Here is a 92,962-nt window from a genome sequence, read left to right as displayed (position 1 = left end):
TCAAATTAGCGCAGTGCCCGGCGCAGGACTTTGCCGACGGTGGTCTTGGGCAGCTCAGTAGTACGGAACTCCACGTACTTCGGCACCTTGTACCCCGTCAGGTACTCCCGGCAATGCGCAAGAATCTGCTCCTGGGTCAGGTTCGGGTCCTTGCGCACCACGATGATCTTGACCTTCTCCCCGGTCACGCCATCTTCCACGCCAATCGCCGCCACTTCGGCCACGCCAGGGTGCAGCGCCACCACGTCCTCGATTTCATTGGGGTACACGTTGAAGCCGGAGACCAGGATCATGTCCTTTTTCCGGTCTACCAGGCGGATAAAGCCACGCGCGTCCATCACGCCGATATCCCCGGTCGACAACCACCCTTCGGCATCCAGCACCTCGGCAGTGGCCTCCGGACGTTTCCAATAACCTTGCATCACTTGCGGCCCGCGCACTTGCAGTTCGCCCTGCTCGCCAACCTCAGCCAACTCACCGTCTTCGCGGATAAACCGCACCCAGGTCGAGGGCAATGGCACGCCGATGCTGCCGGTGAATTCCATCTCGCGCATGCGCGCAATGTTGATCGGGCTGATGCTCACCACCGGCGAACATTCGGTGAGGCCGTAGCCTTCGATGATCGGCAGCCCGGTGACTTCCTTCCAGCGCTTGGCCACCGCCGTGTGCGTGGCCATGCCACCCGCGATCACCATGCGCAGGTCGGAAAAGTCCCGTGCGCAGAACTCCTTGTTCTCGAGCAGGCCGTTAAACAAGGTGTTGACCCCGGCAATCCCGTTGAAGCGCTCCTTGCGCAGGATCATCTGCACGCGCTTCACGTCCCGTGGGTTGGCGATCAGGATGTTGCGCCCGCCCAGGCACATGAACATCAGGCAATTCACCGTCAGGGAAAAGATGTGGTACAGCGGCAACAAGGTGACGTTGGTTTCCTGCTTGTCCTGGTCCAGTTGGTCGCCAACCCAGGCCTTGGCTTGCAGCAGGTTGGCGATGATATTGCGGTGACTGAGCATCACGCCCTTCGCGTCGCCGGTGGTGCCGCCGGTGTATTGCAGGAAGGCCAAGTCGTCGAGGTGCATCTCCACCGGGAAATGAGTGAGCGCCCGCCCCTGTTTCAGCACCTGGTTGAAGCGCAGCGAGCCGCGCAGGTTGAACGCCGGCACCTGCTTTTGCACACGGCGCAGGATGAAATTCATCGCTGCCCCTTTGAACGTGCCGAGCAAGTCGCCGATGGCCGCGATCACCACGCGCTTGACGCTGCTGCCGGTGATGACTTTTTCCAGGGTGTGGGCGAAGTTCTCGAAGATCACCACGGTTTCCGCGCCGCTGTCCTTGAGCAGGTGCTTGAGTTCATGGGAGGTGTACAGCGGGTTGACGTTGACCACCACCGCGCCGGTCAGGATCGTGCCCAACAGGCAAATCGGATACTGCAAGCAGTTGGGCATCATCAGCGCCACACGATCGCCTTTCTTGACGCCCTGCCCCTGCAGCCAGGCGGCGAAGGCATAGCCTTGCACCTGCCAGTCGGCGTAGGTCATTTCAGTGCCGATGCTGACGTACGCCACTCGCTCGCGAAATTTTTCCAGGTGCTCCAGGAACACCTCGCGCAGTGACGGGTATTCCTCGATAGCGGCGTCGATATCCGCCGGGACGCCGGGCAGGTAAGCGTTCAACCAGATCCGTTCGGTGTGTTCCAGGCTTACAGCGTTCATGGCAGTCTCCTTGTTGTTGTTTTTGATAGAGCTACTTTTCGACGATGGCGGTAATGCCCAGCCCGCCCGCCGCGCAGATGGAAATCAGGCCGCGCCCGCCGCCGTTCTCATGGATGATCTTGGCCAGCGCCGCCAACTGCCGGCCTCCCGTGGCAGCGAAGGGATGGCCGCAGCCCAGCGAGCCACCGTTGACGTTCATCTTCGCGCGATCGATGGTGCCCAGAGGCGCTTCCAAGCCTAGACGCTCGCGGCAATAATCGGGGTCTTCCCAGGCCTTGAGCGTGCACAACACCTGGGCCGCAAAAGCTTCATGGATCTCGAAGAAATCGAAGTCATCGAAGCTCAACCCTTCGCGCTTGAGCATGCGCGGCACCGCATAGGCCGGAGCCATCAGCAGGCCCTCGGTGCCGTCGACGAAATTCACCGCCGCCGTTTCGCCGGTACGCAGGTAGGCCAGCACCGGCCAGCCGTGCGCGGCCGCCCATTCCTCACTGGCCAGCAGCACCACCGAGGCGCCGTCGGTCAGCGGCGTGGAGTTGCCGGCTGTGAGGGTGCCGTTCTGGCGGTCGTAGGCTGGAGATAGGCCCGCGAGCTTTTCCAGGCTGGCATCGGCGCGCAGGTTGTTATCCCTGGCCAGGCCGCGATGGGGGCTGATCAAGTCGTCGAAGAAGCCGCGCTTGTAGGCCGCATCCAGGCGCTGATGGCTGGTGAGGGTCAACTCATCCTGGGCCAGGCGCTTGATCTGCCAGCGCTTGGCCATTTCTTCGCAGTGTTCGCCCATGGACAGGCCAGTGCGCGGCTCGCCGTTGCGCGGCAACAATGGTTTGAAGAACATCGACGGCCGGACCTTGAGCAACGTCTTCAACTTGTCGCCCATGCCCTTGGCACGATTGGCTGCGAGTAACGTGTGGCGCAATGACTCATTGATACCGATGGGCGCGTCAGAGGTGGTGTCGGATCCGCCCGCAATGCCCACCTCGATCTGTCCGAGGGCAATCTTGTTCGCCACCAGCAATGCGGCTTCCAGCCCGGTGCCGCAGGCTTGTTGCACATCGTAGGCCGGCGTATCCGGCGACAAGGTGGTGGACAGCAACGACTCACGGGCCAGGTTGAAATCCCGCGAGTGCTTGATCACCGCCCCGGCGGCAAACTCACCGAGGCGTTGGCCGTGCAGATTGTAGCGGTCGACCAGACCTTGCAGCGCGGCGACCAGCAGGTCCTGGTTGCTGTCGTGGGCGTACACCGTGTTGGAGCGAGCAAACGGGATGCGGTTGCCGCCGATGATCGCGACGCGGCGGACCGGGGCCGGGTTGAAGCTGTAGTCACTCATTCCAGGTTCTCTTTCCAGATGAAAAGGCCACGCATATGGGGTTTGTCGCCCGCGAAATTGCGCACTTCGAACTCGCGGCGCGGGCGGGTCACCGGATGACTCCACAGCGCGACCTGGCCGGGCAGGAAGATCGGCAGCTTGAAGTCACAATGGGCCTCGGCCTGGTCCAGGCCACCGGGCGGTTGCTGGGCGGCGAGCGCACGGCCCAGGGTCCACATGCCATGGGCGATAGCACGGCGAAAGCCGAACAGCTTGGCGCCGATCACCGAGGTGTGAATCGGGTTGAAATCCCCTGAAACCTTGGCAAAACGCCGGCCCAGGTCGGCGGGCAACACCCAGCGCTGGGTCCGCAGCAAGCCCGCCTCCTGCAAGGGCAACACGTCACCCCACGGTTCGCCAACCGGGTCCTTGACGTCCCGGCGCAGGTACAGGCTGTCGCTTTCCCACACCAGCGTGTCGGCACCGTAGGCACGGGTGGCGATGCTCAGCGCCTGGCCCTTGGGATGGGCGACCCAGCGCTCGCAATACACCTCAATGCGCAACGCCTGGTCTTCGTGCAAGCGCTGGTGCTGACGGATGCGATTGGCCAGGTGCACCATGCCGCTGGCCGGGTACGGAAAGCTGGGGCGAGTCAGCAGCATCAAGTGCAAAGGGAACGCCAGCACATGGGGATAGGACAGCGGCACCCCCTGCTCGCGGCGAAAACCACAGGCACGACCATAGGCGGCGATGTCGGCGGCAGACAACGCCACTGCCGAACGCACCAGGCGTTCCGTGGGCAGCACAGGCGCACCGTCAAGCTTGGGCTTGCGCAAGGCGCGCACGCCGTCCAGCAGCAAGCGGGTGCGTGAAGGCGGCGGATCAATGATCTGCGTCACGTAGTCCATGGCTCAGGCTCCCAGCAGGCTTTGGCCGCACACCCGTACGACTTGGCCGTTGACCCCGCCGGACGCCGGATGCGCCAGCCAGGCGATAGTTTCGGCCACGTCGATCGGCTGCCCGCCCTGGGACAGCGAATTCATGCGCCGCCCAGCCTCACGGATCATCAGCGGGATCTTGGCGGTCATCTGGGTTTCGATAAACCCCGGCGCTACCGCATTCACCGTCACTTGCTGTGCCGATGCACGCGGTGCCAGGCCCTGCACCAGGCCGATAACACCGGCCTTTGAGGTGGCGTAATTGCTTTGTCCGAGGTTGCCGGCGATGCCGGAAATCGACGAGACACAGACAATTCGTCCTCCAGGATTCAGGCCTTGGCTATCCAATAACGCATTGCTGAGCTGCAAAGGCGCTTCGAGGTTCACCGCCAGTACGCTGCGCCACGCGGCCTCGGTCATTTTTGCGATGGTTTTGTCACGGGTGATCCCGGCGTTGTGCACCACCACGTCAAAGGCGCCGTATTGGCTGACATGGGCCTGCAGCAGTGCGGCTGCGTCCGTCGCGGTGATGTCCAGGGGCAGCGCCGAACCGTCGACGCTGTCCGCCGCCTGTTGCAACGCCGTCTGGGCCTGGGGCACATCCACGCACACTACGTGCGCGCCGTCCCGCGCTAGTACCTGGGCAATCGCCAGGCCGATGCCACGGGAAGCGCCGGTGACCAGGGCGCGACGACCGGCGAAGGGTTTGTCCCAATTGACCGTGACTGGGCCGTCCACGGTTTTTTCCAGGCGCACCACCTGCCCCGACACATAGGCCGAACGGCGCGACAGGAAGAAACGCAAGCTGCTGTCCAGCGCGTCTTCAGCTCCCGGCGCCACGTAGATCAACTGCACAGTGATCGCCCGGCGCAGCTCCTTGGCCAGCGAGCGCACCAAGCCTTCAAGGGCGCGTTGGGCGATGGCCTGGGGCAAATCCTGGCAATGTTCCGGCGCGGTGCCGAGCACCACCACGCGGCCGTGTTGGCCAAGGCGCTTGGCGTTGGCGTGGAAGAACACATACAGCTCGTCCAACTGTTGCAGGTCGGCCACGGCGCTGGCGTCAAACACGGCGCCCTGCACTTTCACCGTAGACGGCGCCTTGAGCGTGGCCGGGGTGGCACTGACGGTGTCCGTTGCCGCGAAGATCCGCTGCACCTCGGCGGCCAGGCGCCCTGCCCCGGCGACGATCACCGGGTTGACCAAGCCCTGCTGGCCGCTGCGGTGGCGTTGCAGTGGCAAGGGTTGCGGCAAGCCGATGGCCTGGGCCAGGCGACGGCCCCAGGCGGAATTGACGAAAGAAAGGTAGCTGTCACTCATAGAGACATTCACTCACAACACATTCTGACCGTGAAAATCCGATCCCCTGTGGGAGCTGGCTTGCCTGCGATACAGGCAACTCGGTGTATCAGTCGTACCGAGGTGATGCCTTCGCAGGCAAGCCAGCTCCCACCTTGACCGTGATTTTCCTAATTGACCGAGGCGTTTTCGCTTTGGCTGGTGCGACGTTTCGCCGTCGGTTCCAGCGCTTGCTTGCGCTGCTGCAACGCCTCCAGCAAGCCGAAGTCCTGCGGAAAGTCATCTACCTGGATGGCGTGGTCGGCGTATTCCACATACCGGCCGAGCAAGGTGTCCTCGTCATCGCTGATCAAGTCCTGCGCGCGCGCCTTGACACGCCAGGCGGTGAAGGCCGTGGCCGAGATGGGCATCGGTTCGATCAGGCCCTGCTTCACGGCGGACTTGAGCCGCGCCTCAATCAACTCGACCTGCGGCAGCAGGCGGAAACCCAGTTCGCCGTAAGCCAATTTGTCGATTTCCGGACGTGGGATGTAGGAATTGGCCAGCAAGCGGTCGCGGGTTTCGCCCGGTGTCTGCACCACCTCGGCCACTTGGGCCAGCAGACGATCCGAGGGTTTGCGCAGTGGGATACCGAACGGGAACGTCAGGCCACGCAGCACCGCTGCGGCGGGTTTCGACGGGTAGTTATCGAGCACTTCCGCCAGCGCTTCGTGGGCCCGCAGCAACGCGTCCTGGGCCGCCCAGTGCACCAGCGGCAGATCCGCCTGGGGCCGGCCATCATCGTCAAAACGCTTGAGCACGCAGGACAGGATGTACAGCTGCGACAGAATATCGCCCAAACGCCCGGTGATACTTTCCTTGCGCTTGAGGGCACCGCCCAGCACGCCCATGGAAATGTCCGAAATCAGCGCGAGCACCACTGACAGACGATTAGCCTGGCGGTAGTAGGACGCCAGCGCCGGGTCGGTCTTGGCCGGGGCAGAAATCAACCGCCCTCCTGTCAGGGAATGCACTGCAGCACGGACGGTATTGGCCAACACAAAACTCACGTGGCCGAACATGGCGCTGTCGAAGGCTTCCAGCGCTTGACGTTTGTCCGGATTGCGCGCCGCTTCCATCTCACGGAATACATAGGGATGGCAGCGGATCAGGCCCTGACCAAAGATGATCAGGCAGCGCGTCATGATGTTCGCGCCTTCCACCGTAATGGCAATGGGGCTTTGCTGGTAGGCACGGGCCAGGAAGTTGTTGGGGCCCATGCAGATGCCCTTGCCGGCCACGATGTCCATACCATCATTGACGATGATCCGCGCACGCTCGGTGACGTGGTACTTGGCGATCGCCGAGATCACCGACGGTTTCTCACCCGCGTCCAGAGACGCCACCGACACCTTGCGCACCGCATCGCAGGCATACAGATGTCCAGCCATGCGCGCCAGGGGCGCCTGCACACCTTCGAATTTGCCGATGGGCAGGCCGAACTGTTTGCGCATCGCGGCATAGGCGGTGGTGCCACGCACCGCCACCTTGCCCAGGCCGACGTTGGCCGACGGCAGCGAAATAGCCCGGCCGGCTGCCAGGCATTCCATCAACATGCGCCAGCCGTTGCCGACTTGTTCGCGGCCGCCAATCACCCATTCCAGCGGAATGAAGACATCCTTGCCGGTGGTGGGACCGTTCTGGAATACCGCATTCAATGGCCAATGACGGCGGCCACTGTTGACGCCGGGATGGGACGTCGGGATCAGTGCACAAGTAATGCCGAGTGAACCGGCAGCGCCCAGCAACCCGTCCGGATCTTCTGCGCGAAACGCCAGGCCAAGCACCGTGGCAATCGGGCCCAGGGTGATGTAGCGCTTGTCCCAGGTCACACGAAAGCCCAGGACTTCCTCGCCTTCATGGGTACCTTTGCAGACGATGCCCAAGTCGGGAATCGCCCCGGCATCGGACCCCGCATACGGGCTGGTCAGGGCAAAGCACGGGATGTCTTCACCCCGTGCCAAGCGCGGCAGGTAGTAATTGCGCTGGGCATCGGTGCCGTAATGCAACAGCAGCTCGGCCGGGCCGAGGGAGTTGGGCACCATCACCGAAATGGCGGCCGCCGAGCAACGCGTCGACAGTTTCATCACCACCTGCGAGTGCGCGTAGTGGGAGAAGCCTTTGCCGCCGTATTGCTTGGGAATGATCATGCCGAGGAACCCGGCATCCTTGGTGTACTGCCAGCCTTCGGGCGACATGTCTTGCCAGACCTGGGTGGTTTCCCAGTCGTTGGCGATATCGCACAGGGTTTCGACTTCGTTGTCGAGGAAGGCTTGCTCTTCAGCGCTCAGGCTGGCCGGTGCGGCTTGCAGCAGGCGCTGCCAGTTGGGCTTGCCGCTGAACAGCTCGGCGTCCCACCACACGGTGCCGGACTCGATGGCGGCGCGCTCAGTGTCTGACATTGCCGGCATGATCGTACGAAACAAGCCCAAGGCCTTGCTGGTCAGCAAGGTGCGGCGCAGGGGTTTGATCGTCATCAGCAACGCGGGAGCGACCACCAGTACCGCCGCGACAGTGGCGCCTAAACCGGCCACCACGTTGAACAGGTAACCCGCCGCCAGCCAGATCAGGCCTGCACCCAACCAATGAAGGGCAGCGGCTTGTCGATACGCCAGGGCAATCGCAGCTGCGAAACCCACCAATAACCAGATAACCATGGAGATACCTCTACTCGATTCAGGGTACGGCCTACGTGCGCCAGGTCGGATGACATGCGGCGTAACGCCACACTACAAAATTCGAAAACTATATTCAAATTTTGTTTTGAAATTATTATTTAATACGTGCGCAAAAAAAGGGCGGCTGAGCGGGCCGCCTGGTCAACCAGTCGAGAAAACAGCGCCTGGCCTGAGCAGCCAGGGCTATTGATCGGAAGATACTCAGTAGAACAAAGGACGAACTGCAGGGTCGAGGCAGCAAGATGCGCTTGGTGCCTTGACCCCATATCCTGGATAAATCATCAGAACGCGTAGGTGGCCGACAGACTCAACACTTCCCCCTTGGCTTCAGACTTGCCGTCAAGACTCGCAGCACCGAGTCGGTCTACGTTCTTGGTCTTGAGTTTCACGGTTTCCACAAACTGCCGGGAGTATGCCCCGTCGATGCTCAACCCTGGAATTGCGCGAACGTTATAGCCGAAGCCCAGCGACGCAAAGGTACGATCACCATCCGGAATACGCGGGTCACGCGTGGAGTTTCGGGTGGGGGTCTGATCGAAGGAAACCCCTGTACGCAACGTCAAGTCATCGGTCAGTTTGTAATCACCCCCGAATGAGTACTGCCAGCTGTTCTTGTAGTTGTAGGGGATAGACACGATGGTATTGCCATCAGACTTCAAGGTCAGCGCCTTGAATGAGGACCACTGGGTCCAGGTGACACTGGCGCCCAATGTCAGGCGGTCCGAGAACTGATGTACCCAGTCAACCGAAGCATTCGCTGGAACGTCCAACTGCGTGGATGCGTTGGCGCCCCCCGGATAGAGTTTAAGGCCCGGATAAGCCAGTTCGACCAGGGTCTTACCATCAACCACAGGGATGGTCATCAACCCTTCGGACGTTGGATCGGCGTAAATATTGTATTTGCCTTCCAGTTTGTTTTTGATTTTTGCGTGGTAATTCAAGCCAAGCGTGTCTTGAGGTGTAGGTTTCCACGCGATACCGCCGAACCAGCCCAGGGAGGTATTATCCACTTTTACCCGCATCAGGGCTGAGCCTTGACCCGCCGGAAAGGGAATCATGCCGAAATCCGGCGACTGCGCTGCGGCAGCATAAAGATCGACGTTCTGACTGACAAAACCTTTGGTGTGTTGAAGGATGGCGCCCAGGCCAACGGAAAATTCTTCGTTGACCTTAAACGATAAGGACCCCGTCAAACCGACTGTTTCTATTCGCGTATCAACGGCGAAGTCACGGCCCTTCCAATCTTCATCCCATGTGGTACGAGCGCCCATGGGCACGACCTGACTCAAACCAAAAGCGATTCGATCGTTAATTGGCATAACCATGAAACCGGTAGGCACCCACGCCTCGAACCCACCCTGTCCGCCATCGCCTGTACGCGGCGTAGAGGTGGTTAACCCCGTATTTGGGTCGTAAACCGTAGAAGAGGTCGGATTACCCGCGTAGTCGTATGCCGCGCCCTTGTATTTGATATCAATATTTGCGTAGTTGAGCGTGAACTGCGATATGGTCTTATCGATGAAAGCCATAGCTGCCGGGTTATTGTAGGCTGCCGAGGGGTCATTCTTGAACAAAGACCCGCCGCCGAATCCACGCCCCCAGCCAGCGGCGTTAGTCGTCGGCGTCATGAACCCACCCGCATGGACCTGGACGGTAGAAGCCATCAACCCACTCAACAACGCCAGGCCGAGCAACCCTTTCGCCTGTTGTTTCTTATTATTCATCGTCCACTCCTTCCTTATTATTTTTATACGCCACGGCCGCGTGAGCCGACGTGGATGACCTCAACAGATACCTCATGCGAGGTATCTGTTTTTTACGGGTGATCAGCCCAGCGTTCTTCTAGTGCCTCTGGGCCTCAGGGCGCCAAGGACAGGGACGGTGCTACAACCGAGAGTGATTGAACTGCGCAATTACCCGAAAGCGACTGGCTGGAAGGTGTGGTGAGTGTGTGAGTGGCCTGGTTCCAGACCACGTTGATCGAGCCTGCACCGCAGTTCGATGCAGGGAATGCGACCGTCCACCCTACGTTGGTAACAGTGCCAAGACCCGCACCAGTGGCGGCATTAAAACTGGTTGCCGTCAGCACCCAGCCTGGCGACGGAATATTCTTCAGCGTAGGCAGGGAGCACAGACCGCCACCTGTCAATGCAGCCGAAGTAATAGTCGCCACGCCACCTGCAACTGTGCCACCGAAGGTGATACCGCAGGTCACAGGCGCACCCAACGAGGATGGGGATGTAACGACAATGGTCCCGGCGTTAGTGGTGAACGGACCGTTCGGTGTAATCGAAGCGGCATTCGCCATCGAAGCAGCACCCATGCAAACAGTCAAAGCAGTCAACGACACGAGGGTTTTCAAGCTTTTCATTGTTTTTCCTCACATGTTATGGCGAATTCATTTCGCCAGGGGTAATGGCCATGATCGAGAGGTCACGGTGAAACTGCAGAACTTCCCTTTCCAGCCAAATCTCAATTCAATAACGAAACAACATCTAACGCTTATTCAACAACTTTGAAGTTCGGCGGCATCTTGATCGACACCGTCTTGATCTTGCAGTCTTCGCCGATCGGGACGTTGGCGGCTTCCAACTTACCCGTGGCGTTATCCCAGGTGCCGTCGGCAGTTGAGGGCCCACACTTGCCGCCCAGACCAAACGCGTGGACATCCACACTGATCTTCGACATAGAGCCACTTTTGGTGTCCTTGGCGACCAGAATCCACGGCAAGTTGATGGCTTCCACTCGGCTGCACTTGAGGCCGCCATCGAATTCGACTTCATCGACATTGACCGATGAACCATCAGCCGCCACTTTGCCGGCCACCCTGATGGTGCAGTCGGCACTGATCAGCGCGCCTTTGGAAAAGCTGATCGGGCCCTGGGCGGTAAACGCACTGCCGGCGGGTTCGATGCGTGCTGCCTGGGCCTGGTGATAGGCGATCAGGCCCAACGCAGCCAATACGATATGTGTGGTGAATTTGGCAGGTGCTTGCATGGTGTACGTCCTTCCCTTTAATTATTTTTGTTCGGGTCAAACAACTTTCTGGCAACCGATATGGAAAATCCCGGGCGATAGAGGCCTGCGCGGCACGCAGGCCCCGAGTACGCAAACAACGTGTTACTTGAACTTAAAAAGGTTTTGCGCTGTTGCTGTACTTTTCCAGATACTTCAACCGTTGTGAAGGCTGAAGATTGGTCAGGGTGATATCCCCGGCATAATGGTTCAATACTCGATGATCCATTCGCCGCCGCCATAAATAAGGCACATACGCCCAGACAATCATGCTCGCGTAACCATAAGGAAGTTGCGGTGATTCATCAAAATGACGCAACGACTGATAACTACGGGTGGGGTTGGCATGGTGATCGGAGTGCCGTTGCAACTGGAACAGAAAGATATTGGTAACAATACGGTTGCTGTTCCATGAATGCCGTGGCGAGCAGCGTTCATAACGACCATTGGGCAACTTCTGGCGTTTAAGCCCGTAGTGTTCGACATAGTTCACCACTTCCAACAGCGAGAAGCCGTAGATGCCCTGGATGATCAGGAACGGCACCACCGCCCATCCAAGCCAGACGATCATCGCCCCCCACAGCACTACGCTGTACATCCAGGCGCTGAGCACACCGTTTTGCCAGTGCCAGGCCGGCAGGTCGAGCTTGCGCAGACGTTCGCGCTCCAGGTTCCAGGCCGAGCGGGCACTGAACCAGACTGAGCGTGGCAGGAACGCCCAGAAACTCTCCCCCAGTCGCGAACTGGCAGGATCTTCTGGCGTGGCAACACGCACGTGATGGCCACGGTTATGTTCGGTGTAGAAGTGCCCGTAGAAGGTCGGGGCCAGGGTGACCTTGGCCAGGAACACTTCCAGCGCATTGGGTTTGTGCCCCAGTTCATGGGCAGTGTTGATCGCGATGCCAGTTGCGGCGCCGGTCGACATGGCCATGCCCAGGTAAGTGAACCAGCTCACTTCGCCATGTAGTTGAGTGCGTGCGGTGACGTAGCTGGCGGTATGGGACAACCAACTCGACGGTTCCAGGTTCGCGGTAGCCTGCAACAGCCCACCCTGGATGATCCAGTCGATACCGCCAGCGGCGAGCCAACCCGTAATCAGTACCGACGAGATGACAAACAGCACGCCGGTGTAGACGATCCAGCGGTAGTAACTTTGGGATTCAAGGTGGCTGACGGCTGATTCGGGCGGGTTGCTCACGTCTTCACCGAGCAGGCCATCAATCAGCGGGATCAGGCCGAAGATCACCAATACACCGACCCACCAGAGTTGCTGGATACCGGTGGTAATGGCCAGTGCGCCGGACAACAAAGGGGTGGCCAGGGGCATGATGCCCAACCACCACAGGTGACGCTTGCCGTCGGCCCACACGCTTGGAGCTGCCAATGTCTGATTCATGGCAGCCACCGATGCTGGGACGCGGAAAACAGGTTCAGGGAGCGTTGACTGCTCCAGAAAATCAACCATGCGATAAAAGACGTTTTTTTCATTTTTATTCGCTCTTAGGCATTTCAAAAATCATTTCAAAATAAACATTGAAATATTTTTTTAAAGAAATAGCGCGGAATCATTAGGTCGTCAACTACTTTTTCGAGGCCTTTTCTACGTGACTGGGCAGTCTCTTTTTCAGCCGCCTGGTCAGGTCTCTAGGGCAAGCATTTCGGACGGTACAACCCGCAGTGGACGACACGATTATTTGCTTGCCAATGCAAACGGCGGATGCAGGATCGCAGCGGTTTGCGCTGGCCGCGCACGCTTGGCCAACTGTTGCACCGCCTCCACCACCCGCGCGGTGGCGGTGATCGGCAACATGTGCCCGCGCCCCTCCACCACCTGCAGCTTCAGGCCTGGGACCTTGTCGGCCAGGGCCTGGCCGTGTTTGCGAAAGTCCAGGACCTTGTCCTGCGCGCCATAGATCAGGCTGATGGGCAACGTCAATTGCGGGTAGCGCTTGACCATGTCCGGCAGGGCGTCATTGACCAGGCCGATCTCGCTGGACGCGGCATAGAAGTTGTCGGGGCGCATGCCCAGCAGGCCACCTCCACGGGTGGCGAAATCGTCAGGGGCATTGTCTGGTGCGAACACCCCCTTGACCACCGCACGGCGCGTCAACAGGCCAATGGGCACCGTGAGGGTGTGAGACACCCAGCGCCGCAGCCAGGCCGGTCGCACCGCCAGTGACCAGAACACCACGGGCAACGTGGGTTGTGGATGGGTCAGTGGCGCCACCAATACCAACCCTGACACCGCATGGGGATGATCGAGGGCCAGCGCCAGGGAAATCGCACCGCCCAGGGAATGCCCCAGCACCATGGGTTTATCCAGGCCGAGCGTATTGATAAAGGCCGCCACCTGACGCGCCTGGGCCGGCAGGTCCGCAGCGGTGCCTTTGTGGCGCGTGGAATAACCCGACCCAGGACGGTCAAGCGTGATGACACGGAAGTGTTCACGCAACTGCCCGGACAGTGCATACGTCAGGTTGCGACTGCTGCCCATCAGCCCGTGAATCATCACCAGTGGTGGGCCCTTACCCTCTTCGTAGTAATGAAAGCGCTCGCCATCCACCTCCAGAAAGCGCCCGTTGCTCGGAACGGCGGCTTCAATGCGCCGTTTCATCCACGCGCTGAATCCCCATAAAACGGCGCTCGCGCCTATCAACACAGCCGCAGCGATAACCCATTCAACAGCCATAGCTCGGTCCTCTGCATCCCTGCTGCTGTCGACCCGACCGGAATTGATCAAAGCCTCAGCTATCGCCCATACCCTGGACCTGAACATCGTGCTTGTCCGTCGGACAAATCACACATGAGGAGCCTGGGACTAGCGTAGGCGATATTTTCAGGTAGATTATTTAAAATCTTTTTTAAAATAAGTAATTCAATTTTTCTTTGCAATGGTGTTCTATCTAAAAGACACAACAAGAAAAGGAGCACACCCGATGCCCATGAAGGAATGCTTATGAATACCCAGAGCGACTCAATCGACATCGCGATCATTGGCTCCGGCTTTGCCGGCCTGTGCATGGCGATCAAGCTCAAGGAGGCCGGGTTCACCGACTTCTTTATCGCCGAACAGGCCGACACCCTCGGCGGCACCTGGCGTGACAACCACTACCCAGGCTGCGCCTGCGATGTGCAGTCCCATGTGTATTCGTTTTCCTTCGCGCCGAACCCGAACTGGACGCGGCAGTTCGCGCCACAAGCGGAGATCCGCGCTTATCTGGAGCAATGCGCCACACGTTTCGAGCTGGCGCCCTACTTGCGTTTCGGCATGGGACTTGAACGGGCAGTTTTCGATGAGCAACAACAGCGCTGGCAACTGCGCTTCAGCGATGGTCGCCAGGTCACTGCACGGGTGCTGGTGTCGGGCATGGGTGGCCTGTCGCGGCCGGCGCTGCCGGATATTCCAGGGCTCGACAGCTTCAAGGGCAAGCGCTTTCACTCACAGCAGTGGGACCACGCGTACTCCTTGAAGGGTAAACGCGTGGCGGTGATCGGCACGGGCGCCAGCGCCATTCAATTCGTGCCGCAAATAGCGCCGCACGTGGCTCACCTGGACCTGTTCCAGCGCACGCCACCGTGGATCATGCCCAAGCCCGACCGGGCCATTTCGCCTTTCGAACGCTGGTTGTTCAAACACCTGCCTTTCACCCAACGCCTGGTGCGCAGCGCCTTTTATTGGGCGCTGGAGGGCCGCGTGGTCGGCTTTGCCCTGCACCCACGGCTGATGAAGATGGTGCAGAAAATCGCCCTGCGCCACCTGCACAAACAAGTGGCGCGCCCTTCCCTGCGCAAGACCCTGACCCCGGACTACACCATCGGCTGCAAGCGCGTGCTGATCTCCAATGACTACTACCCTGCGCTGTCACGCAGCAATGTCGAGGTGGTCACCGACAATGTATTGCGCATCGAAGCCGACGGTGTGATCACCGCCGACGGTATCAAGCACCCGGCCGACTGCCTGATCTTCGGCACCGGCTTCCAGGCCACCGATCCCCTGCCCCGCGACTGCATCATCGGGCACGGCGGCGTGGACCTGATGGACACCTGGCAAGACGGTGCCCATGCCTACAAAGGCACTACGGTGCCCGGTTATCCCAACCTGTTCCTGATCGTCGGGCCCAACACTGGCCTGGGGCACAACTCGATGATCCTGATGATCGAAGCACAGGTGACCTACATCCTCGACGCGCTTGAGCAAATGCAGCGGCATCGCATCGCCAGCGTGGACGTCAAACCCAGCGTGGAAAGCGCCTACAACCAACAGCTGCAGGCCAAGCTCAAGCGCACCATCTGGAACACCGGAGGATGCCAAAGCTGGTACCTGGACCCACGCACGGGCAAGAACACCACGTTATGGCCGGGCTCGACCTGGCGCTTCAAACGCGTCACTCGCCAGTTTGCGCTCAAGGACTATGTGACCCGTCTGATGCCGGTCAATGCGCCCACCCGTCCTGTACCTACGCCCCATTCCACTGCCGAAGGAAGCTTGTCATGAAGTCATTCAACGGCCGTGTCGCGGCCATTACCGGCGCTGCATCCGGCATGGGTCGCGCCTTGGCAATGGCCCTGGCGCGGGAGGGTTGCCACCTGGCGTTGGCGGACAAAAACAGCCAGGGGCTGGAACAGACGTTGGCATTGATCAAGGCCTCAACCCAGGCACCTGTGTTGATCACTACGCAGGTGCTGGATGTGTCCGATCGCACGGCCATGGAAGACTGGGCTGCACGCTGCGCAGCCGATCACGGCCAGGTCAACCTGGTCTTCAACAATGCAGGGGTGGCCCTGTCGAGCACGGTGGAGGGCGTGGACTACGCCGACCTGGAATGGATCGTCGGCATCAACTTCTGGGGGGTGGTCCACGGCACCAAGGCGTTTCTGCCGTACCTGAAAGCCTCAGGCGACGGCCACATCGTCAACACCTCCAGCGTGTTCGGCCTGTTTGCCCAACCGGGCATGAGCGGCTACAACGCCACCAAGTTTGCCGTGCGCGGCTTTACCGAATCCCTGCGCCAGGAACTGGATATGCAGCGTTGCGGCGTGTCAGCCACCTGCGTGCACCCCGGCGGCATTCGCACCGATATCTGTCGCAGCAGCCGTATCGACGCCAACATGACAGGGTTCCTGATCCACAGCGAACAACAGGCCCGCGCCGACTTCGAAAAGCTGTTCATCACCGACGCCGACCAGGCTGCCAAAGTGATCCTGCACGGCGTACGCAAGAACAAGCGCCGCGTGCTAATCGGCCGCGACGCGTATTTCCTCGACCTGCTCGCCCGCTGCCTGCCGGCGGCCTATCAAGCGCTGGTGGTGTTCGCCAGCAAACGCATGGCGCCCAAGCCACGCACGCCGGTGTTTGAAACCAACGACGAGCCCCGTCTCTGAACAGGAGCACGCATTATGTTGCCGATCCGCCGTGACATCCGTTTCGCCCTGCCCGCCGAGCACATCAAGGACTGGCATGAACAGGGTCCGTTCATCACGCACTTCTTCAATGCGCTGTCGCTGCTATTTCCCCAGGGCGAGCTGTTTTTCATGGACAGCGTGCGCCACTACCGCCAGCGTATTGATGACCCTGAGCTAAAAAAAGAGGTCCAGGGGTTTATCGGCCAGGAAGCCATGCACAGCCGCGAACACGTGGCCTACAACGACTTGCTGCAAGCGGCCGGGTTGCCGGCGCATACCTTGGACCGCCGATTGAAGTTCATCCTCGACTGGCAGAAAAAACACCTGCCGGCGTCTTTCAACCTGGCCGTGACCATTGCCCTGGAACACTACACCGCGATGCTGGCCGAAATCCTGCTGAGCGATCCGTCTCGCTTCGGTGACTCACTCAAGGGCTACCAACAGATGTGGTACTGGCATGCCCTGGAGGAAACCGAACACAAAGCAGTGGCCTTCGATGTCTGGAACACCGTAATCAAGCCCGGACCCAAGCGCTATTTGCTGCGTACCGGGACCATGCTCACCACCACGGTGTTTTTCTGGCTGGTGGTGTTCGACTTTCACCTACGCCTGCTGATCGCTGACCGCAAGTCTGGCGGGCATCTGAAAGGCTTCTGGCGCATGCTGAAATTTCTGTATGGCCCAAGGGGCGTGTTCCCACGGATGCTGGTGCCGTGGCTGCATTACTTCAAACCCGGCTTTCACCCCTGGGATCACGACAACCGTGCGCGCCTGGCCGGGATTGACGACCTGGTCGAGGAGATCGAGCAGACCCAACGCGTGTATTAGGCTTGTGCCAAGGCAGCGCGCTCACGCACAAAGCCTTCCAACTGATCCCCCGGCAGTGCCTTGCTGAAATACCAGCCCTGGATGATCAACTCGGCGCCGGTATTCAGGAAGGCCAACTGCTCGGCGGTCTCCACGCCTTCCACCACCACGCCCAGGTTCAGCGCCTCACAGAAGCGCAACATGCCGGTCATGACCTGAGCGCCCTTGGGATCGTGCTGGGCCACCACGAAACTACGATCGATCTTGATGAAATCCACCGGAAACTGATGCAGGTAACTCAAGGCCGAAAACCCGGTACCGAAGTCATCGATATAGACCTTGGCGCCGATGGCTTGCAGCTTCTGGATAATCTGGCGCGTGGCTTGGATATCGCTGACCAGCGCGTCTTCGGTGATTTCCACCGAGACTTGCCCGTGGGCCTGGGCCAGGATTTCTACGAGGCGCTCACCGTAGGCGGCGTCGGTCAAGGTCGCGCTGGAAATATTGATGGTCATCGGCAAGGCAAAGCCGAGCTTCTGCCACTTCTGGTATTGGCGCACCGCCTGGGACGCGACCCACACATCCACGTCCGGCATCAACCGCGCCTGGGCCAGCCATTGCAGGAACTCCCAGGGCGAATGCACCTTGCCTTGGGCATCGCGGGCACGCATCAGCGCCTCACAACCGGTGCACAGGCCGGTACGGGTCGAGACCTGTGGCTGGAATTCGAGGTAGAACTCGTAGTCGCTGATTTGCTGGATGCGGCTCAGTTCATTGGCTTGGCGCGCCAGGGCCTTGTGAGACGCGAGCACCGGGTCCAGCTCACGCAGCCGGCCCTTTTCTTCAAGACCTCGAAAGGTCATGTCCAGGGACTTGAGGTACACCGTGCCACCTTCAGTGGTCTGGCGATGGATCGCATGCACATACGGCGCATACACCAACGTGCCGAGGCCCAGCAGCGTCAGTTGCAACGCCACTGCCGCGAGGTCGCCGTGCGTGCTCAGGTAGGCATTGAGCAGCACAGGCGCCGTAAACGGAACGCTGACCACCGCCGGCGAGACCCAGCCCATCTGCACCACCGTCAACGCCACCATGGCGTTCAACGCAGGCACAATCAGAAAGGGAATGAACAAGCGCGGATTGAGGATGATCGGCAAACCGAACAACAGCACCTCACTGACGTTGAACAGCGACAGCGGCAGACTTGCCACCGCCAACAAGCGCATGGACTGACTCTTGGAGAACAGCAAGATCGCCAGCAACAGGCATAGTGCTCCGCCCGAACCGCCGATAAACGCGAAACTGCCCAGCAGGCCGCTGTTCAACAGGTATTTGATCGGCTCGCCCGCCGCCGCCGCCGCATTGTTCAGCACCACCGCCTGGTCCAGCACATCGAACAGCGGCTGCATGGCATAGACACCGTGGATGCCGAAGAACCACAGCAGCGAATTCATCAGGGTCACAAACAGGCCGCTACCGTAAGGCGATTGCAAGGCATCAATTACTTGTGGTCCCTGCAACTGCGCCACATAAGGCACCTGCAACAACACGGACAGCACCATCACCAACGCCAGCGCGGTGATCGCGCCCGGCACCACCATATTGATCGTGCCCCGCAGGTTTTGCCCTACCAAGTCTTCATTGACCAACCGAGTCCAGCGATAACGGTGCAGCCAGGCAATTGCCGGCACATTCAACAGCGGCGAGGCAATCGCGATAAACAGGACGAAGGTGGCTGAAGCCCGGGGGTATTCACGCAGGATAAACGTCGCCACCACCACATGGGCCAGGCACAGGAACGCTACCGGCAGTTGTGGCAGACGATGCTGGATTGCCAGCATGTAACCGATGGACGCAGCGACGAGCAGCGGGATCACGGAGCTGATCTGGTTATGCAAGCCAGCGAGGAACGCCACCACTTGCGCATCGAAACCCAGCACCCGCGCGCATTCAGACAGGATCAGGAAGCTTGCCGACACCAACAGGCATGGCAGGATCCACAGCAAACCTTCGCGAATCGCTCGAAGAGACTCAGTGCTGGCCAAGGCAGCCAGACGTTGGGTGAAGAAAAGCTTGAACAGCGTTTGCGCCATGACCCATCCCTCTGCCCATCGCCCTCTGTCCCTGGAAGGCAGGGCCGGAAATACGGGGTTAACGCTACACGTCCTGGCACGATGAGCGAAAGTCTTTTGCCATTCATCCAGGTGTTTTTTCCGTAATGGACGACAGGCAATTCCTTAGATTCTCTAAATAATTGAATTTTCTTACGTGGACCACTGACCAAATCTGCTGCGGTGCGGATAGCCTACCTGTTATTGTTTTTACTCAACCTCATACTTGCAATGACCCACCGCCGGCTACGCAAACGCGCCCGCCATATCCAAAGCCCGGCCATCGAATGGAGTAAGTCCTTGTCACCACCCGGCGATAACCACCAGTTGGCATTGAACAGGTTCCTCAACGAACACCCCGATGTCGCCGCAGAACTCGACACCCTGAACCCGCTGGCCGCACAAGCCAAGGGCGAAACCCTGGCGCACTACCGCGCCGAACGGCTGCACGAGGCCTTCGAAGCCGAGGCCGAACGCCAGGGCCTGTTTGCCTGGGAGTTGACCCTGAAACTGACCGCCGAGTCGCCCGAAGCCTTTGAAACCCAACGCCTTGAAGTACACAAGGAAGTGGCACAGATGGCGGGGTTGAGCTGGGACGAGTACTGTCGGATGCATGATTTGGCCGGTTGACGCACTAGCCCATGAACCATAGGCACCGACGGGCTGCCAACCCCTCGCACAGCTCGGCAACATCGACGGTTCGCTGCTCGGGGTCCATGGCCAGTGCTGAACATAACAAAGGCCAGTACTGCCTGGGCAGTTGCCTGGGCCGCGGCAATCGTTGATTACGTTGACGCTCTACGGGCCGCCGTCCCTCTGCCATTTCGTAGAGCACTCGGGCCACCCCATACAAGTCGGCGCTCGCCGACGGCAACCCGCCTGCCATCAGCTCCGGCGCTGCATAGGCGGGAGTCCAGGCATTCAGCCGGTTGCGGCTCAAACCTGGTAATCCAGCCTCCGCCTGGGCTTGCGCGTGACCCAAGCCAAAATCGAACAGGCGTACCCCCTGCTCCCCGACCATGATATTCGCCGGTTTCACATCGCCATGCAGGACACCTTGCCGATGGGTGTAGGCCAGTGCATCCAGCAGTTGCAGGGCCATGGGCTGCAACTCTTGCCATGGCAATCCCTGAGGACATTCCGGAAGCACTCGGTCGAGCGTCAGGCCGGGCATCAGTTCCATGGTGAAGAACGCCACTTGGTGCGCCGTGTCTACCTCGAAAGAAAATGCACGTACCACATGGTCATGTCGCAGGCTTCGGGTCAGGGCGAATTCGCTGTAGAGCAGCACATGCGCGTCGGTGGATGCGGATAGGGTCTCGCCTAACAATTTCAGCGCCACGCGACAGTCTGGCTCGCCGAACGCTTCATGCAGCAAGTCCCGCGCGCGATAAACCACACCCATGCCCCCGGCACCGAGGATTCGCTCAAGCTGATAGCGCCCGGCCAGCACTTTCGGCGGGCCTGCCGCCGCGCTCATGGCCGGACCACCACGGCGGTCAGGTCATCCCGCGCCGGCCCCAGCAGCACACTACTGAACAACCGATCTACCACCTGCCGTGGCGTGCTCGCGCTCATGGCATTCCCCAATTCCCGGTGACTGAGCCCCTGGTACAGGCCGTCGCTGCACAACAAAAACACGTCACCGGGCTGGGAACGCAGTTCCAGTATCTCAAGGCTCAATGGCTGCCTGGCACCCACCGCGCGAGTCAAGGCTCTTGCGCCAGGATGAGCCTGGGCGAGTTCCGGGCTCAACTGTTGCGTGTCTATCAGTTGCTGCTGCAAGGAGTGGTCCCGCGACAGTTGATACAGCCGCTGCCCTCGCCACAGGTAGCATCGGCTATCCCCGGCCCAGATACAGGCGGCACGATCATGCGCCAATAACAGCACCACCACCGTACTGCCCATGATGCCCGCCACGCCATCGGCGGGTTGTAACTGGCTGTCGAGACCCCGCAGGCACCGTCGAACGGCCTCGATCCGTTGGTCGAAATCGCCTTGGTCAGGCAGTGCAGCAAGGCTGCGAACCACCCATTGGCTGGCTACATTTCCGGCATGATGCCCGCCCATACCATCCGCCACCGCCCAACAACCACGTTGCGGGCAATCGAGGAAGGCATCCTCGTTGCGTGCACGGCTCTTGCCTTGCGCCGTGCGCCCGGCACTAAGCCATGACTGTGCACCGCTCACAATTGCTCCGGCAGGCGGAAGGTGCGCCACGTCGCCATTTGGAATGGGCTCGGGTCGCGTTGACTGGTGAGCAGGTAATTGGCCCGCAGGCCAGCCAGGTCAGCCTTGAGAACCTGCGCATCCCTGCCGCTCGCGGGCTCGCTTTGCATCAGGTCGAAAAACCGGAACATCGACCAGGCGCCACGGTCCTTCTCAATGCCCAATGGCCGCTCGGCACCGCGCTCCAGCACCAGGCTGCTGCGACCATTCTCCGCTTCACTCGGCCAATGGAACGCCATCGACACGATCGGGCCGTGGCGATATTCCAACTGCTGATCACCCACCCGCAGCGTCGCCCGGCTGACGGCCTGGTCCAGGCTGTAGGGCGCCAGCGTGAACCGTACGGCCCAATCTCCCTGATCCTCGTTGAAAAAACCTTGGCGAATGATCTGGGCCTTGGTCAGCTGTTCCAGTAACAAGCGCGACATCGGCAGGCTGCGCCCTTCTATCCCCCGCAGGCGATAGCGGTTGCCCTCGACGGTGACGAACGGCCGCAGGTAACTCTCATAAAAGCGCGCCATAGCACCCCGAGGCTTGAAAAACGCCTGGAAGTCGCCTAGGGCAACATCACTGCCCGCATGCGCATCGAATGGGTAACGACGCTGAATGGCTTTCGCGTAGAAGCCATAGACTTCGTTTTGATAGTGCTGATTCACAAACCCGTAGGCGCCATCGAGCAGCTGGCGCCAGCTTTGGTCGGCAATGCCTTCGAACCACCCTTTGAGCGGTTGCGGAAAGCGAGCCGCCGTGTCACGCAAGTTGCCCAGCAGCGGCTGCTGTCCATCCATCCGTTGCCTGGCCATTTTGAACGCGGCCTGCTCCGGTGAACTGTCCCGGCTCACTGTCGACAACTGCAATTGCAGCTCATCCAGCAAGCGCAATGCCTGCGTCAACTCGCCCCTTGGGTTCTGCTGTTCGTCGAGCAATTGGTGCAAGGGCTCGAAACGGCGTTGCAAGGCACGCCGGGCATTATCAGGTAACACTGCTCGGGTCAGGTCCCTGGAAGTCACCGCGCCCAGCTCGCCGACTTGCTGGACTTCCGTTTCAAGTCGATCGGAAACCGACACTAACCGAGTGTTTTCGCGCACCTGCTGCAACAGCTGCACCAAAGCCGATTGAGCCGATGTAAGGCTTGCAAGATGTTCAGCGCCTTGTTGCAGGCTGCCACTTTCCCGCAGCTTGATCCGACCGAGGGCGTCGCTCCAGGCGTCGGCGTACTCACTGAAATAGCGCTGTTCCAGCGCCAGCATCAGCCTGCGTAGATCCACGACGCTCAGGTCAGTACCCTCTCCAAGTACCCAATTGTCCTGAGCAATGGCATTGACCATCTGAGTACCCTGCTGTTCGAACAGCAGCAGGTATTTCTTGGTGTAAAACCCCGGTATAGGCGGCTCGCCCCTGGTAAACGCCGGACCTTCGGCCAAGCGATAAGGCTCCAGGTTTCGCGCTTGCTCCCGCAGCGCTCTGTAGACCACCTCCATCAATGACTCACCGCGTAATACCAAGCGAGCCTGGGCGACCAACTCTTCATTCAATGGCGCCTGAAACGGTTGCTCGAGGAGTCGTAAAAAGTGTTCATTCAAGCGCTTATTCGCCGAAGAGTCTCCCGACCACTGGCCAGACACATACTCTGCCAGCCAGCCCTTATCAAGCCGCCCACGCAGATTGAGCATCAGGTAGGCACGTAGGCTATCCAGCAGGTGTTCGCGGTCACCCAGGCTTCCTCGCACTCGCCCTTCGAGCAGGGTGGTCACGTATGGCAAAAACTGCTGCTGCAGGGCGTGTTCATAAGCTGCAGCCAGTGGCGGACTACTCAGCGCCCCCTGATACAAGCCGGCCCGATCGATCCACCGTGCTTCGGCCTGTGGCGAAAACACTTGGGTTGCCGCCAGTCGACTGTCCAGCAGCGCCAGCAAAGCATGGCTCTCGTCCGCCCCTCGCAGCGGGGCGGGCTGGGTGTTGATCAGTCCCCGTAATTGCACTAGGCGCTGATGGTTGAACGCGTAACTGTGCGCCCACACTACCCCCACAGCCCCGATAACCACAGTCGCTGCCAGCGCCATCAATCCGTGGCGTCGGCGTATGCGCTGCCGCTCCGGATCAAGCAGCCCGGCCAGGTCGGCCTCGGCAAAAATCACGCGCTTAAACAGCCCCTGTACAAAATGGGGACGTACATCGACGGTCTTCGCACACGTCAGATAGAAACCTCGCAGGGCATTGATAGGCTGATTGCGATTGACAGAAAACGCCGCCTCGATAAACAGGCATAGACAGTCACCGATGCGTGCGAGCTGCCGGGGAAAATCAAGCATGCGCCCTCGACGCTCGACATTTCGCTCGTGATGCAAGCGCGGAATCAACTCCCCACCCAGGCGTTGCAGCAAGCTCTCGAACACTGCTCTCACTTGGACGAGGTCGGTACCCAGATACCCTCCCAGGACCTGTTCTGCATCATCGCCCTGCTGAGCATCAAAAAACTCGGCAAACCCGGCCAACCGGTCAGACTGGGTCAACACCAAATACACCGGTACATCCACGTGCAGTGTTTGCTGGATATCCTGCAAGCGGGTACGCACATGGCGGGCATGACGTTCCAGGTCGTGCTCATTGCTGCTTGAAAGTGTGTCGACTGACAACGTGACGACCACGCCATTGAGTGGCCGCGACCTACGCCGCCGCTTGAGCATGTCGAGTAGGGTCGACCATCCCGCGTCATCCACTGAAGGGTCCGGCTGGCCCAAATAACGGCCCGCTGCCTCGACCAGTACGGCTTCTTCGGCAAAATACCACTCACACCAAGACGTAGCCCCCTGTGGCGCCGTTTCAGGGGAGTCCAGTGCAGACGGCAAGCCGCTGGCCGCCAGCAGGCTGGTCTTGCCGCTGTCTTGCTCGCCAATCAATAGATACCAGGGCAACTCGTCTCGCCAACGCTCGCTGCGCTCACCGTAGCGTCGTGAGGTTTTCAACGCCTGCAGCGCCTCCTTGAAGCGCTCCCGCACCTGTCGAATTTCATCGTCGATCAATGCCTGCCGCTGATGACGCTCATGCTCTGCAGGCTGATTCAACCACACGGTACGACGCGCGCCCACCACGACCATCGCCAGCCCCCACAGCAATAGAAACCCGCTGATGGTCAGCAAACGGGACGTCGGGCTTTGCCAGAAACGGTAGTCATCCACCGCCAGCAAGGGCCCGAAAAACCACACCAGCAGTGCACTGGACAGCACTAGGAGCAAGCTGTATACCCAACTTTTGCGCAGCACCGTACCCACTCCTTTGAAGAATGCGTTCATCCATTGCTCCCAGCGTTACGAGGGTGTCCGAGAAACGCCTGACACCAGAGATTGAAGAGATTGAAGAGGTTGCAGCGCCGCCTCGCGCTCCTGGTTCAGCACCCAGGCAAACCCCGAATACATCACCAGTAAACAAGCCAGCACACAAATAACGACCCACATGACGGAGAGAATCCGTATTCGTACCCGAGGAACTTTCCCTCTCTCGGGAGTGATGGATAGCGGCACCCGGTCACCTCGCACATGCCTGACCTGGCGGTAAACAGCATCTTGGATCGTTTCCAGTTGCCCCCTTCCCCGCTCCATGACGCGGTATTTGCCTTCGAATCCCAACGACAGGCACAGGTACATAAGCTCCAGCATGGCAATATGCTTGACGGGATCGCGGGACAATCGCTCCAGCAACTGGAAAAACTTTTCACCACCGAAGGTTTCGTTGTGAAAGCGGCTCAACAGGCTCTTCTTCGACCAATCGCTGCAACTGCCCCAAGGCGTGGTGACTACCGCCTCGTCGATGACACTGCACAGCACATAACGCGCCGACATCACCTGGCTGCTCTCTGCCCCCAGGTGCAAGGCATGGGCCTCAAATGCGCTGATGGACGATGAGAGCTGGTCATTGAGCGCTTGCAAGCTTTCCCGAGCGGGGCTGGCCTTGAGCTGGGCAACCTGCGACAAGAGCTCCCAGCCCGCTGCCAACAGCATGTTGGTGCCCATTTTGAAACGCTGCCCCGGGAGGTTGGCGGCGTAGATCATCCGATCTTCCAACTGTGCGAAGCGTGGCGGCGATGGGAAGTCTGTAACGGGTCCCAGCGCCGGCCCGAGCCCATCACGGTCAAGCAGTACGGTTTTTTCATCCTGCGGGTATTCACTGCCCTTCGTCATGGTATTCAGTTCCTGATAGCCCAGAAGTTGAGTTCCAGCTCGGCGAATTCGCCGCTCGCGTGGAAGGCAAAACCACCCGACTGCTCCAACTGCGCGATGTCACGAGGACTGAGTTCGAGCATGAAATAGGTCTTGGCGGCGTGATACGGAATCTGCCGCGGCGCGACCGGCAGCGGCTGGACCTTGATACCGGCCAGGTGCAGGTTCACCAACTCGCGGATGCGCTCTACGGGGCCGATCTTGAGATGCGCCGGCAAACGATGGCGAAGCTCTTCCGAATCACATTGGGCGGTGGCGGCCAAAATGAAGGTGGCGGTGCCGAGCAACTTGAGATCACTGACAGGGCAAACTAGCACCCCGTATTGCCGCTTTTGCAACGCCAACTCGATGGCATGTTGTTCCAGCACCGACGACAATACAGCGCGAAGCCCCTCCATCAGCCCACGAAAGCTCGCCCCCTGATCGCCATGCCGGTAGTGCACGGCAAGTTGTGCGCGCTTGTTATCGTTGGCGAACGTCGACAGTTCGCCGAGAATCGAGAGCAACTCCCGATACAGCAGCTCCGGACGCACTTGAGCCTGCACCAGGTAGTGACGCAGGACCAACTCGGCACGATTGATCAGTTGCAGCATCAGAAAGTCGCCGACCTGTGCTCCTGTCGAGGCACCACTCCCCTGGATTCGCGTTGCAATCGCATCGCCACGCGTCGCCAGCAGACTGATCACCTCCTTGATGCATGACGGCACATATCCGGCGCTCTGGAGATAGATGAACGTCGGCACAAAGTCCGCATCCAGGCTTACGCCATCCTCGCGAGTCGAATCCTGCACTTGGGCGACCTGGAGCTTCACGTAGAACGCATCACTGGGCCCATCGCCCAGCATCAGCCGAAAGTCCGGGTGTGCACAGTTGATCTGGCAACGAGAATCAACGCCGGCGTTGGAGTCGCCGATTTCCGATTCACAGGCGACGTAGCGTGCCAGCACATCGCTTTGCTCCTTCCTGCGCACCTCAACCTGATTCTCGGTCGCCAGCGGCAACGCCAGATAAACAGCTTGCCTGCCCGCATTGGCAGGCACCTGCAACACCAAAGGCTCCATCGCGCCGCTCAACTCAAACAAGCTGCCGTCCGGCAATACTCCGCTGGCCTGGTTGACAACGACCTTGCCCAGATTGAGGTACTGCATATCGATGTCCAGGGTCAGGAACCCCCACGCATCACTGCTCAGCAACCGAGTTCGGTTGAGCTGTCGATGGTAGTAGCGGTCATTGTGTTGCAAGTGCTGGGGCCGCAACAGCATGCCTTCTTGCCAGATAACGTTATGGACCTGCATCTCAATTCTCCGTCCTGTCAGTCTGAGGGGTTGCCATCCGTAGCCCCGTCTGGTCCAACACAATGTCGGCACGGGTCAATTGCCCCGGGACTACCGGCAGCACGAGCCGCCATTGCACATGAGGCAAGTCGCGATACGCCGCCAGCACGCCGACATAGCGGCTATGCGGCTGGACACTGAGCTTGAGTGCCTGCCGTTCACCAGGACGCAATTCCAACTCCTCGCTGCTGACCCAATCCTTGGAGAGTGTCTGTTCGGCGCGGTCGTAGAGGCTGAAAAAACCGGCATTTTCAAAGGCCACGGGGTGCCGCAGTTCAAGCAGTTGCACCACCACGGGAGAGGGGCGACCGTGCAGGTCGGGGTTGACTTCGTCACCTGCGATCAACGTCAAGTCCAGTTTGGTCAGGGTCGAAAAAGGTGAAAGACTGCTACATCCGGCCAACAGGCACAGTGCTGACAGCATTGATAGGGCCGCAACTCGGCACGCGAACATCATCCTGGGCACCCCACATTCAGGGCGGAAACCAGGCGTACCTGCTCCTCATAGGCACTGGAAAAATCATTGCGCGACCACTGATGGCCCAAGGGATCTTCGTCAACCAGTCGTCGATAGTGGCGTTGGTATGCCCGCCAATAAGCGGCCTGGGTGAAAAACCTGGGTGACTTGCCCTCGCGCTCGAAGCACAGCAACAAATGTCCAGGCGCAAAGGCTGCCAATGCACCCCGCACCGCGGTCCGACAAGCCACGATCATGGCCACTTGATGAACTTGCAGGTCTCGACAGGCCTGGGCGACGGCTTGCTCGGCACCGAGCTCTCCCGGGGCTCCAGCACCCAACAGTGACGCCATGGCAGCCTGGCTGTCGGCGCAAGCTTTCAGCGGGTTGAGGATGTTTGACACTGGGGGGGTCAATGCAATGTTGATCTCGCTGTTCAGCTCATCACGGGTTCGTAGGTTTTGCTGCAGCCCTTCGATGACTTGTTTGAACAGCCCTGCCACCTTGATCGCGAGGGCTTCGCGACCTGGCGTATCAAGCGTATCCACTTGCACACCCAATGCTTGCGCGAACTGCGGCCAGAACACTTCCGAGGCAGCAGGCAAGGCCATGGCGGGTTCGGGAGGTATCTCTTTCCTGTCGGGTTCAGCCCATGTCGGTACGATCAGATGATCGCGATCCACGGGCCCTTGAATGTGCGATTGGAAAGTCACCTGCGTTGACGTATCCAGGCCGTCCAATTCTGCCGATGAGCTGACACGCATTTGCTCGCGATCCAGCGCGTCAACAGGGTCAAGCCCGAGGAACGCGTCGTCTGGAATCACATCATCCCCAGCAAACGACCGCCGTTCATTTGCCACTAACCGGGCACGAATTTCCAACCGTCCCAGTTGGTATACTTCACCCTCGATGATCAACCGCGCCTGCCCTTTGTCCAGGCGTTCCATGCTGCCTGAAACACTGATGCCGTTGCTGCTGATATCCGTCAGGTAATAGTGGCCTTCTCGATAACTGACCAAGGCGTGATGACTGGAGATCAGACGATGGGGATCGGGGATGATCCAGTCACAACCCGTCCCACGGCCGATCACACCGCCAACACCATCAAACGCCTTGCGCGCCAGCGGTTCATTATTCACGCCACTGCAGACTTCAAACACTAATTGCATGGCAGAGCTCTCCTGCTCACTGCCCACGACGTGTCGCCTGGGGGTCACCCAACGGACGGTAGTCGGCATCATCAAAGACATAATTGGCGTTACAGCCGCTCAACAAACACAGCACAAGCACCAGGGCTTGCCACGGATGAAAAAACATCAGGTATCTCCCATGAAAATCAGGTGCCCACACTTCTTCCATTCAGCCTTCCTCACGGACATCGCCAACGGGAATCTTCAGGCGCGCCAGGCGATAGAGCAGCGTGCGGCGGGCGACGCCCAGCTCACGCGCCGTTCGGGTGCGATTACCACGGTTCTTGTGCAGACAATCGATCAGGAACACCCGCTCTACCCGCTCCAGACGTTGGCGCAACGTCGCATCGACGGAGTCATTGGCTGGTGGCGCAGGCAAGGAAAGATGCACCGGCAGGATCACCCCGTCATCGCAGAGCAGTACCGCACGCTCCACCAGGCATTTGAGCTCACGGACATTGCCGGGGAAGGCGTAGCCCGACAGTTGGTCAAGGGCCGCGCTGGACCACGACACCGGCACACGTCCAAGTGCAATGGAAGCTTGTTGCGAAAAATCCCGCGCCAACAGCAACACATCGCCGTCACGCTCGCGCAAGGGCGGCAGTTCGATGGGGAATTGCGCCAGCCTGTAATAGAGGTCTTCGCGAAAACTGCCTTGGGCTACCATCGCGCAGAGGTCACGATGTGTCGCAGCAATGATGCGCACGTCAACCTTGTGTGCCGCAGTAGCGCCCAGCGGGCGAACTTCGCCTTCCTGCAGGACCCGCAGTAACTTGGCCTGCAGCGACAGCGGCATATCGCCGATTTCGTCCAAGAGCAGCGTGCCTCCATGCGCCGCGTCAAACAGCCCGACATGGTTGCGTTCAGCTCCCGTGAAAGCCCCTTTGCGATAGCCAAACAACTCGCTTTCCAGCAATCCTTCGGGAAACGCCGCACAGTTTTGCACCACGAACGCTTTGCTTTTGCGCGGACCTGCAGAATGGATAGCCCGTGCCACCACCTCTTTGCCTGTCCCCGTCTCGCCGCGCAGCAATACGGTGTAAGGCGTCTGCATGACCTTACCGATCAGGCGGTACGTCTGATCCATCGCCGTACTGCTGCCGATCAGCCCAAACTCCGCTCGAGGGGCCGGTTTACAGTCACTCAAAAGGGCGATACTTCCTGTGGAACACTGACTCTTCAGTAGAGCCCGCTGCGTCAAGGCAAAACTTCCCAGTTGGCTCAAAGAGAGGGAGTAGTCCTGCAAATTTCTCCGGCATTGGCTGGCAAGCAGCAACACGCCGTTGATGGCCTTGTCGCGGTTGAACAACGGCACGCATGACAGCGCTTCCCAGGGAGTCTCCAGCGCTGGCAGAAACCCGCACTCGTACATGCTGCCGGTGAGGTCCTCCAGGCTAAGAGCCGTTTTATGGTTGAGTACATAGTGCAACACCTGCTCATGCTGAAAGTCCTTGGTTCCGACTGGATCGCCGGAACAAAGCACTCCGAACAAATGCTGGGCAATCAGTTCAAGTCGGCCAGTGGACTCATCGCGCCAGTACCACTGACTGAGTTCGCATTGGCTCAACTGCGCCGCAGCCGCAACACAGAGCCCGGGCAAGGTGATTTCGTCGCCATCGGCACCCAGGCGAACGAACCAGCCTAGCAACGCGTCGAGGTATGCCTGTGATTGGGGCTCCTGGGTGGGTCGGCTCTCCCTCATTGGCTGAACTCACAGAGGGGAGAACCATTCTCCGTCAGGTACGCATGCACATGCGCAAAGGGTTCGTCTTGAGCCATCGCCGCCAGCAAGCGATCCACCACCTGCGGCAACAAATGCAGTTCGATCCATTGGTCAAGGTAGCGAGCGCCGCTATCGCTGTGGGCGCAACGCTTGGCCATGTGTGCAACCAACTCGGGCGTATAGCTGAACGCCAGCTTGCGCAGATGCAACCGTTGACCCAAGCGTTCCAGCTTGAGTCTTGTCAAATCATGCAGAGCCTCACCCGTGACCGGGTAATACGGCACGACGCGCATGCGAGCCAGCAATGCGGGTTTGAAGTGGTCGCGCAGCAACGGCCGGATCGCCTCTTGCAGCACTTGCACTTCAGGTCGCGCGCCGTCTGCGCACAGTTCACCGATGCACTCGCTGCCCAAGTTGGACGTCATCAGGATCAGCGTGTTGCGAAAGTCAATTTCCCGGCCTTCCCCATCATTGGCCAGGCCTTTGTCGAAAATCTGATAGAACAGGTTCAAGACTTCCGGGTCGGCCTTCTCGACCTCGTCGAGCAACACCACAGAATACGGGCGTTGACGTACGGCTTCGGTCAGCACACCGCCCTCGCCGAAACCGACATAACCGGGCGGTGCGCCAATCAAGCGAGACAGTGAGTGTTTTTCCTGGAACTCCGACATGTTGAGGGTGGTGACAAAACGCTCACCGCCATACAACAGATCGCCCAGGGCCAGCGCAGTCTCGGTCTTGCCCACGCCACTTGGGCCCACCAGCAGGAACACACCAACCGGGGCCTCGGCCTTGTTGAGCCCGGCTGCAACGGCGCGCAGGTTGCGGTCCAGAGCCTGCACCGCTTGTTCCTGGCCAAGAATGCGCGCGCGTAGAGCATCGGCAAAACCCAGCACCCGTGTACTGTGCTCACATGCCAACTGTTCAACCGGGATACCGGTCCAGCCACTGATGACCTCCGCCACCAGGTGCGGGCATACCTGCTGCGCCGATGTTTGTTGCTCCTGCCAACACTGCTCCAGAAGCTGGCGCTCGCTTTCCATCTCCTCCATGCGTAGGTTCAACCCGTGCAATATTTGCTCATCCACGGGAAACCCTGCATCCCTGTCACGACCTATTGCCTGAAGCTGCCGCACGCCTTTCGCCTGTTCCGCGTAGAGGCGTTGCAACACTTCGGGCGCCGCCTCCCTACGGGTACGCAAGCGAGCGCAAGCGGTGTCCAACACATCCACCGCCTTGTCGGGCAACTGGCGCCCGCTCAGATAACGGGCACTCATCTGCGCCGCCGCCACAACCGCATCGTCCCGCACGTAAACGCCATGGCTGCGCTCATATACCGAGACCAGTCCGCGCAGGATCGAAACCGCCTGCTCGACACTGGGCTCGCCAACCAGTACAGGCTGAAAGCGCCGTGCCAACGCCGGATCTCTCTCGAAGTACTTCTTGTATTCCGACCAAGTGGTCGCAGCGATGGTGCGCAATTCACCACGGGCCAAGGCCGGTTTCAGCAGATTTGCCGCATCAGACCCACCCGCCGGAGCGCCCGCACCGACCAACGTATGCGCCTCATCGATAAACAGGATCACCGGTTTGACCGAGGCATTGACCTCGTCGATCACGCCCTTGAGGCGCCGCTCAAATTCTCCCTTGATGCTGGCTCCAGCCTGGAGTAGCCCCATATCCAGGGTCAGCACCCGCACATCCTTTAGAGCGGCTGGCACCTGCTCGGTGGCAATGCGCAGCGCGAGGCCTTCGACAACGGCCGTCTTGCCTACCCCGGCTTCGCCGACAAGTATTGGGTTGTTTTTGCGCCGGCGCATGAGAATGTCGATCAGTTGGCCGATCTCAGCTTCGCGGCACATCACCGGATCGATACGGCCTTCAAGCGCCTGGCGCGTCAGGTCGTGAGTGAAGTGTTCCAGCAATGACTCGCTCGTCGGCGAAGGATCCGTGCCAGGCGACTGACTCGACACAAAGCCCAGTAAACGCTGCGTATCCAAGCGGTTCAACAAAACCTGATAGGCACTCCCCGCATGGTGCAGCGGGTGACGCAGCAGTGCCAGCAACAGCGCGCCGTGATCGACTTCGGTCTGGCGCAGTTCCAGATGGGCAACCACCAAGGCCTGCTGCAGCCATTGCACAAGCGATTGGGCAAACACCGGGTTGCGTGATGCACTCGCCTCCCCCTTGGGCTGCAGTGCCGCTTGCAACTCACCCACCTCAATGCCTGCATCTGCCATAGCCCGTACGAGAAGGCCGTCTTGATGCTCCAGCAAGGCCAGCAACAAGTCTTCCACCAGTACTTCTCTGCCGCCGCGCGTTACGCAACGTTCAGCAGCGCGCACCAAATCCCGACGGGCCTGGGTGGTCAATGTCTGAATAAGTTGTTGCAGATCCACATTTATCATAATGATTCATCCCTCATGAGCGTTGCCCGGCACCATGACCACCCCGTCGGAGCAGTCATGCGCCAGCCACGTGGTCCAGCCGAGGCGACAGACGTTGTGTTCACCAATGTGCAACGGTCGGATCTCTTCCTTGGCCAGCACCAGCCGCACGTCATAGTCCAATGGATCCCGAGATGTGAGGCGCACCAATGAACACAGCAGCGGGTAGTCGGGCCCAGTGGGCAGAAACCCATGGAATTGCTGCCAACCCAGGCCCTGCAGATGCACCCTGAACTTGCCACTACAGTCGGCAACCCGACTGCCCAATACCTGGTCACGGCCAAGTACGCTATTCGCGGTGCCGAGCCGATTTCGCTGTGCGTCAGCGATTGCAACCGTGCGCAGTACCCACTGCTCAATGAACAAGCGGGGGTGTTTGAAGTAGTAACGCAACACCGTCTCGATCAAGGCTGCCGAATGCGCCCGCAGGCTAAGTAACCCCAAGTAAGGCAACAGCCGCTTGCAGTTCAATTGCGCGACACTGCGAATCTGCTGGCCGCTCAGGCCGATCAACGCAAACATCTGCTCGGATAACGTGTCACGCGCGCCTGCCTGGAACCGCGCCCGGTAACGGTACTTGCGCCAGATGGGTAGCATCAGTCGTTGCAAACGGTGATGAAACACGTCCAGAAATTCTCGCGTAGTACTGCCACCCACTCCGTCGGCACACGCTTGCTCGCCATAAAACGCCGGCAAGGGCGACCCCGCGCCACACAAGCCCAAAAGGTTGAGGCGAAGACGCGCACGCAACTGCCCGTGCTCACTGAAAAACTCCACCCGGTCAATATCGTGACCGGGAAAGCCAAGACCTGGATTGGCTTGAAACTCCAACAAGTCATACAACGCGTCGTCATCCGACAGGGGATGGGCTTCGCGCAAGCGGTTGATCACCTGCAAAACCGCCTGGAACAGCGAATACTCGCGGATGCCCCGGGACAGTCGCGTCAAAGCAGGGGCTGCTGCCCCATCCGTGGTGGCCATAGGTACACGTCTCCTTGTGTACTGATGACTCGTAGTTCGTGGTAAGCGTTGAGACTGGCGTAAAGCGCGAAGAATTCGTTGAGTACCGACGCGAAGACGAACACTTCGCCATGCCCCAGAAAGCCTTGGGGGTCGATGCTCAGATCAATTCGTATCCCCCGAAACGGCAAGCCCCGTTGCAATCGGTCGACCGCCGTATGACTGACGGATCGCATTGCGCCCAGCTTCCTCTCACTGACCTTCTGCGCTTGCCGATCGTGGTAGCGCGGTAAGTCATAGGTTTGAAGGATCACCTTCAAGGCGTTGATGTCGCTCAACGACAGATAGTTGAGCGACAGGTTGCTAATCAATCGCCAGAGAAAATCCTGATCCAGGGGTGGCGGGAAACTTGCCGTTGGCGCGCAGATGTTCCGAAACGACAACCCCTCTGGCGTCTGTTCGCAGGGCAGGTTTATGTCCCCAAGCTGCAACAGCCGAGGCAGGTTGTGATTGGTACACGTCAACTCGATCGACAGTGTTTGCTGCTCTGACTCAGGACCGTTACCAAACGCAAGCCAGGTTTCAAGCCCTGCATGCTGTGCCGATGGCCGTTGACGAATGCTATAACTCGCCGGGCTATCCGCCTGGTCGGTGTCGCCACCATGTTCGAAGGATTCGAAGGGCACGTAAGCCTTGTATCCACGCCCACCCGGTTGCCACCCTGTGACACTGTCGACGGAAAATACACTCGCGTTTTCCCGTGAGTATTCGCCAGGGACGAGCAGATACTCATCCTGCTTGCCGTCCAGCCGGATGGGCACCGCATCATGCTTGAACAGGTTCACGATAGGGGTGCAGTACAGTTTGACGTTCTCCAGGGTGGGCTGCTGGGACTCACGCCATGGCGTGCGCAACTCGAAGCGCAACATCACCCCACGCACCTGCTTGAGCAATTCGCCAGGTAATTCCTGCAGCACGCCCAAGCCCCCTACATCGACAAACAGGTACTTGTCAGGAAAGGCAAAATACTCCTGCAGGTGGCGATACCCTGGAAAGGTATTTTGCGGATACGGGATCAACGCCTGTTCCTCGCTGAAACCCACCGGCTGGACCTGGTCGGCGCCCAGCCGCAGTGATAACGCCTGGCCATTAGCCCCGTTGACCGGCAGGCCATCGTGGCCCAAAGGTAGCAACTCGATACCGTCAAGATGACGCAGCAGGCTCAGGTACAGCTCCTGGCTGATGTAGCGATCTCCGGCGAGATGCAGGCGCAACTGAGTGAAGGTCCATTCACTGAAATTACCTTCGGCGCTCATGTCCAGACGCAGGCTCAACTTCCCCCGCCCTGCCTGGGTGCCGTACTCCAACGCGCTCAGTTGCAGCGGTAGAACCTGCGTGGCATAGCAGGTCCGAAAACGGCACCGCTCGCCATTGACTGCGGCGCTTTCGACCGGCGTGTCCCTCGCCACCCACACGTCCGGACCGGAGTGTTTCAACGGATCAAATTGCAGCATGCTGAACGCGGGCATCGGGCGCATGTAGTTGGGCCAGAGCAAATGCATCAGCGAATGTGTCAGTTCTGGAAGCTCGTCATCGAGCTTCTGGCGCAAGCGCCCCGTGAGAAACGCAAAGCCTTCCAGCAGTCGCTCTACATCCGGATCTTGACCCGACTCTGCGAGAAAGGGAGCAAGCGCAGGATTGCGCTCGGAGAACTGACGACCGAGCTGGCGCAACGCACTGAGCTCGCTTTGGTAATAACGATTAAACGACATCCGGCAAGACCTCTACCCGACCGGAATCGCATAGCCGAGCGGTGAACACCACGGGGCGCTGGGTGCCCTTGATCATCAAAGTAGCTTCAATGGCGAAGGCCAGGGCCAGTGGGTCGTGGTCCCTCGGCAACGTCTTGACCCGCACATCCTTCAAGCGCGGCTCGTAGGCGCGGATGAATCGCTCGATCAACAAGCGTGACTGAGACAATGACTCATGCAGGCTCTGGTTCATGTCATTGAGGTCGGGCAAGCCGTAATCGGGCAGCGTCTGCACACTGCCCGCACGGATGCTGAGCATTTTTCCCAGGTGGATCGCGACGGACGTCACGGCACTTGCGGGAGTAGCCGGGCGCTCAAGGCGCTGGAAAAGACTCTGGTGGTTGGGCATGACCTGGCCTCTGCTCATTCTTTGTCGAGCTTGCCGACCAGGGACAATGTGAAATCCGCCCCCATATACTTGAAGTGCGGGCGCACACTCAGGTTGACTCGATACCAGCCGGGCTCGCCGTCGACATCACTGACAACGATGCGGGCCGCACGCAAGGGGCGCCGCCCACGCACTTCGGCGCTGGGGTTTTCCTGATCGGCGACGTACTGTCGAATCCACTTGTTGAGTTCCAGCTCCAGGTCGGTGCGCTCCTTCCACGACCCCAATTGCTCACGCTGCAGGACCTTGAGATAGTGGGCGAGGCGATTCACTACCATCATGTAGGGCAGTTGGGTTCCCAGACGGTAATTCAGCTCAGCCTGCTTGCCTTCGGGACTGAGACCAAAGTGTTTCGGCTTCTGGACCGAACTGGCGGAAAAAAACGCTGCGTTGTCGCTGCCCTTTCGCATCGTCAGGGCAATGAATCCCTCTTGCGCCAGTTCGTATTCCCGGCGATCGGAAACCAAGACTTCAGTCGGAATCTTGGTTTCGATTTCACCCATGCTATGGAAGTGATGCAACGGCAAGTCTTCCACCGCACCACCGCTTTGCGGGCCGATGATGTTCGGGCACCAGCGAAACCGCGCGAAACTATCGGTCAGGCGTGTGGCAAAAGCGTAGGCCGTATTGCCCCACAGGTAGTGTTCGTGGCTGTTGACCACATTTTCCTGGTAGGCAAAGGTCTTGACCGGGCATTCAAGGGGATCGTAGGGCGTACGAAGCAGGAAACGCGGCACGGTCAAGCCGATATAGCGTGAATCTTCGCTTTGGCGAAAACTTTGCCATTTGGCGAATTGAGGGCCTTCGAAATGGTCCTTCAGGTCTTTGAGATCCGGCAGACCGGTGAAACTTTCCAACCCGAAGAACGCAGGGCCGGCAGCGGCGATAAAAGGCGCATGGGCCATGCAGGCCACACTGGAAGCGTACTGCATCAACTTCACGTCGGGGGCGCTGGGAGACAGAAAGTAATTGGCGATAATTGCGCCCACCGGCTGACCACCAAACTGACCGTATTCCGCACTGTAGATATGTTTGTACAGCCCGGACTGGATCACTTCAGGTGAGTCCTCGAAATCTTCCAGCAGATCTTGCCGAGAGACGTTCAGCAGTTCGATCTTGATGTTCTCGCGGAAGTTGGTGCGATCAACCAACAACTGCAGGCCTTTCCAGGAAGCTTCCAAGGCCTGGAAATCCGAGTGGTGCAGGATCTCATCCATCTGAAGACTAAGCTTCGTGTCGATCTCGGCAATCATCCGGTCGACCAGCCTTTTCTTGACGGGCTCGCCTCGGTTCTGCGGTTTGACCAGCTCTTCGATGAACGCCGAAACACCACGCTTGGCAATACCATAGGCCTCGTCGTCCGCACTCAGCAGAGTCTGGGCAACGATGTTATCGAGAATGCTGTATTGATCAGCGGTTTGTGCAGGCAGTGAGTGCTGTTGTGTCGTCATGAGCTCAGTGTCCTTTTACTGAAAAATGTCAGGCGTCAGGTGTATCCAGTCCCAGCTCAGCCAATACCCGAGCACGGGAATCGTCATCGGCAAGGGCCTGTTCGATAGCTTTGCGAAAGCTCGGCGTGTTGCCCAATGGTCCTTTGAGCGCCATGAGCGCCTCGCGCAACGCCATCAGCTTTTGCAGTTCGGGAACCTGCTCTACCAGGTTCGCCGGATTGAAATCCTTCATGGAATTAATGCGTACCTGAATGGCCAATTCCTCAACACCTGCATCCTCCTGCAGACGGTTAGGCACGCTCAGCGTCAGGCTCAACGCCTGTTTGGCCAACACGTCATCCAGGGTGTTCTTGTCGATCGCAATAGGCTTTCGATCTTCGAGCTTGCGCACATCTTCACGCTGGGTGAAATCGCCCAGCACCAACAGTTTCAACGGCAGTTCGACTTCTTCCTGCGCACCGCCCAAGGCGGGCTTGAAAGTGATGTTGATACGTTCCTTGGGGGCGACCGAACCTTCTTTGGCCATGGTGTTTCTCCTTACTCAGTGGCTCGAAAGCCTATTCAAGTACCGCTTCCAGATCGAAGAGGCACAGCCTGCGGTGGGTGTCTTCCTTGCGCTCGAGCACGGCGTGGTTTTGTGGCAACAGGTCACAGCAGCGATACAGAAGCTGGGTTACCTGAAGGGCCAGTTCCGGCTCCCAACGTTCAAGACCTGTGTGTTGCAGTTCGTGGTCCAGATGTTCGAGCTGGATCTTCGCCAGTTCGTGCTTGCCGGCTTGTACACACAGCCTCGCCTGGGCAAGCCGCCAATGAAATCGCGCGCGCTCGCTGCGAGCGGCGTACATGCCTTTTTTGAGTTCATGGATTGCGGCTTTGAGCCCGTCCTTTCGCAACCGGGGTGCCACTGCCTGCAAGGCGATCTCCCAAGGCTCGGCTTCGGCATCAATCATCACTGCGGCTGGTTCGGGTATTTGCAGACGACGGCGGACCTGCAGCGTGATCCAGTCACGGCTGGCGGCATCGGCAAAAGGAACGCCGTCGTGAAAACAGAACGACGGCAGGTCCGGCAGACGTTGCAGCAGCAAGGCGAAGGTCACTTCCAACTCAGTCATGGCCTGTTCCGCCTGCAAGGCTTCCAGGCATTGCCAGAGCATATGCAGTCCGTCGAACCAGAACATCGCGCCGGCGAGACTGGTTTCGAGTTCCAGTATCAGGTCGGCGTAATACCCCTGAGCAAAACGCTCCTGACAACGTTTGAGCTTGTCAGGCGCAGGCCCGCGCAAGGCGGTAATCCGTTCGCTGTCGGCATCCGGATACCCGCTCAGTACCAGCCAGTTCAACGTTCGGTTGAGGCGCAAGGCACGCAGATCGGTGGCGTTCTGGCGCAACCACCAGGCACACAAGGAACGGGCCTGCTCCTGCAGAGTGCGTAGCAACTTGTTGGCGTCTTTTTCGTTGTCCACGACCGCTTCAGGTTTGAGTAATTGGCTGGTCGCGTGCCTGACCTGCGCTATGACACCGCTCATGCCCGCCGCCGGAGCATGGTCCTGAACAGCCAGCTCCAGCCGCTGAGCCAATTGCCTGCGGATCGGCAGCAGCAAAGGCGCCTCGTCTCCCAAGTGCCTGGTCCATACCTCATCGAGGCAAACCAGTTGTTCAAGTACTGCACGAAACAAGGGCTGCTGGCTCTGCAGGGGCAGGCCTTGCGTAAAAAGAGGCTCGAGACGCAGTACCAACCAAGCGAATGCCGCACCGCGAGTACGCATTTTTTCGGGGTAGACCACCGACCAATGGTGCTCGCAGAGATAACGCAGCAATCCGAGCCCGGCTAGCAGGCCTGTATAGGACTCGCACTGGTGCAACGCCCAGGTCAGCCAGACGGCCGAGCGCAGATCCTTGGACCGATGTCGCAACATTAGCTCGCTGGTTTCCAGGACCTTGCGCCAATCGGGCTGGCTGCTGCCATGAATCGATTGCGCCTTTGCCAACTCGGATTCCAGGCATTCATATTCACTCGAAAAGCGCATATCGCTGCCCGCAAAACTCGATTGCGCACAGGGCGACCTTGCAACTTCAAGATAATGATCACACAGCGTGTCCGAATAAGACATTTCACACCAGGCGCAACTAACCAAGACAGGATCAGCCAACTAACCACGCGTAAAGTGCGCAGCAGAAAGCCATCTGAACCTTGCAGGAATCCCTGCAAAGCTCCAGAACCTTAGCTACGGCTAAAACATTCAGCAAGCGACGAAATAATAGTTAATCCTTTTCCTACAAACCCCTTAAATCAGCCACTGCGCAGCATTTTGCGCACTCATTCATGCCCGCTCGCTCGGATTGACGTTACACGCCAGCCATTCAAATAAAGTCTCGACTGAGCAACTAAGTGCGCAGTGATGCGCAAGAAAAACCAATTTAAACCAGCCAAACACACCCTGACTGTTCAACAACCCTAACTTATATACAGCCTAACCCTAACAATCATTACCCCACACACTTTCAGGCACGCTTCTTGTACTAGGCAAAGTCCCAGCCGCTGCATTTATCGGTGGGACTACCCCTTCAATCAGACAAGGAAACCCGTCATGCCAACACCCGCGTATCTCTCCGTCACCGGCGTCAAACAAGGTTTGATCACGGCAGGCACGTTTACCCAGGACTCGGTAGGTAACATTTATCAGGAAGGCCATGAGGACCAGATCCTGGTCCAGGCCTTTTCTCATCAGGTGATCATTCCGCGCGACCCTCAATCCGGCCAACCAACGGGCCAGAGGGTGCATAAGCCCTTGATGATCAGCAAAGTCTTCGATAAGTCCTCACCATTGCTGTTCAGTGCATTGACCAGCGGCGAAGAGGTCAAGTGCCGGCTGGAATGGCTGCGCACCTCGTCGGCCGGCACACAGGAGCACTACTTCACGATTGAACTGGAAGGCGCCACCATCGTGGACATCCAATCACGCACGCCCAACTGCCAGGACCCGGACAACGCCCACTTCACCCATCTGGAGGATGTGTACTTCACCTACCGCAAGATCGTGTGGACCCACGAAGTGTCTGGCACTTCCGGGTCCGATGACTGGCGCAGCCCGGTTGCCGGTTAACCCGGATTAGCCCGGGAACGGTGCCAAGGAAGGCGCCGCTCCTGACGGTTGGCTAAACCATCGCCAAAGGGTGCTTGCGCTTAGGTGCGCCAAACACGCGATCAATCGCGTCGAGGTCGTGCTCATCCAGCACCAATTTGGCGGCGGCTGCGTTGAGTCGCACATGCTCCGGCGTGACGGCTTTGGGAATTGCGATCACGCCGTCATGGCGCAACACCCAGGCCAGGGCGACCTGCGCAGGTGTGACCTCATGGCGACGGGCGATCTGCTTGAGGGTCGGGCTGGACAACAGCTCACCGCCCTGGGCGATCGGGCAGTACGCCATCAAGGGCAAGTGGTGCTGTTGCCACCAGGGCAGCAGGTCGAATTCGATGCCGCGCTCATCGATGTTGTAGAGCACCTGATTGGTAGCGCAGGCCGGGGATGCGAGTTCCTGCAGGTCGGCCACATCGAAATTGGAGACGCCCCAGCGGCCGATTTTTCCGGCTTCGCGCAGGCGTTCAAACGCTTCGACAGTTTCCTCAAGGGGGTGCTGACCACGCCAGTGCAACAGATAAAGATCTATATAGTCCGTGCCCAGGCGCTGGAGACTGGCTTCACAGGCGCGGGGCACGCCCTTGTGGCTGGCATTGTGCGGGTAGACCTTGCTCACCAGAAACACCTGGTCGCGCCTGCCTCGAATCGCTTCTCCAACGACGCTTTCAGCGCCGCCCTCGCCATACATTTCGGCGGTGTCAATCAAGGTCATACCCTCGTCAATACCCAATTGCAGCGCGGCGACTTCGGCGCGGTGCTGGTCGGGGTTTTCGCCCATGCGCCAGGTTCCCTGGCCGATAACAGGGACGGGAACGCCCGCCAGATCAATGGTACGCATGACAACCTCCTGATGAGTTCGCGGATTAACAGTCTGGCATTGACCGGACAAAAGGGTTCAATCGAAGTAAGGTTAGCCTCTGTCAAATCGCCAGGAAGAATCTGCAATGCTGTTTGTCGTCATGCTCGGGGGCAAACACCCACGGGCAAAAATTGAAGTTCACGATGTGGTGTTCGCTGTGGCGGACACGCTGGAAGCGGCCTACCCGCAACTACGCGCCGACTGGTTCGGCAGCCCCAAGGGCGTACATATCGATTCTTGGATGGCAGTAGAGGGCGTGGACGGTTGGAGAGTCGAACTCAGCCATCTGGCCCCGGCGGCTGGCGCGCCTCACCTCTACTTCATCAACCTGGGCGGTTACGAAGCCAACAGCTTTGGTGAAGCCCATCACTACCTGCTGGTGGTAGCCCGTAGCAAACAGGAGGCCATGAGCAAAGGCAAACAACACACGCGGCGCCAATGGTCCCAAGCCCACACCGATGGAGTGCTGGACATCGACGACTGCCTGCCCATCGACCTGGTGGACGGTCGCTATATCCACTTGGTGCAGGGCACGCACCGGCCAATACTCCAGCAGAACGATTACATCGTCCTGAGCTGAACCCTACCCGAACGGGGTATGGCGCCCACCGGCCATCTGCCTGACAGTGCAATCAGTCCCTCAGCCTGATAACAAGCACAACTCAAGGTGGGCCCCCATGCGTAAAGCCTTTATCGCTCTGTTCAGCGCCGTACTGCTTGCCACCTCCACCTTGACTCAGGCCGCCGACGACCCAGGCAATACCTTGCGCATCTACAACTGGGCAGACTACATCGGTGATACCACCCTGGCCGATTTCGAGAAAGCCACGGGTATCAAGGTGATCTACGACACTTACGATTCCTACGAAACCGTGCAGGGCAAGCTGCTTTCCGGGCATTCCGGATATGACCTGGCCCTCCTCAACGCCTCCCTGGTGCCGTTGCTGATCAAGGGCGGAGTCTTCCAGCCACTGGACAAGTCCCAGTTACCCGACTGGAAGAACCTTGACCCTTTGGTGCTGAAAAGCCTGCAAGCCCACGACCCTGGCGTCACCTATTCCGCGCCCTACACCTGGGGCAGCAATGGTGTGACCTACAACGTCGACATGATCAGGGCGCGTATGCCGAACGCCCCGCTCGGCTCCCTGGCTATGATCTTCGATCCCAAAATCGTGTCGAAATTTGCCGACTGCGGCATCACCTTCATGGACTCCCCCACCGACATGATTCCCCTGGCCCTGACCTACCTTGGTCTGGACCCCAACAGCGTCGCGCCAAAAGACTTGAAGGCTGCTCAGGACGTGCTGATGGCCGTACGGCCGTACATTCGCAAATTCGACTCCAGCGGTTTCATCAATGGCCTGGCCAATGGTGACCTGTGCCTGGCAACCACGTGGTCAGGCGACTACGCCACCTCTCAGGCACGGGCGACGGAAGCCGGCGCCACTATCAAGCTGGACTACTTTATTCCCAAAGAAGGCTCGCTGATCTGGTTCGACAACTTCTACATTCCCATCGACGCCCCCCATGTCGCCAATGCCCATAAGTTCATCGAATTTCTCCTGCAACCCGGCACCATCGCCGGCGTCAGCAACACCATCCACTACGCCAACAGCAACCTGGCGTCCAAGCCGCTGGTCAACGCCGATATCCGCGACAACCCGGCTATCTACCCGGACCCGGAGACGATGCAACGCCTGTTCACCCAGCAAAGCCAGCCGCCGGCCGCCGTGCGCCTGATCACCCGTACGTGGAACGCCGTCAAGACCGGCAAATGACTCCCAGCCTTTGAAGGTAAACGCCATGACTCTGCCCAATCCTGAATTCTTCACCCAGTTCAACCACAAGCAACTGGACGCTGCCGACAAAGCCCACTACATGCACGGTTTTCATATGTTCGACGAACACCGTGAACAGGGCTCATTGAATATCGCCGCAGGAGATGGCGCTTATATCTATGACACCCACGGCAATCGCTACCTGGACGCGGTGGGCGGCATGTGGTGTACGAATATTGGCCTCGGCCGCGAGGAAATGGCCGACGCCATCGCCAACCAGGTGCGCCAACTGGCCTACTCCAACCCGTTTTGCGACATGGCCAACGTGACAGCCATCAAACTGTGCGCCAAGTTGGCAAACCTGGCCCCAGGCGATCTTAATCATGTGTTCCTGACGACTGGAGGGTCCACAGCGGTGGATACGGCGTATCGACTGGTGCAGTTCTACCAGAACAGCCGTGGCAAACCGGCCAAGAAACACATCATCTCGCGCTTCAGTGCCTATCACGGCTCGACGTTCCTGACGATGTCCATCGGCAACAAGGCCGCGGACCGGGCGCCGGAATTCGATTTCATGAGCGACCTGTTTCACCACATCTCCTGCCCCAATTACTACCGGGCTCCGGAAGGGATGAGCGAAGCGGACTTTCTCGACTTCCTGGTGAATGAGTTCGAAGACAAGATCCTGACCCTCGGCCCGGACAACGTGGCCGCGTTCTTTGCCGAACCAATCATGGGCTCCGGTGGCGTGATCATTCCACCCGAGGGCTACCACCAGCGGATGTGGCAAATCTGCCAACGCTACGACCTGCTGTATGTCGCCGATGAAGTGGTCACCTCATTCGGACGCCTGGGCGCATTTTTTGCTTCCAAGGACGTCTTTGGCATGCAGCCGGACATCATCACTACCGCCAAGGGCCTGACTTCCGGCTATCTGCCGTTGGGTGCGTGCATTTTTTCGGAGCAGATCTGGCAGGTGATCGGCGAGCCGGGCAAGGGCCGCTGCTTCACCCATGGGTTCACTTACAGTGGCCATCCTGTCAGTTGCGTGGCAGCGCTGAAGAACATCGAGATCATTGAGCGGGAGAACCTGCTGGCCCATGTCGAGGATGTGGGCACCTACCTGGAGCAGCGCCTGCAAACCCTGGCCGGACTGCCGCTGGTAGGCGATATTCGCTGTCAGCGCCTGATGGCCTGTATTGAGTTTGTCGCCGATAAACACACCAAGGCACTGTTGCCGGATGCGGTGAACATTGGCGAACTCATCCACCTACGGGCCCAGGCAAAAGGTTTGCTGGTACGCCCTATCGGGCATTTGAACGTGATGTCGCCGCCGCTGATCATCACCCACGCGCAAGTGGACGAGGTGGTCGAAACCCTGCGCCAGTGCATTCTCGACACTGCGGCCGAACTTCGCCAGAGCGGCGACTACCAGGGACGATGAGCCACAACGCCGAGCCTGTTTCGAGGTTTTTGCCGGGACGCTGGCCGGCGGGTAGACTGGCCCGCATGAACGCACCGATCAATCAGCCCCCTGCCCTCGGCCCCCAGGCACTCGAAACCTGGCACGACGCCTTGGCCCAGGCGTTTATCCAGGTCGATGAAGCCCGATTCCTTGAGTACCTCGCCGCCGCGCTGTGTGCCCTGTGCCCCATCGAATCGATGATGATCAGCCTGGAGCGCCAGGGCCAGGCGCCACGCCTGCTCTATCAGCAAGGCATCCCACGGGAGCATCAGGACGAGATCATCCATCGCTACTTTTCCCGTGGCTACCAGTTGGACCCCTTCTGTCTGGCAGTCGATAAAGGCTTGGCGGAAGGCTTCTACTCGTTGGCGCAAATCGCGCCGGATGACTTTTTCAACAGTGAGTACTACAAGACCTATTACCTGCGCAGCGGCGGTGCCCTGGAGAGTTACCACATCGTTGACCTGTGCCCACGCAGCAAGATTTCCCTGTGCATGTTCCAGGGACTCAGCGCCGGCCAATTCAGCGATGCGCAACTGGCCGTGCAGCGCTCTGCCCACCCGGTGATCCGCGCGCTGTTGCACCGGTTTGGCACCACGGGTGGGTTGGACAAGGTGGTGGGCGACCCAGCCTTCAGTCAAACCCGCGCACATCAACAGATTGAAGCAGCCTTCATGGGGTTTGGCAGTGGGCTGCTGACAGTGCGTGAGCGCGAAATTGCGCACTTGATCCTGCGGGGGCACTCGGTGAAGTCGGCAGCGCAAGTGCTGGGGATTTCGCCGGAGACGGTGCGCATGCATCGCAAGCATGTGTACACCAAGTTGGTCATCAACTCCCAGGCGGAGCTGTTTGCATTATTTATTGATTGGATGACGCGGCAGCAGTAGGGTTTACCAACTGCCGGACGCCCCACCGCCGCCACTGGAGCCACCACCCCCTGAGGAACTACTGCTGGAACTGGAGCTGCTGGAACTCGAACTCGATCCACCGCCCGAAGACCCCGACCCGCCGCTGGTCTTGCCAAAGATGAACAGCGCGGCAAACGAGGCAATCGGGAACGCGTACAGCCAGCCACTACGGCCGAGCTCCATCAGCACGCCCGCTGCCACATACACCCCCACCGCTGCCAGCAGCCGCGCAACAAAACCCACGCAGCTCTGCTTCCAGGCGTCCTTCATGATCACCAACAGCACCAGGTACAACCCCAGAACTACCAGCGCACCCAATGGAAATACCAGCCAGTGGATAAAGTTGACGTCGGCATATCGCTGATCAACCACCAGCAAGCCCAGGATGTAGACCAGCAGCCCTATCACGCCGTAAAACACCGAGCGCGCCATCCACAATGCGCCGAAGGTCGCGCCGCCGATCAGCATGATCAGGGGCATCACCAGCAGAAACATCGCCCAGTCGCGGCCCTCACCCACTATCACTAGCAGCAACGTGGCAACCACCGCGGCAATCAATGCGCGGCGCCACCGCAGTTTGCCAGCACTCATCAGCACGCCGCCAATGGCTCCTAGCACAAACGCCAGCGCGATTGCGATGAACTGCGGATTGACCCTTGTCCCTGTGGCTTTAGGCAAATCACCGCCATCCACCAGTACCACCAGGTCGTTGACGCCCTGGGAGACACCGCCGACGAAATCCCCCTGGCGAAAGGCCGGGGTGATGTGTTCTTCGATGATGCGGTGTGCGAGCAAATCTGTGACCGTGCCTTCCAGGCCATAGCCCACCTCGATACGCACCTTGCGGTCTTCTTTGGCGACCACCAGCAGGATGCCGTCATTGACATCCTTGCGTCCCAGCTTCCAGGCGCGGAACAGTTGGTTGGCGTAGTCCTCGATGCTCGCGCCGCCGGTGGTGGGCACCAGCAACACGGCCACTTGCGAGCCCTTACGTTGCTCAAGATCGGCGAGTTGGTTTTTCAGACGGGTGGTGGTGCTGGCATCCAGAGTGTTGGTGAGGTCGATCACCCGTTGGTCGAGGGCGACGCCAAGCGGCGAAGTGTCCGCCAGGGCGGTGCCCAGCTGGGCTAAAAACACCAGCGCCACCAGACTCAAGACGGACTGCCGCAGAATCGCCATCATGTTTTGTTACCTGAAGTTTCTTCCTGAAGGCGGCGACTTTACCTTATCTGCGCTATATCGCGTGACCCCGCACCGATGACTATCTAAACTCCCTTCAAACATAGCAAAACGCCACAATCGGGAAGCCCATGGATCTGCGCCAACGCAACAATATCAGTGTGATGGGCAACGGCAGCTCGACCCTGGTGTTTTCACACGGCTTCGGCTGCAACCAGGCCATGTGGAACTACCTGGCACCGCAGTTTTTCGAGCACTTCCGCGTGGTGATGTATGACTTGGTGGGCGCCGGCCTGTCGGACCTTAGTGCGTTCGACAAGGCCAAATACAGCACCTTGGACGGTTACGCGCGCGATTTGAACGAGATTATCGACGCGTTCGCCGTGGGCCCGGTGATCCTCGTGAGCCATTCGGTGAGCGCCATGATCGGCACCCTCGCCGACCGCCACGCCCCCGGCCGGATCGCCGCCCACGTCATGATCGGCCCCTCGCCGCGCTATATCGACGCAGACGGTTATGTCGGCGGCTTCAAGTTGGCGGATATCCAGGACCTGCTCGATACCCTCGACAGCAACTACCTCGGTTGGTCCAGCGCCATGGCCCCGGTGATCATGGGCGCGCCCGACCAACCCGCGTTGGGTGAAGAACTGACCGAGAGTTTCTGCCGCACTGAGCCGGCCATCGCCAAACAATTTGCACGGGTGACGTTCATGTCGGACAACCGCCAGGACGTGATCGGCCTGGCCACTCCGGTACTGATCCTGCAATCGAGCGACGACCTGATCGCACCCGTGGCCGTGGGCGAATACCTGCACAGCGTGTTGCCCAACAGTACCTATCGCCTGGTGGATAACGTCGGTCATTGCCCCCACATGAGCGCGCCGCAGGCCTGCGCGCAGGCTATGGAACGCTTCCTGGCGCCGTGGGCGGTCTCCCATGTCGGCTGAGTTGTTCGACAGCGCCGCCTGCGCCCTCGCCGTCACGGCGGAGGACGGCACGATCCTGCAAGCCAATTCGCGCTTCAGCGAGTGGCTGGGGTTCAGTACGACGGAGCTGTACGGCAAGCGTTTCCAGGATTTGCTGACCATGGGCGGACGGATCTTCCACCAGACCCACCTGGCGCCGATGCTGCGCATGCGTGGCAGCGTCACCGAAGTCAAACTCGACATGCTGCACCGCGAAGGCCACAAGCTGACCGTCCTGCTCAACGGCATCAAACGCGAGCAGGACGACGGAACGCTGTACGACCTGGCGCTGTTCGGCACCACCGACCGCGACAAGTACGAGCGCGAGTTGCTCAATGCACGCAACTTCGCCGAAGCGCTGTTGCAGGAAAAGACCACCACCGAACTTGCGCTCAAACTGGCCCAGGCCGAATTGAGCGAGGCCTATGCCATTTCCCAGCGCCGAGCGCTGTTTGCCGAGCAGATGGTGGCGATTGTCAGCCATGACTTGAAGAACCCGCTTACGGCAATCCGCATGGCCTCGGATTTTCTCAACCGAGGCGAACGCACCGCCAAGGAGCACCAACTGTTGGGGCACATTGGCCAGTCGTCCGAGCGTGCCCAGCGCATGATCGCCGACCTGCTGGACTTCACCCAGGCGCGCGTCGGCCAGGGCATCACCATCAAGGCTGCGCCGTTGGACCTGCATGAGGTGATTCATCGCGCCGTGGATGAACTGCGCGTGGCGTTTCCCGCGGCAAACTTGGAGCATCTCGCCGAGGGCAGTGGCGAAGCTTGCCTGGACGCCGACCGCGTGCAGCAGATCATTGGCAACCTGGTGGCGAACAGCGTGGCGTATGGCGATCTGCAACGGCCGATCACCGTCACGTCACGGTTGGGACAGGGTAGGTGCGAGGTTTCAGTACACAACCACGGCAAGGTCATCCCCGAAGCCTTGCTCACCGAGCTGTTCGAACCTATGACCCGTGGCACCGACCAAGGCAGTGACGTGCGCAGCGTAGGCCTCGGCCTGTATATCGTTCGCGAGTTGGCCAGAGTGCATGGCGGCGATGTGGCGGTGAGTTCCTGTGTCACGGGCGGCACCACGTTTACCGTCAACTTTCAGGCAACGTAGGCGCTGCCCTGTATCACCGGCTCGACGCTGCCCGTCAGCACTACGCCACCCTCGCCTGTCCAATGCACGGTTACCGTGCCGCCGTCGCATTGCACTTCGACGGTATCGTCCAGCAGTCCGCGACGAATCCCATTGACCACCGCGCCACAGCAGCACGAACCGGAGCCCAACGGCACGCCGCCGCCGCGCTCCCAGATGCGCAGGCGGATATGGCCACGGTCGAGCACCTGCACAAAATGCACATTGGTCTTGGCCGGGAACAACGGGTGGATTTCCAGCGCCGGGCCCACGGCTGCCATATCGACAGCCGCGATGTCTTCCACAAAAAACGTGCAATGCGGGTTGCCCATGCTGCACGCCGCCGGGTTGCCGTCGATGGGCAGCGTGCGGGTATCCATGGCCTCGGCCAGCGGCACGGCCGACCAGTCCAGCGACGGCTCACCCATGTTCACCGACACTTGCCGCCCCGCTGCCCGCGTACACATCAGCAAGCCACGGTCGGTACGCAGCACCACAGAGTCCGTACCCGCCTCATGCATCAAGCGGTCCGCCACGCCACGGGTAGCACTGCCGCAAGTGGCCAGCGGCGTGCCGTTGGGGTTCCAGAACTTGATGCGTGCGGCGGCGTCGTCACAATCGAGTACCACGGCCAGTTGGTTGAAACCAATACCGGTGTGGCGGTTGCCGAGTTGGCGGGCGATTTTCGCGGTGATCGGATCGTCCAGGCCTCGGCGGTCGATGATGATGAAATCGTCGCCATGAGCGTGCATTTTTACAAACGGCAAGGGCATGGGCTGTCCTGTGGTCGACCTGCAGGGGAACTGAAGGATACCCTGAACCCACGCAACCTTATCGAGAGCATCGCATGTTAATTGTCTTCAACGGGCTGCCCGGTACCGGCAAAACCACCCTTGCCCAGGCACTGGCACGCCAGATCGGCGCGGTGTACCTGCGCATCGACGTGATTGAGCAGGCAATCCGTGATGCGGGTGTGTTGGCGGGCGACGTGGGCGCCAGCGGTTATGGGGTGGCGAATGCCTTGGCGCTGAGCAACCTGCGATTGGGGCAGACGGTGGTGGCTGACTGTGTGAACCCGGTCCAGGAAAGCCGGGAGGCGTGGAAGACCTCGGCGGCAACGGCGGGTGTGGCGTTGCTGGATGTTCGGGTGATCTGCTCTGACCGACAGGAGCATCAACGCCGGGTGGAAACCCGAACGGGAGATATTCCCGGCCTGGTTGCACCCACTTGGGAGTCGGTGCTGGCGCATGAGTACGAGGCTTGGGCTGAAGTGCCGCTCACGCTCGACACCGCGCTTATGACGCCGGATCAAGCTGTGACAATGGTGCTGGCAACCCTCAAAGCACAGTCCCCATCGCCTTCATCAACACCAGGTCCCGTCCATAGATATCAGGCGCATACACCAACCCCCCCTCGCGATTGACCTCCACTGTCCAATAACTCAACAGCACCGGCACCGGCGTGGCCAACCTGAATTCATGGGTCACGCCGGTGGCCAGCAATTCATCGGTGCGGGTGCGCTCGGCTGGGCTCACCAGCAAATCCCGCAGCAGTAATGGCTGCTCGACCCGCACACACCCCGAACTGAACGCCCGTGGCCCTTTGGTGAACAGCGGCTGGCTCGGCGTGTCATGCAGGTACACCGAATACGGGTTGGGAAAACGCATCACGATCTTGCCCAGCGGGTTGCGCGGGCCGGCTTCCTGGCGCAGCAGGATATTGCCGGGGCGAGCCCAGTCGATTTGCTCGGGCGCCAGCGGGTGTCCCTCGGCGTCAAGCACTTGCAGGTTTTGCTGGCGTAGGTATTCGGGGTTGAGGCGGATGGCCGGGAGTTTGTCCTCGCGCATGATGGTGGGCGGGATGGTCCAGGTGGGGTTGAGGGTCAAGCGGGTGATGCGCGACTTGAGCAACGGCGTCTGGCGTTCGGCACGGCCCACTTGCAAACGGGTTTGCCACACCGGAATCCCGCTCTGGTATACGCTCAGTTGCGCGGCGGCGACGTTGACCAGCACGCCTTCAGGCTCCAGGTCCTGGGCCAGCCAGCGGAAGCGTTCGAGGTTGATGCGCAGTTGTTCGCGCCGGACCAGCGGGCTGATGTTCAATTCGGCCACCGTGCCGGCGCCGATCACGCCGTCGGCCTGCAGCGAGTGGCTGAGCTGGAAGGCCTTGACCGCCTTGACCAGTTCATCGCGGTACTGCTTGCCGCCAGGTGCCTGGGTCAGGTAGCCACCACTGACCAGGCGCCGCGCCAGCTCCGGCACGCGTGGGTCTTCCATGCCGGGGCGCAACAGCGGGCCGCTGGCGACCGGGTCCCAATGCGGCAACGGCTGCAGACGCACGATGGAATAGGCGTTGCGCAAGCTGCGATACAAATCGGCACTGGGCCGCGCCTGGTCGAATGCCTGGGCCATGTCTTGCAGGCCTGTGGCGGCAAACGCCAGCACTTCCACGTTAGGGTCGCGGGTGGGTGGCTGGGAATGCCACAGGGGTTCGAAGCGCGATTGTTGCAGGCGGCCGTAATGCAGGTCCTGCAAGGCTTGCAGATAATGCTGGCTGCTGGCGATATCGCTGCACAGCACGTTTGCCGTGGCATCCGGCGCAGGCAAGCTATAGTGGGTGGGGTCCAGGCCGTCATCGGCGAGCATCAGCAACTGAGATTGCAGGGCTTGTCGACGTTCATCGGCGGACCACAGCGGCACATTGCCTTGCTGCTGATAGAAGGCTTGCAGGCGCAGTTGGGCAGCGGCGTCGACCTGCGGCGCCAGGCCGGGGCAGACACTCGGCAGTTGCGCCAACGCCTGTTGCACGGGGGCCAGGTCCACTGGCGCCGGGGTGGTTACCGGCAACGGCTCGACCGACAGCGCGTCGGCTGTCGCGACCAATGGTGCAACGAGCAGGCAAATGCTCAAGTAACATGCGTGTTTTTTGAACAATTGACCAGGCTCCAATCCACACCGGGGGACACTTCGTAGATGCTGACTTTCATGCGCCGCCTCGGTTTGATGACCGTGGCGTTGGCTACCTTGAGCAATTTTGCGCTCGCCGCCAACCAGACCTCTCCTAACTTGTATAGCAGCCTGGCGCGCTCGGCTCCAGAACTCAATCCCACCGTACTCAAAAGCGCCCTGAACGCGGTGCAGTGCGCGGTCAATAACGGCGAGGAACGTTCCGAGCGCCTAGCGGTTATTGACTACTCCCAGCCTTCGACCGCCCGTCGGCTGTGGATCTTCGATCTGCGCAAGAAAACCCTGGTGCTACGCGACCTGGTAGCCCATGGCGCCAAATCCGGGGAAAACTTCGCCACCCAATTCTCCAACCTCGAAGGCAGCCACCAGTCCAGCCTGGGACTGTTCCGCACCCAGGAGAGCTACCTGGGCACCCACGGCTATTCACTGCGCATGGACGGCCTGGAGCCGGGTTTCAATGACCAGGCCCGCGACCGCGCCATCGTCATCCATGCCGCCGACTACGTGAGCCCCTTGTGGAGCAAGCGCGAAGGCCGTATCGGCCGCAGCCAGGGTTGCCCGGCCGTGCGCCCGCAGGTGGCGCGCCAAGTGGTGGACAAGCTCAAGGATGGGCAGTTCATGTTTTCGTGGTACCCCGACCAGCGCTGGTTGAAGTCTTCGACCTACCTCAATTGCAAACCCCAACAGGTGGCGAGTAGTCGTACAATCCGTGGCGGATAGCCTGTCCCCATAGATAAAGAAGAGAACCACGCATGCTTCTACACCACTCCACCTGGATCGAGATCGGGCAGTTTCTGGAACGCAGCCGCACGGTGGTGATTCCCATCGGTTCCAACGAGCAGCACGGACCCACCGGCCTGCTGGGCACCGACTGGATGTGCCCGGAAATCATCGCCCATGAAGCGCAGAAGAACGCCGACCTGCTGATCGGCCCCACCTTTAACATCGGCATGGCCCAGCATCACCTGGGTTTTCCCGGCACCATTTCCCTGCGCCCTTCCACCTTCATTGCCGCGATTGGCGACTGGGTGCGCTCGCTGGCCGGGCATGGTTTCGAGAAGATCCTGTTTCTGAACGGCCACGGCGGCAATATCGCCACGATTGAAGCGGCGTTTTCCGAGCTGTACGCCGAGGCCAGCTTCGCCCGTCGCCCGGCCGGCTTTGCGTTGAAGCTGGTGAACTGGTGGGACCTGGAAGGCGTGAATGACCTGGCGCAACGCCAATTCCCGGTGGGCCATGGCAGCCATGCCACGCCGTCGGAGATTGCGGTGACCCAATGGGCCTATCCGGACTCGATCAAGACGGCTGATTATTCACCGCAAATCGCCAATACCGGGCCGATCCGTGAAGCGCTGGACTTCCGCGCGCGCTTCCCTGATGGACGCATGGGCTCGGACCCGGCGCTGGCGACGGTAGAGAAAGGTGGGGAGTTGGTGGCGTTGGCGGCGCAGGGTTTAGTCAAGACGGTCAATGCCTTCAGCAACGAAGCCAAGCCCTAGGCCATACGCGAAATTATTGGCATTCCTTGGCAGCAAGCTCAAGCCGCGACGGCGTAATCGTCGACGCCAGCGGCTTGCGCTCATACAGGAACACCTTGCCGCCGTCCTGGGACTTGTAGGCCTCCAGCACATCATCGGCGGCAATCTTGCTGGTCAACACCACTTTGGCGTGGCGCGAGTTCTGCGTCACGGTGGAGGTGATCTTGTGTTTTTCCAGCTTGGGCAGCACGCACTGCACATAGGCTTCAGGCGTTTTGCTGGTCTGCAAGGTCAGGGTTGGAGCATTGGGGGCGGAAACACAACCGGCCAACATCAGAGAAGCAAAGGCCAAGGCCGGGGCGAAAAAAACGCGCATGAAAAATTCCTGATTATAAAAAATAAAGGTCCACATCAACCTGCACGAACCAACGCCTTGAGCGAGGCATCGAACTGCTTCAAGGCATCCAGTTGCACGTCCCGCTGCTGCTCGATCTGCGCAGCAATTTCCGGCGCCGCCTGGTCATGCACCCACACCGACGGCACCTGCTTGTGCACCGAGCCTTCGGCCTTGGCGATGTATTGCAGGTTCGCATCATAGAACCGCGCAATAAAACGCGCCTCGACCTGGTCGTTACGCTGGGTCAGCAGTTGGTTATGGGTATCGAGCATCACCACCACATCAGGGTGAGCCAGCACCAAGGCATCCAGGTTGTCGTAGACCGTCACCGACAAAAAGGTTCCCTGCAGCGAACTCATCAACCAATCGATGGCCAGTTCCGGGTCGGAGCTGTTGACGAACGCCTGGCGGATACGCCCGTCGAGGGCACCCTTGGCGCCATTCAAGGCCATGTCGTGGTAGCGTTCAAGGTAGCTGAGGTTGTCGCGGGTGCTGTCAGTCAGCAATACACCCACCGACTGCGCGTGCTGCAGGGAGTCTACGCTACCGTTGATAGGTAGCAAATGGCTCGTACGCAGATCATCGGCGATTGCCGCGTTGTTGATAGCAACCGTGCCGAGCATCAAAGCCATCAACGCCAGCTGAATAAACGTCCTCATCGCGCATTTCCTTGAACAGCGTCTCGATGGGGTGATTTTCCGCTTTTCCTGCAAAAACAGAACTTGCGATCCTTGATGGTGACTATTATCTGAACCGATAGTGCTGACATAAAACTTATAAGGACCACGCCATGAAGCCCCACCAGAAAACCTTCGACCGCATCCGCGAAGCCGTACTACCGGAGTTTCGCGAGCGGGTCGCCGATTACCTGGTCGACTATGAACACGTGCTGCAGGACGAGGCTGCCGACGCCGAGCAAATCAACGCCAGCGCCCAGCAACTGCGCGGTTACCTGCGGGGCTTGAACACCACGCGGGTATTGGGCATGGCGGACTGGGAAGACCTGGACCGCCGTGTGAAGGAGGATTGGTTACGCGTGGTGGAAGCCGAATAATTGGCGGGGCGTGTCGATCAGCAAGGCCTGTTCTACCGCTGCCGACCAGCCCAGGGCTTGGCGTTGCTCGATCACTGCGGCATACCCGACAGACGCTTCATGCTGGGTGTGTGGCCAGTCGCTGCCCCACACCAACCGATGCAGGCCGAAGCTCTGTTGCAGCAACGGCATCGCCTGGCGGGCAAACTCAAGGTTTTGTGCCGGGCTGCCAGCGAGGCGATAGATTCCCGAGACTTTCAGCCACAGATGGCCACCGAGCGCCAGCTCCAGCAACTCGGCAAAGCCACGCTGCTCGACGCCCAGTCCCGCGTCGGGTCGCCCGAAATGATCGATCACCAGTTTCACCCCGAACGGCAGCAGTTGCCCCACCAGGTACGGCAGGTCGTCCAGCTCGCGGTGCAATTCCACGTGCCAGCCCAGCTCGACGATATGCTCAAAGAACACTTTCCATCCCGGCTCATTGAAGTCCGGCAGTGCCCGGCCCACCAGGTTCAGCCGCACGCCTACGACACCTGAGTCGGCCATGGCGTACAGGGCGTCGCGCGCGATATCGCGTTCAACCACTACCACACCGCGCAACCGGTCGGGTGCCTGCTGCAAGGCGGCCAGCAGGTAGCGGTTGTCGGTACCCAGAAAGCTGGGCTGCACCAGCACGCCATGGCTCAGGCCGTTGGCGTGCAAGTGACCGAAGTAATCCGCCAACGTGGCGTCGTAGCCAGGGGTGTAGCGACGTTCGCCGGCCAAAGTCAGCGTGCGGCTGAACACATGGGCGTGGGCGTCGATGCCGGTGATGAAGCAGTTATCAAGCATGGGGTTCGTCTTTCAAGAGTAAAAAAGGATCAAGCCTGGGTGCGCTGGCCGGTTACCACGTTGTCAATGGGCGCAGCTTCCAGCACGCGACCACGGGTTTCCGGCAGGCAAAGCGCGGCGATCACCGCGACGCCGTAGGCAATCCCGGCATCGATGCCGATGGCCGAGCCGAGGGACATGGAGTCGCTCATATGCCCCACCAGGAACGGAAACACCGCGGACAAGACGCGCCCGAAGTTGTAGCAAAAGCCCACGCCGGCACCGCGTACATCCGCCGGGTACAGCTCGTTGAACAACGCCCCAAGGCTGGCCGGAATGCCGGCCGCGAAAAAACCCAGCGGGAAGCCGAGGAACAGCATCTGCGTGTTGGTCAACGGCAGGAACACATAGGCCTGCACGGTGATCACGCAGCACAGCGCGAACAGCACGATGTTCTTGCGCCGTCCGATGCGATCAATCAGCAAACCACTGGCGATGCAGCCGCACCAGAAGGCGAAGATGATCACCGCCAGGTAGCCGCCGGAGTTGAGTACCGACAGGTTGCGCTCGGTCTTGAGAAAGGTCGGCAGCCAGGTCATCACCGCGTGGTAACCGCCATGGGCGCCCAGCCCCAGCAGACCGCCGAACAGCGTGACGCGAATCAGCTCAGGACGGAAGATGCCCGCCAGCGACTTGAAGAAACTCTGTGGAATCGCCTGTTCTTTTTGCAGGCGCTGGAAGCTGTCGGGCTCCTCGACATTGCGGCGCACCCAGATAATCAGGAACGACGGCAACAGCCCCACCACAAACATCACACGCCAGGCCATGTCCTGCGGCACAAACGAATAGATCAGCGCAAACACCCCGACCGCTACACCCCAACCCACAGCCCAGGCGCTCTGCACGGTACCCATCACCTTGCCGCGGTACTTGGGATTGATGGTCTCGGCCATCAACACCGCGCCCGCTGCCCATTCACCGCCGATGCCGAAGCCTTGCAGCGCCTTGACGATCAGCAACTGGTGGAAGCCCGTGACAAACGCCGACAAGAAAGTGAAAAACGAGAACCACAGGATCATCCACTGCAAGGTGCGCACCCGGCCGTAGCGGTCAGACAAGGTGCCGCCGACCCAACCGCCGATGGCCGAAGTCACCAGCGTGACGCCGCTGATCAACCCCGCATCGCCTTTGCTCAAGGCGAACGCAGCGATGAGTGCCGGGATCGCCAGACCGAACATCTGTACTTCCAATGCGTCGAGGGACCATCCGCCGAAGCAGGCCCAGAACGTTTTGCGCTCCCGGGGAGTGACTTGGCGATACCAACTGAACATGATTTTTATCCTTATAGGTCAAACGCGAGGCAGCCGGGCGCGAACCGTGCCGCAGCCGGGCCAGTGTTGGGCAAACAGTTAACGGTGCGGGTGTCGGGTCAGCGAATGTCCACGCGGTAGCGGAAGTGCTCGGCGTGCCCGCGGGAGCGTCGCCACTCCAGGGGCTGGCCGGCGTAATCACGAGCCAGGCGCTCGATCACCACCACCGGGCTGTTGACCGGCACCTGCAGCAATCGCGCGTACACCTCGTTGACCGATTCGGCGGTCAGGGTTTCCTCGGCCGAGGCCACCACTTGCCCGCAGACGTCTTCATACACCGGATAAAGCAACGGGCCTTGCTGGAACAGGTCGATATCCAGCAACGCCTGGAAGCGCGCGCGCGGTAGCCAGATCTCTTCGGCCAGCAGCGGCTGCACATCAAACAAACGGGTACGCAGGATGCGGATCACCTGGGCCTCGGGCGCCAGGCCCAACGCCTCACTGACAGCCGACGGCGCGACCAGGGATTCAACCGTGAGGATGCGGCTTTCCGGCACCTGACGCTCGCCCGCAGGGCCTTGAAAACGGAAAAATCGAAACAGGGAGGACTGGAATTGCGGGCGACGCACAAAGGTGCCCCGCCCCTGCTGGCGCTCAAGAATACCTTCGTTCACCAACGCATCCACGGCCTTGCGCACGGTGCCGGTGGACAGCTCGTACTCGGCGGACAACACCGCTTCGGTGGGAATTGCTTCACCGGGGCGCCAGCGATTGTTGGCGATCTGCTCGACCAGGTGGTCGCGCAGGCGTTGGTATAGCGGCAGACGGGCATCGCTGGACAAGGTATTCATGGGGCCACACTCACTTTGTCATTTAGTCATATATATGAATATGGCGAGAGTATTTGTCCGTCGGGTGACGCCTGTCAAGCGCGCCACCGCAGATAGAGGATGAATGGTCGGCTACAGCGCCGGGCGTTGCTGCTGCACCCACGCCTGCACGGAGGGCCGCTGCCACTGGCGCTGCGCGTATTCCTCCAACTCGGCGGGCACGCTGTCGCCGTTGAGAATCAGGCGATTGAGCATCACCGCCAGGTCCACATCCGCAATCGACCACGCGCCGAACAGATACGCCCGGTTACCCGCCAACAGTGCCTGGGCCGCGCTGATCAATTTGCGCGCCGCCGCTTCGGCCACGGGGGACAATGGCGGCATCTTCTGCCCGTAGAAGACCACCATCGTCGAACGCTCCTGGCGGATCGGCAACAAGTCGCTGCGCAACCAGGCCTGCACCTGCCGCGCCCTCGCCCGCTGCTTGGGATCGGCCGGATAGACCGGCGTCTCGGGGTAAGTCTCTTCCAGGTACTCAGTAATTGCCGAAGACTCCGACAGCGCAAAGTCCCCTTCTACCAGCGTCGGCACGCGCTGGGTCAGGGACAGTTGGGCGAAGTCGGCGGTCTGGTTCTGCGCCGCATCCAAGTCCAGGGTCAAGGTGTCGAACGCCAGGCCTTTTTCCCGCAGGGTGACGAACACCGACATCGCGTAGGGGCTGGTATACAAATGATCAACATACAGGCGCAACGGACGCTGGCTCATAACGATTCTCCGTGAGTGGAACACCACGCTACGAGATGTGCGGCGAGAAAGACAATGCGCTGTTTTTATGGGGGCATTCCTACTCGGAATACTGGGCTAACCGGCAAAGCCACCCTTGTCTAAAAAGGCGCGCTCCTCCTCCGTGGTCTCTCGCGCCAACACGCCATTACGATGGGGAAAACGCCCGAACTGTTCAATGATGCGCGCGTGCTCCTTGGCCCAATGGTAGGTGTTGGCGTCCAGTTGCTGGTTCAGGACCAGGGAGCGCTGCTGATCCGCCGGGTCTTCGGAGTGTTCGAACGGCAGGTAACAGAACGCACGCAATGCCGGCTCAATCTGCTGATCCAATCCAGCATCGACCATGCGACTCGCATACAGGCGGGCCAACGGGTCGGTAGCGAACATATGGGCGGTGCCGCGAAAGGCGTTGCGCGGGTATTGGTCAAGCAGAATCAGCAGCGCCAAGGCCCCTTGCGCCGAGGCCAGCCAGTGCTCCAGTTCGCGCCGGGCGGCTTGCAGGTGGGTGGTGTGGAAGGTGTCGCGGAAGGTCGCGTCGAAGACCTCGTCCTTGGCGAACCAGCGTTTGGGGCCGGCGTGTTTCCAGAAGTCGAGGACGGATTGTGGAGTCGTCATGATGAGGGGCCTGCACAAACGATTTCACGGACAGTATCAGAATCCTTAGTGACGAATCGCGGCAACGCGGTAATTAATGTTATAGGATAACACCCCATTTCCGCCCTGCCCTGTGACCCTCGCCCATGACCGATGCTGTTCCCCTGCGCCAACGCCTGCTGTCCATCGATGCCCTGCGCGGCCTGGTGATCCTGTTCATGCTGCTTGACCACGTGCGCGAAACCTTCCTGCTGCACCGTCAGGTCAGCGACCCGATGACCATCGACAGCACCGAGCCTGCGTTATTTGCCAGCCGCACCCTCGCCCATCTGTGCGCACCAGTGTTTGTGTTGCTCACGGGCTTGTCGGCCTGGCTGTACGGCCAGAAATACCAGGGCCGGCGCGATGTGTCGGCGTTCCTGTTCAAGCGTGGGCTGTTCCTGGTGGTACTGGAGTTCACCCTGGTCAACTTCGCCTGGACTTTCCAACTGCCGCCTAGCGTGATCTATATGCAAGTCATCTGGGCGATTGGCGTGAGCATGATCGCCCTTGCGGCGCTGGTGTGGTTGCCGCGGCCGCTGCTGATCGTGTTGGCGGTGGTGATCATCGCCGGGCACAACCTGCTGGATGGGCTGCACTTCGAGGCCGGTTCGGCACTGCATATTCCGTGGACAATCCTGCATGAGCGCAGTTGGATCGAAGTGGGCGAGTCGCTGCGCCTGCGCGTCACTTATCCGGTGCTACCGTGGATCGGTGTGATCGCCCTAGGCTACAGCCTCGGCCCGTGGTTTGCCAAAGACATGCAGCCGGCGCAGCGCCAGCGTTATTTGTTGCTGGGCGGCGCAAGTGCATTGATAGGGTTCGTGGTAGTGCGAGCGGTCAATGCGTATGGCGAAAAACCATGGCAAGCCTATGACAACGGCGTGCAAACCCTGATGAGCTTTTTCAACATCACCAAGTACCCGCCTTCGTTGTTGTTTCTGGCACTGACGCTGGGGATTGGGCTACTGCTGTTACTAGCGTTCGAAAAGGCGGGAAGCAAGCGCTGGATCAGCATGCTCGCCACCTTCGGCGCAGCGCCGATGTTCTTCTATTTGCTGCACCTGTACGTGCTGAAAATCCTCTACGTCACGTGTGTGGCACTGTTTGGCCTGAATCACGGCAACTACTTCGGCTTCGACGGTATGGGCGCCATTTGGCTGGTGGCATTGCTGCTGCCGTTGGCGCTGTACGCGCCGGTCCATTGGTTCGCCGGGCTCAAGGCCCGGCGCCGCGACCTAGCTTGGCTCAAATATCTGTAACCCACCTGTAAGAGCCGGCTTGTACGTTAACCCAATTCATCTCGCAGTTGGCGGGCTGCAGTCACCCTACCCAAGCCCGAGAATAGCGCGTATGGATTGGGAAAACGGTATCGCCGAAAGGAGGCAGTGAACTGAAGGCTCTGGCAACGGTTTTGGATAGAACAGCCTGGCAGTCTCCTTGTCGCCCTCTGAAAGTTCGTTGTTGTCCTCAATACCCTCCCCACTGTTGAGATACTCTTTGGGAAAACTATAGTGCATAACCGACTTTTGATCGTAGGGCGTGAATGCAACGTCCTTGGTCAATGGCAAATAATTTTCCTCGAACGAGGCATCGATTTTTCCGTTCTGCGTGTCTTGACGAATTGCCTTCCAATTGATGTCGAGCTTCTGTGAAGGATGCTGATGCTCATGGTCGAACCCTAATGCATGACCGAATTCATGTATAACCGTCCCGGCGTTAAATTTATCCAAACCACCTAAAAAACCAATCTCCATCGTAGGTTTATCAACGTCGACTGGTTTCTCGGTACCTAAGTACGAGCTTCCGCCTTTTAAGTTGTTATTACCTTTGATTCTGATATCACCATCCTGCTGTTCAGTAAATTCGAATTTCAGGTTGACGTGAGGGGCCCATTTATTGATGTTATCTTTTGTGAATTGTTTTTGCTCTTGCGTCATGTCCCTCATGGAAATCCTGATGGTTGAAAACTGCGGCCAAACTGTACGTGGGTCGACCACGCCACGCTTACGTCTTGATAGAGCATGTGTGCCGATAGGATTGACAGGATCACCGTTATCCACCGCAAGCACCTGTGGAAAAAACATGTTGGGGGCAGTCGTCAAATTGATCGTCATGGTACGGATCCTCAAGGTCTATATTGTCGGTACTTCTATCCGGGTACGTGGTACTCGTAGCGCCGCGGGTTCCCCAAGCGATATGAGAGGATGTTGCGGTGGCTCATATTGAAATCAGGTGCAGATAGAACGCGTGAAACATGAAATACGCACACACCGCCAGCGCCAGGCCCCGTTGATCCGCCGTCCCAGCATTGCGCCAAGCAACGCATAGAGCCACGGCGCGCCAAACGCGCCAAAAGCCAGCAACGCCGACACCAGCGCAATCGACACCCCGGTGATATGCGCCGCCGGCAGCATGACGCTGGTGATCGGCAACACCGCCATGATGCCCTTGGGGTTGAGCAACTGGATCACCAGGCCGTTCCAGAACGTGAGGGTCTTGGCCGGTGCGGTAGAGACTTTTTCATCGACCACCGTGCGCGCGGTGAACACCTGATAAGCCAGGTACAAGGTGTAAACGCCGCCAATCAACGAGATATAGGGCAACGCCGCCTGGGAAATGATCGCCTCGCCGGTGTAGCCGAACAGCACGAACAACACCAGCATCGCGCAGCCCACGCCGATGAAGAACCCGGTGGACCGCCGGAACTGACCGGTGAGCCCGGCGTTGAGGCCCATGAAATTCACGGGGCCGGGGCTGTACATGACGCTGAAGGCGTAGAGGAAGATGTCCATGGAAGACCTGCCGTAGAGGGAGTGGGGCGAGTCTACTGAGGGGAGATGGGGGGATTCTTGTATGTTTGTGGTTGGGCTGGATGGGGATGCTGCGCATCCCAGCGGGAGCAAGCTCCCTCGCCACAGGTATAGTGTTTGCCGGACCCTTCAGGACAAAACCAGACATGGATGTATTCACCCAAGGCAGTTGCCTCTGCGGCGCAATCACTTATCACGTTTCGACACCGCTCAAGGCCGTCACCCACTGCCACTGCAAAAAATGCCAGAAAGGGCATGGGGCAGCGTTCGCGACGTATGCCAGTGCGCGCCGATCAGAAGTGACGATCCAGGCTGTGCGTGACACGCTGAAAAGCTATGAATCTTCGCCAGGTATCACCCGTCAATTCTGCTCGGAATGCGGTTCATCGCTGTTCTGGAGCGACGCTGAAGGAAAGTATCCAGAGTGGATTTCGATTGCGCTGGGCACTCTCGACACCCCCTTCAAGGTACAGAACCAGGCGCACAGTTGCATTGAGTCCAAGGCACCCTGGCTTCGTGGACAGTTCCTTTGAGTCCGCTCAACGCAAACGTCTCGATACGCAAACTGGAGCAACTTCCGGTGCAGATCCGAGTCCTCGAAGCTCAGGCAGTCGCCGAAGGCTTCCGGTTCCTGACACGATTGATCACGGAGTGGGAAGACGGCTCCAATCGATTTGATCGGCCGGGTGAATGCTTTCTGGGAATGTTTTGTGATGGGCAGTTGATCGCCGTCGGCGGTCTTTCTTGTGATCTCGTCGCGGGATCAGGGGTTGGACGGCTTCGCCGGGTATACGTAGAACGTACCTACCGCGGGCGACAGGTCGGGAAGGCCTTGGTGCACCAGCTGCTGGAAAACGCTGACGTGCATTTTCACAAAGTACGTCTGTCCACCGACACATCTGAGGCCGCAGCTTTTTATCTTCGATGCGGTTTTGATCAGGTGGCTGATGACACGGCCACCCACGTAAAAATCTTGAAAAACGGCTGAAACGGATGCTGCCGGCTCCGCAACACACAACAAAAATGGGGATCGTCGAGCTTCAGCGAGGCTACGATGGCGGTGTGTCAGGCGACATCTCTATCGGCAGTGCCGCCGTCATCGCGGCCTCGCTGGGGCTCGACGGCTCCCACAGTGGGTTTTGCCGTGCTTGAAAGGTCGTTACATCAACGGAATCGAGTAATTCACAAACACCCGATTCTGATCCTGGTCCCGCGCCACGTCACTGCGCGACACGCCGTTGCGCCAGCCAAACCCAACGTTCTTGAAGGTGCCGCTCTGCACCACGTAATCCAGCGCGATATCCCGCTCCCACTCGCTCGCGTCGTTGCCGCTGGCGGTGAGGATGTGATCGCCCTTCAGGTACATCACCGAGGCCTTCAACCCCGGCACGCCGAGTGACGCGAAGTCATAGGCGTATTGCGCAAAGGCGGTGCGCTCGCCGGCCTGGATAAAGGTCTGCACGGTACGGTCGGTGTAGAGGTACAGGCTGGAACCGCCCTCCCCTTTGTTCACTAGGCCGCCCTGGTTGAGTTGGGCGAAGTTGCTGTCGTCCGAGACCTGCTGGTACCCGGCGGTGATCGCGTGCGGGCCCAGGGAGTAGATGAACGCCGCGCTCCAGGTGTTGTTGTCGATTTCACCGGTGCCGTTCTTGGTATAGCCGCCGAGTTTGTAACCTTCGGCACGGCCGGCGGCGGTGCTGTTCTTGCCGTCGGCGGTGGTCTTGAAGTAGCGCAGGTCGGTTTTCAAGGAGCCGTAGTCGCCCAGGGGCAATACGTGGATCAGCCCGGCGAAGTGCTGTTGGTAATAGTCTTCGAGGTTGGCGTAGTAGTACTGGACCATCAGGTCCTTGGTCACCTGGTAATCGGCACCGGCGTAATTGAATTTGTTGCTTTCCTGGGTGCCGCCCGCCGCTGCCAGACCACTGCGGTCGCTGGAGCCACGGCCGGTGGTGTGTTGCAGTTGGCCGCCGATCAGGGTCAGGTTGTCGATGTCCTTGCTGGTGACTTGCCCACCTTCGAACGATTGCGGCAACAGGCGGCCGTCGTTGCTCACCAGGATCGGCAGGTTCGGCCGCAGGTAGCCGTAGCGCAGTTCGCTCTTGGCAAAACGGGCCTTGGCCGTGGCGCCGCCACGGGCCCAGTTGTCGGTGGCTTTGCCGTCGTCGTTGGGAATCATCGAGCTGCCCACATGGCGGCCAGCGCCGCTGTCCAGGGTGATGCCGAGCATGCCGATCGCGTCGAGACCAAAACCCACGGTGCCGTCGGTGAAGCCCGATTGATAGTTGAGGATAAACGCTTGGCCCCACTCTTCGGTCTTCGACGGTGCGGCGGTGCCATCCCGGTTGTCGTTGTTGAAGTAGAAATTGCGCAGGCTCAAGTTGGCTTTGCTGTCGCTCAAGAAATCAGCCGACGCCAAAGGGCTCAGGGCAACGCCCAGGCCGCCGGTCAATACGCTTAACACATTCAAAGTGGCTTTCATCACAACCTCAGTCAATTAACCCATGAGCGTCATAAAACGGATACGGCCCGGGGTAGTCCCCGAATACGCCGTTGTGGCTGATCAAACCCTGTTGCGCCTCCCAGCGATGCAACAGATAGCCCGCCGGCTCCAGGTTGAAATGCGCGGGCGCCGCTTCTTGTAGATCCAGCACGATCTGGTGCGAGGTGCCGGGGCACACACAACTCAGGCTGCCGCCGAAACGGCGCTGCATCGGCCGGTGCAAGTGCCCGCACAGCAGGCGCTCGACTTGCGGATGGCGGGCGACGACCTGCTCCAGCGCCGCCGCATTGATGAAGGGTTCGCGGTCCATATGGCCAATGCCGCTGATAAACGGCGGGTGATGCAAAATCAGTAAGGTCGGCGCATCCGGACGCAGGGACAATTGCGCGTCGAGCCACTGCAATTGGCTGTCGAGCAACTGGCCGCCGTGGCCGCCGGGGATGGTGGAGTCGAGACCGATCAGGCGCAGCGGATGCTCCTCCACCACCCAGTCCAACGGGCCCTCTGCGGACGCAGGCAAATAGGCGTGATCCCGGAACGCCTCCAGCAACGGCCCGCGCGTGTCGTGGTTGCCGGGCACCAGGTAGCACGGCATGTGCAGGCGGGCGAGTTCGGGGTGCAGCACCGCGTATTCATCGGCGCGGCCGAAGTCCACCAGGTCACCGCTGATCACCACGATATCGGGGCATGGGTAACTGGCGTTGAGATGGTCGACGGCACGGCGCAGTGCGCCTAATGTATCGACAACCCCATAAGTAAGGCGCTGGCCGGCTTTAAGGTGCAGGTCGCTGATCTGCGCGACAAGAAACGGACGATTCACAGTAGATTCTCAAGCATTCAGGGTGAACAACATGTGTGGCGCAATCGCCAGGGCAATCGGCGCGCCGACGGCGTACAGCTGGTTGTCGCTGCTGTCGACCAACAGCGGTTGCGGGCCGCCCACATCCACCAGCAGGCGGCTTTGTGCGCCCTGGAAAAACTGCGCCAACAGACGGCCGTGCAAGTGCCCTTCTCCCTCCATCACCTTCAGGTGTTCGGGACGGCAATAGACCGTGCTGGGCAGTTCGGCGGCCTGCCACGGCAACTCGCCGCCGCAAACTCTCAAGCCATGGGCCGAAGGCTCGATCACGGTGAAGGCATTGAGGTTGCCGACGAAGCCCGCGACGAAGGCGTTGGCGGGTTTCTGGTAGATGTCACGCGGGCTGGCCAGTTGCGCGACACGGCCGTGCTCCATGACCAGGATGCGGTCGCCCAGGGCCATGGCTTCGCCCTGGTCGTGGGTGACGAACACCGAGGTGATGCCAAGGCCGCGCAGCAGTTCATTCAGTTCGCTGCGCAGGCGTTCGCGCAATTGCGCGTCGAGGGCCGCCAAAGGTTCATCCAGCAACAGCACTTTCGGACGCGGCGCCAAGGCACGGGCCAGGGCCACGCGCTGACGCTGACCACCGGAGAGTTCATGGATGCTGCGCTTGCCGTGATGCTGCAAGCCCACCAGCTCAAGCAACTCGTCGCAGCGCTTGTTGCGCTCAGTCACCGACATCCCGCGAATCTTCAAGCCGTAGACGATGTTCCCCGCCACATCCAGGTTGGGAAACAACGCGTAGTTCTGGAACACCATGCCCACGTCACGTCGCTCGATGGGCAGGCGCGTCACGTCCTGATCGCCAAAAAACACCTGGCCCAGATCCGGGCGCTCCAGGCCGGCAATCAGGCGCAAGGTGGTGGTTTTGCCACAGCCGGACGGGCCGAGAATCGCCAGGGTTTCGCCGCCTTCGACGGTCAGGTTCAAGTCATGCACGGCCACGGTGCCGTCGGCGAACGCCTTGCGACAGCCTTGCAGGCGGATAGTGATAGCGGTCATCGACGCTCTCCACGGGACAAACGGGCACTGATGGCCTGCAGCGCAATCAACAGCGGCACGATCATCAGCAAAAAGATAAGGGTGTAGGCGCTGGCGATTTCCAGGCGCGCCGAGGCATAGCTGTCGGCCAGGCCCACGGGCAGCGTCTTGGTCATAGGGGTGTGAAGCATCCAGGTCAGGTTGAACTCACCCAGGGACAAGGTCACTACCATCAGCACACCGGCCAGGATTCCTGCGCGGCAGTTGGGTACCACCACACTGAAAAAGCGCTTGATGGGACCCGCACCGAGACTGGCCGCCGCCTCTTCCAGCACTGGCAGTTGCTGGCGTTGCATCACCGCCATCACCGGGCGTACCAGGAATGGCAAGGTGAACAGCACATGCCCGACCAGGATGAACACCCAACTGCTGCGAAAGCTGCCGAACTGGCCGTAGGTGAGCAGCAACGCCAACGCACTGGCCAACCCCGGCATCGCCACCGGCAGCACCATCAATTCTTCGAAGGCGCGGCTGAAGCGATTGTTCATCCGCACCAAGGCATAAGCCGCCGGCACGCCGATCACGCAGACACACACCGCGCAGGCCAGCGCCAATTGCAGCGACAACCACACGGTGGGCGAATAGGCCTGCCACACCTGGATCAGCCAATCGAAGGTCAAGCCACTGGACAAACCGACGAAGAAGTTGCGGGTCAAACCCGCCAGCAACGACATCAGCACCGGCACCAACATGAAGGCGCACACCAGCAGGGTGAACAGCAGTTGCAGCACAAACAACGATGAGCGCTTCACAGCACAGTCCCCGCGTTTTTCACCAGGCGCCGCGTCAGCAGCAACACCGCCCAGGTCACCCCGCCCAGCACCACCGACAGCGCAGCAGCGACGGCAAAGTTGGCGTAGTTGGTGAATACGTTGTAGATCGCCACCGGAGTGACATTCAGTCGCGTGCCCAAGGTAAAGGCCGTGCCGAAGGCGCCCATGGACGTGGCAAAACAGATCGCCCCGCAGGACGCCAATGCGGGCGCCAGGCCCGGCACGATCACGTCGCACACCACGCGCCAATGCCCGGCGCCCAGGGAGTGCGCAGCTTCTTCCAGGCTACGATCAAGGCTCTCGCAAGCGGCCATCACCGTGAGGATCACCCGTGGAATCGAGAAGTACAGGTAGCCCACGAACAGCCCGACCAACGAGTAGGCAAAGATCCATCGTTCACCGGCCAGTTGCAGGCCCAGTGAAGCCAGCAAACCTTGACGCCCTGCCAGCAGAATCACCAGGAAGCCCACCACTACACCGGGAAAGGCCAAGGGAAAAGTGAGCAACGCCACCAGTGCCGAGCGCCCGAAAAACTGGTGCCGGGCGAGGAACACGCCGCTGATGCCGCCGATCACCAGCGCCACCAACGTCACCACCACGGCCAGGACCAGCGTTTGCCCAAGGCTTCCCAGGTACTGCGCGCTGCTGAGCACCTGCCAGTAACCGCTGCCATTGCTGTCGCGGCTCTCGGCGCCGAGCACCATCAAGTGCGCCAGCGGCAACAGCCAGAACGCGAGCAGCACCGCAAAGGCCGGGGCCAACGCCCAGGCGGCATGTTTTGCCGATGCTGCCACTTACTTGACCTCGTTCAGGTAACGGGCGGCGAAGGCTTCCTGCACGGCGGCCATTTTTTCGTAGTCCACCACCCCGGCGCGGGCATAGTCGCTGTCGGGCAGGAACTGTGCGGCCACGTCAGCCGGCATTTTCATTGGGCGCACTGGGCGCAGGTAGGCCTTGGCCCAGAGTGCCTGGCCTTCGTCCGACAGCACGAAGTCGAGGACCTTTTGCGCATTGGCGCGGTGCGGTGCGTTGGCCACCAGGCTCATCACGTAGGGCACGCTGATGCTGCCTTCCTTCGGGATTACAAAGTCGACGTTGGCTTTGTCTTTGTAGCGCGCGCGGTAGGCGTTGAAGTCGTAGTCCACCAGGATCGGCAACTCACCGGACAGCACCCGCGCATAGGCGGTTTGCTTGGGCACGATGGGCGCGTTCTTCGCCAACTTCTGGAAGTAGTCGATGGCCGGTGCGAAGTTGTCCAGGTCGCCGCCCAGTGCGCGGTTGATCGCCACGGCCGACACGTAGCCGACGAAGGCACTGGACGGATCGAGGTAACCGACCATGCCTTTGTATTGCGGCTTGAGCAGATCCGCCCAGCTTTGCGGCACCGGCAAACCACCAAGGGCATCGACGTTGACCATGATGCCCAAGGTGCCGGAATGGATCGCGAACCAGTGGCCAGCGGGGTCTTTCAAGCCAGCGGGAATCTGGTCCCAGGCCTTGGGTTTGTAGGTGTCGACCACCTCGGCTTTTTGCGCCTGCAGGCCGAAGGTCACGCCGTAGTAAACGACGTCAGCGACCGGGGCGGCTTTTTCCGCCACCAATTGCGCCAGCGACTGGCCGGAGTTCTTGTTGTCCAGCGGCACTTGCACATCGGTGCTGGCAGCGATGGCCTTGAGCTGGGTGCCCCAGTCGGCCCAGTCCGGCGGGCAGTTGTAGCAGATCGCGGTTTCGGCGGCCTGGGCCAGGCTGGCCGCACCGCACAGCAGCACGGCTGCCAGGGTTTTACTGAGTGCGCGCATCAAGGGTTTCCTCGTGGGGTTGAGTACTGTCGCCCGGCCGGATATGGCAAGGCAGGCAATGGGACGTCGGGGCGTTGCCGGCGATTTGCGCCAGCAGTTGGTCAATCACGGTGCTGGCCAGCAAGGCGATGGGTTGCACCACGCTGCACAGGGTCGGGTGCATCTGGGTGCCGAGGCTGATGCCGTCGAAGCCCATCACCGACAGTTGTTCGGGCACGTTCCAGGCATTACGACGCAGTTCGGCGATCAGGCTGATCGCCAGGAAATCGTTGGAACACACCAGGGCGGTGGGCGCTTCGGCGCCTTGCAGAAAAGGTTCGATGGCGGTGAATTCGGCCTGGGTGTGGGCCGGCATTTCAATCACCGCGCGGGGTTCCAGGCCGTATTCGCGCATGGCATCGCAGTAACCGGCGTAGCGCAGGCGGGCACGGTCGGATTGCAATGCAGGGCCGGCGACCATGCTGATGCGCCGGTGCTTGGCTTCCAGCAGGTAACGCGTGGCCAGGGCCATGCCTGCGCGGTTGTCCACCGACACGGCGCTGTAGTTGGGGTTGCTCGGTTGGTGATAAGCCAGCACGAATGGGGTTTGTTCGGTGTTCAAGCTGCTGAGCACGCTGTTGCTCTCGGCATCAGTGACCGTCAGCACCAGGCCATCGACGCGCTGGCGCAACAATTCTTCCACCACAATGCATTCGCGTTCGCTGCTGTAGTCGGTGGTCGCCAGCAACAGGCTGTAGCCCCGCGCCCGAGCGGCGCGTTCCATGGCCTGAAACTGTTCAGCGAACACCGGGTTGAGCAGGTTGGGCACCACCACGCCAATCAACTGGGTGGTTTGCAGGCGCAGTTGGCGACCCAGCAGATTGGGGCGAAAACCCAGCTCACGGGCGGCGGCGAACACCTGCTCCCGGGTGGTCGGGCGCACCTGGTCGGGAGAAGCAAAAGTGCGGGCGGCGGTGGCGCGGGATACGCCCGCCAGCCGGGCTACGTCTTTCAGGTCAGTCATTGTCACTCGCTTGAGATCGATCTCATTGGCGAGGACAGTAACGGGGGAATGTGGCAGTTCAGTGCCGAGAACATGACGATTTGATGTCATCCAAGGACTGCTGCTATGCACCTGTGGTGAGCGGGCTTGCCCCGCGCTGGGGGGCGAAGCCACCCCAATAAGGACGTCGCGCAGCTCCAGAAAAATCGTGGTGCCTGGATTTAGGGCGGCTTCGCCCCCCAGCGCGGGGCAAGCCCGCTCACTACAAAAAAACGGTGTCAGCCCCTGAACAGTCACACTCCAGCGCTACGCTCGTAAACCAAGGGCAGCAAAATCCGCCCACTAACCTTTCGATTCGATCCAAGTGCGGGCACAATGCGTGTCCTTTTTTGGCAGGCACCGCCGCAGGCTCTCAAAAATGATCAAAACGCCGTACTACCTCATCGATAAACAGAAGCTTCTGGTCAACATGCAGAAGATTGCTTACGTGCGCGAGCAGTCCGGCGCCAAGGCGTTGCTGGCGCTAAAGTGCTTTGCCACCTGGTCGGTGTTCGACCTGATGCAGCAATACATGGACGGCACCACCTCGTCGTCGCTGTATGAGCTCAAGCTCGGCCGCCAGAAGTTCGAAGGCGAGGCACACGCCTACAGCGTGGCCTGGGCCGACGATGAAATCGAAGAGATGCTGGATAACTGCGACAAGATCATCTTCAACTCGATCAGCCAGCTGCAGCGTTTTGCCGAACGTTCCGAGGGCAAGACCCGTGGCCTGCGCGTCAACCCACAGGTGAGCAGCTCCGACTACCTGCTGGCCGACCCGGCGCGTCCGTTCAGCCGTTTGGGCGAATGGGACCCGGTGAAGATCGAAGGCGTGATCGAACAGATCTCCGGCTTCATGTTCCACAACAACTGCGAGAACGGCGATTTCAGCCTGTTCGACAAAATGCTCGGCACCATCGAAGAACGCTTCGGCGCGCTGCTGCACAAGGTCGAGTGGGTCAGCCTCGGCGGCGGCATCCACTTCACCGGTGAAGACTATGCGGTTGACGCGTTCTGCGCGCGCCTGAAGGCGTTCTCCGAAAAGTACGGCGTGCAGGTGTACCTGGAACCCGGCGAAGCGGCGATCACCAACAGCGCCTCCCTGGAAGTCACCGTGCTCGACACCCTCTACAACGGCAAGCACCTCGCCGTCGTGGACAGCTCCATCGAAGCCCACCTGCTGGACCTGCTGATCTATCGCCTCAACGCCAAGCTGGCGCCAAGCGACGGTGAACACACCTTCATGGTGTGCGGCAAATCCTGCCTGGCCGGGGACATCTTCGGCGAGTATCAATTTGATCGTCCGCTGGCCATCGGCGATCGGCTGTCGTTCATCGACACCGCAGGCTACACCATGGTCAAGAAAAACTGGTTCAACGGCCTGAAAATGCCGTCCATCGTAGTGAAACAACTCGACGGTACAGTCGAGATGGTTCGTGAATTTGGTTACGACGACTACCTGTCCAGCCTTTCGTAAGCTGGCGGATAAAGGAGAGATAAAGCAATTGAAAAAGAACGTTCTTATCATTGGTGCAGGAGGTGTCGCCAAGGTGGTGGCCCACAAGTGCGCGCAGCACAACGACGAACTCGGTCGTATTGCTATCGCGTCGCGCAACATCTCCAAATGCCAGGCCATCATCGACAGCGTCAAGGCCAAGGGTAGCCTCAAGGTTCCGGCCGACATCCAAGCCTTCGCGCTGAACGCCCTGGACGTGGAAGCGACCAAGGCCCTGATCCGCGAGACCGAATCGCAGATCGTTATCAACGTGGGTTCCGCGTTCCTCAACATGTCGGTGCTGCGCGCCTGCATCGACACGGGCGTCGCGTACCTCGACACCGCCATCCACGAAGAGCCGGGCAAGGTCTGCGAGACCCCGCCGTGGTACGGCAACTACGAATGGAACCACCTGGAAGAGTGCAAACAGAAGAACATCACCGCCATCCTTGGCGTGGGCTTCGACCCGGGTGTCGTCAACGCGTATGCCGCGCTGGCGCAGCAACAGCATTTCGACCGCATTGATTCGATCGATATTCTCGACGTCAATGCCGGCTCCCATGGCAAATACTTCGCCACCAACTTCGACCCGGAAATCAACTTCCGCGAGTTCACCGGACAGGTGTGGAGCTGGCAGAACAGCCAGTGGACCAGCAACACCATGTTCGAAGTCAAACGCACTGATGACCTGCCGGTCGTCGGTTCGCAGAACCTCTACCTCACCGGTCACGATGAAGTGCACTCACTGTCGAAAAACCTCGACGTGCCCAACGTGCGTTTCTGGATGAGCTTCGGCGAGCACTACATCAACGTGTTCACGGTGCTGAAAAACCTCGGCCTGCTCTCCGAAAAGCCGGTCACCACCGCCGAAGGCCTGGAAGTCGTGCCGTTGAAACTGGTCAAGGCCGTGCTGCCCGACCCGTCTTCGCTCGCCCCTGGCTACACCGGCAAGACCTGCATCGGTGACCTGGTCAAAGGCACCAAAAATGGCCAGCCCCACGAGATGTTCATCTACAACGTGGCCTGCCATGAAGAAGCCTTTGCCGAGACTGACAGCCAGGGCATCTCCTACACCGCAGGCGTGCCACCAGTGGCCGCTGCGCTGCTGGTTGCCCGTGGCGAGTGGGATGTAAAGCACATGGCCAACGTCGAGGAACTGCCGGCCGAGCCGTTCCTGAAGGCGCTGGACGTGATGGGGTTGCCGACTCGAATTAAAGACGAGAAGGGTGATCGGGCTTGGGATGCGATTGCCTGAATAGGCGATAGCTGACCGAACAAAACTGTGGGAGGGGGCTTGCCCCCGATAGCGGTAGATCAGTCACAGCTGTATTGACTGACACACTGCAATCGGGGGCAAGCCCCCTCCCACATTTAGTTTTAGGGGGTCTGTTATTCCAAGTTCCGCGCCGAGTTACTCAGCGCTCGCGAACATTGCAACAACGCCGGCGCCAGCTGCCGCTCGGCATCCGCCCTGCTCCACCGACTGGTCGGCGCCACCACATGCACCGCCGCCACCGGGCGGCCATTGGCGCCCAGCACTGGCGCACCGATGGTCATATCGCCCAGGAACAGCTCCTGGCCATTCACCGCGTAGCCCTGCTCGCGCACCTGTTGCAACGATTCCAGAATCTGCCCGACGTCAGTCAACGTCTGGCTGGTGTGCGCAATGCGCTGGCTGTTTTCAATCAACACCAACGCCTCCTCCTGCGGCAACGCGCTCAAATACGCCCTTCCCGACGCCGTGCAATACATCGGCACCCGCGAACCGATCGGCATGTGCACCGGCACAAACCCTGAGCTGACGAAACGCGCGATATAGGTCATGTCGTAGCCCGCAGGCTCGGTGAGGCATGACGTCTCGCCGGTCAACCGCGTCAGCTCCGACAGAAACGGGTTGGCCACCTCGATCAACGAATGCGCATCCAGGTAACTGAAACCCAACTCCAGCACCCGGGGTGTGAGTTGGTAATGCCGTGTGCGGGAGTGTTTCCGAAGGTAACCCAGGCTTTCCAGGGTAAACACCATGCGCTGGGCCGAGCTTTTGGTCATGCCGGCGGCTTCGGCCACCTCTGCAAGGCTCATGCTGCGGCGCTGCGCGCTGAATGCCTTGAGCACCGACAGGCCTTTTTCAAGGGATTGGTTGTGCAGACTGTTGCGTTCTTCGGACATGGCGGACTCGCGGTCAGGTCGATCAGGCGTGGCGATATTTCTACCTTAAATGACAAAAATAGACCATCAAAAATCGCATATCGATACGATTAGTTCATTTTGTCGTTTTTTAGTAGCTATTATCGATTTTTATCAATCGAAATGGCACAGAGCTTGCGATTTCATCAATAACCGCTCGCGGTACTGACGATCCGTTTTCCTTCTGGAGTAACCCGATGAACAGTCTTTCGCCCTTGTTTCGCCGCCTTGCCTTCGGTTTGTGCGCCGCCTTTTGTGTCAGCGCCGCGCACGCAGACAGTGCGTCCTCGTACAAAGTCGGTGCAACGGCCAGTGGCTCGCCGTTTACCTTCCTCGACATCAAGAGCAACAGTATCCAGGGCGTGATGGTCGATGTGGCCGAGGCCGTGGGCAAGGCTGGCGGGTTCACCAGCCAGATCGAGCAGACCAACTTCGCCGCGCTGATTCCGTCGCTCACGTCCGGCAAGCTCGACTTCATTTCCGCCGGCATGCTCAAGACCGAAGAGCGCACCAAGGTCGTCGACTTCAGCGCCCCGGTGTATGCCTACGGTGAAGGCCTGATTATCAATGCCGACGACAACGCCACCTACCCTGACCTCATGCCACTCAAGGATCAGGTGGTCGGCGTGCAAGCCGGCACGGTCTTCTATGACCAACTGAACAAGCTCGGCATCTTCAAGGAAATCCGCACCTACGACTCCATCGGCGAGATGGTCCGCGACCTGTCCCTGGGCCGCATCAAAGCCGCCGTGGGCGACCAGCCGGTGGTGGCCTACCAGATCCGCCAGAAGCTGTTCAAAGGCGTGAAACTCGCCCCGGACTACACACCCACCAACGTCGGCGAAGTGTGCCTGGTGGTGCGCAAGGGCGATGCACAGACCCTGGAGCGCCTGAACACCGCCATCGCCAGTATCAAGGCCGACGGCACCCTGGACAGCATCCTCAAGAAGTGGGGACTTGATACCCAGGTGCGCCCATGAACCCGGCAGAGTTCCTGCAAAACGCCCAGGACTTTTTGCCGATCCTATTGCAAGGCGCCTGGGTGACGATCCAGATTACTGTGCTGTCATTCCTGCTCAGCAGCGCCATCGGCCTGGTGCTGGCGCTGCTCAAGCTGTCGCCGATCCGCGCGCTGTCGTGGACAGCCAGCACCATCATCAACGTGATCCGTGGCCTGCCGATCATTGTGCAGCTGTTCTATATCTACTTTGTGCTGCCGGACATGGGCGTGCACCTCACCGCGTTCTACGCAGGCGTGATCGGCATGGGCATCGCTTACTCGGCGTACCAGGCCGAGAACTTCCGCACCGGCATCATCGCCGTGGAACAGGGCCAGCGCGAGGCCGCCGAAGCCTTGGGCATGCGCTCGGCACTGATGATGCGCCGGGTGATCCTGCCGCAGGCATTCCGCATCGCACTGCCGCCCTACGGCAACACCCTGGTAATGATGCTCAAGGACTCGTCCCTGGTATCGACCATCACCGTGGCCGAGATGACCCGCCAAGGCCAACTCATCGCCTCGTCTACCTTCCAGAACATGACCGTCTACACCCTGGTCGCCCTGCTTTACCTGCTGATGAGCCTGCCGCTGGTGTATGGCCTGCGCCGCATGGAACAGCACCTGGGCCGGAGGAAAAAAGCATGATCGAGATACGCCAACTGCAAAAACATTACGGCAGCCACCGCGTGTTGCACGGCGTCGACCTGGACGTGGCCAAGGGCGAAGTCGTATGCCTGATCGGCCCCTCGGGCTCGGGCAAGTCCACGCTGCTGCGCTGCATCAATGCGCTGGAAGCTTATGACGGCGGGCACATCCATGTGTTCGGCGAAACCGTACAGCGCGGCAGTAAGACCGTGCACGCCCTGCGCAGCCGCATGGGCATGGTGTTCCAGCGCTTCAACCTGTTCCCCCACCGCACCGTGCTGGAAAACGTCATGGAAGGCCCGGTGTACGTCAAAGGCGAACCTGCGCAACAGGCCCGTGAGGAAGCCTTGGTGCTGCTGGAAAAAGTCGGGCTGAGCGCCAAGGCCGACGCTTACCCGGAACAACTCTCCGGTGGCCAGCAGCAACGCGTGGCCATCGCCCGCGCCCTGGCGATGAAACCCGAGGCGATGCTGTTCGACGAACCCACCTCCGCCCTCGACCCGGAACTGGTGGGCGATGTGCTGGCGGTGATGCGCACCCTCGCCGACGAAGGCATGACCATGATCGTGGTCACCCACGAAATGGGTTTTGCGCGGGAAGTGGCCGACCGCGTGTGCTTCCTGCACGGCGGCTACATCGTCGAAAGCGGCGCAGCTGAACAGGTGCTGGGCAATCCGCAGCATCCGAGGACCCAGGACTTCCTACGGCGGGTGCTGCACCCTACTGGCGATACGCGGAGCCTGTCATGAAGTCATTGTGGTCAGCGACCGCGCCTTCGGTGGTGCCGACGCCTGCGTTGAGTGAATCGGTGAAGGTGGATGTGGCGATTGTGGGTGCCGGCTATACAGGCTTGTCGACGGCGCTGCATTTGGCCGAGCGTGGCGTGAGCGTGTGTGTGCTGGAAGCTAACGAACCGGGTTGGGGTGCGTCCGGGCGCAACGGTGGGCAGGTCAACCCGACGCTCAAATATGACCCGGAGCAACTGGTGCAAATGTACGGATCAGCGCGCGCAGAGCCATTGATCGCGACTATTTCGAATTCGGCCGACCTGGTGTTCAAGCTGATCGAAAAGCACGGCATCGATTGCGCGCCGGTACGCAAGGGCTGGATGCAGGTGTCGTACAGCGAAAAAGGCGTCGCCGGGTTGCACGTGCGAGCAGATCAGTGGGCCCGGCGGGGTGTGCCGGTGCAGCGGTTGGATGCAGCAGCGGTGGCTTCGCGGATGGGCAGTGACGCCTTTGCCGGTGGCTGGCTGGACGGCCGGGCCGGGGCGCTTCAGCCGTTGGCGTATGCCCGTGGGTTGGTCGGTGCGGCGTTGGCGGCGGGTGCAAGGATTCATGGGCAGAGTGCGGTGACGGGGTTGCAGCGTCAGGGGTCCGGCTGGCAATTGCAGACCGCCTCCGGGGCGCAGGTGACCGCCGACCAAGTGGTACTCGCGACCAATGGCTACAGCGGCAACCTGTGGCCCGGCATGGCGCAAAGCATCCTCGCTGCGAACAGTTTCATCGTCGCCACCAAGCCTTTGACGGGGCACGTGGCCGAGAGCATTTTGCCGGGCCAGGAAACCGTTTCCACCGCACAAAGGCTGCTGCTGTACTTTCGCAAAGACAGCCATGGGCGCTTGCTGATGGGCGGACGCGGGCTGTTCAACGACCCCACTTCGCCCACAGATTTTGCTCATCTGGAGCGTTCGTTGGCGTTGCTGTTTCCACAGTTGGGGCCATTGGAATTCGAATACCGTTGGGCTGGGCGTATCGCAATCACCCGCGACTTCATGCCCCATGTCCACGAACCGGCGCCGGGGCTCACGCTGGCGCTGGGTTGCAATGGCCGTGGGATTGCGTTGTGTACCAGCCTTGGGCAGCAATTGGCGGGGCGGCTGTGTGACGACAAGGCAGAGTTTGCCTACCCGGTGACGGCGTTGCAGCGCTTGCCGATGCATGGGTTGCAGCGGTTTTATATTGGGGCGGGGGTGGCTTGGTACAGCCTGCTGGACCGGTTGAACATCGGTTGAATCGCCAAATACTCTAAAGAACTGTCAACACTCACAGGTTACCCAACCCACACACTCCGCTAGTCTGAGCCAGTCGAGCTCATTTCTCGACTGGCCCCCCGTTCACCATGCGCGAAAGGAATCGTCCATGAACCCGCAAAAAAACGCCTACAACCTGCCGGTACGCGTGGTCGGGCTGGTGTACAGCCTCGGTTGCTACTTGGTTTTCCTGATCACATTCCTTTACCTGATTGGCTTCGTGGGTAGCATCGCGGTGCCCAAGAACATCAACGATGGGCCACTCATCGACTGGCCACTGGCAGCATTAGTCGATGGCTTGCTGGTTATCCTGTTTGGCCTCCAGCACAGTCTGATGGCGCGTAAAAGCTTCAAGAGCCGGCTGACCGCACTCATTCCGACGGTGGCTGAACGTTCCACCTATGTGTTGCTCAGCAGTCTGGTACTGGGGGTGATGTTCTGGCTGTGGTACCCCATCAACTTCCCGGTATGGCGTGTCGAAACACCTTGGGCCAGTGTCTTGATAACGGGGCTGTTCTGGATGGGATGGGCCATTGTCTTACTGGCGACGCTGTTGATCAGCCATTTCGAACTGTTCGGACTCAAGCAAGCAATTGACCGCTGGCGCGACACAACGCAACACGCGCCCGTGTTCAGGACCCCACTGTTGTACAAGCTCGTTCGTCACCCGCTGTACCTGGGGTTCCTGATTGCCTTCTGGGCTACGAATGACATGACGGTCGGGCATTTACTGTTCTCGACGGGCCTGACGGTCTATCTCTTTATCGGTGCTTACTTTGAAGAGAGGGACCTGGTGGTGTTGTTTGGTGATAGATATCGGCAGTATCAGGGAGAGACCAGCATGATTTTGCCGGTGCCGAAGAGACGGTCCAAGGGGCGGAACACAGACACTTAATTGCCCCTGAGCCCCCTGTGGCGAGGGCGCTGGGCATCTGCCGTCTGCTGGAAGGTGTGCAACTTTTAGTGAACAAGGCATTGGATGACGCTCATCCAACCGCCTGAACGTAGACGACATAAGGCGCCTGAGCTATCTTCGGACGCCTTATCGATCGACCCGGAACAGGAAGTGACCGCTTGAGCACGTCGTCCCTACTGCGAAGCCGCACCTTTGCCCTCTTCGCAGGCATCGCCTTCATTGCCATAGACCAACTCGTCAAACTACTGGCCTTGGTTTCACTGCAGGCCAACAGCTTCAAATTCGGCGCCAGCCCAATCAACCTCGCGCTGGAACTGAGCCTGAACCCAGGCGCCTTCCTCAGCCTGGGCGCTGCACTACCGGCGCAGGTCAAACAGCTGATCTTTATCTTGGGTGTGGCGGTCGTGGTGGCTTGGGCGATGGGGTGGTCGCTCTCCAATTGGAACCAACCGCTGCGTAAAGTCTTGCCGCTGTACGCAATTGCGTTGGGCGGTATCGCCAACCTGATCGACCGCGTCTTTCGTGACGGGCATGTCGTCGATTACATGGTGTTGAATGTAGGGCCGACACATACCGGCGTGTTCAATATTGCTGATATCGCTATTACGGCCGGCGCCTTGTTTTTGATGCTCGATCTGTTCGTAAAACCACGCAAAGCCTGATGACCTGGGGAATTCAGGGCAACTGCCACAAATTCCCCGCTCTCAAAACACCGACCACCCAATCCGCTCACTCAACAACTCCAACGCTTTCATTCCCGCCAGCGAGTTCCCCGCCGCGTTCAACTCTGGCGACCACACGCACACCGTAAACTGCCCCGGCACCACCGCGACGATCCCGCCCCCTACCCCGCTCTTGCCGGGCAATCCGACGCGATAGGCAAAATTGCCCGCCTCGTCATACAGCCCGCTGGTGGCCATGATCGAGTTGACTTGTTTGGTCTGGCGCGCGGTGAGGATCTGCTCGCCGCTGTGAGCGCTCACGCCTTCGTTGGCCAGGAAGCTGAACGCCCGCGCCAGATCCAGGCAGCTCATCTGCAACGCGCAGTAGTTGAAGTAACTATGCAACACCGCATCCACATCGTTGTGGAAGTTACCGAACGACTTCATCAGATACGCCATGGCCGCGTTGCGCGCACCGTGTTGCGCCTCGGATTCCGCGACGATGCTGTTGACCAGGATCTGCGGGTTGCCGGACAGGCGCCGGACGAAATCGCGCATCGACAAGATCGGCACGGCGAAGCGCGATTGGTTGATGTCGCAGATCACCAGCGCGCCGGCATTGATGAACGGGTTACGCGGGCGGCCGCGTTCAAATTCAAGCTGCACCATGGAGTTGAACGGCTGCCCGGAAGGCTCATGCCCCAGGCGTTCCCAGATGGTTTCGCCGCCGTGGTCGATGGCCTGCACCAGGCTGAACACCTTGGAAATGCTCTGCACCGAGAACAGCGTGTCGGCGTCACCGGCGCAGTAGGCCGCGCCATCGTTGCCGTACACGGCGATCCCCAGTTGGTTGGCCGACACATCGGCCAGTGCGGGGATGTAGTCGGCAACTTTGCCGAGGCCGATCAGGGGGCGCACTTCGTCGAGGATCGACGAGAGCATCGCCTGCATGTCTTGTCCTGTCATCTGGGTTTGAATCGCTGGTAAACGGGTCGCGGAGGATACTTCAATGCGCCCGAAAGCCCCACACAATCTCGACCACCCGTTCGGCGATCACCAGGTACACCAGGATCAACAATACCTGTAGCGCCAGGTGATAGCGCAGCTTGGCGAGCCGGCGAATACCGTCGCTGATATTCAGGAGCATGAGCAGCGTCGACAGGATGATCAGGCCCCAGCCAGCCACGCTGGAGGCGAACACCCCGATAAACAAGTCACGCTGCCCTAGCAACGTATTGGTCCCCGCTGCAAACAACAGTGCACACACCAGCAGGTTTTTCACGTTGTCGAAGATCTGCGTGCTCAGATCGTTTTCCAACAACGCCATATAGCGTTTCCATAACGTGCGCATGGCAGGTACCGGATAGGGATCGCTCGACAATCAAAGTAGTCCAAATGCCCGTACACTGCACCGTTGCGCTTATTCCACGAGGACTTTTTGCATGAAATTGATGATCGGCCTGGCCGCCCTGCTGTTGGTATCGGCTTGCACCACGACCGCGCCCACCACGCCACCCGCCCAAGACTCCGCTGCGTCGACGTGCCTGGCCGGCGGCGGCACCATGAAGCAAGTCGGCAAGTTGCAGAGCTGGAAGTGCATCACGCCGTACAAGGATGCAGGCAAGGCGTGTACCGACTCTAGTCAGTGTGATGGCGAGTGCCAGACCAGTGTCACCACCCAAACTGGCAATGGCCCGGTGACAGGCGCGTGCCAGGTAGATAACAGCCACTTCGGCTGCTCGGCGACGGTGGAAAAAGGCAAGCTCGGCCGAGCGATTTGCGTGGATTGAGTCTCGCCACCGATCGAACTGTGGGAGCTGGCTTGCCTGCGATGGCGGACTCTCAGTTAATACAACGCTACCTGATACACCGCCATCGCAGGCAAGCCAGCTCCCACAAGAGGTCTGTAGCGCTGCTTAGAAATGCGCCACGTCCGACACCTGCTCGTCCAGCACATCCCGCGCCAGCGCCCAGGCGCGATCCTTGGACTCCACCACCAGCAGCGGGTAGCCCCAGGCCTTGCCGAACATCACGGCAAACGGCTTGAGTGCCAGGCGTTGTGCGGGGCTGGGCTCGACCTGGATCATGCCTTTGACGTAGGTACGCAACGCCTGCTTGTTTTTCTTCATCCAGATTGACGCTTGCTTGCGCTCCTCATGAGAGTGTTCGTGGTTGTTCTCATCCACGGACTTCTCGTGTAGCAACAGGAAGGGTTGCTGACGGGCCAGCAGGCTTTCGAAGACCAGGAAGGCATCCTCCGGCCCGCCCTCGTTGGGCGCGTCGAAGACGATTTTCACCACTGGGAATGTTGAGCTGTCGAGTCGCATGGCAAATCTCCTTGTTGAGAATTGATCTCACTATATCGACCTCCCCAGTAGACGGCATTGCACAGAATAGCCAGAATGTTTCGCAATTCAGCCAAGCGTGAAGCCGCCATGCAACGCCACCGTCTCGATCAACGTGACCCCTCCAGAGTAAAGGACGCCGACCAGCTCCCGCGTGCCGTGATCGCCGTGAGTGCCACCAGCACGTCCGAGAGCTGGGAGCATGCCCCGCATTCCCATCGCAAGGGCCAGTTGATGTACACCCTGCGCGGGGTGATTCATTGTCAGATCGAGGCCGGCATCTGGATCGTGCCGCCCCAGTGCGCGCTGTGGATTCCCGGCGGCATGTCCCACGCCGCACGCGGCTCCGGCGAAGCGCAAGTGTATTGCCTGTTGATCGACCCGGACGCCGCCGGCGCCCTGCCCCCGCAATGCTGCACGCTGTCGGTGTCCGGCCTGTTGCATGAACTGATCAGCAAGGCCGTAAGCTTCCCGCCGTTGTACGAAGAGGACGGCGCGCAGGGCCGCCTGATCCGCACGCTGCTGGACGAACTGGCCCAGGCGCCCATTGAGGACCTGCACCTGCCAATGCCTCAGGACCCGCGCTTGCGGCGCCTGGCCGACAGCCTGCTGGCCGCCCCCAGCGACAAGGCCACCCTCGGCCAGTGGGCCGTGCGCATCGGCATGAGCGAGCGCAGCATGACCCGCCTGTTGCTGGAAGAATTTGGCCTGAGTTTCGGGCGTTGGCGCCGGCAGTTGCATGTGATCCTGTCACTGCAACGCCTGGCCAGGGGCGACAGTGTGCAGCGGGTCGCCCTGGACCTGGGCTATGAGAACGCCAGCGGCTTCATCACCATGTTCCGCAAGGCGGTGGGCCAGCCGCCAGCACGTTACCTGGCCGATCGCGCCGGAGCGTCAAAGGCCAACGCCGCCGCGACCATTGCCTTGCACGCGCTACAGACGCCAGATCAGCGCTGAACCGGAATGCGAATATCACCGCCGCGACACTGGGTCTTCACACTTTTGGGGCAGCCGGCAAAGCGCAGCTCCTTACTCAAGCACACCCGCACTTCGGACAGCACCTTGCCCTTGCAGATCACCGCCACACTGTGATCGCCCATGGCTGGGTTGCTCTGGCGGAACAGCCGTTCGATGTCCTGTGCCGCAAGGTAATTGGGCACATTGAACGGCTGCAGTTGCTGCGGAATCTGCACCGTGGCCAGCGCTGCGTCGGTTGCTTCCAGGTAACGCGTGGGCCCCAAGCCGCTGCACGTGCCGTGTTTGGCCCACTCATGCTTGAGCAATGCCTGTGTGGGAAACATCAGCGCGCCCTTGGCCATGTCGTCGGCCGACAACCGCGATTGCGGGTCGCACGACGCCGGCCACCCGCCACGGGCGTACTGCGGCCATAACCCGTGCAATACAAAGCCGTAGCCTTTACCTGTGCATTGCTCGTTGTTCGGGTGCGTCAAGCAGAACGTGGGCGACCACGACAGAGACAACACATAAAAATCAAAATCCCCTGCCGGGCGTTGCTCACGTGGCGCAGCCATTGCACTGGTGGCTATGACCAGCCACACCATCATCCAGTACTTCATCCGTCTATTCCTCGAAAAAACAGAACCCTATCGCAGCTATCCAGGATGATGGGGGTTACGTTGTAGCACCTTGTCGAGGATCCGATCGGTCTTCAACGCCTCGATCGCTTGGGAAGGGTGTTCGGCTTCCCCGCGAACATGGGCATTCATGGCCAGCACGTGATGCCACTGGATATGCGCGTGGCAAGGCACCTCCAGCACTTCGTCCACCTCGCCTTCAAGGCGCAGCGGCTGGTCTTCGAATACGGCAAAGGTAATACGCCCCTTGCTGCCGATCAGCTCGACCTTGTCTTCGCGGCGGTCGGCGACAAAGTTCCAGCAGCCCATGCCCAGCGCGCCGGACGCGAACGTCCAGCAGGCAGTCACCGCATCCTCGGCGGCGTAGCGCCCGGCCTGTCGTGCGGTAAACCCCGAGACCTCGACGATATCCCCGGCCAGGTACTGGAACAGGTCAAACCCGTGGCTGGCCAAGTCGGCAAAGTAACCACCACCGGCGATGAGCGGGTCGGTGCGCCAATTGGCGGCACTGGCATCGTCGGCGCCTGGTGGCTTGCACAGGGTCCAGGTCAGGTGGCGCAGTTGGCCGATGCGCCCGTCCTGCAGCCACTGACGCACCTGCTGGAAACGCGGCAGCGAGCGGCGGTAATACGAGACAAACAGATGCAGGCCGGCACGCTCGAAGGTGCGCTGCATCAATGCGCTTTGCTCGGCATTCAACGCCATTGGCTTTTCGACACAGCAATGCTTGCCCGCGGCGGCCACCATCAGGCTGTACTCGAGGTGGCTGTCGGGTGGCGTAGCGATATACACCGCATCCACTTCGGGATCATTGATCAGGGCCTGAGCGTCGGTGTAGAAGCGGGCAATGCCGTGGCGTGTCGCATAATCGCGCACCGCTTCTTCACGACGCCCCATCACGGCCACCAGCGCAGAACCTGGCGCTTTGTAGAAAGCGGGTCCACTCTTCAATTCAGTGACACTGCCACAGCCGATCATGCCCCAGCGTACGGTGCTCATCTGCTCTCCTCATGCGTTTTGATCAATCGGGCAGTATCCACAACCCCACACGTCAGCGCCATAACCACTTAGCATGACAATTGCATTACACTTTTATGACACTCATCCCGCTGCGGGGGCACAGACGATGAAAATACGGGCCACGGTCATTTGCGAACACGAGGGGCATATCCTCTTCGTGCGCAAGGCCAGATCGAAATGGGCGTTGCCGGGCGGCAAGGTCGAACGCAATGAGCGACCGGTTGGCGCGGCTGAGCGCGAGCTGGAAGAAGAAACCGGATTGAATGTGGACGGCTTGTTGTACTTGCAGGAGTTGAAAGCCCGCGACACTGTCCATCACGTGTTCGAAGCGTCGGTGGTGAACATCGCCGATGCAAAACCTTGCAATGAAATAATCGACTGCCAGTGGCACCCCTATGGCGCCATGGATGATCTGGACACCACCGACGCCACCCGACACATCGTTAAATCCTTTCTACGTCGCCTGTAGTTCAGCGCTTTGGCCACTGGCCAACAGACCTCGCTTCACCCCGCCATTCTCTTTCTGCCGTTCGACAAAGGACCTGACGAACGCGGCAGCGACTGCTTGCCACAACAAGCTCCCTTACTACAAAGAGGCTTAAGCACCTGAGTGCAGTAACAACGCCACCAGCGCACTCCACCCGGTCTGATGGGACGCGCCCAACCCGCGCCCGGTGTCCCCATGAAAATACTCATGAAACAACACCAGATATCGACTCTCCGGGTCCGCCTCCAACTGCGCATACCCCGCCATCGACGGCCGCAGGCCATTTTCATCGCGAAGAAACAACCGGGTCAGCCGCTGACTGAGGCTGTCAGCCACTTCCTCCAAGGAGGACAGGTAACCACTGCCCGTCGGATACTCCACCGAGAAGTTGTCCGCGTAGTAGCGGTGAAACTCCCGCAACGATTCGATCAGCATGTAGTTCACCGGCATCCACAACGGCCCGCGCCAGTTGGAGTTGCCGCCATACAGCCGCGAGTCGGATTCGCCGGGCTGGTAACTCGCACTCAGGGTATTGCCGTTCATTTTCAACGCCAGCGGTTGTTCGGCAAACGCCTTGGACAGGGAGCGCACGCCAAAGGCCGACAAAAACTCTTCGTCATCCAACATGCGCCGCAACAGGTCCTTGGTGCGTTCGCCGCGCAGAAGCGCCAGCAAAAGGCGATTGCCCTGCCCCGGCTCGTTCCAGCGCGAGACCAGTTTGGCCAGGTCGGGCCGGTGCTTCATGAAGCCCAGCAAACGCTCGCGCAACCCTTCCAGGCCTTCATGCTCGCGCTGCTCCAGCACCAGCACGGCAAACAGCGGCATCAGCCCGACGATCGAACGCAGGCGCACCGGTTCGTTCTGGCCATCGGGGCGATGCAGTACATCGTAGAAGAACAGGTCCTGCTCGTCCCACAGGCCTTCCGCACTGTCATCGACGCGGTTGATGGCGCCGGCGATATACAGGAAATGCTCGAAGAACTTTACGGCGATGTCGACATACACGCCGTTGCGCTTGGCCAGCTCCAGCGCGATGCGCATCAAGTCCAGCGCATAGGCCGCGACCCACGCCGTACCGTCGGCCTGATCCAGCTGGTAACCCGGTGGCAACGCGGCCGAGCGGTCGAACAAGGCGATATTGTCCAGTCCGAGGAAGCCGCCTTGGAACAGATTGCGCCCTTCGGCGTCCTTACGATTGACCCACCAAGAGAAATTCAGCAGCAGCTTGTGGAATATCCGCTCCAGGAAATCCATATCGCCTACGCCAGTCAGCGCCTTGTCCTGCTGGTAGACCCGCCAACTGGCCCAGGCATGCACCGGCGGGTTGGCGTCGTCGAAGCGCCATTCGTAAGCCGGCAACTGGCCGTTGGGGTGCATGAAGCGGTCTTTCACCAGCAGCAACAGTTGCTGCTTGGCATAGCCCGGATCGATCAGCGCAATGGCCACTGCCTGGAAGCCTTGGTCCCACGAGGCGTACCACGGGTACTCCCAGGTGTCGGGCATGGAAAGGATGTCGAAATTCGACAGGTGCCGCCAATGGGTATTGCGGATATGCAGGCGCTCGGGCGGCGGCGCAGGTTGTGCCGGGTCGCCGTCGAGCCATTGGTTCACGTCGAAATAGTAGAGCTGCTTGGACCACAGCAGCCCGGCCAGGGCCTGACGCTGCACATTACGCGCGTCCTCATTGGCAATGCCGTGTTGCAAGGCGGCGTAGAAGTCATCGGCCTCCTGGCGGCGTTGTTCGAACAGCTTGCGGGCGTTGACAGGCGGTGCGTCGACCGGGGCAAAACGCAAATAGAGGGTTTTGCTTTCCAGGCCTGCCAGATCGAGGATGAAGCGTCCGGCGACTTTGGTGCCGCAGTCACGGCGAACCGCCGATTGCTCACCGCCGACCACGTAATCATTGATCCCATCCTTGAACGGCCCCGGTGCCGCCTGCCCATCCAACCGGGGGACATTGGTTTCGTTCTCGCAGAACAACCATTCCATGCCGTCCTGGCCCCAGGCACTGAGATGGCGATCCGCCAACTCATGATGACGCGCCAGCACCTGCTCCCCGTCCCGCGTCAACTGTGGCTTGGGCGCGTCGAAGGTCCAGCTCCAGTCATTGCGCGCCCACAGCTGGGGCAACACCTGCAAACGCGTTGGCTGGTCCGAACGATTGTGCAGGGTGACGCGCATGAAAATGTCGTCAGGCTGATGCTTGGCATATTCGACGCTGACATCGCAGTAGCGGTTGTCTTCGAACACGCCGGTATCGAGGATCTCGTACTCGGCATCTGCCAGGCCACGCCGGGCGTTTTCGCTGATCAGGTCGGCGTAGGGAAAGGCGGCGTGGGGGTATTTGTAGAGCATGCGCATGTAGGCATGGCTCGGTACGCCGTCGACGAAAAAGTACAATTCCTTGACGTCTTCACCGTGGTTGCCTTCGGCGTTGTTGAGGCCAAACAGGCGCTCCTTGAGGATCGCGTCACGTTCGTTCCACAGGGCCAGGCCCAAGCACCAGCGTTGGGACTTGTCGCTGAAACCGGCTAAACCATCCTCGCCCCAGCGATAGGCGCGGCTGCGTGCGTGTTCATGGGGGAAGTAGGTCCAGGCGTCACCATCGGCGCTGTAGTCTTCGCGCACTGTGCCCCATTGGCGTTCACTTAAATAAGGGCCCCACTCGCGCCAGCGCTCGGCATCCGGCTGCGCCAGGCGTTGGCCTTCGAGGGTTGCAAGTATTCGGTTGTCGGGTGTGGCCGTCATCGGGTCGTCCATCGCCTACCAGGTGAGAGGCAGTGTAGAGCCCAATGACGCCCGGGTGCACATGAAGACTTAGAAGATCGCGTAGGTGTAGTTGAAGATCAGGCGGGTCTGGTCCTGGTCGGCGGTGCCGGTGTTCTTGCCGTGATAGGTGCCGGTACGGAAAGTCGTACCAAAACCTTTCAGAGGACCGGCCTGCACAACGTAGTCCAGTCGGAAGTCGGCTTCGTTTTCTGTCTGGTCAGGGCCACCGGCTACCTTCGACTTGATGTCCCGGCCATCCAGGTAAGCCACGGACGCCTTCAGACCCGGCACGTAGGCCTTGAAGTCATACGAGTACTGACCAAAGTTGACCTGCTCGCCCGCGCGGGAGAACTGGCCGACCACGGCGTCGGTGAACAGGTAGAAGTCACTGCCGCCAGCGCCTTGTGCGTGCGGATCGGCCAGGCTGCCCTGGTTCACCCACACAAAGCCGCCGTCGTCACCCACGCCAATGTGGCCGAGCATCAAGCTGCTGCCGCCCAACTGGTAGGTGAAGGCCGCACTGTAGGTTTTGTTGTCCACTTCGTTGGCGTGCTTGGCGTAGCCGCCGTTGTTGTTGAACTGGTAGCCGCTCTCGCCGTTCTTGCCGTCGCTGCTGCTGTCGAAGTAGCGCAGGTCGGTCTTGAACGACTGGTCATTGCCCAGCGGCAATACGTGGACCAAGCCGAAGTAGTTCTGTTTGTAGAAGTCCTGCAACTGGGCATAGTAGTACTGCAACGTCAGGTTTTTCGCGATGACGTTGTCGGAAGAGCCAAACGGCTTGTAGTCCACCCCACCGAACTTGAAGCTGTCACTGTCGCGAGTCCCACCGGCCACGCTCAAGCCCGTAGAGTTGCTGGAGGCACGGCCTTCAGCGCGGTTCAGTTCACCGCCGGTGAAGGTGACGTTGGGGATGTCGTTGGAGGTCAGGATGCCGCCGTCAAAGGTCTGCGGCGCCACGCGGCTGTCGTTGGACACCAGGATCGGCAACACCGGCGCCAAGCCACCACCCACATGCAACTCGGTCTGGGAAATGCGGAACTTCACGTTGCCCGCCGCGCGACCGAAAGAATCGGCAGGTTCAGTGCCGTTGTTCTTGGTCGGAAAGAAACTGTTGCCGTTGCCCGACAGGCCCGCGCCCGCCGTGTGGCCATCGCCACCGTCCAGACGCAGCGCGCCGAAGGCCATGACGTCAAACCCCAGGCCGACGGTGCCTTGGGTGAAGCCGGATTTGTAGTCAAAACGCAGCGCGGTTGCGGTTTCGCGCAGGTCGTTGTTGGTCCCCGAGCGGTTATCCGCGCTGTAGTACATGGTCCGCGAGCTGATGGCCGCGTGACTGTCTTCAAGGAAACCGCTGTGACCGTTGCCCGTGCCCAGCGAACCGAGCCCGAAATCATCAGCGAATGCCTGTTGTGCAAGAACGGCGGCGGTGATCGACAACGCCAGTGTAGAAATTTTCATTAACGACAGCCCCTAAACATTTTTTTATGTGTCTGGTGTGCATAACGGCGTTTTCATCCTTGCAAACGTGACGATTCTTTCATGCCGACCGGGGCGGACTCCGTGAAGAATTAGTTAGGAAAACCGCCATTAAATGAAATTTCTCAGGGGCTGGTTTTTGTCATATTCACGTCATCTCATTCATTTGCAGAATGAAGTCCTGAGGATTCTTCGTTTGCAAGCGCGCCTTGCGCTCAACAAAATCCAGGCACAGGCCACCTCTATCGTCATAGCCATCAGGAATTTTTCTATGCCTAGCACCGCACATGTCAGCCCAGACGAGATCCGCAAGGGCTTTTCCAAGGCCATGTCCGACATGTACCGAGATGAAGTTCCCCTGTATGGCGCGCTGATGGAGCTGGTGGCCGAGATCAATACCCACGTGCTCGACACCCAGCCGCACCTGGCGCAGCAGCTGCAACGCACTGGCGAAATCCAGCGCCTGGACATGGAACGCCACGGCGCGATCCGCTTGGGCACGGCTGAGGAACTGGCGACCATCAGCCGCCTGTTCGCAGTGATGGGCATGCAACCGGTGGGCTACTACGACCTGACACCGGCTGGCGTGCCTGTGCACTCCACCGCGTTTCGCGCCGTGCATGAACAAGCGCTGCAAACCAGCCCGTTTCGTGTGTTCACCTCGTTGTTGCGCCTGGAACTGATCGAAAACCCCGACCTGCGCGCCTTTGCCGAAACCGCCCTGGCCAAGCGCTCGATCTTCACCCCTGGCGCCCTGGCGCTGATCGAACAGGCGGAAAAGGAGGGAGGCCTCGACGCTGAGAACGCCGATGAATTTGTCCGCCAGGCCTTGGAAACCTTCCGCTGGCACCACACCGCCACCGTCACCGGCGCGCAGTACCAGCAACTGAGCGACCAGCACCGCCTGATCGCCGACGTGGTCGCCTTCAAAGGCCCGCACATCAACCACCTGACCCCGCGCACCCTGGACATCGACCACGTCCAGGCCGCCATGCCCGGCAAGGGCATCACCCCCAAGGCCGTGATCGAAGGCCCACCCCGCCGCCACTGCCCAATCCTGCTGCGCCAAACCAGCTTCAAGGCCCTGGATGAACCCATCGCCTTCACCGACGCCCAAGGCAGCCACAGCGCACGCTTTGGTGAAATCGAACAACGCGGCGTAGCGCTCACGCCCAAAGGCCGTGCGCTGTACGACCAGTTACTGAACGCCGCGCGCGACGAACTGGGCGCTTTCCCCAATGAGGGCAACGCCACGCGTTATGTCGAATTGATGGAACGGCACTTCCAGGCCTTCCCGGATGATCACGCGCAGATGCGTGAACAGGGCCTGGCCTACTACCGCTACTTCACAACCGAGCAGGGCCTGGCGGCGCGCGGTTCGGCTGATCAACCGCGAACCCTGGACGCATTGATCGCAGCGGGCCACATCGATGTGGAGCCTCTGGTGTATGAAGATTTTCTGCCGGTGAGTGCGGCGGGGATTTTCCAGTCAAACCTGGGGGATGCGGCGCAGAGTCACTACGCAGCCAACTCGAACCAGGCCGAATTTGAAAAGGCGCTGGGCCGTCGGACGATTGATGAATTGAAACTGTATGGCGAGACGCAGCAGCGCTCGATTGATGCGTGCACACAGGCACTGCTGGCCTGAAATGAAGTGCCCACCCGGCTCACCAGCGCAATCCTTGCGCCGCAACAGTCCCCAGAGCCGGGTGGGCGGAGGGCATCATAGGCAGTGAAAGCCGCCCTGTCCTTCAGACAATTCTGAACAAATGTGTCCGCGCCTGTAGGAACGCGGACGGTGGCTTACCTCAACTTCGCCACAATCTCATCTTTGATCAACAGTCGTTTCTTCTTCAGCTTCTCCACATCCTCATCGCTGGCGCTTGCCGATTCTGCCTTCAGCACCTCCTTGTCAGCGTCATCGTATTGAGTGAGCAGCGAGTCCAGACGTTTGTTGCTCGCCCTGCGTTCGTGAACGACTTCCTTGCTCAACCCCAAGTCCTGATACAGGTCGTGTTTCACTGGCATGGCGTACCTCCGCAAGTTGATCAATGGCTTACGCCCTAGAAGCTAGACCATTGCGAGGGGTCTTGTCATGTCCGGGGTCAATACAGCCCCGTTCGTCGCGGCGCAGGTGTTTGCATCAAACCTTTGCGGCGCCCTGCCCTCCACTCTAGATAGCCATTCGAGGGAGACCGGTTTCATGACTCATGCCGCCACCGCTGTCGACACCCAATGCATCAACACAATCCGTACCCTGGCCATGGACGCCGTGCAGAAGGCCAATTCTGGCCATCCGGGCACGCCCATGGGCCTGGCGCCGGTGGGTTACACGCTGTGGAGTCGCTTCCTGCGTTATCACCCGGAGCATCCCGACTGGCCCAACCGTGACCGCTTTGTGTTGTCGGTGGGGCATGCGTCGATGTTGCTGTACTCGCTGTTGCACCTGGCGGGTGTGGTGGAAATCGACGCCCATGGCAAGCGCACTGGCCAGCCGGCGATCAGCCTGGACGACATCAAGCAGTTCCGACAGGCCGATTCAAAAACCCCGGGCCATCCCGAGTACCGCATGACCACTGGCGTGGAAACCACCACCGGGCCACTCGGCCAGGGCTGCGCCAACAGCGTCGGCATGGCGATGGCCGAGCGCTGGTTGGCCGAGCGTTTCAACCGTGATGGCAAGGTGTTGTTCGACTACAACGTCTACACCCTGTGCGGTGACGGCGACATGATGGAAGGCATCAGCAGCGAAGCCGCGTCGATGGCCGGGCATTTGAAGCTTGCGAACCTGTGCTGGATCTACGACAACAACACCATCAGTATCGAAGGGCACACCGAGTTGGCGTTCAGCGAAGACGTGATCAAGCGCTTCCAGGCCTATGGCTGGCACACGTTGCACGTGACTGACGCCAATGACTTGCAGGCGCTGAGCACAGCGTTGGAGACATTCAAGGCGAACACAGGAGCGCCGACCCTAATCGTGGTCGACAGCGTGATCGGCTACGGCTCGCCCCACAAGCACAACACCGCCGCCGCCCACGGCGAGCCATTGGGTGATGATGAGATTCGTCTGACCAAGGCCGCTTATGGCTGGCCGCAGGACTCAAGTTTTCTGGTGCCGGACGACGCGCGCACCCTCTTGCGTGATGCCCTGTTGGAACGCAGCCATGCGTTATACGAAACCTGGAGTCAGCACCTGTCGCAGCTAAAGCAGTACGAGCCGGAACTGGCTGACGAGTTGCGCCGCATGCGCGCAGGGGAAATGCCCGAGCATTGGCAAGACAATCTGCCGCACTTCGACAGCGATACCAAGGGCGTGGCCAGCCGCGCAGCCGGTGGCGAAGTACTGAATGCGTTTGCCCAACAAATCCCCTGGTTGCTCGGCGGCTCGGCAGACCTGTCACCGTCGACCAAGACCAACCTCACCTTCGACGGCGCCGGGCGTTTCAGTGCCGACGACTACAGCGGGCGCAACCTGCACTTCGGCATCCGTGAACACGCCATGGGCGCGATTGCCAATGGCATGGCGTTGTCCTACCTGCGGCCGTACACCTCGACCTTCCTGGTGTTCAGCGACTATATGAAACCACCGATCCGCCTGGCGGCGATCATGGAGTTGCCGGTGGTGTTTGTGTTCACCCATGACTCGATTGGCGTCGGTGAAGACGGGCCGACGCACCAGCCGATCGAACACCTCACGCAACTGCGCGCCACACCGGGGTTGCTGACGCTGCGGCCCGGCGATGCCAACGAAACCCTGGAACTGTGGAAGGTCGCCTTGGCGCAAACCCATCGGCCAAGCTGTGTGGTGTTGTCGCGCCAGCCGTTGCCGACGTTGGATCGTACGAAATATGCGGCGGCGTCCGGGGCAGCCAAAGGGGCCTATGTACTGGCGAGTGCCGAAGAGCCCAAAGTGATTCTGCTGGCGACCGGCAGCGAGGTCAGCCTGGCCGTGGCGGCGTATGAACAGTTGAAAGGCGAAGGGATCGCTGCGCGCGTCGTTTCGATGCCCAGCTGGGAATTGTTTGAAGACCAGGACCAGGCCTATCGCGACAGCGTGTTGCCGCCAGCGCTGAAAGCGCGAGTCGTGGTGGAACAGGCTGGGCCATTGGGTTGGGACCGGTATGTGGGGCAGACCGGCGCCAAAGTGGTGATGAACAGCTTCGGTGCGTCGGCGCCGCTGGCGAAGTTGCAGGAGAAGTTTGGGTTTACGGTGGAGAATGTGGTGGAGCAGGCTTTATCGCAGGTTCAACTGATTCAGGGTTGAGCTAAAAGTAGGATTGCGCTCGAATGCGGGGGCAGTTTTTTTGGGTGGGGTACATATCCGTTATTTGGGTAACGGCCGCTTA

General features: G+C 60.0%; 87 protein-coding genes and 2 pseudogenes. 33 read left to right on the top strand and 56 right to left on the bottom strand.

Annotation, left to right across the window (positions count from 1 at the left end):
• Positions 1 to 5: 5 nt before the first annotated feature.
• From WH299_RS17000 to WH299_RS16955, 10 genes are all read right to left on the bottom strand, one after another.
• On the bottom strand, positions 6 to 1,709 hold the full coding sequence (locus WH299_RS17000) for an AMP-binding protein (protein ID WP_122728253.1): 1,704 nt from the start codon (positions 1,707 to 1,709) through the stop codon (positions 6 to 8).
• Positions 1,710 to 1,740: 31 nt separating this feature from the next.
• Positions 1,741 to 3,039 (bottom strand): acetyl-CoA C-acetyltransferase, encoded by a 1,299-nt coding sequence (locus WH299_RS16995; protein ID WP_123476906.1) that lies wholly within the window; start codon positions 3,037 to 3,039, stop codon positions 1,741 to 1,743.
• On the bottom strand, positions 3,036 to 3,926 hold the full coding sequence (locus WH299_RS16990) for a MaoC/PaaZ C-terminal domain-containing protein (protein ID WP_122728257.1): 891 nt from the start codon (positions 3,924 to 3,926) through the stop codon (positions 3,036 to 3,038). Before WH299_RS16990 ends, WH299_RS16995 begins: the two co-directional genes overlap by 4 nt.
• Before the next feature lie 3 nt (positions 3,927 to 3,929).
• On the bottom strand, positions 3,930 to 5,273 hold the full coding sequence (locus WH299_RS16985; RefSeq protein WP_339550840.1) for a 3-oxoacyl-ACP reductase: 1,344 nt from the start codon (positions 5,271 to 5,273) through the stop codon (positions 3,930 to 3,932).
• Between the two features lie 149 nt (positions 5,274 to 5,422).
• A complete protein-coding gene (locus WH299_RS16980) occupies positions 5,423 to 7,948 on the bottom strand; it encodes an acyl-CoA dehydrogenase (protein WP_339550839.1) in 2,526 nt (841 codons plus the stop codon).
• A gap of 302 nt (positions 7,949 to 8,250) precedes the next feature.
• The gene (locus tag WH299_RS16975; protein ID WP_123476898.1) at positions 8,251 to 9,693 is read right to left on the bottom strand and encodes an outer membrane protein transport protein; all 1,443 of its coding nucleotides are present in this window, start codon (positions 9,691 to 9,693) and stop codon (positions 8,251 to 8,253) included.
• Between the two features lie 134 nt (positions 9,694 to 9,827).
• Complete coding sequence (gene praB, locus WH299_RS16970) at positions 9,828 to 10,340, bottom strand: alkane oxidation protein activator PraB (RefSeq protein WP_323625127.1); 513 nt, start codon at positions 10,338 to 10,340, stop codon at positions 9,828 to 9,830.
• Positions 10,341 to 10,471: 131 nt separating this feature from the next.
• Positions 10,472 to 10,966, bottom strand: coding sequence for an alkane oxidation protein activator PraA (gene praA / locus WH299_RS16965; protein ID WP_122728268.1), 495 nt, complete (start codon positions 10,964 to 10,966; stop codon positions 10,472 to 10,474).
• A gap of 133 nt (positions 10,967 to 11,099) precedes the next feature.
• The gene (locus tag WH299_RS16960; protein ID WP_122728271.1) at positions 11,100 to 12,380 is read right to left on the bottom strand and encodes an alkane 1-monooxygenase; all 1,281 of its coding nucleotides are present in this window, start codon (positions 12,378 to 12,380) and stop codon (positions 11,100 to 11,102) included.
• A 294-nt stretch (positions 12,381 to 12,674) separates the two neighbouring features.
• Complete coding sequence (locus WH299_RS16955) at positions 12,675 to 13,673, bottom strand: alpha/beta fold hydrolase (RefSeq protein WP_178083566.1); 999 nt, start codon at positions 13,671 to 13,673, stop codon at positions 12,675 to 12,677.
• Between the two features lie 267 nt (positions 13,674 to 13,940).
• On the opposite strand from WH299_RS16955, the gene WH299_RS16950 reads away from it, so the two are divergent.
• The 3 genes from WH299_RS16950 to WH299_RS16940 are packed head-to-tail and all read left to right on the top strand — an operon-like array spanning position 13,941 to position 17,215.
• Entirely contained in the window at positions 13,941 to 15,479 is a 1,539-nt protein-coding gene (locus WH299_RS16950; RefSeq protein WP_126571320.1) for a flavin-containing monooxygenase, read from the top strand.
• Entirely contained in the window at positions 15,476 to 16,366 is an 891-nt protein-coding gene (locus WH299_RS16945; protein WP_339550838.1) for an SDR family NAD(P)-dependent oxidoreductase, read from the top strand. The genes WH299_RS16950 and WH299_RS16945 overlap by 4 nt, the downstream gene beginning before the upstream one ends.
• Positions 16,367 to 16,381: 15 nt before the next feature.
• Complete coding sequence (locus WH299_RS16940) at positions 16,382 to 17,215, top strand: metal-dependent hydrolase (RefSeq protein WP_122728277.1); 834 nt, start codon at positions 16,382 to 16,384, stop codon at positions 17,213 to 17,215.
• On the opposite strand, the gene WH299_RS16935 is transcribed toward WH299_RS16940, so the two are convergent.
• Positions 17,212 to 19,287: an EAL domain-containing protein gene (locus tag WH299_RS16935; protein ID WP_339550837.1), complete on the bottom strand. Its 2,076-nt coding sequence runs from the start codon at positions 19,285 to 19,287 to the stop codon at positions 17,212 to 17,214. The two genes, WH299_RS16940 and WH299_RS16935, sit on opposite strands and share 4 nt — an antisense overlap.
• 318 nt (positions 19,288 to 19,605) lie before the next feature.
• Between WH299_RS16935 and WH299_RS16930 the strand changes: the two genes are divergently transcribed.
• Positions 19,606 to 19,935: a DUF6388 family protein gene (locus WH299_RS16930; protein WP_016980200.1), complete on the top strand. Its 330-nt coding sequence runs from the start codon at positions 19,606 to 19,608 to the stop codon at positions 19,933 to 19,935.
• Between the two features lie 4 nt (positions 19,936 to 19,939).
• On the opposite strand, the gene WH299_RS16925 is transcribed toward WH299_RS16930, so the two are convergent.
• The 9 genes from WH299_RS16925 to WH299_RS16885 are packed head-to-tail and all read right to left on the bottom strand — an operon-like array spanning position 19,940 to position 30,164.
• Entirely contained in the window at positions 19,940 to 20,785 is an 846-nt protein-coding gene (locus tag WH299_RS16925; protein ID WP_126571316.1) for a serine/threonine-protein kinase, read from the bottom strand.
• Positions 20,782 to 21,495, bottom strand: coding sequence for a PP2C family protein-serine/threonine phosphatase (locus WH299_RS16920; protein ID WP_123476889.1), 714 nt, complete (start codon positions 21,493 to 21,495; stop codon positions 20,782 to 20,784). The genes WH299_RS16925 and WH299_RS16920 overlap by 4 nt, the downstream gene beginning before the upstream one ends.
• The gene (gene tssM / locus WH299_RS16915; protein WP_339550836.1) at positions 21,492 to 24,827 is read right to left on the bottom strand and encodes a type VI secretion system membrane subunit TssM; all 3,336 of its coding nucleotides are present in this window, start codon (positions 24,825 to 24,827) and stop codon (positions 21,492 to 21,494) included. Before tssM ends, WH299_RS16920 begins: the two co-directional genes overlap by 4 nt.
• Positions 24,828 to 24,842: 15 nt before the next feature.
• On the bottom strand, positions 24,843 to 25,712 hold the full coding sequence (gene icmH / locus WH299_RS16910; protein WP_126571313.1) for a type IVB secretion system protein IcmH/DotU: 870 nt from the start codon (positions 25,710 to 25,712) through the stop codon (positions 24,843 to 24,845).
• A 5-nt stretch (positions 25,713 to 25,717) separates the two neighbouring features.
• On the bottom strand, positions 25,718 to 27,046 hold the full coding sequence (tssK, locus tag WH299_RS16905) for a type VI secretion system baseplate subunit TssK (RefSeq protein WP_122684768.1): 1,329 nt from the start codon (positions 27,044 to 27,046) through the stop codon (positions 25,718 to 25,720).
• A 1-nt stretch (position 27,047) separates the two neighbouring features.
• Positions 27,048 to 27,509: a type VI secretion system lipoprotein TssJ gene (gene tssJ / locus WH299_RS16900; protein WP_339550834.1), complete on the bottom strand. Its 462-nt coding sequence runs from the start codon at positions 27,507 to 27,509 to the stop codon at positions 27,048 to 27,050.
• 29 nt (positions 27,510 to 27,538) lie between these two features.
• A complete protein-coding gene (gene tagH / locus WH299_RS16895) occupies positions 27,539 to 28,711 on the bottom strand; it encodes a type VI secretion system-associated FHA domain protein TagH (protein ID WP_339550842.1) in 1,173 nt (390 codons plus the stop codon).
• 16 nt (positions 28,712 to 28,727) lie between these two features.
• Entirely contained in the window at positions 28,728 to 28,859 is a 132-nt protein-coding gene (locus tag WH299_RS16890; protein ID WP_028616507.1) for a hypothetical protein, read from the bottom strand.
• Positions 28,860 to 28,901: 42 nt separating this feature from the next.
• Positions 28,902 to 30,164 (bottom strand): sigma-54 interaction domain-containing protein, encoded by a 1,263-nt coding sequence (locus WH299_RS16885; protein WP_339550841.1) that lies wholly within the window; start codon positions 30,162 to 30,164, stop codon positions 28,902 to 28,904.
• Here WH299_RS16885 and WH299_RS16880 point away from each other — a divergent pair.
• The gene (locus WH299_RS16880; protein WP_256656647.1) at positions 30,156 to 30,377 is read left to right on the top strand and encodes a hypothetical protein; all 222 of its coding nucleotides are present in this window, start codon (positions 30,156 to 30,158) and stop codon (positions 30,375 to 30,377) included. The two genes, WH299_RS16885 and WH299_RS16880, sit on opposite strands and share 9 nt — an antisense overlap.
• Before the next feature lie 53 nt (positions 30,378 to 30,430).
• Here WH299_RS16880 and WH299_RS16875 read toward each other — a convergent pair whose 3' ends face one another.
• From WH299_RS16875 to tssA, 7 genes are read right to left on the bottom strand one after another with little or no spacing between them, the layout of a single operon-like run.
• Entirely contained in the window at positions 30,431 to 32,863 is a 2,433-nt protein-coding gene (locus WH299_RS16875) for an AAA family ATPase (protein WP_339550833.1), read from the bottom strand.
• Positions 32,864 to 32,869: 6 nt separating this feature from the next.
• Positions 32,870 to 33,883 (bottom strand): type VI secretion system baseplate subunit TssG, encoded by a 1,014-nt coding sequence (gene tssG, locus WH299_RS16870; RefSeq protein ID WP_126571308.1) that lies wholly within the window; start codon positions 33,881 to 33,883, stop codon positions 32,870 to 32,872.
• On the bottom strand, positions 33,847 to 35,634 hold the full coding sequence (gene tssF / locus WH299_RS16865; protein WP_339550831.1) for a type VI secretion system baseplate subunit TssF: 1,788 nt from the start codon (positions 35,632 to 35,634) through the stop codon (positions 33,847 to 33,849). The genes tssG and tssF overlap by 37 nt, the downstream gene beginning before the upstream one ends.
• The gene (tssE, locus tag WH299_RS16860; RefSeq protein ID WP_122684756.1) at positions 35,624 to 36,022 is read right to left on the bottom strand and encodes a type VI secretion system baseplate subunit TssE; all 399 of its coding nucleotides are present in this window, start codon (positions 36,020 to 36,022) and stop codon (positions 35,624 to 35,626) included. The genes tssF and tssE overlap by 11 nt, the downstream gene beginning before the upstream one ends.
• Before the next feature lie 14 nt (positions 36,023 to 36,036).
• Positions 36,037 to 37,512, bottom strand: a complete 1,476-nt coding sequence (gene tssC / locus WH299_RS16855) for a type VI secretion system contractile sheath large subunit (protein ID WP_339550830.1) — start codon at positions 37,510 to 37,512, stop codon at positions 36,037 to 36,039.
• Between the two features lie 28 nt (positions 37,513 to 37,540).
• Positions 37,541 to 38,038, bottom strand: a complete 498-nt coding sequence (gene tssB / locus WH299_RS16850; protein ID WP_123476869.1) for a type VI secretion system contractile sheath small subunit — start codon at positions 38,036 to 38,038, stop codon at positions 37,541 to 37,543.
• A 31-nt stretch (positions 38,039 to 38,069) separates the two neighbouring features.
• On the bottom strand, positions 38,070 to 39,623 hold the full coding sequence (tssA, locus tag WH299_RS16845; protein WP_339550829.1) for a type VI secretion system protein TssA: 1,554 nt from the start codon (positions 39,621 to 39,623) through the stop codon (positions 38,070 to 38,072).
• A 477-nt stretch (positions 39,624 to 40,100) separates the two neighbouring features.
• On the opposite strand from tssA, the gene WH299_RS16840 reads away from it, so the two are divergent.
• Entirely contained in the window at positions 40,101 to 40,616 is a 516-nt protein-coding gene (locus WH299_RS16840; protein WP_339550827.1) for an Hcp family type VI secretion system effector, read from the top strand.
• Between the two features lie 52 nt (positions 40,617 to 40,668).
• On the opposite strand, the gene WH299_RS16835 is transcribed toward WH299_RS16840, so the two are convergent.
• The gene (locus WH299_RS16835; protein ID WP_122684752.1) at positions 40,669 to 41,490 is read right to left on the bottom strand and encodes an aldo/keto reductase; all 822 of its coding nucleotides are present in this window, start codon (positions 41,488 to 41,490) and stop codon (positions 40,669 to 40,671) included.
• Between the two features lie 106 nt (positions 41,491 to 41,596).
• Here WH299_RS16835 and WH299_RS16830 point away from each other — a divergent pair, with 106 nt between their 5' ends.
• From WH299_RS16830 to WH299_RS16815, 4 genes are all read left to right on the top strand, one after another.
• A complete protein-coding gene (locus WH299_RS16830; protein WP_122728291.1) occupies positions 41,597 to 42,091 on the top strand; it encodes a DUF1543 domain-containing protein in 495 nt (164 codons plus the stop codon).
• Between the two features lie 97 nt (positions 42,092 to 42,188).
• Positions 42,189 to 43,289, top strand: a complete 1,101-nt coding sequence (locus tag WH299_RS16825; protein ID WP_126571304.1) for a polyamine ABC transporter substrate-binding protein — start codon at positions 42,189 to 42,191, stop codon at positions 43,287 to 43,289.
• 25 nt (positions 43,290 to 43,314) lie between these two features.
• Positions 43,315 to 44,733 carry an aminotransferase gene (locus tag WH299_RS16820; protein WP_339550826.1) on the top strand — a complete coding sequence of 473 codons (1,419 nt, stop codon included), beginning with the start codon at positions 43,315 to 43,317 and terminating at the stop codon, positions 44,731 to 44,733.
• Positions 44,734 to 44,798: 65 nt separating this feature from the next.
• The gene (locus WH299_RS16815; protein WP_339550825.1) at positions 44,799 to 45,641 is read left to right on the top strand and encodes a response regulator transcription factor; all 843 of its coding nucleotides are present in this window, start codon (positions 44,799 to 44,801) and stop codon (positions 45,639 to 45,641) included.
• A 3-nt stretch (positions 45,642 to 45,644) separates the two neighbouring features.
• Here WH299_RS16815 and WH299_RS16810 read toward each other — a convergent pair whose 3' ends face one another.
• The gene (locus WH299_RS16810; protein WP_339550824.1) at positions 45,645 to 46,844 is read right to left on the bottom strand and encodes a TPM domain-containing protein; all 1,200 of its coding nucleotides are present in this window, start codon (positions 46,842 to 46,844) and stop codon (positions 45,645 to 45,647) included.
• A gap of 128 nt (positions 46,845 to 46,972) precedes the next feature.
• On the opposite strand from WH299_RS16810, the gene WH299_RS16805 reads away from it, so the two are divergent.
• Together WH299_RS16805 and WH299_RS16800 are read left to right on the top strand one after the other, a co-directional pair.
• Positions 46,973 to 47,788 (top strand): alpha/beta fold hydrolase, encoded by an 816-nt coding sequence (locus WH299_RS16805; RefSeq protein ID WP_339550823.1) that lies wholly within the window; start codon positions 46,973 to 46,975, stop codon positions 47,786 to 47,788.
• Complete coding sequence (locus tag WH299_RS16800) at positions 47,778 to 48,920, top strand: PAS domain-containing sensor histidine kinase (protein WP_339550822.1); 1,143 nt, start codon at positions 47,778 to 47,780, stop codon at positions 48,918 to 48,920. Before WH299_RS16805 ends, WH299_RS16800 begins: the two co-directional genes overlap by 11 nt.
• Here the strand turns inward: WH299_RS16800 and dapF are convergent.
• Entirely contained in the window at positions 48,908 to 49,711 is an 804-nt protein-coding gene (gene dapF, locus WH299_RS16795) for a diaminopimelate epimerase (RefSeq protein ID WP_339550821.1), read from the bottom strand. The genes WH299_RS16800 and dapF overlap by 13 nt on opposite strands.
• A 74-nt stretch (positions 49,712 to 49,785) precedes the next feature.
• Between dapF and WH299_RS16790 the strand changes: the two genes are divergently transcribed.
• Positions 49,786 to 50,361 (top strand): AAA family ATPase, encoded by a 576-nt coding sequence (locus WH299_RS16790; protein ID WP_126571298.1) that lies wholly within the window; start codon positions 49,786 to 49,788, stop codon positions 50,359 to 50,361.
• Here the strand turns inward: WH299_RS16790 and WH299_RS16785 are convergent.
• Positions 50,276 to 51,871 (bottom strand): L,D-transpeptidase family protein, encoded by a 1,596-nt coding sequence (locus tag WH299_RS16785; RefSeq protein ID WP_339550820.1) that lies wholly within the window; start codon positions 51,869 to 51,871, stop codon positions 50,276 to 50,278. The genes WH299_RS16790 and WH299_RS16785 overlap by 86 nt on opposite strands.
• Before the next feature lie 39 nt (positions 51,872 to 51,910).
• Here WH299_RS16785 and WH299_RS16780 point away from each other — a divergent pair, with 39 nt between their 5' ends.
• Together WH299_RS16780 and WH299_RS16775 are read left to right on the top strand one after the other, a co-directional pair.
• Complete coding sequence (locus tag WH299_RS16780) at positions 51,911 to 52,624, top strand: murein L,D-transpeptidase catalytic domain family protein (protein ID WP_016977141.1); 714 nt, start codon at positions 51,911 to 51,913, stop codon at positions 52,622 to 52,624.
• Between the two features lie 32 nt (positions 52,625 to 52,656).
• Positions 52,657 to 53,403, top strand: a complete 747-nt coding sequence (locus tag WH299_RS16775) for a creatininase family protein (RefSeq protein WP_028616528.1) — start codon at positions 52,657 to 52,659, stop codon at positions 53,401 to 53,403.
• 13 nt (positions 53,404 to 53,416) lie between these two features.
• Here the strand turns inward: WH299_RS16775 and WH299_RS16770 are convergent, their stop codons facing one another.
• Together WH299_RS16770 and WH299_RS16765 are read right to left on the bottom strand one after the other, a co-directional pair.
• A complete protein-coding gene (locus WH299_RS16770; protein ID WP_122728382.1) occupies positions 53,417 to 53,758 on the bottom strand; it encodes a hypothetical protein in 342 nt (113 codons plus the stop codon).
• 35 nt (positions 53,759 to 53,793) lie between these two features.
• Positions 53,794 to 54,438, bottom strand: a complete 645-nt coding sequence (locus WH299_RS16765; protein WP_028616529.1) for a hypothetical protein — start codon at positions 54,436 to 54,438, stop codon at positions 53,794 to 53,796.
• Positions 54,439 to 54,569: 131 nt separating this feature from the next.
• Between WH299_RS16765 and WH299_RS16760 the strand changes: the two genes are divergently transcribed.
• A complete protein-coding gene (locus WH299_RS16760; RefSeq protein ID WP_123476845.1) occupies positions 54,570 to 54,833 on the top strand; it encodes a hypothetical protein in 264 nt (87 codons plus the stop codon).
• Here the strand turns inward: WH299_RS16760 and WH299_RS16755 are convergent.
• The 5 genes from WH299_RS16755 to WH299_RS16735 form a co-directional block, all read right to left on the bottom strand.
• On the bottom strand, positions 54,810 to 55,643 hold the full coding sequence (locus WH299_RS16755) for an amidohydrolase family protein (RefSeq protein WP_339550819.1): 834 nt from the start codon (positions 55,641 to 55,643) through the stop codon (positions 54,810 to 54,812). The genes WH299_RS16760 and WH299_RS16755 overlap by 24 nt on opposite strands.
• 29 nt (positions 55,644 to 55,672) lie before the next feature.
• The gene (locus WH299_RS16750) at positions 55,673 to 56,953 is read right to left on the bottom strand and encodes an MFS transporter (protein ID WP_339550818.1); all 1,281 of its coding nucleotides are present in this window, start codon (positions 56,951 to 56,953) and stop codon (positions 55,673 to 55,675) included.
• A gap of 98 nt (positions 56,954 to 57,051) precedes the next feature.
• The gene (locus WH299_RS16745) at positions 57,052 to 57,783 is read right to left on the bottom strand and encodes a GntR family transcriptional regulator (protein WP_339550817.1); all 732 of its coding nucleotides are present in this window, start codon (positions 57,781 to 57,783) and stop codon (positions 57,052 to 57,054) included.
• 111 nt (positions 57,784 to 57,894) lie between these two features.
• Positions 57,895 to 58,527, bottom strand: a complete 633-nt coding sequence (gene yfcF, locus WH299_RS16740; protein WP_339496447.1) for a glutathione transferase — start codon at positions 58,525 to 58,527, stop codon at positions 57,895 to 57,897.
• A gap of 96 nt (positions 58,528 to 58,623) precedes the next feature.
• A complete protein-coding gene (locus WH299_RS16735) occupies positions 58,624 to 59,160 on the bottom strand; it encodes a DUF924 family protein (protein WP_339550816.1) in 537 nt (178 codons plus the stop codon).
• 125 nt (positions 59,161 to 59,285) lie between these two features.
• Between WH299_RS16735 and WH299_RS16730 the strand changes: the two genes are divergently transcribed.
• Positions 59,286 to 60,440, top strand: coding sequence for a DUF1624 domain-containing protein (locus WH299_RS16730; RefSeq protein ID WP_323625102.1), 1,155 nt, complete (start codon positions 59,286 to 59,288; stop codon positions 60,438 to 60,440).
• A 66-nt stretch (positions 60,441 to 60,506) separates the two neighbouring features.
• On the opposite strand, the gene WH299_RS16725 is transcribed toward WH299_RS16730, so the two are convergent.
• Positions 60,507 to 61,295 carry a M12 family metallopeptidase gene (locus WH299_RS16725; protein ID WP_339550815.1) on the bottom strand — a complete coding sequence of 263 codons (789 nt, stop codon included), beginning with the start codon at positions 61,293 to 61,295 and terminating at the stop codon, positions 60,507 to 60,509.
• Between the two features lie 103 nt (positions 61,296 to 61,398).
• Positions 61,399 to 61,973 (bottom strand): annotated as a pseudogene (locus WH299_RS16720) (LysE family translocator).
• Between the two features lie 164 nt (positions 61,974 to 62,137).
• Between WH299_RS16720 and WH299_RS16715 the strand changes: the two are divergent.
• Together WH299_RS16715 and WH299_RS16710 are read left to right on the top strand one after the other, a co-directional pair.
• A complete protein-coding gene (locus WH299_RS16715) occupies positions 62,138 to 62,524 on the top strand; it encodes a GFA family protein (RefSeq protein WP_122728329.1) in 387 nt (128 codons plus the stop codon).
• Positions 62,521 to 62,979 (top strand): GNAT family N-acetyltransferase, encoded by a 459-nt coding sequence (locus WH299_RS16710; protein WP_339550812.1) that lies wholly within the window; start codon positions 62,521 to 62,523, stop codon positions 62,977 to 62,979. Before WH299_RS16715 ends, WH299_RS16710 begins: the two co-directional genes overlap by 4 nt.
• 171 nt (positions 62,980 to 63,150) lie before the next feature.
• Here the strand turns inward: WH299_RS16710 and WH299_RS16705 are convergent, their stop codons facing one another.
• The 7 genes from WH299_RS16705 to WH299_RS16675 are packed head-to-tail and all read right to left on the bottom strand — an operon-like array spanning position 63,151 to position 69,966.
• Positions 63,151 to 64,470 (bottom strand): OprD family porin, encoded by a 1,320-nt coding sequence (locus WH299_RS16705; protein ID WP_122728331.1) that lies wholly within the window; start codon positions 64,468 to 64,470, stop codon positions 63,151 to 63,153.
• 7 nt (positions 64,471 to 64,477) lie between these two features.
• Positions 64,478 to 65,311, bottom strand: a complete 834-nt coding sequence (locus WH299_RS16700) for a phosphodiesterase (RefSeq protein WP_339550811.1) — start codon at positions 65,309 to 65,311, stop codon at positions 64,478 to 64,480.
• A gap of 9 nt (positions 65,312 to 65,320) precedes the next feature.
• Entirely contained in the window at positions 65,321 to 66,352 is a 1,032-nt protein-coding gene (locus tag WH299_RS16695; protein ID WP_122728333.1) for an ABC transporter ATP-binding protein, read from the bottom strand.
• Complete coding sequence (locus tag WH299_RS16690; protein WP_028616543.1) at positions 66,349 to 67,143, bottom strand: ABC transporter permease; 795 nt, start codon at positions 67,141 to 67,143, stop codon at positions 66,349 to 66,351. The genes WH299_RS16695 and WH299_RS16690 overlap by 4 nt, the downstream gene beginning before the upstream one ends.
• On the bottom strand, positions 67,140 to 67,958 hold the full coding sequence (locus WH299_RS16685) for an ABC transporter permease (RefSeq protein ID WP_122728334.1): 819 nt from the start codon (positions 67,956 to 67,958) through the stop codon (positions 67,140 to 67,142). Before WH299_RS16685 ends, WH299_RS16690 begins: the two co-directional genes overlap by 4 nt.
• Complete coding sequence (locus tag WH299_RS16680) at positions 67,959 to 68,963, bottom strand: ABC transporter substrate-binding protein (protein WP_122728336.1); 1,005 nt, start codon at positions 68,961 to 68,963, stop codon at positions 67,959 to 67,961.
• The gene (locus WH299_RS16675; protein ID WP_122728339.1) at positions 68,947 to 69,966 is read right to left on the bottom strand and encodes a LacI family DNA-binding transcriptional regulator; all 1,020 of its coding nucleotides are present in this window, start codon (positions 69,964 to 69,966) and stop codon (positions 68,947 to 68,949) included. Before WH299_RS16675 ends, WH299_RS16680 begins: the two co-directional genes overlap by 17 nt.
• Positions 69,967 to 70,363: 397 nt before the next feature.
• Here WH299_RS16675 and WH299_RS16670 point away from each other — a divergent pair, with 397 nt between their 5' ends.
• Both WH299_RS16670 and WH299_RS16665 read left to right on the top strand, forming a co-directional pair.
• Positions 70,364 to 71,461 carry a carboxynorspermidine decarboxylase gene (locus WH299_RS16670; RefSeq protein ID WP_122728341.1) on the top strand — a complete coding sequence of 366 codons (1,098 nt, stop codon included), beginning with the start codon at positions 70,364 to 70,366 and terminating at the stop codon, positions 71,459 to 71,461.
• 28 nt (positions 71,462 to 71,489) lie between these two features.
• Entirely contained in the window at positions 71,490 to 72,734 is a 1,245-nt protein-coding gene (locus WH299_RS16665) for a saccharopine dehydrogenase family protein (RefSeq protein ID WP_095016569.1), read from the top strand.
• A 134-nt stretch (positions 72,735 to 72,868) separates the two neighbouring features.
• Here WH299_RS16665 and WH299_RS16660 read toward each other — a convergent pair whose 3' ends face one another.
• A complete protein-coding gene (locus tag WH299_RS16660; RefSeq protein WP_028616549.1) occupies positions 72,869 to 73,648 on the bottom strand; it encodes an IclR family transcriptional regulator in 780 nt (259 codons plus the stop codon).
• A 215-nt stretch (positions 73,649 to 73,863) separates the two neighbouring features.
• On the opposite strand from WH299_RS16660, the gene WH299_RS16655 reads away from it, so the two are divergent.
• From WH299_RS16655 to WH299_RS16630, 7 genes and pseudogenes are all read left to right on the top strand, one after another.
• Entirely contained in the window at positions 73,864 to 74,646 is a 783-nt protein-coding gene (locus tag WH299_RS16655) for an ABC transporter substrate-binding protein (RefSeq protein ID WP_122728346.1), read from the top strand.
• Entirely contained in the window at positions 74,643 to 75,311 is a 669-nt protein-coding gene (locus tag WH299_RS16650) for an amino acid ABC transporter permease (RefSeq protein ID WP_034106261.1), read from the top strand. Before WH299_RS16655 ends, WH299_RS16650 begins: the two co-directional genes overlap by 4 nt.
• Positions 75,308 to 76,060: an amino acid ABC transporter ATP-binding protein gene (locus WH299_RS16645; RefSeq protein WP_028616552.1), complete on the top strand. Its 753-nt coding sequence runs from the start codon at positions 75,308 to 75,310 to the stop codon at positions 76,058 to 76,060. Before WH299_RS16650 ends, WH299_RS16645 begins: the two co-directional genes overlap by 4 nt.
• On the top strand, positions 76,057 to 77,325 hold the full coding sequence (locus WH299_RS16640) for an NAD(P)/FAD-dependent oxidoreductase (RefSeq protein WP_339550810.1): 1,269 nt from the start codon (positions 76,057 to 76,059) through the stop codon (positions 77,323 to 77,325). The genes WH299_RS16645 and WH299_RS16640 overlap by 4 nt, the downstream gene beginning before the upstream one ends.
• 127 nt (positions 77,326 to 77,452) lie before the next feature.
• Positions 77,453 to 78,238: a methanethiol S-methyltransferase gene (mddA, locus tag WH299_RS16635; RefSeq protein ID WP_339550808.1), complete on the top strand. Its 786-nt coding sequence runs from the start codon at positions 77,453 to 77,455 to the stop codon at positions 78,236 to 78,238.
• Positions 78,239 to 78,264: 26 nt separating this feature from the next.
• Positions 78,265 to 78,345: pseudogene (locus WH299_RS29690) on the top strand (DUF6124 family protein); the annotation flags it as partial.
• Between the two features lie 72 nt (positions 78,346 to 78,417).
• Complete coding sequence (locus tag WH299_RS16630; protein WP_123476819.1) at positions 78,418 to 78,921, top strand: signal peptidase II; 504 nt, start codon at positions 78,418 to 78,420, stop codon at positions 78,919 to 78,921.
• A gap of 42 nt (positions 78,922 to 78,963) precedes the next feature.
• Here WH299_RS16630 and glsB read toward each other — a convergent pair whose 3' ends face one another.
• Both glsB and WH299_RS16620 read right to left on the bottom strand, forming a co-directional pair.
• Positions 78,964 to 79,872: a glutaminase B gene (glsB, locus tag WH299_RS16625; protein ID WP_123476817.1), complete on the bottom strand. Its 909-nt coding sequence runs from the start codon at positions 79,870 to 79,872 to the stop codon at positions 78,964 to 78,966.
• Positions 79,873 to 79,927: 55 nt separating this feature from the next.
• A complete protein-coding gene (locus tag WH299_RS16620; protein WP_025856147.1) occupies positions 79,928 to 80,272 on the bottom strand; it encodes a hypothetical protein in 345 nt (114 codons plus the stop codon).
• Positions 80,273 to 80,363: 91 nt separating this feature from the next.
• Here WH299_RS16620 and WH299_RS16615 point away from each other — a divergent pair, with 91 nt between their 5' ends.
• Complete coding sequence (locus tag WH299_RS16615; protein ID WP_028616559.1) at positions 80,364 to 80,711, top strand: hypothetical protein; 348 nt, start codon at positions 80,364 to 80,366, stop codon at positions 80,709 to 80,711.
• 126 nt (positions 80,712 to 80,837) lie between these two features.
• On the opposite strand, the gene WH299_RS16610 is transcribed toward WH299_RS16615, so the two are convergent.
• Positions 80,838 to 81,248 carry a hypothetical protein gene (locus tag WH299_RS16610; protein WP_028616560.1) on the bottom strand — a complete coding sequence of 137 codons (411 nt, stop codon included), beginning with the start codon at positions 81,246 to 81,248 and terminating at the stop codon, positions 80,838 to 80,840.
• Between the two features lie 108 nt (positions 81,249 to 81,356).
• Between WH299_RS16610 and WH299_RS16605 the strand changes: the two genes are divergently transcribed.
• Positions 81,357 to 82,223, top strand: a complete 867-nt coding sequence (locus tag WH299_RS16605; RefSeq protein ID WP_123476910.1) for an AraC family transcriptional regulator — start codon at positions 81,357 to 81,359, stop codon at positions 82,221 to 82,223.
• Here WH299_RS16605 and WH299_RS16600 read toward each other — a convergent pair.
• Together WH299_RS16600 and WH299_RS16595 are read right to left on the bottom strand one after the other, a co-directional pair.
• On the bottom strand, positions 82,214 to 82,843 hold the full coding sequence (locus tag WH299_RS16600) for a ribonuclease T2 family protein (protein WP_122728362.1): 630 nt from the start codon (positions 82,841 to 82,843) through the stop codon (positions 82,214 to 82,216). The two genes, WH299_RS16605 and WH299_RS16600, sit on opposite strands and share 10 nt — an antisense overlap.
• Positions 82,844 to 82,879: 36 nt before the next feature.
• Complete coding sequence (locus WH299_RS16595) at positions 82,880 to 83,860, bottom strand: Gfo/Idh/MocA family protein (protein WP_339550807.1); 981 nt, start codon at positions 83,858 to 83,860, stop codon at positions 82,880 to 82,882.
• A 127-nt stretch (positions 83,861 to 83,987) separates the two neighbouring features.
• Between WH299_RS16595 and WH299_RS16590 the strand changes: the two genes are divergently transcribed.
• Positions 83,988 to 84,350, top strand: a complete 363-nt coding sequence (locus WH299_RS16590) for an NUDIX hydrolase (RefSeq protein ID WP_095016581.1) — start codon at positions 83,988 to 83,990, stop codon at positions 84,348 to 84,350.
• A 129-nt stretch (positions 84,351 to 84,479) separates the two neighbouring features.
• Here WH299_RS16590 and WH299_RS16585 read toward each other — a convergent pair whose 3' ends face one another.
• Positions 84,480 to 87,116, bottom strand: a complete 2,637-nt coding sequence (locus tag WH299_RS16585; RefSeq protein WP_339550806.1) for an MGH1-like glycoside hydrolase domain-containing protein — start codon at positions 87,114 to 87,116, stop codon at positions 84,480 to 84,482.
• 69 nt (positions 87,117 to 87,185) lie between these two features.
• The gene (locus WH299_RS16580) at positions 87,186 to 88,595 is read right to left on the bottom strand and encodes an OprD family outer membrane porin (protein WP_339550805.1); all 1,410 of its coding nucleotides are present in this window, start codon (positions 88,593 to 88,595) and stop codon (positions 87,186 to 87,188) included.
• A gap of 289 nt (positions 88,596 to 88,884) precedes the next feature.
• On the opposite strand from WH299_RS16580, the gene hglS reads away from it, so the two are divergent.
• Positions 88,885 to 90,261, top strand: coding sequence for a 2-oxoadipate dioxygenase/decarboxylase HglS (gene hglS / locus WH299_RS16575; protein WP_339550804.1), 1,377 nt, complete (start codon positions 88,885 to 88,887; stop codon positions 90,259 to 90,261).
• 155 nt (positions 90,262 to 90,416) lie between these two features.
• Here hglS and WH299_RS16570 read toward each other — a convergent pair whose 3' ends face one another.
• Positions 90,417 to 90,641, bottom strand: a complete 225-nt coding sequence (locus WH299_RS16570) for a DUF465 domain-containing protein (protein ID WP_122728371.1) — start codon at positions 90,639 to 90,641, stop codon at positions 90,417 to 90,419.
• Between the two features lie 175 nt (positions 90,642 to 90,816).
• Here WH299_RS16570 and tkt point away from each other — a divergent pair, with 175 nt between their 5' ends.
• Entirely contained in the window at positions 90,817 to 92,880 is a 2,064-nt protein-coding gene (tkt, locus tag WH299_RS16565; RefSeq protein WP_323625089.1) for a transketolase, read from the top strand.
• The last annotated feature ends 82 nt before the right edge of the window (positions 92,881 to 92,962 follow it).

The sequence above is a fragment of the Pseudomonas sp. MYb541 genome (genome assembly GCF_037479595.1).
Classification (GTDB): Bacteria; Pseudomonadota; Gammaproteobacteria; order Pseudomonadales; family Pseudomonadaceae; genus Aquipseudomonas; species Aquipseudomonas canadensis.
The sequence above is the reverse complement of the archived record's forward strand: the minus strand, read 5'-3'. Positions and strand labels throughout refer to the sequence as shown.

Excerpts from the sequence above, each read along its gene's own strand:
- WH299_RS16585 (WP_339550806.1), bottom strand. The coding sequence starts at position 87,116 with ATGACGGCCACACCCGACAACCGAATACTTGCAACCCTCGAAGGCCAA.
- WH299_RS16605 (WP_123476910.1), top strand. The coding sequence starts at position 81,357 with ATGCAACGCCACCGTCTCGATCAACGTGACCCCTCCAGAGTAAAGGAC.
- WH299_RS16975 (WP_123476898.1), bottom strand. The coding sequence starts at position 9,693 with ATGAATAATAAGAAACAACAGGCGAAAGGGTTGCTCGGCCTGGCGTTG.
- tkt (WP_323625089.1), top strand. The coding sequence starts at position 90,817 with ATGACTCATGCCGCCACCGCTGTCGACACCCAATGCATCAACACAATC.
- WH299_RS16680 (WP_122728336.1), bottom strand. The coding sequence starts at position 68,963 with ATGCGCGCACTCAGTAAAACCCTGGCAGCCGTGCTGCTGTGCGGTGCG.
- WH299_RS16830 (WP_122728291.1), top strand. The coding sequence starts at position 41,597 with ATGCTGTTTGTCGTCATGCTCGGGGGCAAACACCCACGGGCAAAAATT.
- WH299_RS16670 (WP_122728341.1), top strand. The coding sequence starts at position 70,364 with ATGATCAAAACGCCGTACTACCTCATCGATAAACAGAAGCTTCTGGTC.
- WH299_RS16655 (WP_122728346.1), top strand. The coding sequence starts at position 73,864 with ATGAACAGTCTTTCGCCCTTGTTTCGCCGCCTTGCCTTCGGTTTGTGC.
- WH299_RS16600 (WP_122728362.1), bottom strand. The coding sequence starts at position 82,843 with ATGAAGTACTGGATGATGGTGTGGCTGGTCATAGCCACCAGTGCAATG.
- WH299_RS16950 (WP_126571320.1), top strand. The coding sequence starts at position 13,941 with ATGAATACCCAGAGCGACTCAATCGACATCGCGATCATTGGCTCCGGC.
- WH299_RS16765 (WP_028616529.1), bottom strand. The coding sequence starts at position 54,438 with ATGAGGACGTTTATTCAGCTGGCGTTGATGGCTTTGATGCTCGGCACG.
- WH299_RS16570 (WP_122728371.1), bottom strand. The coding sequence starts at position 90,641 with ATGCCAGTGAAACACGACCTGTATCAGGACTTGGGGTTGAGCAAGGAA.
- WH299_RS16660 (WP_028616549.1), bottom strand. The coding sequence starts at position 73,648 with ATGTCCGAAGAACGCAACAGTCTGCACAACCAATCCCTTGAAAAAGGC.
- tssA (WP_339550829.1), bottom strand. The coding sequence starts at position 39,623 with ATGTCTTATTCGGACACGCTGTGTGATCATTATCTTGAAGTTGCAAGG.
- WH299_RS16955 (WP_178083566.1), bottom strand. The coding sequence starts at position 13,673 with ATGGCTGTTGAATGGGTTATCGCTGCGGCTGTGTTGATAGGCGCGAGC.
- WH299_RS16840 (WP_339550827.1), top strand. The coding sequence starts at position 40,101 with ATGCCAACACCCGCGTATCTCTCCGTCACCGGCGTCAAACAAGGTTTG.
- WH299_RS16790 (WP_126571298.1), top strand. The coding sequence starts at position 49,786 with ATGTTAATTGTCTTCAACGGGCTGCCCGGTACCGGCAAAACCACCCTT.
- tssC (WP_339550830.1), bottom strand. The coding sequence starts at position 37,512 with ATGACGACACAACAGCACTCACTGCCTGCACAAACCGCTGATCAATAC.
- WH299_RS16730 (WP_323625102.1), top strand. The coding sequence starts at position 59,286 with ATGACCGATGCTGTTCCCCTGCGCCAACGCCTGCTGTCCATCGATGCC.
- WH299_RS16590 (WP_095016581.1), top strand. The coding sequence starts at position 83,988 with ATGAAAATACGGGCCACGGTCATTTGCGAACACGAGGGGCATATCCTC.
- tssJ (WP_339550834.1), bottom strand. The coding sequence starts at position 27,509 with ATGCTGTCAGCACTGTGCCTGTTGGCCGGATGTAGCAGTCTTTCACCT.
- WH299_RS16640 (WP_339550810.1), top strand. The coding sequence starts at position 76,057 with ATGAAGTCATTGTGGTCAGCGACCGCGCCTTCGGTGGTGCCGACGCCT.
- glsB (WP_123476817.1), bottom strand. The coding sequence starts at position 79,872 with ATGCAGGCGATGCTCTCGTCGATCCTCGACGAAGTGCGCCCCCTGATC.
- WH299_RS16820 (WP_339550826.1), top strand. The coding sequence starts at position 43,315 with ATGACTCTGCCCAATCCTGAATTCTTCACCCAGTTCAACCACAAGCAA.
- WH299_RS16705 (WP_122728331.1), bottom strand. The coding sequence starts at position 64,470 with ATGAAAGCCACTTTGAATGTGTTAAGCGTATTGACCGGCGGCCTGGGC.
- WH299_RS16945 (WP_339550838.1), top strand. The coding sequence starts at position 15,476 with ATGAAGTCATTCAACGGCCGTGTCGCGGCCATTACCGGCGCTGCATCC.
- WH299_RS16780 (WP_016977141.1), top strand. The coding sequence starts at position 51,911 with ATGCTGACTTTCATGCGCCGCCTCGGTTTGATGACCGTGGCGTTGGCT.
- WH299_RS16835 (WP_122684752.1), bottom strand. The coding sequence starts at position 41,490 with ATGCGTACCATTGATCTGGCGGGCGTTCCCGTCCCTGTTATCGGCCAG.
- WH299_RS16980 (WP_339550839.1), bottom strand. The coding sequence starts at position 7,948 with ATGGTTATCTGGTTATTGGTGGGTTTCGCAGCTGCGATTGCCCTGGCG.
- WH299_RS16595 (WP_339550807.1), bottom strand. The coding sequence starts at position 83,860 with ATGAGCACCGTACGCTGGGGCATGATCGGCTGTGGCAGTGTCACTGAA.
- tssF (WP_339550831.1), bottom strand. The coding sequence starts at position 35,634 with ATGTCGTTTAATCGTTATTACCAAAGCGAGCTCAGTGCGTTGCGCCAG.
- WH299_RS16935 (WP_339550837.1), bottom strand. The coding sequence starts at position 19,287 with ATGGCGCAAACGCTGTTCAAGCTTTTCTTCACCCAACGTCTGGCTGCC.
- WH299_RS16985 (WP_339550840.1), bottom strand. The coding sequence starts at position 5,273 with ATGAGTGACAGCTACCTTTCTTTCGTCAATTCCGCCTGGGGCCGTCGC.
- WH299_RS16750 (WP_339550818.1), bottom strand. The coding sequence starts at position 56,953 with ATGTTCAGTTGGTATCGCCAAGTCACTCCCCGGGAGCGCAAAACGTTC.
- WH299_RS16890 (WP_028616507.1), bottom strand. The coding sequence starts at position 28,859 with ATGTTTTTTCATCCGTGGCAAGCCCTGGTGCTTGTGCTGTGTTTGTTG.
- WH299_RS16735 (WP_339550816.1), bottom strand. The coding sequence starts at position 59,160 with ATGACGACTCCACAATCCGTCCTCGACTTCTGGAAACACGCCGGCCCC.
- WH299_RS16580 (WP_339550805.1), bottom strand. The coding sequence starts at position 88,595 with ATGAAAATTTCTACACTGGCGTTGTCGATCACCGCCGCCGTTCTTGCA.
- tssK (WP_122684768.1), bottom strand. The coding sequence starts at position 27,046 with ATGCAGGTCCATAACGTTATCTGGCAAGAAGGCATGCTGTTGCGGCCC.
- WH299_RS16755 (WP_339550819.1), bottom strand. The coding sequence starts at position 55,643 with ATGCTTGATAACTGCTTCATCACCGGCATCGACGCCCACGCCCATGTG.
- WH299_RS16650 (WP_034106261.1), top strand. The coding sequence starts at position 74,643 with ATGAACCCGGCAGAGTTCCTGCAAAACGCCCAGGACTTTTTGCCGATC.
- yfcF (WP_339496447.1), bottom strand. The coding sequence starts at position 58,527 with ATGAGCCAGCGTCCGTTGCGCCTGTATGTTGATCATTTGTATACCAGC.
- WH299_RS16675 (WP_122728339.1), bottom strand. The coding sequence starts at position 69,966 with ATGACTGACCTGAAAGACGTAGCCCGGCTGGCGGGCGTATCCCGCGCC.
- WH299_RS16615 (WP_028616559.1), top strand. The coding sequence starts at position 80,364 with ATGAAATTGATGATCGGCCTGGCCGCCCTGCTGTTGGTATCGGCTTGC.
- tagH (WP_339550842.1), bottom strand. The coding sequence starts at position 28,711 with ATGCAATTAGTGTTTGAAGTCTGCAGTGGCGTGAATAATGAACCGCTG.
- praA (WP_122728268.1), bottom strand. The coding sequence starts at position 10,966 with ATGCAAGCACCTGCCAAATTCACCACACATATCGTATTGGCTGCGTTG.
- WH299_RS16925 (WP_126571316.1), bottom strand. The coding sequence starts at position 20,785 with ATGAGCGCGGCGGCAGGCCCGCCGAAAGTGCTGGCCGGGCGCTATCAG.
- WH299_RS16645 (WP_028616552.1), top strand. The coding sequence starts at position 75,308 with ATGATCGAGATACGCCAACTGCAAAAACATTACGGCAGCCACCGCGTG.
- WH299_RS16810 (WP_339550824.1), bottom strand. The coding sequence starts at position 46,844 with ATGATGGCGATTCTGCGGCAGTCCGTCTTGAGTCTGGTGGCGCTGGTG.
- icmH (WP_126571313.1), bottom strand. The coding sequence starts at position 25,712 with ATGACGAAGGGCAGTGAATACCCGCAGGATGAAAAAACCGTACTGCTT.
- WH299_RS16725 (WP_339550815.1), bottom strand. The coding sequence starts at position 61,295 with ATGACGATCAATTTGACGACTGCCCCCAACATGTTTTTTCCACAGGTG.
- dapF (WP_339550821.1), bottom strand. The coding sequence starts at position 49,711 with ATGCCCTTGCCGTTTGTAAAAATGCACGCTCATGGCGACGATTTCATC.
- mddA (WP_339550808.1), top strand. The coding sequence starts at position 77,453 with ATGAACCCGCAAAAAAACGCCTACAACCTGCCGGTACGCGTGGTCGGG.
- praB (WP_323625127.1), bottom strand. The coding sequence starts at position 10,340 with ATGAAAAGCTTGAAAACCCTCGTGTCGTTGACTGCTTTGACTGTTTGC.
- WH299_RS17000 (WP_122728253.1), bottom strand. The coding sequence starts at position 1,709 with ATGAACGCTGTAAGCCTGGAACACACCGAACGGATCTGGTTGAACGCT.
- tssE (WP_122684756.1), bottom strand. The coding sequence starts at position 36,022 with ATGCCCAACCACCAGAGTCTTTTCCAGCGCCTTGAGCGCCCGGCTACT.
- WH299_RS16775 (WP_028616528.1), top strand. The coding sequence starts at position 52,657 with ATGCTTCTACACCACTCCACCTGGATCGAGATCGGGCAGTTTCTGGAA.
- tssG (WP_126571308.1), bottom strand. The coding sequence starts at position 33,883 with ATGGCCACCACGGATGGGGCAGCAGCCCCTGCTTTGACGCGACTGTCC.
- WH299_RS16800 (WP_339550822.1), top strand. The coding sequence starts at position 47,778 with ATGTCGGCTGAGTTGTTCGACAGCGCCGCCTGCGCCCTCGCCGTCACG.
- tssM (WP_339550836.1), bottom strand. The coding sequence starts at position 24,827 with ATGAACGCATTCTTCAAAGGAGTGGGTACGGTGCTGCGCAAAAGTTGG.
- WH299_RS16995 (WP_123476906.1), bottom strand. The coding sequence starts at position 3,039 with ATGAGTGACTACAGCTTCAACCCGGCCCCGGTCCGCCGCGTCGCGATC.
- WH299_RS16990 (WP_122728257.1), bottom strand. The coding sequence starts at position 3,926 with ATGGACTACGTGACGCAGATCATTGATCCGCCGCCTTCACGCACCCGC.
- WH299_RS16715 (WP_122728329.1), top strand. The coding sequence starts at position 62,138 with ATGGATGTATTCACCCAAGGCAGTTGCCTCTGCGGCGCAATCACTTAT.
- WH299_RS16610 (WP_028616560.1), bottom strand. The coding sequence starts at position 81,248 with ATGCGACTCGACAGCTCAACATTCCCAGTGGTGAAAATCGTCTTCGAC.
- WH299_RS16825 (WP_126571304.1), top strand. The coding sequence starts at position 42,189 with ATGCGTAAAGCCTTTATCGCTCTGTTCAGCGCCGTACTGCTTGCCACC.
- WH299_RS16940 (WP_122728277.1), top strand. The coding sequence starts at position 16,382 with ATGTTGCCGATCCGCCGTGACATCCGTTTCGCCCTGCCCGCCGAGCAC.
- WH299_RS16620 (WP_025856147.1), bottom strand. The coding sequence starts at position 80,272 with ATGCGCACGTTATGGAAACGCTATATGGCGTTGTTGGAAAACGATCTG.
- WH299_RS16875 (WP_339550833.1), bottom strand. The coding sequence starts at position 32,863 with ATGATAAATGTGGATCTGCAACAACTTATTCAGACATTGACCACCCAG.
- tssB (WP_123476869.1), bottom strand. The coding sequence starts at position 38,038 with ATGGCCAAAGAAGGTTCGGTCGCCCCCAAGGAACGTATCAACATCACT.
- WH299_RS16760 (WP_123476845.1), top strand. The coding sequence starts at position 54,570 with ATGAAGCCCCACCAGAAAACCTTCGACCGCATCCGCGAAGCCGTACTA.
- WH299_RS16815 (WP_339550825.1), top strand. The coding sequence starts at position 44,799 with ATGAACGCACCGATCAATCAGCCCCCTGCCCTCGGCCCCCAGGCACTC.
- WH299_RS16805 (WP_339550823.1), top strand. The coding sequence starts at position 46,973 with ATGGATCTGCGCCAACGCAACAATATCAGTGTGATGGGCAACGGCAGC.
- WH299_RS16960 (WP_122728271.1), bottom strand. The coding sequence starts at position 12,380 with ATGAATCAGACATTGGCAGCTCCAAGCGTGTGGGCCGACGGCAAGCGT.
- hglS (WP_339550804.1), top strand. The coding sequence starts at position 88,885 with ATGCCTAGCACCGCACATGTCAGCCCAGACGAGATCCGCAAGGGCTTT.
- WH299_RS16695 (WP_122728333.1), bottom strand. The coding sequence starts at position 66,352 with ATGACCGCTATCACTATCCGCCTGCAAGGCTGTCGCAAGGCGTTCGCC.
- WH299_RS16745 (WP_339550817.1), bottom strand. The coding sequence starts at position 57,783 with ATGAATACCTTGTCCAGCGATGCCCGTCTGCCGCTATACCAACGCCTG.
- WH299_RS16770 (WP_122728382.1), bottom strand. The coding sequence starts at position 53,758 with ATGCGCGTTTTTTTCGCCCCGGCCTTGGCCTTTGCTTCTCTGATGTTG.